The sequence below is a fragment of the Sporomusa intestinalis genome, from assembly GCF_055383785.1.
In genome coordinates, this window is sequence record NZ_AP042390.1 from 3117501 (window position 1) to 3232843 (window position 115343).

The following is a 115343-nucleotide window of genomic DNA, read 5'->3' on the forward strand; positions in this document are numbered from 1 at the left end:
CGCAGACCCATCTCTGAACGGTAGCTTCTTTGAGAGGCCACCTTTCTTATCTCAGTTATGCAACCAAGATACCACATTCGGTATTAGCACCACTTTCGCAGTGTTGTCCCCAATTCAGAGGCAGGTTGTCTACGCGTTACTCACCCGTTCGCCACTAAGTATCCATAAATGAATACTCCGTTCGACTTGCATGTGTTAGGCACGCCGCCAGCGTTCGTCCTGAGCCAGGATCAAACTCTCCAATAAAGTTCTTAGTCTTGCGACTATATATATTGAAGCCGTTTTATCGGCTCAATTCAATCAAATTTGTTGTTGGTTGTGCTGCATAGCAGCACACCGCACATCTGGCTTTTAATGATGCATTTCTTTACATTGTTCAGTTTTCAGGGAACGACGGATGCGCTAGGATCACGGGCGTATCAGGACGATACGCTTTGCCCGGGACCGACGCGCATGGATGCGCTAGTGTCACGGGCGTATCATGGACGATACGCTCTGCCCGGGACCGACGCGCATGGATGCGCCAGTGTCATTTCGTTTGCCGGAATTACTAGCACGGCCGGCAATTTTCACTACTGTAACGAACAACAGCTTAACCATGTTAACACATCGTATTTTATGTGTCGTTATAGTTGTTTTTGGAAGTTATTGTCGTTATCTCCATAGCCGACCTTCATATATTAACATGCACAAAGGCGGGTGTCAACCATCTTATTGTGTTATTTATATTAGTATTACTGCCAGGCGAAAATTAGAAAGCCGACATACGTTCTGAACATAGAAAAAAATAAGAAACATCGTATGGAAGCGATGTTTCTTGCTGCTTAACAGTAGCATTGAATATATTCATCAGTCAGAATATCCAGTTTCTGACGAATTTCATTAACTGTTCCTTTAGTAAGATTGAGGTCTTTTAAATCATCGCTATGAAGTAATGCTGCCAGTTTATCAATCTGTTCCAGTAACTGAAGCTTTCTCATTTCTAAATACTACACTCTCCTTAATTTTGAACTGCAGTTATAATATTAACAACTCTTGTTAGCTTTGTAAACAGCTTTAGCAAATGACAGAAAAGAAAGTTTTTTCTAACAAATTCACTATAGTTTGCCTGTTCACATGTTTCTTACTGCCGGTCCATTTAAATAAAGGCATTTTTTTCCTTGCCAGGTATCCTGGGCAAGCAATTGTTGTTCAATGGCTTCCCGTATTTTCCACCAGCCTGTCTGCCAGTTGGTGAACAGCGTATTGGCGGCAGGAGCCCGTCCGATTAAACGCTGAATTATAATATCAGGGTGCAGGTGTTCCAGAAAACTAACCGCTCTTGCAACATATTCCTCTTTACTAATCAGCGTAATATCACCGTTTTGATACCAGTCGGCCATTACCGTATTTTTCACAATATATAAAGCATGCAGCTTGACCTGGTCAACCCTCAAGGCGGAAACGATTTTGGCACTTTCGACTGCATCGGTTATATCGTCCCAGGGCAGGTTGAGGATCAGATGGGCACATACCTCCAGCGGCCAGCGTTTAATCCGCTGGGCGGCGTCAATAAACTCAGCAAGAGTATGGCCCCGGTTAATCTTCACCAGAGTATGATAATTTACCGTCTGCAGCCCCAGTTCAATGGTAATATCAATACCGTATTTCTCCCTGACCTCAGCCAGCATCGCCAAATACCGGTCACTGATACAGTCCGGCCTGGTAGCCAACGCAATCGCCACAATATCTTCCTGGCAAGCCTCGACGACATGCCGCCTTAACTGTTCAACCGGCAAATAGGTATTGCTGAAATTCTGAAAATAAGGAATGAATTTTTTGGCTTTATATTTAGGGGCAATATGCGCTTTATTCGCAGCCAGCTGGTCACTGACAGTCAGCCAGGCCGGCAGGTTTTCATAGCCGGCTCCGATCTCACCGCAAAATACACAGCCGTCGTGCCCGCACTGACCGTCACGGTTAGGACAGGTCACCGGCAGGCTGACTGGCAGTTTGTACACTTTTTCACCATACTTTTGGCGCAGGTAATCCGAATAAGCATTATATCTAAGTCCAGAAATCATCATCATTAATCACCTGATATGTTGGTTTAGTGTGCTTGTAGGAAAAAAGCACCGCCACGTTGCGGCCGGCCGGATAGTCAGCCCCGTCCAGGTATGCCGGTATATCGATGTTAAACACCTCAATATGAAAATGCTTTTTAAGGTCCCGCCACGTGGTAAAGGTAAAATCGGGCACATACCGCCTGACCCGTATGGTATCCCGCCAAAATGCGTTTTTATATTCCGCCCATTTGTCGGCTGCCGCCTGATTCAGCTGATTCCAGGGTAAAAACTCCGGTCGTACCGTACCGTTTTCGCTCATAAGGGCATCAAACTTTAAAAACTCCTGATAATCCTGCCCGGCCTCAGGGTACAAGGCCGCACAAAAGTCGGCCATATACCTGTACAGTGTTTTGCCGCTGTGGGCAGCCAGCTGATACCCCTGCTGCTCCCAGTAACAAGCCAATTTATAATAGAAATTAAATGCTCCCTCACCGGCTAGAGCAATCAGCCACGCTAGACTGTAGGTAAAACGGTCACTGTTATAAACCTGCTCGAACACCGCTTCCAACAGTTTGAGCCGTCTGATCTGCCCATAGTCCAGATAGTTGTTGCCAAGCACCTCATAGGGCGCATGGTCCATATAAATATAACCATGGGCTGCCGCCTCCTGCCTGAGGCCTGAGCCTTTAAGCAATTTAAGAAAACCGATCTGCAGCATATCAGGCTGCAGACTATACACCTCGTCAAAGGATTTGGCAAATACAGCCAGATTCTCGTAGGGTAAGCCCACAATTAAATCCAGATGCAAGTGGATATTGCCATAACTGCGGACCTTGCCGACATGTTCAACAATCCTGGGCCAGTTATTATGCCGCTTGATTGCCGCAAGTGTCTGCTCATTTGTTGATTGAACACCAATTTCAAATTGAAAGCGCCCGGGTGGGACGTGTTGTAAAAATTCCAGCACTTCCTGGTCCCAGATATCAGCCGCTATCTCAAAATGGAAGTTTGTCCGGCAGGTTTGTCCGGCCAGGAACTTCAGTATGGGAAAGTAGTGTTCTTTGCGGGCATTAAAGGTACGGTCAACAAATTTTACCTGCCGCACATCGTGGTCAACAAAAAACTGCAAATCCCTAATGACCCGCTCCTGGCTCAAAAATCGCACCCCCGCTGTTGCTCCTGACAAACAGTACTGACAGGAAAACGGACAGCCCCGGGAGCTTTCATAATAGATGATTTTATTTTGGAGCAGGGCCATTTCCTCTTGTACATAAGGGAAGGGAATATCGTCCAAACAGGCAACTACCTGCGGCGGCCCGGCAAGGATTGTCCCGTTGCAGCGATAGGCCAGGCCGGCGCTGTTGTCCACAGCCTGGTTATGAAGTAATGCTGCCAACAGTTTTTTTAATGTCTGCTCGCCTTCACCCAAAACGATATAATCAACAGCACCATTGGCGGCTAATATACCCTCAGGCTGATAGGTGACTTCCGGTCCGCCCAGCACAATAACGGCCTTAGGCTGCACTTTTTTGATCAAAGCGGCAAGCGCCAGACTGGCTTCAATATTCCATATATAACAGGCCAGACCGATAATATCTGCCTGGCAAGCATAAATATCACTCAATATTTCCAGCAAGCCGTTATTTACGGTGTATTCACGGACAGCAATGTCCCATGCCGGTGACCGGCAAAAAGCCGCCAGGTCCTGCAGCGCGAGCGACGAATGAATATATTTAGCATTTAATGTTGATAGCAGAACCTTCATCTAGTACTTCTCCCGCTGATATAATCTCTTGCAAGTATAGTAGTTTTCGGGTAGTCTTGTCAAATATCCTCCCGGCCGGTAAGACTAAAACCGTCACCATCAAAACCGGCTGTGCATAAAATAAAACAAGGTAAACATTACCCCGTAGCTCACTTATACTTTTGTGAGGATGGTGAACAGTATGCGGATAATGATGGATGGGCGCTATCTGCCTGGTAACGCCCGCGTCAACCGTGATTTATTAATAACACTCCGCAATATGGCCAAGGCTCTTAACTGGGGAATCCGCTATGATGCACAACGGGAACTGGTGCTTATTAACTCCAAAGATTCCTCCATGCCGCGACTGCCGGCCGATAATCATACGGAGGAACGAAGCGAAGAGGAAAATGCCCGCCTGGCCGGCAAGGTTATTTGCCTGGACCCGGGTCATGGCGGCAGTGATCCGGGGGCCCTCGGGCCGACCGGTACAATGGAAAAAGATAATACCCTGGCAATTGCCTTGCTGCTCAAAGAAAAACTGGAAAAAAACGGAGCGACAGTTGTAATGACCAGGGACACAGATGCCGATGTGGCCTATACAGATGCAACAGCCAATGAAGAGCTGGGAGCTAGAGTCGAAGCGGCTAATCAGGCCGAAGCCGATTTATTCATCAGCATTCACAACGATGCCTTTACCAGCAACACAGCGTCTGGCACAACAACCTTTCACTATGGGGATAAAGACTCGGTGAACCTCGCTAATGCCGTGCAACGATGCGTGGCGGAAAAACTGGGCACCAAAAACAGAGGCGCCCGTTTTGCCAGCTTTTATGTGCTGCGCTATACCGACATGCCTTCTATCCTGGTGGAAGTGGCGTTCATCTCCCATGCGGTGGAGGAAATGCTCCTGTCCAGTGTGGATGGCCGGGACAATGCGGCGGAAAGCATTTGCGAAGGCATTCTGAAATACTTTAAAGTATAGAAAATAATTTGTTCAGGCAAGCTATACCAGGAAATGCCACCAGTTGCAGCTAATATATAGTATAACTACTTATATTTCCTGAAAGGAAGTGTTTTTATGTCGCAAACCGCCACCGCACTGCCTGCCCGTGATGAAATACCGCGTGAGTATAAATGGCAGATTGAAGATATCTATGCCAGTGAACAGTTATGGCAAACTGATTTCAGTGAGGTAAAACGGTTACTCCCCCCTATGGCTAACTTTCAGGGGACCCTGGCCCAGTCGCCGGCAACCCTGGCGGCCTGCTTAACACTGCGGGACGAGATCAATATCCTGGCCGGCAAACTGCTGGCCTATGCCCGTCTGCAGCGGGATGAGAATTCAGCCAACGCCAAATATCAGGCACTTGTTGGCAAAACCGAAGGCCTGCTGGCGGAAACCGGTGCGGCCACCGCTTTCATCAAACCGGAAATCCTGGCTATACCGGCGGCTGTACTGGCAAGCTACCGGCAAGATCCGGCGCTGGCTGAATACAGCTTTTATTTTGATAACCTGACCCGCCAGCAACAGCATATCTTATCTCCGGGCGAGGAAGAAATCCTGTCCCGTTCTGTCGAAATCACCCAAGCAGCGGAAACGGTCTTTACTATGCTGGCCCATGCCGATATGACATTTCCTGACATAAAAGGCGAAGATGGCAAAAGCCTCGCTCTCAGCGAGGGCCGTTATCGCGCCCTGATTATGTCGGCCGACCGGCGCGTGCGCAAAGATGCTTTTACCGGCTTATTCAGCGCTTACCATGCGTTCCGCAATACCTTTGCCGCTACCTTATCAGGCAGTGTCAAAAAGAATATTTTTTATGCCCGGACCCGCAAATTTAACACAGCACGGGAAGCATCCCTGGCTGATGACAATATTGCGGTCGGTGTCTATGATAACCTGCTTACCACCGTGAATAACCATCTGGCCCCCCTGCACCGCTATATTGCGCTCAAACAAAAGGTGTTACAGCTCGATAACATCCATATGTATGACTTGTACACCCCCCTGGCCCAGGCAGAAACATTCACTGTGGCCTATCCGGAGGGACAAAAGCTGGTACGTGACAGCCTGGCGCCGCTGGGGGCCGAATACGCCGGCATTTTACAGCAGGGATTAACGTCAGGCTGGATTGATGTATATGAGAATAAAGGCAAACAAACAGGTGCCTATTGCTGGGGTGTGTACGGCATCCATCCCTTTGTACTCCTGAACTATAATGACCGTCTTGAGGATGTCAGCACGTTAGCTCATGAAATGGGTCATGCTATACACAGTTATTACAGCCAGGCTGCCCAGCCTTACGCCACCTCCCAATACACCATTTTTACGGCCGAGGTTGCTTCCACAACCAATGAAATTTTATTAAACGATTATCTTCTAAAAACAACAAAGGATCCCCATAAGAAGTTGTATTTGATTAATCAATACCTGGAAATGGTACGGGCGACCGTATACCGGCAAACCATGTTTGCCGAGTTTGAAAAACTCATTTATGACAAAGCGGAAAATGGTGAAACCCTGACAGCCGATTTGCTTGAGGAATTATGGCATGCCCTGAATGTTAAATACTACGGACCGGCTATCGTTGTTGATCCTGAAATTAATATTGAATGGGCCAGAATCCCGCATTTTTATGCCAATTTTTATGTTTACCAATATGTTACCGGCTTCGCCGCCGCCACCACCCTGGCGGAACAAATGCTGACACAAAGCGGCGGCGCCCAGGAACGGTATATCGCCTTTCTAAAAAGCGGCGGTTCAGACTATCCAATTAATCTTCTCCAACAGGCCGGCGTTGACATGTCCACACCGGCACCAGTCGAGCTTACACTGAACAAATTCTCGAAAATGCTGGATGAACTGGAAAAAACAATAACCAACTCTTGACAATTTTTCGGGTACGCGGTATATTGTTTATATGACAAAACATAATTGCTTTCGATGGCTAGCAGCTTTAATTCCTGACCAACCGACCAGCAATTGTTTGAGTCAAACACATATTACGGAGGTTGGTTAGAGAATGGATTTCCAAGACAAAGAGCTTTCCTGTAAAGAATGCGGTGCAAACTTTACTTTCACTGCTTCAGAGCAATCTTTTTACGCTGAGAAGGGTTTCCAGAACGATCCTTCCCGTTGCCCGGAATGCCGTGCAGCCAGAAAACGTCAAAATGGTGGCCGCGTGGGCGGCAATGCCCGTCCGCAACGGGAAATGTTTGATGCTACCTGCAGTGCTTGCGGCATCGAAACGCAGGTTCCGTTCCGTCCTACTGCCGGCAAGCCTGTATATTGCCGCGAATGCTTCCAGGCCAACAGATAAATACCTGACTTATGCCTTTGACAGACCGGTTTTCCGGTCTGTTTTTTATTTTGTGTAATATATTTATCCAGCCGGTAAAAACTAAAGTCAAATCAACCTGACGAGGACACTATGCCGATAATTAAACCCATGCTGGCAAAACCCGGGGTATTGCCTGACGAACAAGACAACTGCAGCTTTGAGATTAAATGGGACGGTATCAGAGCCGTCTTCTATCTGGAACAAAACAAATACAAGCTGCTGAGCCGCAACCTGAAGGATATAACCGGGCAATATCCCGAATTTCTCGCATTGGCTGAAGCAGCAGGCCGCAGCTGTACCGATCTCATTCTTGACGGCGAAATCGTGGCCTTCAATTCGTCCGGCCTCCCCTCTTTCTCCCGCTTGCAGCACCGCATGGGGCTCACCCAGGATAAAACCATCCTGGAAATGATGACGAAGGTACCGGCTCACTATATGATCTTTGATATTTTGCTGCTGAATGGCAACCTGCTTCTGCCAAAGACCTATAGCGAGCGGCGGTCTATCCTGGAAGGCCTTCAGCTTGACGGCGCGCACTGGCAAACCCCCGATTATAAAACAGGTGATGGCCGTGAAATCCTGGCCGCCAGCCGCAAACTCGGCCTGGAAGGAATTATCGCCAAACGTCTTGACAGCTGCTATCAACCAGGTAAACGCACCGGCGCCTGGCTCAAAATCAAAAACCAGCGCCGCCAGGAATTGCTTATTGGCGGCTGGGTTCCCGGACAGGGAGCGCGCGCCGGCACCATTGGCGCCTTGCTCCTTGGTTATTATGACGTTTTGCCGCAAGCAGCCGCGGCCCGGGGCGTGCCGCAGCAATTATTATACGCCGGCAAGGCCGGGACGGGCTTTACTACAGATTTCCTGGCAGTATTAAGCAAACGTCTGGCAGCGATAACAAGGCCAACCAGTCCGTTTGCCCCGCAGCCGGCTGTAAACAACGCGCATTTCGTCGAGCCGGTCTTAATCGGTGAGTTTGAATTTACTGAATGGACCCCGAATGACACCCTGCGCCATCCAGCCTTCAAGGGGTTGAGAGAGGATAAAGATCCCCGCCAGGTAATTCGCGAAGACTAATCACCGGAGGTGTGCCTATGCCCCGCCCGATGTGGAGCGGTTCCATCAGTTTCGGTCTTGTCAACATTCCTGTTAAACTGTACAACGCCGTGAAAAAGAAATCGATTCATTTCAATCAACTGCGCAAATCGGATGGCTGCCGGATCCGGCTAAAAAAAATCTGCCCAACCGATGGCGCAGAGGTGCCTGCGGAAAATATTGTAAAAGGCTATGAAATCGCCCCCGACCAGTATGTAGTTGTTACCAGCGATGAGCTGGAAGCCATTCAGCCTAAGAATGCCCGTACGATAGCAATTGAGGATTTTGTCGACCTTGACCAAATTGATCCCCTGTACTATGACAGCTGCTACTATCTTACACCGGATAAGGGAGCCGGCAAAGCCTATGCCCTGCTCCTGTCGGCAATGGCTAAAACAGGGAAAGTAGCTATTGCCCGGGTCGTTATGCGCAACAAAGAATATCTTACCGCTATCCGGCCGGCTGGAAAAGCCCTGGCCTTGTCGACAATGCATTTTGCCGATGAGATTATGGGGATCGACCAATTAGAAGAACTGGCCCCTGATGTACCTGAACCGGAGCCGCGGGAGCTGGCTATGGCCGAGCAGCTCATAGCCTCATTGTCTACCGGGTTTCAACCGGACAAATACCATGACCAGTATCATCAGCAAGTCCTGGCAATGCTGGAGAAAAAGGCCGAAGGTCAAACTGTGATCAGCCAGCCTGAAGTTAAGGAAGGCGGCAAAGTAATTGACCTGATGGCGGCGCTGGAGGCCAGCATTTCCGCGATTAAAAGCCAAAATGGCAGCAGCGGCAAAGGTGCTGGTCAGGCCAAGGCTGCCAAGCAACTAGCGGTCCCCAGGAGGAAAAAAGCCAGTGCCCAGTGACAATAAGAACAAAACTACGGTCGACATAGGCGGCCGCAAATTAAAAATCAGCAATCTTGATAAGGTATTTTATCCGGCCACAGGTTTCACCAAAGGCCAGATGCTTGATTACTATATCCGGATTGCGCCGGTGCTGCTGCCCCATCTTCGCAACCGCCCGCTGACAGTTAAGCGTTATCCCCATGGGGCCGAGGGCAAATTCTTCTATCAAAAAGAATGTCCGGTCCATCACCCGGACTGGGTTAAGACCATCCCGGTGTGGAGCGGCAGCAATAACCGGAACATCAACTTTTGCAACGCCGCCGATCTGCCGACCTTAGTATGGGCTGCCAACCTTGCAGCCCTTGAACTCCATACCTCACTGTCTTTGGCCCCGGCGGTTCACCAGCCTTCTTTTCTTGTTTTTGATCTTGATCCGGGCCCGCCGGCAACCATTGTGGATTGTGCCCAGGTAAGCCTGCTCCTGAAAGAATATCTGGACAGGCACAAACTGCAGAGCTTTCCCAAAACATCAGGCTCGAAGGGCCTTCAGCTCTATATACCGCTTAACACCGCGGTAAGCTATGAGACTACGAAACACTTTGCCCGGGTACTTGCCAGCCGCTTCCAGACAAAGTACCCTGACCTGATTGTAGCCAATATGAAAAAAAAACTGCGCAGCGGTAAAGTATTTATTGATTGGAGCCAAAACGACGAACACAAAACAACCGTTTGCGTTTATTCGCTCCGGGCCAAAGAATACCCCACTGTCTCAACCCCGGTAACCTGGGAGGAAATTGTCAACCTGGCCGATCAGAAAAAGCCTGAATTATTATCCTTTACTGCAGACCAGGTACTGGAGCGCACTGCCAAATTAGGCGACTTGTTCGCGCCGGTTCTGCAGCTCAAACAAAAGCTGCCGGCTATAGTAGAATAAAGAAAACACGGCTTGCGCCGAGAAAGCCGATGTTGCCCTTATCCAGGGAAAGTAACCTTTCTAGCAGGATAAATGAAAAGACCGCCGCTTGTGAACGGCAGTCTTTACTATTCATTACCCTCTGGGCCCGGCGGCAATAATTTCAGGCGCCATCGCATCAGTAAACCGGCTGAAATTTTTAACAAACAGGCCGGCTAATTCCCTGGCCTTGCGATCATAGTCCGCCTGATCGGCCCAGGTAGCACGGGGTGTTAGAATGTCAGCAGGCACACCGGGACAACTGTCAGGTACATAGATGTTAAATACCGGATCCAGCTGGTAAGCCACGTTTTCCAGCCGGCCTTCGATAGCCGCCGTCACCATGGCTCTGGTAAAGGCGAGTTTCATGCGCTGGCCAACACCGTAAGGTCCGCCGGACCAGCCGGTATTAATCAAAAATACATTCGTTTGCTGAGATTTTAATTTCTCGCCCAGAAGCTTAGCGTAGCGCAAAGCGGGCAGCGGCAAAAACGGGGCGCCAAAACAAGCCGAAAATGTAGCCTGCGGTTCAGTGATACCCCGTTCGGTCCCTGCCAGCTTGCTGGTGTACCCTGACAGGAAATGATACATAGCCTGATCGGCATTCAGCCTGGCAATCGGCGGCAACACGCCAAAAGCGTCAGCTGTTAAAAATACAATTGTCCGCGGATGGCCGGCCACGCCGGGGATTACAGCCTCCGGAATATAGTCGACCGGATAAGCCACTCTGGTGTTTTCCGTGATGGAGCCATCAGCAAAATCGGGCCGGCCCGTTGCCGGGTCAACCACTACATTCTCTAAAACCGAGCCAAACCGGATAGCATCCCAAATCTGGGGCTCAGTCTCCCGCTTAAGACCAATACACTTGGCGTAACAGCCGCCTTCGATATTAAAAATGCCGTCATCACTCCAGCCATGCTCATCATCGCCGATTAAACGGCGCGCCGGGTCGGCCGACAACGTGGTTTTACCAGTACCGCTCAACCCGAAAAACAGGGCCGTATCCCCTTTTTCCCCCACGTTGGCCGAGCAGTGCATGGACAAAACATTATTTTCAGGCAAAATAAAATTCATGACCGTAAATATTGATTTTTTCATTTCCCCGGCATAATGAGTGCCGCCAATCAATACCAAACGCTGTTCCAGATTCAGGAGAATAAAAGCCTCCGAGGCAGTTCCGTCCAGCCCCGGGTCGGCTTTAAAGCCGGGAAGGCAAATCACCTTATAATCCGGCGTAAACTCCGTCTGCACAGTAGCGGGGCGGATAAACAACTGCTGAACAAACAGATTCTGCCAGGCGAATTCGTTTACAAACTGGACGCTGATACGGTTGCCGGCAGCGGCGCCTGCATAACCATTAAAGATAAACAATTCCCGGTTTTGCATATATGCCAGCATCCGGTGATATAACTGAGTGAATTTGGCAGGAGAAAATGCCTTATTATTTTTCCAGTCAATTTTGCCATGCACTGCGGCTGAGTCGACAACAAATTTGTCATCAGGTGAACGGCCTGTATATTTGCCAGTTGTAACCTGCAGCGCGCCGCTGGCAGTTAATCGCCCTTCCCCGCGCCGTATCGCTGTTTCTACCAATTGTGCCGGACTTAAATTGCTATATATATTCCCGTTCACACTCCATCTCCCTTTCCTATATCTATCGCCGTTTTTGGGCTAGCCTGTTCTAATTATAACATAGGTATTTTGTATACAGAACGTCTTTTTTTTACTAAAACCACATTTTTTTTCGATATAGTATCTACTGTTTATGTTAATAGTGTATAGCTGGTAATAAAAAATGCCGCATAAACTCAGGTTATGTGGCATTCTTCCTGATTATTTTAACCGCAATTGAGCTGTAACGACGGCGGGCATATCCTGTTTGGCGCATACGACAGTATGCCGTACAGGCTTACTCTCCAGTTCGGCCAGGGCGGCCGGCACCGGCCTGTTGATGAGTTTGGCCAGCTCTTGCAAGGCGCTAAATTCGGTTTTACCCGCAAGGCTGCCGCTGCCGGCCAGGGCGGCCAGCACAGTTTCGCTAAACTTGAAGGGGCTGGCTGTCGAAACAATAACAACCGGGGTTGTGTCGCCTGATGAATGACGGTAGTTTTCCGCGACCTGCCAGGCAACCGCCGTATGGGGATCAAGCGGGTAGCCATGCTCTTTTTGAACCTTGCCGATAGTGGCCGCCGTTGCCTCGTCACTTACCCAGGCAGCCGGAAACACAGCCTGAATGGCGTGTAAATACTCGCCGGCAATTTTATATTGCCCGGTAGTATTCAATTCTGTCATCCACTGGTTAACCTGAGCCGAATCACCCCCTGTCAGGTGATAAAGCAACCGTTCCAGATTGCTGGAAATGAGAATATCCATAGAGGGGGAAACGGTTTTATGGAACTGGCGGTTGCGGTTATACTGGCCTGTTGTCAAAAACTCGGTAAGCACATTATTGCTATTAGAGGCGCATATCAGCTTATTAACAGGCAATCCCATCTGCTTGGCATAATAACCGGCCAGGATATTGCCAAAATTACCTGTCGGCACCACAAAATTAACCGGCGCGCCCGCCTGGATATATTTAGCCTTTATCAGGTCGGCATAAGCACTAAAATAATAAACAATCTGCGGCACAAGCCGGCCCCAGTTTATGGAATTGGCTGATGACAGCTTACAACCATGGTCTGCAAGCATAGCATTATACGCATCGTCGTTAAAGATATGTTTAACACCGGTCTGGGCATCGTCAAAATTGCCTTTTACCGCTATTACCCTGAGATTACCGCCTTCCTGCGTAACCATCTGCAGCCGCTGAATCCGGCTGACGCCATCTTCCGGATAAAACACGACAACCTGCGTCTGCGCCACATCTTTAAACCCTTCGAGCGCCGCTTTGCCGGTATCGCCTGAGGTCGCAACCAAAATAACAATCTCGGCCTGTTCGCCGATTTTTTTGAGGGCCCGCACCAGGAGCCGGGGCAGTAATTGCAGAGCCATATCTTTAAAGGCGCTCGTTGGCCCGTGCCATAATTCCAGCACAAAGGTCCCCTCATTTACCTTAATAACCGGAGCTATCGCCGTATCGGCAAATTTGCCGCCGCCATACGCGCCGGCCACACATTCGGCGATTTCCGCCTGCGTATAATCTGTCAGGAATAAACCCAATACCGCGGCGGCCCGCTGTTGATACGTAAGCGGGACCAGACTGTCCAAAAAGAATCCGTCGACCGACGGCATCGCCTCCGGCACAAACAGGCCGCCGTCAGGAGCAATCCCCTGGGCGATAGCCTGAGCGGCCGTTAATTTTGCGGCTGCCCCGCGTGTGCTAACATACATAATCATACCCCTCCCGCTGCCTGCGCCAGCATCATTTACTTTGTATGGACAATAGTTTTTTCCGTGACTGTGCCGCCATTGTAGCAAACAAACATATCGCCGGCAAAATCAAGGATCGCCTGCAGCTCATCGGTGCCGGCACATTCATCAGCATAAACAACGGCCAGAAGATTCTGGGTTGCCAGCGTGACTGCCGTCCGGCGGGCATCAGAGGTTGGATTGCCGAATACGCCGCTGCTGTCTGTTAAAAACGGTTTGTTTTCAGTTGAAACCACATGGCCGGCTATATTAACGTAACTGCCCTCGCTGGCCCGCCGATACATAATATCACTGTTGATCCGGTCTAAATCATACAGGCCGAAAGGCAATAAATATTTAATGGAACAGTAATTATTGACATCAACCGCACTATTAACGAAATACAGGTCTTTCTTTTGCAGCACCCGCCTTACCAGGGCTTCCGATGCCGGACGATAGCGCGACGGATCAAAATCAAGCTTTTTATACATATTGCGGACTGCCAGCACCCGGGGAAGTTTCGGTAATATATCCAGATTATAGGCCTTTGCCACTTCTGCCTGCAGCTTGGCAAACTCCTGACTCAAGCCTGGCGGTGTTCCCCGGACAACAACGTTCTTGACAGTCAGATAACCTAACCGGCTATTGGGAACAGCATCGCTGATACTGTTATGAATAGTAATCTCCATATAAAAGAACTCCTCCCCGGACAATTGAAAATCAAAATCTTATCAGTTACGGGCAATCTGACATAAGGAAGCATTTACAGCCTGTGCCAGTTTAGCGGGAGCAACGACCAGTTGACACCCCCTTATCCCGGCACTGACGGCAATGGCCGGCCACCTGTCGGCACTCTCATCCAGAAATACGGGATACCGTTTCCTGGTCCCCAGCGGCGACACCCCGCCTCTAACATAGCCGGTCAGCGGCTGAACCTCTTTTAACGGCACCATCTCCACCTTTTTATTGCCGCTGGCGGCAGCCAACGCCTTCAGGTCCAGCTCGGCGGCACCGGGAATGCAGGCCATAATGACCCCGGTTTTATCGCCGCTGGCCACTAAGGTTTTAAAAACCTGCGCCGGCGGCATGCCGACCTTTTCCGCCACACTGGTGGCGCTCAAATCCTGCTCATCCACTTCGTATTCTTTAAGTTCGTAGGCAATCTTAAGACCATCCAGGATTCTGGCGGCATTTGTTTTCATAAACCGTTTTAACCTCCGTAACGCCCCAAACTGCCAGGGCCTGTGCGCAGGCCGCCGGGGGGCAAGTTTCTGTCATTTATTACAAGCGGCACACAGCCGGACATTTTCACTACAGCCAATACAATTTCGGTAACAATACAGGCTTTTCCTGCTTATTCCACAAGCATATTACTGCCGCAGTCCCTATTTAGCTTTTGCATTTTTTCACAGTATATAATTGTTGCCTCAATTTGTCAATAAACAGTACGAGCGCGGGTGACCGCGCTCGTACATCCTATTCTAACGACATATACTTTACTTTTACATCAGGTATTGCGTTTAATTCCTGTTCAATGAGATCAACCGGCACATCCTCGCCGCACAGCTGCAGCAATATAATGCCGCTGTTCGTACAGCCGCCGACAGCCGCATCATGCAGACCCAGCCGCACCCGGATATGGCAGCCGTATTTAGTAAGTACATCTTGAACCTTTACAGCAGTCTCTACCCGATTAGCCTGGATAATCGCCATTATTGTCGAACAATTGGACACTGTAACACCTCCAGAAAATATACTTAATTATATTATTTATTCACGCCATTATAAAATCCCTGCTATTTCCCAGCAAATCAGTAAATTTTCCTGCCAATACCAGTATTGATAATGGAGGATTTTGCCAAATGCTGTTGAATAATATCTGCATGAGAGGTGCTTATGAGCGAAACTGCCGACGAAAAACGTAAAATTATCGAGCAACGGACTGATTTTCTGGTGCCGGGAATGGAATTAGCCCACGATATCTGTTCAGATGACGGCAAGATACTGTTTGCGAAAAACAGTATCCTCAGCCAGCATACTATTCAAAAACTGGGCAACTGGCAGATTCCCAAAGTTTTTATTTACAGTGAAGTGACCGCAGCCAATCCGCTTATCAATCCCAAACTGCAAAAATTTCTTAATACCTATAATCAGTCTGTCCTGGTAGTCCAAAAGGCCTTTGCTGATATTAGAGCCACACAGGAAGTTCCGCTTGAGGCCTTGGCCGCCACTGCCGCCGATATTACCGCCGATGTCACCGCGGCCGGCAATGTCATTGACCGGCTGTATAATCTGCCGCCCTGCGATGATTATACAATGTATCATAGTGTAAATGTCAGCGCCATTGCCGCCCTCATTGCCACCTGGCTCAATTATCCGCCGGAGCAGGTCAACGCCATTTCCCTGGCCGGCTTATTGCATGATGTCGGCAAAGCCCGCTTAAAGCCCGAATTGCTGCATAAGCCTTTTAAACTGGCCCCGGCCGACTACGAGCAATACAAGAAACATGTCGCCTACGGCTATGAGCTTGTCAGCAAAATTCCCGCTGTAGCCCAGAGCATCGCCGCCGCCGTCTTTCAGCATCATGAGCGCCGGGACGGCAGTGGCTATCCGGGTGGAATTACGGATTATTATATTCATCCCTATGCCAAAATTATCGCCGTAGCCGATTTCTATGACGAATGCCTCACAATTAACCGGGAAGATCCGCATACAAGATTAAGCCCTTATTTGAGTTTGCAAAAACTGCGCGATAACGTCTACCGCCTTGATCCCAAAGTCTGCATCCTCTTTATTGACAACATGTCAAACTTTCTTTCCGGCAACAGGGTAGCGCTTACCGACGGCCGTGAGGGCCGGGTGGTATTTATCAATAAGGAGAAACCTTCCCTGTCCATGGTCCAGCTTGACAACGGATCAGTGCTTGATCTCTCTGAACAGCAGGAGGTCAGTATTCATTATGTGCTGCGTAGTTAAAAGCCGCCCGGAGGCGGCTTTTTTTAGGTCTACCAGAATTTACAAATAAATCTGTGGACATAAGAACGACGGCAGACTAGGGTGTCTTGGCCATGTTATATTTTAGTTTTAGGGCGAGACAAAATGGCAAAGGGCAAGGAAGCGCCGACGACGCATACTGGAAGGGGTCTGCTAGGAGGGGCTGACGCCGCCATTGGCCATTTTGGCCGTCATCAAACTAAAAAGATAATGTGGTCAAGACACTGGATGTCTAAAGCTGACAAAGTTACAAATAATACATATATAACAGAGCGGGGAAGGACAAGTGCCGGCAGGCAGCGAAAAGTACAATTTATGTCATTTGTACGATTGAGGTGAAGATTTTGCTCAGAATTGCATTAGGCCAGATGGAGGTAATCCCCGGCAGGCCAGACTTAAATACCGCTAAAATGTTAACGATGATTACTGATGCCTGCCAACACCAGGCAGATATCATTATCTTTCCGGAAATGGCCATCCCCGGTTATCTGCTGGGTGATGCCTGGGAGCAGCAAGCCTATTTACGGGATTGCGAGGCTTTTGGCCGCCAGATTATTGCCGCCGCCCGGAACATCTGCGTCATTTTCGGTAATGTGGCAGTGCACTGGGACAGGCATGGCGATGACGGGCGGGTACGCAAGCATAATGCTTGCTTTGTTGCCCACAACGGCCGGTTGATTGCCGCCCGCATCAAAACCCTCCATCCCAATTACCGGGAATTTGACGATACCCGGCATTTTGTCAGCCTACGGAAACTGGCATTTGAACAAAAACAAGCGATAGAGTCGCTATTAACACCGGTAACTATAACCCTCCGGGGCCGGGAGTATAGGCTTGGCTGTATTATCTGCGAAGATGGCTGGAATGACGATTACAGCCTGGATCCCATTGCCGCCTTGCAAGCCAACGGCCCGTTAGACTTACTTATTAATATTTCCAGCTCCCCCTTTACCAGGGGCAAAAATAATAAGCGCAACCGGGTATTCTCCCGCCAAGCCCGGGAAGCAGGCACGCCCCTGCTGTATGTTAATAACACGGGCTTGCAAAATAACGGCAAAACCGTCTACACCTTTGACGGTTTCAGCACCGTATACAACAGCGCCGGCCAGATTGTCGCCTATTGCCAGCCCTTCACAGAAACAGTTGCCTATCTTGAGCTTGACGTGGACACAGGCGGCCAGAACCTGCCCCTGGTAGAGGTGCCTGATGACTTTACCGTCAGCAGCCTGTACCAGGCTATCCATTACGGTGTTAAGCAATTCCTGCAGTCTGTCGGCATAACCAAGGTGGTTATCGGGGTATCGGGCGGCATTGACTCGGCGGTAGCTGCCGCTTTATACGCCAGTATCCTCAGCCCTGACAATATTTTATTAGTAAATATGCCCAGTAAATTCAATTCCCAGACAACCAAGGACCTGGCTGAACAACTAGCCCGCAATCTTGGCTGCCTGTACACCGTTATGCCGATCGGTCAGGCCGTGGAACATACAGCCGCGCAACTAACCGGCACCCCTGTAATCCATCTTGGCAGCGGCCGGCAAAGCAAGCTGTCTGTTTCGTCCTTTGCGCTGGAAAATATTCAGGCCCGGGACCGGTCAGCCCGGCTGCTCGCCGGTATAGCCGCCGCTTTTGGCGGCGGCTTCACCTGCAATGCCAACAAAAGCGAGCTTACCGTCGGCTACTCTACGCTGTACGGCGACCAGGCCGGCTTCCTGGCCGCCCTGGCTGATCTTTGGAAACACCAGGTCTATCAACTGGCAGAGTATCTAAATACGCAGGTGTTTAACCGGGAAGTGATCCCGCAGGCGGCCATTGCGCTAGTGCCAAGCGCCGAGCTTTCTTTTGATCAATCTGTTGACGAAGGCAAGGGCGATCCCATCATCTACCCCTATCACGACTTTTTATTCCGGGCGTTTATGGAGTATTGGAACAGGGCAACCCCGGAGGATATCTTGCACTGGTACAGCCAAGGCCCGGCTGTGCTTGAACAACAACTGGGCTGCGAACCCGGTCTGGTAAGCAGCCTCTTCCCGGGACCGCGTGAATTCATCGAGGACCTGGAGCGTTGGTGGCGCCTCTATACCGGCATGGGCGTGGCCAAGCGGATTCAGGCACCGCCGGTCCTGGCCGTCAGCCGCCGGGCCTACGGCTTTGATCATCGCGAAGCCCAAAACAGCGTGTATTTTACGCAGGAATACCAGCGTTTAAAAAATCAGTTATTATCTGTACCTTGAGTTTCTACCTTACCCTTACGCCCCAATCACGCTTATAAAACGCGAAAACGCGGCTGCGCTAGCAGTCGCGTTTTCTTATGCCTTATCTTCTAAAAAGCCGCAACAGCCAGACGGTGGCAAGCACCGCCCCGACCGCCAGCAGAATAAATAACAGCAGAGGCAGGAAAAAGAATATCAATAAAGCAAAAACAGCAGCGATAATCAATTTCCCTGTCCAGCCGGACGATTCGAAGGCAATATTAATTCCCTTCACCTTGTTCCTGCTGCCGGGGTCATAACCCGTATACCGCCCCTGGCCTTCGCCCTGGGTGCTGCTGTCTTCAATAGTAATTCCATCAAAATTATCACGTTCCTGGCGGCTGAGCACCTTAACTGCCAGTTCCTGGCCGCAATGGGGGCAGCAGCCGGCCCCGGCTTCTACGTGGGCACTGCAATTAGGACATTCCATTTTCTACCCTCCTTACCTTACTGCAAATCATATAATAAAGCAACCATGCCTTCTTCACTGAGATAGCGGAGATCATAACGCTCCAGTTTCAATACGTCAAACATTTTAGCCCGGTTTACACTGATGCTGGATTTGCTTACCGCCATTTCCTCCGCCAGCGTTTCGGCCGGCACCTCGGCCTCACCGGTATTAATCTGGGAATAAGCATAAATAACGGCAGAGGCCCAGGCAGCCGGCTTACGGACATTTACGTTGCCCATGCCGGCAAAGTCCTCCCACAGCTTGCGGGCCAGCACGGCATCATGGTAGGAATAACCAAATTTAGGCATAAACTGATCAATCAGCTCGGAAACCTCACTATTGGCGGCACTGTCCCTATCTGGACTGACAGGCTGGGGAAATACCCGCTCCACCTGGGCATAGGAGGTAACATTAACCCTGGCCCAGGTAGCCAGGAGATCAATGGTATGCCGAACCGCATTCGCATGACGCTCAACAAAATCATCCCAGGTCGCATCAGGCTGCTGCACCTGCAGCATAACCTTCTGCCTGATAATCTCTTCTTTAATCCGCCGGCGTAAATTACTGCTGATCTCCACACTGGTAATAAAGTTAATCATGACCAGCTCTTTCTCCTCTTGCTGCAGAAAAACATGGCCGTAAAACAATAATTTTTTTACAAGCTTATAGTCAAAATTAGGATTAGGCAGGCGGAATTTTTCTTCTGTCAGCAGATTAACGCATTCAACCCAATCCTGATTCAATACGCTTTCCACATAAAACACCGTGAATTTTGCCCCCATCAGCTCCTGCAGTATCTTTCGCTCTTCGCTTGCCAGACGCTCACTGCAGTCCATATGAAACTGGACCAGCGGCGTTCTGTCGTTGGCCAGCAAATGATAGTCAAAAAGAAAATAATCCCAAAATCCCAGCCAGAACTCATCGTCGTTTTCATTGTCCGGCATTTGGTTTAAAGGGCCGAGATACAACATCAGGGCCCGGTCAAAGTCATTGACAAAATTTTCCTGTTGAAAATAGGCACTGAACTTAATCATCAGACGCTCTACCGCCTCGCCCACAATGCGCCCGATATCCTGGGGCATAGTCAGCAACGATTTGGCTGTCAGGCCTGTGTCGTCAGCAGACAGCTGCAAGTCCTCCTGCCCGGTATCAACCTCGATAAACTTAAGCCGTTTGCCGCCGGTCATATACTCCATCGCCTGTTGCAGCCCCGCTGTTTCGGCAATGATTTTCCTGGTAGCCAAATAGCCGTAAAAATCCTGCAGTACCGCAAATAGATGGCGGACACTCCTGAGACTGGGCTTAAAATCCTCGATCTGGACAATCATCCATTCGACGGCCAGGCTATACTCGGAAGCTGTCATCTCATCGACAACCGTCTCCCCCGCATAGGCCAGGTACAGCACAAACATCTGCAGATTGCGCCAGGCATCCTTAAGGTCCTCATCGCTGGCCCCCTGCCAGGCCTTTTGCCGGAGAAAACCCTCAATCCATTCCCGCTTTATCGCTATATCCCATTCGGCTTCTTCATCAAAAAAAACACGAACTTCCTCATAGACATTGTTTATGTTAGTCATGGTCACCCTTTTAGCTCCTTTAAACACGTTAACGCACCTATTATAACATGGTTACCCCCTCAAAACCAATAGTATGCCCGGTTACCGGAATTGTTTCACAGATCCGCAGCATATAAGAAATCTCCCCGGCACCTGGCCGGGGAGATTTCTCATGGCCTTACAATTTGCCGACAAGTACCGGTGCGGTGCCGGCAGCAGGCGCCGCCGGGGGGACAGACCAGTCCAAATAAAAATAGGTCTGCTCCACCTCCGCCAGGGAGGCATGCCGGCGCCACAGATAGGGCGGTTGGCCAAAAGCCACAACATATCCACCGTCTTCCGGATACACAAGCGCCTTTACCAGTTTCTCCGCGGCCGGCCGGTTCGCGCAAGACGAAAAGCCGCCGGACTGACGCCAGGCCGATATGGGAATAATCTGACCAAACTCATTTTTCACAGATTTTCGCCTCCATTTCTAGCTTTCCCTGGTATTATTAAATTATTTTTCTTGACTATATTCACCATTTATAATATAATAAAAAAGATTATTGACCATCTGGTTTAAAACCCCTATTTAGAAAAAGTAATTCTCCGGATTTCTCTTGTTCTAATAGTAAATTGGTAATAGTCGAGGGTAATTGCGGCTGATTGCGTTTGGTAACGCAATGAATTACCAATATTTTTTAAGGAGGAATCAGGTATGAGTATGAAGCAGCGTATTTTGCAACTGATAAAACGCTTAGCCTTTTTAGGTTATTGCCGCTTTGAGATCGAAAGCATTGTCAAAGAAGCGATTGGCAGCACCTTTGTCAATAACTTAAATACATCGCAAGAACTTGCGGTTGTTCAGCAGTTAGAGTTGTACGAGCGATTAGGCCAAGACTATCTGCAAACCTATAGTAAATAAGTGAATGAGTAAGGCTGACGCCACCCAGGTCAAAAACAACCTGGCCGGCGTCAGCCTTTTTGTTATTTGTTACTCATTCAACGTTTCTTTTACCAGCCGGCGGGATTCTTCCCCCCCTTGCCGCTGTGCATCAGGCGATTTTCTTTTGAAATTTCAGGATGCTGAGCGACAGGGCAGCCACGATATAGACGATTAAGGCCAAAACCTGGGACCATAAGAAGTTGAGGCCGATTCCTTTCAGCACAATCCCCCGCAGGATCTCCAGATAAAATGTCAGCGGCAGCAAATGTCCCAGTTGATAAAACAGCTGCGGCATTGCCTCCCGGGGAAACATAAAGCCGGATAACAGCACACTGGGGAGAAAAATGAAAAAGGACAGCTGCATCGCCTGCATCTGGGTCTTGGCCAGGGTGGAGATAAGAACACCTAAGGCTAGGGAGGCAATAATGAACAGCGTGGTCAGGCCGTACAGCAGGCCAAGACTGCCCCGCAGCGGCACGTCAAAGACGAGCGCCCCCACCGCCAGGGCCAGTGTCGCCTGGACATAGCCGACAAAGATATATGGGATAATTTTGCCCAGCATCAGTTCATGGGACTTCATTGGGGTGACAATCAGCTGCTCCAGCGTGCCCCGTTCCCGTTCGCGGACAATGGCCATCGACGTAATCATAACCATTGTCATGGTGAGGACAACGCCCAAAATGCCGGGAACCGTATAAAAAGGCGAGATGAAGTCCGGGTTGTACCAGGGCCGGATGCGAATGTCAACAGGCAGCTCGGCCTGCCGCCCCTGCAGGCCCTGCAGCCGCTGAGCCAGGATTTCCTGGGACCGGAGCTGGCCGATCAACTGGGCGGAAGCGATGGCCGAGGAGGCGGTCATCGAGTCAGAGGCATCAACAATAACCTGTACCGCCGCACTGCGGCCATGTTTGATATTTTCCGTGTAATCAGGCGGGATAATAATCCCCACTTTGCTTTTGCCGCTTTCGACAGCTTCCGTCACCTCCTGGAAATTGGTTGCAATATATTTAATATTAAAATATTCACTGGCCTGAAAAGCCGACAGCAAGTCGCGTCCCTCCTGCTGCAGCGACTGGTCAAACACGATGGTGGAGAGATGCTTGACATCGGTGTTGATGGCAAAACCAAACAGCAGGAGCTGAATGATGGGCAGCCCCACCATCATCCCGAACGTCAAACGGTCACGGCGCATCTGGATAAACTCTTTAATCAGCAAGGCTCTCAGACGAATCACACCACCAGCTCCTTCCGCTTCGTTTTGACATAATACACAAAAACATCTTCAAGCGACGGCTTTATCGGCCGGTAAGCAAACTCCTGATAGTCTGCCAGCCGGTTTTCACCAATAAGCACATGGACAGTTGTGCCATAGGGGTACATGTCAAGCACCTCCAGCTGCCGCGCCGTTAAGGCATTAAACAGCGCCATCGGGTCCGGGGCGGGAATCTCTATCAACAGACCCGGCAGGTTCCTTTTAAGGTTAGCCGGCGTATCATCGGCAATCAGCATCCCTTCGTAAATAAAGCCGATGGCGTCACAATGCTCCGCCTCATCCATGAAATGGGTCGTCACCATCACCGTGGTTCCCTGCTGGGCCAGTTGATAGATAATATCCCAGAACAGGCGGCGGGACATGGGATCAACGCCGCCGGTGGGTTCGTCCAGAAACAGCAGCGGCGGGTTGTGGAGAATGGAGCACCCCAGGGCCAGCCGCTGTTTCCAGCCGCCGGACAAGGTAGCCGTAAGGTCATGCCGGCGCCCGTCCAGGCCGGCCATCGCCAGCATGTCCCGGATCCGTTCGTGCCGCCGGGCACCTGTCAGGCTGTACAGGCCGGCATAAAACTCCAGGTTTTGCAATACCGTGAGATCTTCATATAAACTGAATTTCTGGGACATATAACCGATCTTAGCCTTAATGGCCTCACTCTGGCCCGCCAGGTCCAGGCCCAGCAGGCGGCCCCTGCCCTGCGAGGGCGCAAGGATGCCGCACAGCATCCGGATTGTGGTCGATTTCCCCGAGCCATTGGGGCCGAGAAAGCCGTAAATACTGCCTTGCGGGATGCGCAGGCTGACCTGATTAACCGCCGTAAAATCACCGAACACCCGGGTAAGATTTTCCGTTTCTATGGCGTACATGGGCCCCCTCCTTCCCCGGCAAAATAGACAAAAATATCCTCTAAGGTCGGGGCGATCTCCTGCAGCGAATACTCCCCCAGCCCGGCTGTGCGCAGGGCCTCTTCCACCTGGGGGACCACCGCCGGATCATGCGCAGTAACCAGATGGTAGCGGTCGCCAAAAGAGTTTACGGCCAGCACCGGGCACCGGGCCAGCACCGTCTTTACCGCCTTGCTCTCAACCGTTAGCTCCAGCAGGCGGAAAGGATACCTGGCTTTCAGGTTAGGCGGCGTGTCGCAGGCAACAATCCGGCCCTGATTCATAAAGGCCACGGACGTGCACAGTTCAGCTTCATCCATATAAGGAGTGGAGACTACAATTGTCGTGCCTTCCTGATTAAGGCGATATAGCATTTGCCAGAATTCCCGCCGGGACACCGGATCAACACCGGTAGTCGGTTCATCCAGAAAAAACACTTTCGGCCGGTGCATCAGCCCGGCTGCCAGGGCCAGTTTCTGCTTCATCCCGCCGGACAGATTATCGGCCAGACGGTCTTTAAACGGCAGCAGGTTGGTAAAGGCCAGGATCTCTGTGCCCAGCTGCTCCACCCGCTGTCTACCGGCCCCGTATAATGCACCAATGACCCGGATGTTTTCCATCACGGTGAGATCCCCGTACAGACTGAATTTCTGGGGCACATAACCGATCTGGTCTTTTACCGCTTCCGCATTGTCGCTGCCCAGCAGGCTTATTTGTCCGGAGGAAGGGGCCATAATGCCGGTAATCATCCGGATTGTGGTCGTCTTGCCGGCGCCGTCCGGGCCTACCAGCCCAAAGATACTGCCGGCTTTAATCTCCAGGCTAAGATTGTCCACTGCCGTCAGCAGGCCAAACCGCCGGGTTACATTTGTTAAACAAATCATTGCAGCACCACATCGGCCGGCATGCCCGGTTTCAAAATGCCTTCGCTGTTATCAAGCTTTACTTTAACGGCAAATACCAGATTGGCCCGTTCGCTTTGGGTTATGCTCTGGCGCGGGGTAAACTCGGCTTTCTGGCTGATTTCCTTGATTTCCCCCCTGAATACGCGCTGGGGGAAAGAGTCAACCTTAACCTGAGCCTCCTGGCCAACGGCAATCAGCCCCAGCTGGGTTGACGGCACATAGACCTTAAGCCAGCAGTCACTCATATCGCCGACGGTGAGTACCGCCGCCCCGGGGTTGACATACTCGCCGTTTTCAAAGCTTTTAACTAGAACCAGGCCGTTAATCGGACTCAGCACCACCGTGTCTTCTACCAGCGTCCGGCTGGCCGCCAGCACCGCCTTACTGCGTTCTACCTCCTGCCGCTGCGCCTCAATGGTTTCCTGGCGGCTGCCCTCAAGCCCCAAATTATAACGCTGGCTGGCTGCTACCATGGCATTATAAGCCACATCTACATTGGAACTGGCCGTATCCAGCTGCTGGACTGAGACAGCCCCGACATTATACAGACTTTGATAGCGTTCATAATCTTGCCGGGCTTTCTCATATACCGAACGGGCCGAAGCCAGCGCGGCCTCCATTTCCTGCAGCTCCTGGCTGCGCGGACCGGCCTCCAGGTCCCGTAGCTGGGCAACCGCTTTGGCTAGCGCCGCCTCATCCCTAAGCACCTGGGCTGCTAAATCGTTTCGCGTTACCCGGGCAATTTGTTGCCCGGCCTGTACCGTATCGCCAACCTGGCTTGTCAAGTTGGTCAAATACCCATTGACCTTGGGCATAATATCGGCTCTGGTGACTTCAATCGTACCGGTAGCCGTAATGGCGGCCGGGACCGGCCGGAGATATTGGTACGCGGCCCCGCCGGCGGCAATAATAACAAGCACGGCCCCGGCCAGCAGCTTCTTATTAACCATCATGATTTTTCACCCCGTTCAAAAAAATCTCTATAGCATCCATGGCATACTGTACATCCTGATCTGACTCGCTTGCGGCAAAATGACGGGTTATCGGCCTGGCAATAAAATAAAAATTCATGATCCCCGCCAAAGCCAGTGTCGCCGTATGAACATCCAGATCCTTGCGGAACTCGCCGGCGGCAATGCCTGCCCGCAGCGTCGCCGTTATAAACAAATAGATGCGTTCAATATATTTTTGGATAACCGGGGCAAAAAATTTGGAGGGATTTAATAATTCGCCCATAAGAAATTTGGTTAAAAAGGGCATTTTTTTGTGAACAGCTACTACATTATGGGCATAGCCCACAATTTTGTCGGTCGACGAGGCGCCGCTCCCCTTTACCCTGTCCAGCAGCTCATTGATCGCCGAAAACTGCTTTTCCAGGATTGCCGCATACAGTCCCTCCTTACCGCCAAAATAGTACGAAATTAAAGCACTGTTGGTGCCCGCTTCGTTAGCCAGCTGCCTTATCGACACCCCGGCCAGCCCTTGTTCGGCAAACAGTTTTTCACCCGCCGCCAGCAGTTTTTCCTTGGCGTCTTTTTCCACAAATTCACCTCTTCTCCCTTTAATTAATCGATTGATTAAATTGTACGCCTTCCCGGCTGACCTGTCAAGAAAATTCAAACAAGGACTGTATGGCATTATACAGTCCTTGTTCCGGCCGGCAAAATTCAGGCCGGCCCGCTGCCGCTCCGGCCGTTATTCATCAATCTTCTTAAACACCGGGCCAAGCCGAGGAATTCAGCCTCTACCGAACGCATGCCCCGTTCGGCAAAGTCGGCGGTCGAATACAAAGGCGGGGCGACAGCAAAAATACCCCGGTAATGCAACTGCTCGAATTCGTGATGGAGCAGCGCGTTGTCGACAGCCCCGATCTGCCGGCATTCCGAAGCCGTTAAAGCGCCAATGCCAAACTTTTGATAGATGACGGTTTGGAGCTTGTGTTCAATTTTTTTGTAATCATCCAGATAGTATTTAACCGGTCTGGTTATATCGGAAATATAGGCTTCGCTGGCATCATGCAGGAGACAGGCCAGCCGGATTCTCACCGGCAACCCTCTGGCAGCGGCCTCCCGCGCGCAGTTGATTGAATGCTGGGCAACGCTGTAAAAGGTTCTAAAATGGCCGTTGGCCCGGCACATCTGTGCCAGGGCATGGGCAATATCCTTTATTTTTACCTCCTCTGCCCGGGGGGCAAGGGGATAAAACAAGGTGTTGGTATAGGTTAAAATCGCCTGTTCCCGTTTGGACCGCATGATATCCCCCCTCAAAACTTAGCCGCTTACCTGCCTTTTGCTGTTGATTGTGGCTTGTTCCCGGCCTGCCGGCGCCCCATGGGTATAGCCGACAACATCGAAATACTGGCCGAGCTGTTTAGCCAAAGCCGCGTAGTTTTGCGCCTTCGCCCGCAGGCAGGATGATAAATGCACTACCTCCACACCGTTTTTTCGCAGCGTCGCGATCTTATGCTCAATATCCCCGCCGGCATGAGTAAACGCCACCAGCTCGATCGCCTCCGTGTAGCCGGCAAAAGCATCCTGCCGCTGAAAAAAAGCGTTAAGGCAGCCTTTGCCGGTGCAACGCAGCATGGTTTCTTCCCTGACAAGTATCGCCAGCTTCATACCGCACCCCTGTACTCCTTTTTTCTGTTACCGGTCCTATTGCTCAAGACACAACACCGGCTCTTCAGTCCCTCCGGACCAGCCTGGCTGCCAGTTGTGCCAGATCTATGTGATTGACCGCCTGGATATGCTGCTTCCATTCGTCTTTAATCGCCGCCGCCCCGGCAAAAGCGCCGCCTAAGGCACCGACAATAGCGCCGTTGGTGTCGGCATCATCACCAATATTAATAACGGTAAGCAGGCTTTCTTCAAAATGGCCCTGGCCGGCATAAAAAACGCCCAGGCTGAGCGGGATGGATTCATAGCTTTTCATACCGGCACCAAGCAGCCGGTATAATAGGTTGCCAAGCTCTGTCAGGCTTTTGCCGGCATGACGGTCCACGGTTTCCATTGCCAGCCTGATTCTCGCCTCTACGGACGGAGCCGGAATATCATATCCCTGCTCCTCGCCGCAGCGGGCTCCATACAAAGCCGCCTCCATCACCTCGGTTATATTCTTATTGCCGGCGACAGCACAGGCAACCGCGGCGGCGACGGCGCAGGTTGCGCTGACTCCCGGTTTGCTGCCGTGAGACACAAGGGCCGACTCACAAGCCGCCCGGACGGCCTGCGGGATGTCCCCCTGATAATAAATACCGATCGGAGCAACCCGCATAGCCCCGCCGTTGGTATCACCGGTTTTCGCCCCTGCCAGATAGTCGGTGCCTTCGGTAATGGCCGTCAGAAATCTTCTGGTGCTGGGCCCAATCACAGTCGAAGCCAGCATATTATTGTTAATGGCCCATTCTTTCATTTTCGCGACAAACAGTTCTCTGTTAAAACCGGCGTGTTCAATTAGGACCGAGGCGATAATCAGGCTTTCCTCCGTGTCGTCCGTTATGGCCCCCGCTGTCAACATACCATGGGCAACCTGCGCTGCCGCCGGCTTATTAAACCCGCTGATCCGCCCGTAGGACTTTTCAATCTGCTGCGGCGTCATAAATGAGGCCGGCATGCCCATGGCATCACCAATCGCTGCGCCAATTAAACATCCATATGCACGATCTACTATCATCATGAGTCCCCTTTGATTAATTTTTTAATATCATCAAGGCTAAAATTGCCGTTGGGGCCAATAAAAGTCGTATTTAAGGCACCGCAGGCCGCCCCGAATTGCAGTGTTTCTTCCATAGTCAAGCCATGCAGGAAACCGTAAATGCAGCCGGCGGCAAAGCAATCGCCGGCACCGGTTGTGTCTACTGACCGGACCGCAAAAGCCGGGAGGTCATATTTTTTCTCCCCCCGATAGGCGGTTGCCCCTTCCCTGCCCTTCTTAATAATGACACAGTCAGCCCCCCGGGCCATTGCCCATTCTATAAAATCGCCGGCAATTGCCAGCCGCTCGCTGAGCTTAGTTATTTCTTTGCTATTCGGCAGCAAAATATTGCTCAGGCTTACTGCGGCCAGCAGAATATCCTGGTGAATCTCATGCACCAGCGGCCCCGGATCAAACATGACCGCCGCCCCCCGGGCCTTCAGTTCCCGGACGCAAGCGATAATTTCCCCGGCGTTTTGCGCCAGGAGGTAGTAACCGGTCAGATAAACGAGCGCAGTGGACGCCAGCAATGGCGCTGCGATCAAGGCAGCGGAAAATTTGCTCTCACAGCCCTTAAAAGTCATAAAGGTCCTTTCCGAAGAAGCGTCGACAATGACCAGAGAATAGCCGGTGCGCTGACCTGCCTGTACCTGGGCACAGTCCCGGGGAATATTGGCGGCCTGTAAATACGCTGCTATCGCCTGGCCGTCAGGATCGTCGCCGATGGTGGAAACAGGATAGGCGGCAATCCCTAGATTCTTCAGGGTGCAGGCCACATTGATCGTCGAACCGCCCACCCGCTCAAACGCTTCGCGAATTAATACATCCTCGCCTTTGGCCGGATATTCTCCCACCAGCAGGTATTTATCAATAATCAGCCCGCCCAGAACCAGGACGTTGTTCCTTGTAGGTTGATTACTCCGCATGCGGGTCACCTACTCATCCAGCAGGACACTGCCTGCCGGGTCCCAGGTTAAGTGTACTTCATCGCCGGGTTTAAACCGCTCACCGCCGTAAGAATTCTGAAGCTGAACAATGACTTCCGCCCCCATCACCTCCAGCCGAAAATTGGAAATGTTCCCGGCATAGGTGATAAATTTGACCCGCCCCCGCAAACAGTCCTGGCCGGCCGGGCGCCCGGCCGCCAAGCGAATCCGCTCCGGCCGCACGGCCAGAATGCAGGCCGTTCCCGGCTGCCGTCCGGCCTCAGCGCCCGGCGGTATCCGGATTTGTTCCCCGTTCTCCAGTTCCAGACAATAACGGCCCTGCTCAACGGCTTTGACTTTCACCGGAAAAAAATTGGACTGACCCAAAAAGCTGGCGACAAACGTATTGCCCGGTTTTTCGTACACCCCATGCGGCGTGTCCAGCTGTATAATCCTGCCGTTTTTCATCACCGCAATTTTATCTGACAGCGTTAACGCTTCCTCCTGATCATGGGTCACAAAGATCGTGGTAATGCCCAGGTATTTCTGGATTTGCCGCAGTTCGACCTGCATATCGACCCGCAATTTTTTATCCAGGGCGCTCAGACTTTCATCCAGCAGCAACAGCCGCGGTCTGATAACCAAGGCTCTGGCCAGGGCAACCCGCTGCTGCTGACCGCCGGACAATTGACTGGGTTTCCTTTTTTCAAACCCAGTTAATTGTACCATATCGATCGCTTCAGCCACCTGTTTTTTTATTGTCCCCGGGTCAAGCTGGCGCTGCTCCAGGCCAAAAGCGATATTTTGTGCGACTGTCATATGGGGAAACAGGGCATAGCTTTGAAAAACCATGCCTACATTGCGGCGATACACCGGCAGCCTGTTATAGACCTCGCCGGCCACCACGATTTCGCCGGCGTCCGGGCTTTCAAAGCCGGCGACAATTTTAAGTGTTGTTGTTTTGCCGCAGCCGGAAGGCCCCAGCAGCGACAAAAAAGTCCCTTGTTCTATACTGAGATTTATATTATCCAGGACCAGGTTGGCATCATAGCGCTTAGTCAAATTATTGAGCAAAAAATAAGACATGGGCATTACCTCCCAAAGATATTCTTAATTGAGGACTGCATCAAGGCTGCAATCAGTAGTATCATAGCCATAGTCACTACCAGGATAATGGTTGCCGCCGCATTAATCTCCGGGGTAAAGCCAAACTTTATGGAAGAATAAATCTCAATTGGCAGGGTACTGCTGCCGGCAGGGATAAGAAAATAGGAGATGACAAAATTGTCAAAGGAGATCATAAAGGCCAGGAACCCCCCGGCAATCAGCGCCGGCCAGATGTTAGGCAGGATAATCCGGTAAAAGGTTGTCCACTCGTTGGCCCCCAGACTATAGGCAGCTTCCTCCATCGATTTATCCATATCGGCAAGTCTTGCGCCGATAACCAGCACGGCATAGGGCAGGGAGATAACAATGTGGCCGCATAACAGCATGAACAGATTTTTGCTGAAGCCCAGCTCCGTGAGCAGCAGTAATAAAGCCAAGCCCATAATCAGCCAGGGAATGGTCAGCGGCATAAGCACCAGGGAATTGACAAGACTCCTGACCCGGCTGCGTCCTCCTGCCGGCAGGCCAAGCACCAGCGCGGTAGCCAGCACCACACAGATAACAGCTGTGATCGCGGCAATATAGACACTGTTGATGACCGCATCCATCAGTTTGGTATTAGCCAGCAGCACGCTGTACCAGTGGGTGCTGAAAGAAAAGGGCAGCGTATTGTAACGGGACTGATTGAAAGACATCAGCGCCAGCACAAAAACGGGAATATACAAAAATGAAAAAATCAGGGCTGCATACAGCCAGGCTAAGGCTTGCTTTTTCATACGGTTACCCCTCCTTGTTGCATCTCGCTGCCAGCCCCATTGACGCCAGTACCATCGCCAGCAGGATAAAAGCAATGGCAGCCCCGAAATTCCAGCCATAGATTTCAAAAAATTGATCTTCGATAATCGTGCCGATGACCGAGCCGTTAACCCCTCCCAGAATTCTCGGTTCAACAAAACTGCCCAGACAGGGTATAAATACCAGGATAGAACCTGTCAGTATTCCCACCTTACTCAGCGGCAGGGTGATTCTCCGGAAGGTGGTAAAGGGTGTGGCCCCTAAACTTTGCGCTGCGTCCAGGATAGCATCATCCAGCTTTTCCAGCGACATGAAAATTGTAATTACCATATAAGGAAAATAAATATGTACCAGCCCGATAATCACCGCGGTCTGGGTAAATAAAATCCCCAGGCTCCCCTCAAGCAGGTTCAAATTACGCAGGAATATTTCCAGCAGCCCGCCGTCCCGCAGCAGATTAACCCAGGAATAAGCCCGGACCAGGGCACTCGTCCAGAAGGGAATAATAATTAATAGCAGCAGCAGCCCTTTGCCCCGTCGGACCAGCTTGGCCATAATGTACGCCATCGGATAGGCGATGAGCAGGCAAATCAGGGTAACGGTCAGGCTTAACTGGATCGTTTTCGCGGTTAATTTCAGGTACAGCTCTTTGGAAAAAAAATCAGCATAGTTTTGCAAAGTAAACTCACCGTTCGGGCCACTACTTAAAAAGCTGAAATAGAGCATGATAAACAGCGGGACAACGCCAAAGGCAATAAGCATCAATACTGCCGGACTCATTAGCATGATTTTTCTCTTCATTTTTTCCTCCAGTCAACGCAGCCCGGCTGCGCCATTTCCACGTAAGTGAAAAAAGCAAGCCCAAAATCCTTTGGGCTTGTTGCTTATGGATACCAGATTACCGGGCTTTTACTTCCTGCCATAATTCATTCCAAGCCTTTTTTACTTCGTCTGGCTGATAAGCGATAAAATACAGCTTATTCAAGGATGCCTCATCCATGCAATTATCCTTTACCAGTTGCGGGTCCAGGGCGGCTGTCGCCAGGTTGTTCACAGGGGCAGGACCGCCGGATTTAGCCCAGTTTTCCTGGAATTCCTTGCTTAACATATAATCAATGAACTTATAGGCCAGGTCTTCATTGGGCGCGTTCCTCACAATGGCCCAGTTATCCACCCAGCCGATAGCGCCTTCGCGGGGGATGACAAATTTAATCGGCTGGCCCTCCTTTCTCATTAAAGCGGCTTGTCCGCTCCACATAACTCCCACGGCAATTTGATTATTGGCAAAAAGCTTGGACCACTCATCTCCTGTTTTCCAATAGGTCTTATTAAGGGGCTTCTGCTCCAGCAGTTTCGCTTTAATAGCCTGTAAATCAGAGGGCTTGTGGGGGTCTTGCCCCAAAGCGATGGCTGCCGTCATGACCGCATCATTAAAATCATCGCGGAAACCAATCTGCCCTTTATATTTTTCATCCCACAGCACATGAATACTGTCCACATTCTCTTTGATCATATTGCTGTTGTAGGCAATAGCCGTTGATCCCCAAACCCAGGGAATCGCGTAAGTTTTGCCATCCAGGCTGTTTTCCGGCAAGGTTTTAAACTTATCGGCAATATGCTGATAGTTAGCCAATTTGCCGGTATCAATCGGCGCCAGCAGATTTTCTTTCTCCGCCACCGGCAGTACGGAGGCATTAGGCAATACCACATCAATTTTACCCACGCCGTCGGTCCTTAGTTTTGTTAGCAATTCCTCTTCCGAAGACATATAGATATGTACTATCTTGCATTGGTACTTGTCTTCAAATTGTTTTACAACCTCGGCTTTGTCGGAACCATAATCCTTCCAATTGACAACCACCAGCGTTTTGACCTCTTTACCCGTTTCCGGCTGGCTTGATCTCAGGCCGCAGCCGGCAACCCCGGCGGCCATAATCCCGGCCAGCAGCGTTACCATAGCTGTCCGCAAAAAACCTTTTTTGTTCATGAATCCTCTTCCCCTCCAGTAAATTCTTAGACCTTGTCCATTCTATCCCCTTATCCGGTGCTCCACCGTGCTAAGGCCTGCTCTGCCCCCTGCCTATATTTCCATATTGGCAACCACTTTAAACTGCATATTCGGTCCATATACAACCCGCAGCCTCTCAATTTCCCGGTTTTCCCTGTCATAGATCCGGCCTGAAGCCAACAACAGGGGAGTATCCTTGTTTATGTTAAAGGTTTCTTGCATAACCGCATCGCCGGTTATCGCATTCATCGACAACTCGGCCCGTTTGGGAAAGATTTGATATGCTGTCCGCATAATATGGTAAAGGGAGCTGCCGCTGAATTCATACCGCTCCAGTCCGGGAAACAAAGCCAGGGGAAGCTGCGAGTAATCGATGGTTAAAAAAACAATCTTTTCGCCTTGTTTTACCCCTCTTATTCTGTCCAGTGCCAAATATTTTTTATTATCGACGGTAATAATGTCTTTTTTCAATATTACGGAATACGGGGTTTCGCCCCGGCTCGTAATATAGTCGGTAAAGCCGCCGAAATTCCAAACATTATAGGTTACCTCTTTAAAACACACATAGGTCCCTTTGCCATGTACCTGGCTTAATAGCCCTTCGTTAACCAGATCAGCGATAGCCCGGCGGATGGTGGTCCTGGTTATTTTATACCTTTGGGCCATCCGGGCTTCGGACGGTATGAGATCACCCTCTTTATATACCCCGCCCAGAATATCGTCACGCACTATTTTTGCCAATTGAACATAGAGTGGAATGGCGCTGTTCTTTTGTAACATACTGCTCTTCAACTTCTCTCATCCGGTTGTCTACTTGTCCGTATCACTTTATCGAATTATTTCGTCAAAAAACTATAAATCCCTGCCTGTATTATGGTTATTGTAGCAAATATTTCTTTATCTATGCACCGCTATACAGCAGCTCAGCCTGCCGCCCCGGGGGAGCGGCAGGGGTCGGTTGGCCAACACCTCCTAAATTCAAAATAATTTGAATTATAGGAGGTGTTTGTATATACAACGTCGTACTATTAGAAAAAATGAAGTATTAAATTGTTTTGGAGGGGAGGTTGCTTATGCCTCACAATTCGATTACATCAATCCAGCCGGGGTATGAACGAACATCAACAATTCCCAAGCCAAAAATCATCTTTGTTACCGATCAGAATGGGAATCTGCTTATTGCCAACACGGAGGCTGCTTTAACGGTCGGCGTACCCATGGAGCAGTTATTGAACCTAAATCTTGGTGAGCTTATACATAACGGTACACTCAATACTTCGTACACCCTGCGTGCCGCTAAAAATAAATGCATTGAGCAAGGCCTGGTGAAAACGAAATTTAAAATTGAAACCCATGCTGTCAGCCGGCCTGTTTTTCATCTTAACGGCGAATTGCTCTATCTGGTAACAACCTGTGTTTCCACCGCCGCCGACAGAAAGCCCCCCCGTGGCGGCGTAAACTTAAGAAACAGCCCAGCTTTAAAACATAATCTAAATATTGCCGGTTCAACTGAAGAGGCGATTGTCGCGGAGAGCAGTGCGATGAAAAACCTGTTGAACCAGGCTGCAAATGTAGCCAGATTAGACAGTCCGGCTATTCTTTACGGTGAATCAGGCACAGGCAAGGAGGTGCTGGCCCGGTATATTCACCGTCACAGCAACCGTGCCGGCGGCGCCTTTATGGCCGTCAACTGCGCCGCCTTATCGGAATCACTGGCGGAAGCCGAGCTTTTTGGCTATAATAAAGGCGCCTTTACCGGTGCCAATACCCAGGGCAATATCGGCTTAATAGAGGCTGCCGACGGAGGAACTTTATTCCTCGATGAAATTGCTGAATTGCCCCTGCCGCTGCAGGCCAAACTGCTGCGGGTACTGGAAACAGGCGAAATCCGCAGGCTGGGCAGCTGTGTCAATCTCACCAGCGATTTCCGGCTGATTGCCGCTACAAACAAGAATTTAAAAAAGATGACAGAAGACGGATCTTTCCGCAAGGATCTTTATTATCGCCTGCATGTCGTAGATTTGGTCCTGCCGCCGTTACGGGAAAGACCGGAAGACATACCGCTGCTGGCTTTGCACTTCTTAAGAAAATTCAATGTCAAGTATAATTTTAACATCGCCCTGGACAGCGGCATGCTGGCTGCTTTTCAGAGCTATGACTGGCCGGGTAATGTTAGAGAACTGCGTAATGCTGTAGAGAAATACATCGTTTTGGGCCTGCAGGACAATCCGGCTCAGATTCCGGCAACACTTTCAGCGGTAGGGAGGCAACTGAAGCATTCCCAGTATGCTATAGCCGCCGCCGGCGGCCAGGGATCACTGAAACAAGCCGTGCAACAGTTTGAGGAACAATATATTTACAGCATTTTAAAAGCCTGCGACTTCCGCACAGGCGAAGCCGCCAATCGTCTCGGTATTTGCCGGACAGTGCTCTACCGGAAGCTGAAAACATTCACCGGGATCGCTAAGCTCAAAGACAGCTAGATTATACCGTGTATACCGGAAGAAACCCTGCGCGGCTTTGGCTCTGCAGGGTTTTCCTACCGGGTCTGTTGGCTGCGGCCCGGTATGCTATTCGTCCAGTAAGATCTTCAGCATTTTAGCGCGGTTATTGGTAAATTCCTTCATAACGGAATAATGCTCTGTTTGTTCATACTCCAGCCGGCAGATGCCGTCCTGGGTAAGTTGAATAATCTGGCTGTGGGGATAAGCCATGATGATCGGTGAATGGGTGGCAATAATCAGTTGCGAATTCTGCCGCACCAGTTCATGCATACGCGTAAGCAGCGCCATTTGCCGCACCGGGGACAAGGCCGCTTCCGGTTCATCCAGAATGTACAGTCCATTGCCGCCTAATCTGTTTTGAAACACCGCAAAAAATGATTCTCCATGTGACATCCGGTGCAGCGATTTGCCACCATAGGAAGCAATGATGCGGCCGCCCGGCCCGCCGGCCGCATCCAGCTGCTCAATCGTTGTCGCGACATTGTAAAAGCTCTCGGCCCGGAGAAAAAAACCGTCCCGGGGGCGTTTCGTACCTTTAACCAGCCGGATGTATTCATTGAGTTCGGAGTGAGAAGCGTGGGTAGTAAAATTAAAATTAGCCGTTCCGCCTTCGGCATTAAACCCCCAGGCGACCGCGATGGCCTCCAGCAAGGTAGATTTGCCTGTCCCATTATCACCGACAATAAAGGTTACCTGGGGATGAAGTTCCAGTTCCTGCAGATGGCAAATAACAGGCAAACAAAACGGATATATATCAAAGCGTGCGACCTGATCCCGCAGCAGCTGGACACTGCGAATGTATTGCCGGCTTGTATGCAGCATGTGCTACCCCCCTATTATCTGAACCCAGACACACCGCCGGCGGGGCCCGTCAAATTCACAGAAGTAAATCCCCTGCCAGGTCCCCAGCCGCAAATTATTATCCTGAACCGGCACTGTGACTGAACAACCTACCAGTGAGCTCTTAACATGGGCGGGAGAATTGCCTTCACCGTGGCGATATTCCAGCCTGGGAACCATTTGCGCCAAGGCAGCCAGCATGTCGGCGGCCACAGCCGGATCGGCATTTTCATTAATAGTTACGCCGGCGGTAGTATGAGGCACAAAAACCTGGCAAAGGCCGTCTGCAATCCGGCTGTGCCGGACAAGCGACCTTACTTCGCCGGTAATATCGACCAACCCTTCCTTGGGGGTATTCAGGCTAAATTGTTCCATAGTTGTCACCTCTTAACAACGTATTATTTATCAGATCCTATAACGGTTAAAAATCCGTTTTTTCTTGGCCAGGTCCCTTCTGGCAGTATATAATAGAAAGGAAATAAATATACAGGGTGATGTAATGAGCTTTAATGATAAGGTGTATGAGCTTGTCCGTTTGATTCCGGAAGGAAAAGTAGCCTCGTACGGGCAAATTGCCTTTATGGCAGGAAGCCGGCGGGCCTCCCGGGCTGTTGGCTATGCGCTGCACCGCAATCCGTACCAGGGAAAGGTCCCCTGCCACCGGGTGGTTTTTAAAGATGGCCGGCTCGCAGCCGGCTTTATATTTGGCGGCCAGGATGTGCAGCGGCTGCTCCTGGAAGGCGAAGGGGTCAAATTCACCGCCGATGGCCGGGTGGATATGGCAAAATGCTGCTGGCAGGCCTGAAAACGCGCAGCGGGGCGGTTGCCGTCTGTAAATATTTTACATGAACAGTTCCGGGTACGTCAATGCGCGCCACGTCTATGAACTATTGTCCAGATAGCTAATGGCGGTGCCAGCAGCCAACGCCAAGGCCTGTAAGGCAAATAATTCGAACTATTGTTAAAACCAGTTGCTAAGAAAACAGGCACCATGATAGAATAACAGTAACTTTGGTAATATTTAACTATACTATCTAAATTCGGAAGGGTGGTTTTTACACATGACACAGGAAGAATATGTGGCCATATTAAAACTGGCGATTGCCAATGAAGCCGATGCCTATGAGTTTTACAAAGGCGTCTCGGAAAAAGCAGCCGATACGGTTATTCAAAAAATGTTCAAACAATTGGCGGCCGAAGAACAGGGCCACCAAAAACTACTGGAAGGCTTTCTATCCGGAAAATGTACGAGCCTGCACTTTCACGAGTCGGCTGACTACAAGATTGCGGAAACGGTGGACAAACCAAAACTTTCCCTGGCGATGAAACCGGCGGATGCGATTGCTTTGGCAATGAAAAATGAAGAAGAAGCAATGAACATGTATGCAGATTTTGCCAATGCCAGCACCGACCCGGGTCAGAAAAAAATATTTCAGGAACTGGCCACAATGGAAAAAAATCACAAAATTAAACTGGAAGAATACTATGTGAATATTGCTTACGCCGAGGTATGGTAAGGCAAGCGTAAGCGGGGAAAAAATCCGCCAGATTGCTAAGCCGGGGTTATGCTGCATGGCCGCTTAGCTGATCGGGCGGATTTTTTTTCAACCAAAAGCTAACCTGTTAACATTACGTCCTGTTACCCCGGAGTAAAAAACACCCGAAATTCTGTACCGCCGGCCTGCGAGTCGACCTCAATCCGCGCCTGATTACGGTCGACAATACTATAGCAAATCGGCAGCCCCAGACCAGTGCCATGGGCTTTGGTCGTCACAAACGGCGTTCCCAGTTTCTCCAGCATTTCCGCGGGAATTCCGCACCCCGTATCAGTAATGGCCAGAACCGGGCAACCCTCTTCGTCATAGGTTGTCATTGACAAGAGCCCATATTCCCCCATTGCTTCCAAACCGTTCTTAGCAAGATTAATAATCAATTGACGGATCTCTTTCGGATCAGCAAAAATGGCGGTCCCAGAGCGCAAATCCAGGTTCACGGTCTTGTTCTCCAGCATCGCGCCGGCCTCAATCAGGGGAGCGATACTGGCCACAATCTCGTTCAAATTGCATGTTTCCTGGTGCACCAGCTTGTTTTTCGCCAGTGACAGAAATTCCGTAATGATGCTGCTGGCCCGGTCCAGTTCTTCAATCATCAGGTCAAACTGCTCTTTATATGGCTGAAACAGTTGCTTTTTTTCGAATAATTGCAAATAGCCCTTAACTGTTGTAAGTGGATTGCGTATTTCATGACTGATGCCTGCAGCCATCTGACCAACCATATTTAAACGCTCTAATTTTCCCATTTCATCCAGATACAGTTTTTTCTCGGTAACGTCTATGGCTATTAGCATGATACATTGTTGCCTGCCAATTGTTATCAGTTCACCGGAAAGATAAAAATCCCTCATTTCGCCTGCTTTGGTTTTAATCTTAATTTCACAGTTGCTTAAATAGTTGCTTCTGCTCAGACTGTCCAGAATATGTGTCAGGTTGCCGCCATTGACCAGTCCTGGTTCACTAACGGCCTGGCCGATCAGTTCTGCCCGCTGATAGCCTATTGCATCGGCAAACCGGAGATTTACGTCAATATAGCGGGCCGATGCAAAGTCAATCAGCGCCATCATACAGATATTGTTGTGAAAAGCCTGGGAAAACCGCTGTTCCGATTGCTTTAAAATGATCTCTTTGCGTTTTAATTCATCAATATTATTTCTCATTTTAGCCAATTGCAAATTTGCCCGCACACGGGCCACCAGCTCTTTGGCCGAGAACGGCTTTATCAGATAATCATCAGCTCCAGCCTCAAACCCATCCAGCTTAGCCAAATTATCAGCCCGGGCCGATAACATAATGACAGGGGTATTTTTTAACAGCAGATCCCGGCGGATTTCTTGTACTACCTGAAAGCCATCCAGCTCAGGCATCATGACATCGGTGAGAATTAAGTCAGGCTGGACGCTGCGGGCCGTGGTTAATCCGGACAACCCGTTATTGGCAGTAAATACATGCCAGTGGGGGTTGAGTATACTCTGTAAATAATAGAGCATATCCTGATTGTCATCAATAATCAGCACTTTATCGGCTGTAGCCGATGCCGCTGCGGCTGCAGCCGGGGTCTGACCCCGCGGGCCGGCCAACTGAGGGCTTGTATTCACAGCCTTGCCGTTCAACCAGCAGCGTGCTTCTTCCACATAAGCTTTGCTGCCGCGGTCAGGCATGTTTAAACGGAGCGGCTGGGAGCGGCCATTGGGCAGGGGTTTATGTTTATTATGATAGGGAATTTCAACGGTGAACGTACTCCCCTGCCCGGGCTCGCTGGCCACCGCAATCGTCCCGCCATGCAGCATGACCAGTTCCTTGACAAGGGCCAGACCAATACCGCTGCCTTCATGGGTCCGCGCTTTCCCTCCCTGCACCCGGTGAAACCGTTCAAAAATCTGTTGATGATATTTAGGGTCTATGCCGATGCCGCTATCGGCCACGGTAAGTTTAATTTGTCCTTTGGTCACGGTCAGGCTAACCTTAATTTCGCCCGCAAAAGTGTATTTAAAGGCATTGGATAGCAGGTTAAGCACAATTTTTTCCCATATGTCTCTATCTATCCAGGCCTGGGGACAGGGCTGACATTCTACTGTAAATACCAAATCTGCATTTTCAATAAGCGCCCGGAATTCACTTGCCAGGTTGCGGGTGAATGCCGCCAAATCAGTGGGTTCATAGTTCGCTTTGATCCGCTGCACCTCAAGCTGGGAAAAGTCCAGCAGGGTATTGACCAGTTTAAGCAGGCGCAGGCCATTGCGTTCTATAATCCGCAATTGCTCCCGGAATCTGCCGGGAAGGGTCCCGGCATGCTGTTGGATCAGTTCTTCCAAAGGGCTGAGCATCAGCGTAAGCGGGGTGCGGAATTCATGGCTGATATTGCTGATAAAATCACTTTTGGCACGGTTTAATTCTGCTAACGCCGCTACCATTTTGCACTCTTCTTCATAGGCCTGAGCGGTTGCAATCACTGTGCCAATATGACCGGCAACGAGATCAAAAAAACTTTTATAATCGTCGTCAAAAGACAGGCACGGGCTGATTCCCAATATCAGGATGGCTGAAAGCCGCTCCTTTCCCTGACAGGCAACAGGCAGCATCAGGGCTGCCCGGGGAGGAATTGTCCAGGGTCCTGGCGGGCTCGCCGGAAAGAGGTCCGGAAGCTGATTAATCAGCTCGGCCTTACCAGCATAAAACACCCTTCTCAGCTGCCGCGCCAAGGGGGTTACCGGCGAGGTTAAATCAACTGCGCCGCCAGGCTCTTCCTGCCTGAAACCGAAGGAGCCTGCCAGTGTCAGCGCATTGCCGCACTCATCAGCCAGGTACAACCTGGCAAAGGGAATATCCCACGGGTTTTCCGCCATCTTTTTAACCGCCTGTACACCGGCCTCCTGCGTACTTTTGCAGTCAATGATCAACGAGTGTAATGTTTTCAGCCTCCGTTCCCCTAACACCTGGCGTGTAGTTTCCGTACAGGCATTGAAAATACCATGCACCGCTCCCTGGTCATCAAGGAGCGGGCTATAGGAGAATGTAAAATAAGTCTCCTCGATGTAATTATTTCGCTCCATATGAAGCAGAAAATTTTCCGACCAGGTTGCCTGCCCGGTAGCAAATACCGCTTTCATCATGGGTTCGAGAATATGCCAGATCTCAGACCAGCAGTCCTGCCCCGACCGGCCAAGATACTGGGGGTGTTTGGAGCTGCCAAGCATCGGGCGATAGGCATCATTATAAATCATTGTGTAATCCGGTCCCCACCAGATTACCATGGGAAATTTAGAGCCTAGACAAATATCCACCGCGGTTTTCAGGCTGTTAGGCCAGCTGTCTATTGGACCAACTGCGGTCTCCTGCCAGTCAACCGCGTTCATTAAAGCAGCCATCTCACTACCCGTAACATTGCCTAACCGGGTCTGATGGTTCAGCGACATATTTTGAATACCTCCTCAAAAAGACAAGACCTAATTAGTAAAGTTATCCAGCATTGTTAAAAATCCCTTCTTTATGTATATTTTACAAGCTGGCTGCTGTATCTGCAGTTGGCAATACCTAATAAAAAACTGCCATAAAGGGGAAGCCGCAGGCTACAAACCTGCCGCCCTCACCTTTATGGCAGTTTTTTGTTGCGCCCTCGGATGGGTAACGGCAGCAGCCCTCCCTACCCTGAATTTAATCAGAAATTAATCAATTGATAACCTGAAAAGCAAACAGCTATGTCATAATCAATTATATATGCTTAGATAGCACGATCGAAAGGGATGTAGCGGATGCGTATACTGATAGCCGATGATTCTACTTTGTCACGCAAGACGTTAAGAAAAATGCTGGAAACGTTCCCGGAGCTTCAATTTGCCGAAGCAGCTAATGGGATTGAGGTCTTGGAGCAGCACCGTGATTTTAAACCTGATTTGATTTTTATGGATATTACTATGCCGCACATGGACGGTGTGGCCACGCTGCGCATTTTACGCTGCATTGACAGGCAAGTGAAAGTTATTGTTGCCACTGCGCTGGGCGGTCAAAAGGTATTGGTAAAGGAATGCAGGGCACTTGGCGCTTCCGCGGTATTGTCAAAGCCGCTAACCAAGGATGTTGTTGTCGATGCGTATTTTCATGCAGTCCGCCCGCATGCAGGCGATAAGATATGAAAAAAATAGCCACCTATGATTTAGCGCCGGGAATGATACCGGCAAAAACGATTTACAATGCCAATGGCATCCTGTTAATCGCGAAAGGCATCACTCTTACTGCTTCCTATATAAATTGCCTAAAAAAATTCCGGGTTCCCGAAGTCTATATTGTTACTGACACAGAAGACTGGACACTTGACACCGTTTTTTCAGAATCTTCCTCGGGCGCGGCCGTAAGATCCCGTCAGTTATTAGCAGAGATGAAAAAATACAAAACCATTAATTTTGAAGAAAACCACTCACAGCTTGAACAGGTGGTGTTTGCGGCCCTGGCCAACACTGTAGTTTATCCCTATCTGGATGAAATGAAAGAAAATCCGGTGGTGTTTAATCATTGTTTGCGTACGGCACTGCTAAGTGTCGGCATGGGCTTGATAAAAGGCTACGATTTTATTAATCTCAGTTGTCTGGCTACCTGTGCGCTCCTCCATGACTGTGGCATGGGAAATGAGTTTGATGAAGAGAGCAATCATCATTTAGATGGTTTTATTAAACTTCGTACTAATCAACAGCTCGAAATGATTAGCGCCTTAGTCAGTTTGCAGCACCATGAACGTTTTGACGGTTTGGGCAAACCCCTGGGACTGGCCAAATATCAAATTACTGAATTTGCCCGCTTAATTGCTGTCGCTGATTTCTATGACCGCCTGATTCATCTGCAGGGCAATACACCGCGCCAGGCAGTACTCAAGGTTGTTGGTGCCTCCAGAACATTATTTGACCCTGACATGGTTGAGATATTTGGCAAAACTACTTTTTAGTAAACGCTTCTGTCTGCAGGTTACAAGAATATACGCCGCTGTTGTTGTGGCGTCAGCAGGCAGGAATGAATTCACATGCGGAATTTGGCCACTAATTCGTTCAGGCCTGCAGCCAGTTTTTCCATCGCCTGAACAGCAGCCGTGATTTCCTGGGCCGCTGCGGACTGCTCTGTTGAAACACCGGCTACGGTTTCCAGTTCAACCATTGTTTTTTTGCTTATACCAACGATTGTTGCCGTTGATGCCACAACGGCCTGGCTGTCTCTGGCCAGTTCCTGAATCAACAGGGTAACGCTGTTCACTTGTTGCAGTAAGTCGCTAATCGTGCCGACAATGTCGCTAAAGGCTTCCCCGGCGCCGGCAGTAGCAATAGTGCCGTCCTGAACACGTTCAATGCCTTTGTACATCGCAGCCACAGCCTGGCTAGTGTCAGCCTGGGTTTTCTGTATAAGCCCGGCAATCTGTTTAGCGGCATTGTGGGAATCCACGGCGAGTTTGCCCACCTCGCCGGCGACAACGGCAAAGCCCCGGCCGGCTTCGCCGGCCCGTGCTGCTTCAATCGCCGCATTCAGAGCCAGCAGATTGGTTTGTGCTGCTATACCGGCAATGGTGGCAACAATCTGGTCGATTTCCTTGGACCGCTCGCCCAGTTTATCCACTGCCGCAGCCGAAGCGGCGACAGTTTGCTGAATGCCGGTCATTTGCAGGGTCAGGGCATCAATTGTCTTGCTCCCGGTTTGAGCTGTCTGGGCAGTTTTTGCCGCCATAGCGCTTACCGCGCCGGCCCGTTCGGCCGCATGGGCGGCTCTTTCCGACATCCGGTCAACCGTTTGGGCAGTATAGCCGGCTTCTCTGAATTGTACCTGCGTAGCCTGGGAAAGCTGGGTAACCAGACCGGTTACCTGACTGGAAACAGCGGCTGAGTGATAGGCTGTGGCCGTTAAATTCTGGGCAGAAGAAACAAGATGTTCTGCCGACCGGGTAATATGCTCAATAATTTTTTTCAGGTTGCCCTTCATACTGTTAAATGCCTGGGCAAGCTCGCCGATTTCGTCATTGCCAACAGGAGGAATGTCCTCAAGGTTCAACTCGCCTGCCGCGATTTTAGCGGCATTACGAACGACCAGATTCACCGGTTTGGCTATGTTGCGGCTGACCGCAATACCAATCAGGATCGCCAGAACAGCAACCCCGCAGTTAGCCGCCAGTACCCAGAGCTGAATCTGAATAATCTGCTTGTCAAAATTGCTTTTCGCCTGTTGCGTATCGGTTTCGACAAGCCGGACCAGTTCATCCACTGCCATAATAGTTTCCTTATAGGGATCACCGGCCACTTGCATATAGGAATTGAGCTGCTGGACATTATTTTCCTGTTTGGCCTGAATAGCCCTGGCAGCAAATGTTTCATACTGTTTTTTGCCAGTTTTAATATAAGCGACCAGGTTTCTTGCTTTCTCTCCCGGCAGTACTTCCTCTACGGCCTGCAAATCAGCATCACTGCGCTGCTTATAATCATTATAAAGGGCGATATCCTTTTCCTCACCGGCAAAACAGAACCTGGTCACAGTCGCCGACTCGTTCGCCATTTGCGATGTAAAGGACAATAAATTCATTATCACTTGCTGGTTGCCGGCAGCCATCGTCTCATAGGTATTATTGAGCTGCCCGATTGTATGAAAAGAAAAATAGCTTATCATAATGATAAAGAAAATAATCAAACTAAAGGCGGCAATTATCTTATGGCCGATTCGCAGCTTCCCCTTCAACCCCTGGGAAAGCCGGTTGTATATCCTCAATTTGCATCCTCCTCGCCAGAAAATTACATATAATTATAGCATCTGCAAAATATTTATTCACTCTTTTTTTGATATTTTTACCAAATTTTCATCTGTGTATTTTGCTTATATTATTCTAAAATTAAAAAAATTACCAATCACTGCACATTGAGGTTGACCAATTTAAGATAATATGTTAGTATTAATTAGAAAATAATAACAATTGCGCAACTGACGGATTAGTGGAGTTTACCACATGAAGCGTAATTTTTTAGTTCACAGTCGACCGTCTGGACAACATTATTGTTCAGATGGTTTTTGTTATCTCTATATCATTCTCCTCAACCATTTCTGCTGTTTATAGCAAACTACATAATCCGAATTGTCTAAATATTATGAAGTGATTGAGGTGCGTTTTTTTCATGTTTATATGTACAAAATAGAGCAAGGGGGCTGGACAACATGCGATTTTGCAAAGATGAAATACCCAAAAGCACTATTAATAGGATAGCAAAATATTATGCTATTTTGCTGCAACTGCGTAGTGAAGATAAAATCATCTGTACCTCTGAAGATCTGGGGCGGCGTATGAGCATTCCCTCTTCACTTGTCCGCAAAGATCTAGCTAATTTTGGCGAATTCGGCACAAAAGGAGTGGGCTATCAGGTTCATTACATGATCTGGCGGATTGAGCACATCCTGGGCTATCGAGCTTCATGGAACGCTGTCGTCATCGGCTCGTGCATGCCGGTTGTCCCCCTGCTCACTTCCAGCGGTATTTTGCCGCCGGGGATCCATATTGCCGCAGTTTGCGATCTGGAAAAAGCTAAAGCCGGCGTGCCTGTTGGCAGCGCTTCAGAATTGACGCTCGAATCCTTTGATAACATTAGGGCTATTGTCCAGAAACGGAATATTGTGATGGGTATTATGGCGGTGGAACAAACCAAAAGTCAGCAGGTTGCCAACAAGCTGGTCGAGGTAGGGATTGTTGGCATTGCCAATCTGTCAGCTATTCCCGTCTTAGTTCCGGAACATATCCTGCTGGTTGAGATAAATATTGCCTCCTGGCTGAGCCAGATTACCTATAGTCTAAATGGTATTATCAACAAAGATTTTTTTGCCGGCAAACCCTACATAGAATCTTTTTCATAATGCCTTCAGGTATGTGGTCCTAAGCTGACCGCTTTTGTAAATACTGCTTGCTTGCATGAATAAATGTCCACCTACAGGGTATACTTGAACAATGTTGGATGGGAGGGCTACCTGTGGATATTGTTGACATCATTCAGCAAGCCAGATACGAATTATGGGGTTATCAGCTGAACGAATGGCGGGCAAATCTTTTTACCGGCCGGTGGTGGTTCGTCATCGCCAGTATAGCCGCCGCCTACGCTGTTTGGTGGAAATATGTAGATAAAAGCCGCCTGACACAAATACTTTTGTTTGGTTCATTTATCGCGGTTTTCCGGATCATACTGGATGATGCCGGAGCTTCATCGGCGCTGTGGGTTTATACGGTAAAACCCTTGCCGTTTGGCCATGCACTATTTTTAAACGATTTAACTGTTGTACCCTTAGGCTTTATGCTGGTTTACCAATATTGTCATTCCTGGAAAAAGTTCCTGCTCTGGGCCGCGATAACAGAAATGGGCTATTCCTTTGTCTTCCTGCCTGTGTTAGCAAAATTTGATATCCTCCGGTTATACAACTGGCAATTTTACTACACATTTTTTATTATGCTGATTACAGCAGCCGTCATGAGAGCAATTCTGCAGAAAGTGATAGCCATAGAACAAAAACATGAATATGCCAAACATTATAAAAGCCAGTGTTCACCAGCACTACAACCGGCAATGAAGCCCCTAGATAAACAGAATGATAAGCAGGAGTAACGGTACAGACCGTCCGGGCCGGACGGTCTGTACTTATTTATCAATATCTACCATAAGTTTTCTTTTGGCAAACGCTTTGAAAAATTCCTCCGAAACAGACATTTGCTTGGCATCCCTGACAAGTTGAATTCTTTTCCCCATATCCGCGCAGGTACAGTCAAACGGCATATCCTGCTCACAGACCAGACATTTCATATACCAACCTCCTTAAACATCAATTCTACAATAAATTAACAAATTCCTTTACCTTTATCGCCATGTCTCGCTGGCCTTTCGCCAAGACACAGAGACGGCGGGCCGTGTCCTGTCCAAAGACACAACCCACCGTCCGGCTGTTTGAAAATAAGCTAACCTTCCCTGTAGATCCGGCCACCTTGACCGGCGTAAATAGGAGGTGAATAAAAATGAATGCCGGACCGCCGCGAGCGGTCATTTACGGTTTCCCGTCCTTTTACACTTGCTGCCAAATTCCACATAGCTTTCAAGGGCCTCGATAATCAATTGCTCCTGCGAACCGCCACCGTCCGCTAAGCCACATTCCACCGCCTCGCTGATGATATGCCTGATCTGGGCTGAATGGTAGCCGCAAGCCAAGAGTTTCTCAGTTAGCTGTTTGATTTGTTCTTGTTTCATAAACCCACTCCTATACTGCCGGACAATAGGAAACTGTGCCGGTAGTTGTTTTCCTGCTTCTTTTCCTTGGTGCCATATTGGCCCCCGTAAGGCTAAAGCGCCCAAGGCATCCGTAGCGGCAATGGTAAACCGCCCATTATTAGTCGCCTTAAGACACACTTGTGTCTCAAGGCAACTAATCGAGGTATTAAAAGTCCGTTATACCTTTAAAAGTCGCTATTGACACTCACAACCGTCAAAATAAAAAGAAGCCGCCTGTGATGACAACAATCAGGAGGCTTCTACTCTACCCCGGCAAACAGCCGGCACAAAACATACACATAAATCCCCTCCCTATCTCTCGCAGGTCAACGGTGATTGTTGTACAGGCAGTTCTCCTGGCTCTGGATCATCGCTCGTCCAAACCTTCCCAGAACACGCGTGTTCCAGTGGCATATCTTGGACTCGCTCCCCATTACAGTGGCGGGACCGCGCCGGTCTTGAACCGGCTTTTCTATTAAGCCCTTGCAGGCACCTGCACCAAAAATCAATTTATTTAATTTTTCTTTTAATTGGTTTATTTTCTCAAGCATAGCACAGACCCTTAGGCTTGTCGAGAGTTTTTCTTCTGCTTATTTCGACATTTTCCACCTTACTGCTGTTACTCTGCTAGCCCTGGGCATCGCTGCTTTAGCATTCATTATTCCTCTGTTGGCTTGTCCGGACCTGCCAGATTATATTGATAAAAACTTAGATCCAGCCATCTGCCGAATTTATAACCGGCTTTGTGAATCGTTCCAGAAAAACTAAAGCCCATTTTTTCATGCATGGTTCTGCTGCCCACGTTGCTGGCGTCGATACCGGCCACCATCGTCGCATATCCCTGGGCGTTGGCAAGCTCTATCAATGCCTGCATGAGAATAGTGCCGATCTGTTTTCCCCGGTGCTTAGTATGGACATAGACTGAATGTTCTATTGTATATTTATAGGCTGGTTTAGCTCTAAACGGCCCAAAGGTCGCAAACCCGGCAACAAGCTTGTCCTCTTCGTACACAAGCACAGGCAAACCGGCCTTAACCTTATCCTCATACCACAATGTTCTCGCTTCCATGGTATAAGGTTTATAATCATATACTGCCGTCGTATTAAGGATCGCCTCATTATAAATTTCCTGGATAGCAGCTAAATCATCAGGCCCGGCGTTACGAATCATAAGCACACATCCTTTATTATTTCTGTTAAAATTTGACCGTCAAAAGCCTAACCTGCCTTTTGCAGCGGCAAACGTTTATGTCTTAAATAATTCTCCCGGAATTTCCCGGTTCCTGCAAAGAGAGAAATTTGAGCTGGATTATATAGGAGGAAAGAAAAAAAGCCCTCATATCACTGTTGGTGAAAAGAGCGCCTTACAGATGCTAAGATCATAGCTAGCACCTTGACAAAGTCAAATATTAGGTATACAGCGCATCTTATCCCGCACTGCTTTGTTGTCGTCACCTTACAGATTGCCGATCTGCGCGGCTCCTCCGCCTTGCATTGCGAAAAAATCTACGCTGTCTAAAGCTAACATCTAACTTTGCCAAGGCACCAGTGTCTTGGCCATGTTAATTTTAGTTTTAGGGCGAGACAAAATAGCCAAGGGCAAGGAAGCACCGACGACTCATACTGGAAGGGGTCTGCTAGGAGGGGCTGACGCCGCCATTGGCCATTTTGGCCGTCATCAAACTAAAAAAGATAATGTGGCCAAAACACTAGGACTGCCGCGGCTATTGCCCTCCAGGCAATAGCCGCGCTACGTTATTTCATAGCTGCCAGCCAAGGTGTCCGCCATAAGTTTACATCACTGATATTAATAGTTTGCCCAACGGCAAAGCCGGCAATATTCTGCACTCTAAAATTGATCGGTGGCGCATCCTGCACCGTATTTGTGCCTGCGATCACACCGCCAATTTGCGAAGCATTTACCTGATTGTAGACTGCCAGATAATAAATGCTCCCGCCCGCCAGATTTACCGTGTCGGTAAGCGGCAATACAAACAGGCCGCCGGAAATCGTTGTTACGATATCGGTTACGCCGACCACCAAGGCGGTAGATGTTGACGTTGCCTGTAACACAGCCATTTGAAACTGACCAATACCTGCTCCAACCTGTATGATGTATGCCGCAACACGCGAAAGCGCTCTTGTATCCAAATCGCCGCCAAAAGCGATGCCTCCCACCGCTTGATTATTGCCGCCGCCTTCATTAGGGGCAATGACTACATCAATATTTCCCAAACTAGTAGTCATAATACATAAATCCAACTCCTGCGGGCCTGTAGAGCCGGTAGGGCCGATATCGCCTGTCGCACCTGTTGCTCCTGTGACGCCGGTTACTCCTGGCTCACCGCTTGCTCCTGTGGCGCCGGTCAACCCTGATTCACCGGTTGGCCCTGTGGCTCCGGTTACTCCTGGTTCACCTGCTGGCCCGGTGGCGCCAGTCGCCCCTAGTTCACCAGACGGCCCGGTGGCGCCGGTCAAACCTGATTCACCGGTTGGCCCGGTGGCACCGGTCACTCCTGGTTCGCCTGTTGATCCTGTGGCACCGGTCACTCCTAATTCACCAGACGGCCCTGTGGCACCAGTCGTCCCTGTTTCGCCTGCTGGTCCTGTGGTTCCGGTCACTCCTGGTTCGCCTGTTGATCCTGTGGCGCCAGTCGCTCCTGGTTCGCCTGTTGATCCTGTGGCACCGGCCACGCCTGGTTCACCTGCTGGCCCGGTGGCTCCGGTCGCCCCTAATTCACCAGACGGTCCTGTGGCGCCGGTCGCCCCTGGTTCGCCTGCTGGTCCTATGGCACCGGTCACTCCTGGTTCGCCTGCTGGTCCTGTGGCGCCAGTCGCTCCGGTGACACCTATTGGTCCTGTGTCACCGGTTACTCCTCGTTCGCCGGTTGGTCCTGTGGTTCCGGTTGGTCCTACATTGCCATCCGGTCCTGTTTCGCCCATTGGGCCTATATTACCGATCTGCCCGGTTTCACCTGTTGGCCCTATTGGGCCAGGCAGTCCTGTAGCACCGGTCGGTCCCATTACAGCTGAACCATCTTCCCCAAATACTGTCAATACAGACTTAACCGGAACAATGGTTGAATAGGAAACGTCGGCATTGCTGTTGTTCCTTAGTTCTACAGTTACAGGCGCTACGGCAACTTCAATTATGCCGATGCCGAAAACCTCGTCTGTTTTGATTGGCGAATTACCGATTATAACAGCTCCCTGTGATGAAGCCAACGCAAAGCCAAGTCCACTAGAGGAGAGGGAAGATTGTGTTGCCACCCACCAGTCAAATTTATATCGGCCCACGTCCTGCAAGGTAATAACACCGGTGGCGTTATCGTAGCTGATATTGCCTGTTGCGACTGTCATTGAGTCAAAAATAACGGTTCCATTGATTGCAATTGTACCGGCGGTTAAACGTTCTAATTGTAAGGATGTCTTACTCATACGCTGTTCCTTTCTAAAATAGTTGGTGCCCTATAGCATCTTATGCAGGGTTAAGGAATTTTGTTGAATACAAAAAAACTAGCGGCTTTTAGGCCGCAGATGGGGGAAACAAATATTATACTAGCGTTTTTAAAGGAAGCACTGCCTGAAGCAAACCTTCAAGTTGCATTAATCCGCACCTTAAAATAACAGTCCCATATAATAAAATAGGAAAATATAAAATTCGGGAGTTTCCAGGCTATGAACAATAAAAAGAGAACCAATTACAATGTTTTCAATTACCCAACAAGACCTTTGTTTACCAGGGAACAGGCATCAGATATTATTTTGTTTAATACGTTCGCCACTGTGCAAACCAACAATCCGCTTTGGACGCCGGCTGCCGGTAAAAGAATCTGCCTGACGGCAGTGCAGGCTGCTGCCCCTGCCGGCTTGACTGTTACCTTAAACAGAGCCGGCAATGCTCCGTTTCTGTCAATTGTACTGACAGCCGCCTTTGCCACCTATAGTGAAAGCTTTTCTTCCCCTGTCCGTTTTGCACCGGACGAAGTGATCGCACTTACGACCAACACGACAGGTACAATGTATATTACCCTGCTGGGCTATGAAGTTTGAATCGACGGCAAAATACTGCCAAGGAGCTGATGGTGACGAATAAATCAAGAACAAACGCCAATATATTCACTGCTGGGCTGCAGCCTGTGTTCATCAGCAGAAATACTGCGGAAATGAGCAGGGATTACGCCTTCAACAGCTTGCCGTCAGCCACACCGGCCTGGACACCTGCACCGCAAAAAGCGATCAATCTGACAGCCGTACAGATATCGAATCCACTGGCCGTGACAATCATCTTAAGCACTGACGGCGACGAAAGCTTCCTGGCCTTAAGGACAACAGAGTCCTCGCCAACAATAGTCCAGTCTTTGCCCTCCGCCTACCGGCTTAAAAGCGGCGCTACTATTTTTGTCCGCACCGCCGATGAAGCAGAAAAATGTGAGGATTTTGGCGCCGTAACGGCTACGCAGGTCGCCTATAACAGCCGGAGCGATTTTACGAATGCTGCCAATGCCGCAGGGTTCCCCGACGGGCAGTATGCCACCTTAAGCTCAGGCTTGCTTATTGGCACCAGGGGCCGCATCGTGCTAAGCTATGCCATGTCGCTGGCGGCCCTTGAACAGCTGCAGATCGAAAGTGTTATCATTAAATTTTATTGCCGCCTGGCGCTGACGCTTGCCGTCGGCACCAGTACGATGATCTTTTACTGGCGGCCAAATTCTGCCGATGATTGGCTAGAACTGCAGCAGGCCAGCCTTTCCCTGCTGGGTACTCTTGATTATTTAACAACCCCGCTTGCCCAGGACATAACCGCGCAGGTACTGGCGGCGGCAAATCCCTGGGATGTAATCAGCAGCCTGCAAACATCTTTTGTGGGCTCCCATACCGGACTGGGACTTGGCAACACAATCCAGTTGGATGCTGTAGTAGTTGAAATATGCGTAACCAGTTCAAATCAGCTCACCCTCTTCGGCTTTGAAACGTAAGACGCCTCTTGCAGTTCCCGCGCTGACACAACGAAGGTACTGCCCGCTACTGTCCGGCAGGCCGCTGCGCCTACAGACCGGTTCCAAAGGAACAGGCCGGATACCGGCAAAGCTCACAATTGAGACATAGGCCGCCAAGGCCCAGCTTTATGATATCCGCTCGCGCAAGCCGTTGTCCGGCCAGCACAAAAGGCAGGAGCAAGTCAAAAACTGTTGTTTTATTATACATTACACAACCAGGCAACCCTAAAACCGGAATCTCTCCTAAATAGGCAAGCATTAGCATCGACCCTGGCAACACAGGCGCACCATAGGTAATAATTTCGGCACCGGCTTGTTTAATACCGGCTGGGGTTACATCATCAGGGTCAACAGACATGCCTCCTGTTGTTAGGATTAGCTCAGCCCCATTGGCTGACAACACCTTTACTGCCTCTGCTATTTTATCGGCGTCATCGGGAACGAGAATATGTTGGCTGACAGTACAGGCGAAGGCCGCCACTTTTTGCGCAACCCCCGGTCCAAAACGATCTTTAATGCGCCCCTGATACACCTCGCTGCCTGTCGTTATAATCCCAACTCTACGGGGCCGGAACGGAGCAACAGCGGCAATCTCGGCTTTCTGCCCGATTCCTTCAACTAATTTCAGCTTTTCTTCTTTAATAATCAAAGGAATTATGCGAACACCGGCAACGATGTCGCCCCTTCTTACAAGCCTTTTATTATTGCGGGTGGCAATAACAATATCTTCTATCGTATTCATTTGTGTTAAAAACTCTTCCTGTACCGAAAACATGCCGTCATGCTGGGCGATTAAATTCACCTTCCCTTCACTGGGCTCAGTAATTTCAAGCCCGGTTCCCTGTATAGCCCGGGCAATGCGCGAGCCGGCTTCATTTTCATGGACAAATCCTGCTTGCAGTTCCCAAACATATACATGATCCTTGCCGAGGCTTAGCAGCTCCGGTATATCAGTTTCTCTAATGATATGCCCCTTTTTGAAGGCCGGCCCTTTACATCGGCCAGGTACAATCTTTGTTATGTCATGACACAGCACAGAGCCTACCGCTTCTTCAACCCGAACGATCTGCATTGATTAGCGCTCCTCTCCAATGATATTGATATATAGATGCTGGATTTATTATATTGATTGCCGTTTGGCTGCGGACCGGGCAAGGCATGTTAATAATAGACCGGCCAGATTAAGCATAGCGGCAACGATAAAGGCCTGGGCATAGCTATCTGTGGCTGCTCTGATGACAGCCGCTAACCGTGGCCCGATAAAAGCCCCCAGTCCAACCATGAGAAACATGAGACCAAAGTTTACGGCTAAATACTTCGAGCCAAATAAATCGGCAAGCAACGGCGCCATAATAGCCAAAAACCCACCGTAACATAAGCCCACAAGCATTACCATGCTGACAAAAGCCAGATAGCTTGTGACTTGTGTCAGTCCGAGCATAGCCGCAACCAGAATAATAAGCTGTATGAATATAACCGCGAAACGGCCTAATTTATCCGATATCCAGCCCCAGCCAAGCCTTCCCGCTGTATTGGCTATCGCTAATAAACCGACAATACCGGCTGCCAATTGCGGCGATACGTTAACGACATCCTGAGCAATAAGCGACACATGACCAAAGAGCATCATCCCGGAGGTTGCTACCGCCAAAAAGATGCCGGCTAGTAAATAAAATAAGGGACTCATAAGCACCCCGGTCCAATTTACAGCCAAGGCCCCGCCGCCCTGAGCGGCAGTTACCATTTCGGCCATGCCCGGCGGACGATAATCGGACGGAGCTGCCTCAATCAGCCAGGAAGCAAGAACAATCGTCACCATAAAGCCGATCCCCAAATACTTAAATGTCGGCAAAAGCCCAACTCTTTCAATCATCATTACGGCCAGTGGCGCCCAGGCCACTGCCCCCAGACTGGCGCCGCCTGTAAGCAAGCCGGAAGCCAGGCCCCGCTTATCCGGAAAAAATTTGACAATATTACTGATGGTTCCGGCCGGATACACTAAAGACAGACCCAGACCGGCCAGGGCGGAAAAAACATATAGCTCGGTGCGTGTTGCCGTATAGCCAAGGCCGATAAGCCCGCCGCCAAAGGCCACCCCCCCGGCCAGAATGATGATCCGGGGTTGTATATGTTCCTGCAGCTTGCCGGCCAGAAAAGGCAGTAAAGAACCGAGGGCAAGCATCAGAGTAAACGAAAGTGAGACATCGGCAACAGGCCACTGAAAATGATGGCTGATTGGGTTTATAAAGACACTCCAGGCATAAACAATACCGGCACAGCCATTACAAATAAAACACAGAACCAGAAAAAACCATCTTTTGGATTCATAATGCATGAGATTGTCCTCCTTTCTTACAGCAATGCGATTGCTTATCCTATCTCCTCTCTTTGTCCCCCTGCAGGGTTTTATTGTAAAAAACAAAACTTGCACAGGAAATAAAAAAGCCTAGCCCATAGCCAGCAACCGGTTACTGTTGCTAGCTAACGAGCTAGGCTTGTCTACTATATACCAGAAGTTTTGTTCCGGTATCATAAGCAAGCTACTCATAATATAATTAAAATTTAATATTCCTATTTCATTATAATTGATTTTTCAGCATTCTTCAATATGTATCCTGCTTTAAACTTAATGTTGTGGTAATAATTGGCTGTGTTAGGTCCGGCCAATCGCTTTTGTGTGACGTTTGCATATGCTGCGCCTTAGTCTTTTGCATTTATCGGTAATGCGCAGTCAAGCTGTTCTCATCTATGGTCTCAAGTACCTTGAAAAGCAGCTGGATGGCCGGATTATTATGTTTCTTTTTCCAGATAGCCACTATATTGGCGCAAGCGTCTTCGCCCTGCATATCAACAATGGAAATTCCGGGAGGGACATAATGTGCCAGTTTGGGATTCTTCGACCAAAAGGAAATGCCCACACCTGCTTCCACTAACCAGAATATTCCTTCCAGCCGGGTTGTTGTACTAACTATATTAGGTGAAAAACCCTGTTTTTCACAAAATTTGCTGAACCATTTATAGTCGTCCGGGTTTTCTTTCTCAGACAAAAGAATGAAGCCTTCATTGGCGAAAGCTGAAATGTTGATCGAGGTTTCTCCGGCATAGGGATGGCTACTGGGCAGAAGAAAGCATAACGGAAATTTGTAAATTACGCGCTGCATGAATTTGTCGGATTTAAACTGATTGCCAAGTCTAACGGTGAAGACAAGGTCTAATTCTTCAGAATCCAGAGCATCCTCCAGCATTTTGAGGGTAAGAATTTGAATATCCATATGTATTTGCGGGAAAAGAGCCCGAAATCTTTTTATAGCATAAGGCAAAAAAGCACTTTCATCGCCAAAGCAGCCTAGTTTTAGATTGCCCCGTATTCCATTGCTTGCCTGGCGGGTTTTCTCAACAACCGCCGCCACATTGTTGAGCAGATTGACGCCTTCTCTTAATAAGGTTTTTCCTGCCACGGTCAGTTCCAGTGAGCAGTGATGACGAATTAACAATTCAACCCCCAATGCCTCCTCAAGATCGGCAATCTGTTTGCTTATCGTCGACTGGCCAATAAACAGGCGTTTAGCAGCCTCGGTAAAACTCAAACACTGGGCAACCATTATGAAAGAACGTAAATACCGGATGTCCACAGCGCGAACGCCCCCTTAACCTTTTCTACACTTATTATACTACAAATTGCTTGTAACCTCAGCAGCGCTGGGGAGCTATAGTTTAGGCAATATGTATTAATTAAGGCGGGCACGTTTTTAGGAATACCGGCCTGAATTTTTTGAATTTGACGAAAACTAGCAGGCTTGTTTATGATATTAACCAAAGGAGAGGTGGGAGAGGAAGCTGACAAAAAAAGATTTGACAACTATCAATTGCAAAGAATACTGGAGGTAAATCTAAATGGCTGATATTATGACGGCGGAAGAAAGACTTGTCGCCGCGATTAATCTGCAACCGGTAGACCGGATTGTTTGTGCACCAATCATCGAGCAGTATGCCGGTCAGTTTGCGGGCCTTAGCAACAAAGAATTCATGTCAGACTGGAACAAAGCTATGGCGGCGGTCCACAAGGTTTGGGAAGCCTATCCGGTGTGGGATTGTAACTCGTGGATGCTGTGCGGGCGTTTTGCTGCCGTTGCCCATAAGTGCGGCCCCGGCCGGATGCGCTTGCCCGGTGAGGAACTGCCAGCTGACGCCCAATACCAAATTATCGAATTCGAGGCTATGAAGCGGTCTGATTATGCAATCGTCAAAGAAAAAGGATTTGATGAATACCGCCTTTCTTTTCTGGAACGCTGCCATGAGACATCGCGCGAAGAAGTGCTGTCCGGCCTACAAGAGTCCGCACGGCTCAGAGCGGATGAAATCGGCAGAACGCTGGCGCGCGGGCAAAGTGCGTGCTATGGCTTTATCGTCGGCACGTTTCCCTTTGAAGCCTTTTCGATCATGCGCTCACTGGAAAAATTTTATAAAGATATGTTTCAAATAGGCGGTGATCTGGAAGAACTGCTGACCAAAGCGACTACTGATCTTGTACAAAGTGTCATACCGGCCGTCAAAGCGTCCGGTATTAACCGGGTGTTTGTAGGCGGGGTCAGAGGCAGCGGCCAGTTTATTTCTCTGAAAAATTTTGAGCGGTTTGTTTGGCCTAATTTTAAAAATTTTCTTACTAGCCTGATAGACAATGGTATCGTACCCATTCTCCATTATGACGGCGACTGGACCAAGAATCTGCCGTATTTCCTGGAGCTGCCCAAGGGAAAATTCGTGCTGGAACTGGATAGCTCAACAGATCTTTTTAAAGCCCACGACATCCTGAAGGATCACTGCGCCATTATGGGCGATGTATCGGCCGCTTTGTTTACGGTGGCATCTCCCAGCGAGCTTGATGAGTATGCAAAAAAACTTATCACTACATTCCGGAAAAGCGGAGCCAGCCTGATCTATTCATCAGGCTGCAACGTTCCAATCAATGCCAAGCATGAAAACGTGAACGCGTTTTTTGCGGCCGTGGAGAAATATGGCAGATACAGTTGACCTGACCGTTACCCAGCCTTGTAGAAATTGCATACTAGCCAGACTGCTAAGCCTTTTCTGCATAGCTGCATAGAGAAATAAGCATAATTCAATTCCATTTCTTACCGGGATTGAATTATGCCAAATTGGGGAGGTATGCTTATGGATAGGGGAAAGGTGCTGCAGCAGTTAAAACGCTACCGCCTGCCTATTTATATTGTCGCCGTTTTAGGTTTTATGTTGACTCCATTTAATCGCCAGGCACCTGCCGTCATGGGGCCGGAACTCATTAAAGATCTGGGGCTTACGGCGGTTGATTTCGGCTTCATGGGTTTATCCTTTATGTGGGCCTACGCCCTGATGAATGCGCCGCTGGGCAATTGTCTGGACCGGATTGGTGTCCGCCGGGGGTTAACCGCTCTTTTACTCATGATTAGTATCGGCAGCTTCGTCTTCTGCACAGCGCAGACTTTTCTGGTCGCGGTTATCGGGCGGATTATTGTTGCCATCGCTGTCGCCGGTTGTTTCATTGCCGGTGTGAAGGTCATTAGCAATTGGTATAGTAGCAAGGAGTTTCCCGCTATATACGGTCTGTATATGGGCTTTGCCATGCTGGGCGGGGTTGGGGCGACTGCCCCCCTGCAGTTTATGATGACAAGCTACGGCTGGCGTTATTCCTTTGCCGGCATTGGGATTGTCAGTGTAATCTTAGCGGTTATTGCCTATCTGGTTATAAAAGACCGCCCTGCCGATGTCGGCCTGCCTGGGCCGGATGAATTGACCGGCGCGGCAACTCCCGCCGGCAATAGAGCAGCAACCCGGGCAAATGGCTGGGAAGCCTTCAAAGAGGTTTGCCGTATGCCAAAACTATGGGTGGCTAATTTTTGCATACTTGGCGTGAACTCCAGCGGGCAAGTGATTATTGCTTTATGGGGCGGGGTCTATTTAGCCAATGTTTACGGCTTAAGCAAGCCGGTCGTGGCTGAAATACTCATGGTTTCTGCAATGGGCCTGGTTGTGGGGGCATTTGTATCCGGCTGGCTTGTTCAAAAAATAGGCGTTCTCAATGTCATGTTATCAGGCACCGGGTTATTTTTAATCTCCTGGCTGTATATGACTATCCATATCCATACCCTCAGTATCCTCGAACTTAAAATACTGTTTGCTCTGTTTGGCTTTGTACAGCAATATACGGTAAATGGCTACTTTTCCTTGATAAGGCAGTTGGTGCGGCCTGAGCAAATGGGCACGGCCACCGGCTTAAATAACGGCTTCGTATGGATTGTCGGCGCCGGGGCCTTCCAACAGATATGGGGGTTGATGATTAACCATATATCGCAAGGGGTAACACCCTATCCGGCTGCAGCTTTCCAAACGGCAATGTGGCTGCAGGTGTTCGTTCTGGTATTGGGGCTTAGTTGCGGACTATATCTTGTTAAAATGTTACGCAAGGTATAGTCCGGTATATTAGCTATAATTAAACTCAACTTAATACATATCCATATCCATAGCCATCCCCTGCCTCCTGCTGCCAAAACAATGCCTGCTCACTGAGACAATTACTAGAGTAAGCTCAGAGCGGCTGTTGTGGTGCCTGGCGACGTACATTTTAAGTATCCTCCAGGCAAAAACATAGTCGCTCGTCAATGTTTTTGCAAAAAGATTTATCAGCAGGCTATGATGCAACGGTGAGCTGATTGTCTACCTTATGATATTAAAGACAAAATATTTTTTCGCTGCGCTTCAGCTGCTCGTTCACCGGCCTGAATCGCAGCTTTCATTTTACGCACGTCCAGAAAAAAAACCTCCTGCACCTCGGGCTGAATGATTACATCGGCATCAGCAAGCGTAGCCGTCCGTATGCTGCTCATCATAACGTTATAGGTGCGAAAAAGAAGCTCCGGCAAGTTTTGCGGTTCCTTGGCAACAGTCTCTATATTGACATCGACGGCAATTCTTATATCCGCTATTTTTCTGTCCAAAAGATTAACTGGCATATTATTGAGTACGCCCCCGTCAACAAGAAAACGCCCCTCCCATTTTACCGGCGGCAAAACTCCCGGTATAGCGGAACTGGCTTGTAATGCCCGCAGGAGCGGCCCCTGATCATGGATAACTTGCCGGCCAGTGATTAAATCTACAGAGACGGCCTTGAAGGGAATCGCTAACTGTTCAATCTGCCTGACGCAAGCTTCTTCTTCCAATATTTTTAATAAATATCGATAAACCTTATCACCTAACAATCCATTTTGCCCAATTCCCAGATTGACATTGCGCAGGATGGCCAAGTCATCAATACTGGCTTCCATTCTTTCCGGCGTAACCCCGCAAGCGTATAAGCCGCCAATAATCGCGCCCATACTGGTGCCGCAAATAGAATGAATCTTAATTTTTTCACGCGCGAATACCTTTAGCACGCCAATATGGGCTAACGCCCGCACTGCACCGCCGCATAAGGCCAAACCCACCTTTTTCATTACCAATCCCTTCTTGTACGCGTATAATTTATTCGCTTTTATTATAACTTGTCAAAAAAAATCTTATCCAAACTAACAACAATAGTTCTGCTTAAACGCTCAATACAAATATAAAAGCTATAGTGTAACACCGCCGTCAAGGAGGAGGCTGCGTATAATCTTGGAGATATTATTCTTTTTCGCAATCACTTCCCTGGTATAGGGATTGCCTGAGAAAGTAGCTATTCCTTAAAAGCCTCACTAAGAATAGCAGCATTACTGTCGAGAATGATTGCCAGGACTTGCTGTCCTGCCACCAGCGGGCCACTCCCGGCGGCAATATCGATCAGTGCGTTGCAGCCGGCACTTCTTCATTTTTTCCTCCCCTACTGGTACTGTCATCTTTAGTGACCTACCGCACAACAATAAGCCAATGAAACAAAAAAGCCTAGCCCATAGAAAGCAACAAATATTTGCTGCTTTGCTATAAGAGCTAGGCTTGCCTACTATATACCGGAAGTTTTTATTTCGGAATCATAATCAAGCTACTCATACTAAACTTAAAAATTAAACTTTCTTACATCGTTATTATAAACGATGTTTTGATTTCTTCAATATCTTCCTGCGGCTATGTTTTCATTGCTTAAAAATATGCCATGAGAATTACAGCATCAATTGCCGGTACTCACAGTTCGGCTCTGCCGGTACAAGGCGGCATTCGGCGAATAACCGCTGCTTAGCTGCCGCTTAATGAGTAAATACTTTTGTGCCTTCCTTGCCTAGCACGGCCACGACCACTGCGGCCAGCAGATATAAGGCGGCGGCGCTATAGCCTACGGCTGCCACTCCAGGGAAGTTGTCCATTTATGCCCGATTCGCTTGGCTAAAAAACGAACAACGGGAAAGCCCAGGAAGCCGCCCGCAAACATCAGGGTGACAAAACCAATGGATTTCTGGATGGTAAAGCCTTTTGCCACCATCAGAGTACTGAACCAAGTGGTCAGCCCGACATTGTCTCCCACGGCCGCGGTCCACCAAATAGTCACCATGATTGTCGTCACCAGATATTCTTTGCCAAAAATGGCGGCCAAGCCTACTTTTTCATTTGCCACCGGTGTATAAATATTTATTTAAGTCTGTTTTTTTGAAGTCTATCTTTCCTGTCGTAAGATTTTACTAAAATAAATAATAAACGAGCCCGGTAATTTTCGTCAAATTCAAATGATTCAGGTAGTTGTTCCTAAAAATCATGCCACAGGTCATTAGACAAGCTCTCACAAACTTGCGACCGATCTGGTGGCAGCTTCCGCAAAAAAAAATCTGCCCCCACCGGATGGAGGCAGATTAACGCCTTGGCAGATTCCGTATATTAAAGCAGCCGCGCAACCGCTTCCCTGGTATGAGGTCCGTCGTGCCCGCCGTAGAAAGAGTGGAGGGTCTTTATTTGCAGCAGACTGCGGACGCTGTTCACCAGCTTTTCTTCATCTGTTGCGATAAAAGCCAGGCAAAGCTCGCCGGTGAAGGGCGATTCCCGCAGCATATCGCCCATGATCGCTTCCCCCGAATCAAGCACCACCGAGATGGAGCACTCACTGTGGCCCGGCGTGTAAATGGTTTTCCCGGCTACACCAAAGGGAGTAAGGTCGAACTCGGAATCAACAATGATATCGGGATTAACCGGTTTTATAACATCGGCCGCATCATTGGCGATCAGCTCAATGAAGCGTTTGCCGACCTCGCCCCGGGGTTTAAACTCCAGCCATTCCCCCTTTTGGAGAACAGGCACGGCCTGTTTATGACATAACACAGGCGCACCTGTCAGGTCTTTCAGTTCATTGACGCGCGAGCAATGGTCCCAGTGGGCGTGCGTAATGACAATCAGGCTAATCTCTTTAGGATTTATGCCCAGCTCCGCAAAAGCCTGCACATAGGCTTCTTTGTCACTTTGACACCCGGTGTCAACAATAATCATTCCTTTATCCTGAATAAGCGTTAAATTGGAGACACCAAATTTTAATGGCGTTATCCTGCTCATACTACTTCCCCCTCGCTGACTGCTCTCATCGCGGGCCTCCGCCCAATATCACTAGAATCCCCAGACCACACCAACGGTAAGTTCTTTATCCCGGCCACTCTGCCCATCGACTGCGGTGTCCATATATATAGCATGGAGAGAAGTGCTCTTATTCATTTGGTGGTTGTATTTATAAAACCAGCCATGCCAGTTGCTGTTGCCAAGCCACATGTTAGTGCCCTTAAAGGGAAAATTGCTGTACGAATACAAGCTATTGACCTGATTGACAGCATTGTTTTCCACCTTCTGATACTGCGCCACAAAGACATCCTTGCCTTTAACATAGGCCCCCCCGACAAGATAGGCGGAATTATCGCGGTCGGCATTAGACCTGGCATACTCGGCATTCAGCCAAAGATGGGGAGCCACATTGACGGAAGTATTAAGTGCCCAGGAACTCAGGCTGGTGTCGGAATCGGCGGGCTTATCGTGGGCAGCAGCCAAGCCCAGAGAGACCTGAGGGGAAATTTTCCCGCTTATTTCCGCTCCATACCAGGTGGAGGTTTTGCCCCCGTAGTAGGTTTCCATAATGTGGGACGTATTGGTTTTGCCGGCAATAAGCTTTACATCAGCTGCCCCTGCTTTCGTTGTGGCAATCAAGCCGTCGAATTTATTATCATACTCAACCTCAGTCCCGGTACCGATAATCATCCCCTGCCCCAGCCTGACACCTTGCCGGCCGACGCTCAGATCCCAATCTCCTTGCTTAATCCTTAGCCCGTACTGGTCAATTTGTTCATAGGACTTATTGGCGCTATTGTCATTGCTGGTCTGGCCAAGCCTGTTCCGCACCCCAAAACGGGTGAACATAGTAGTGTTATCATCTATTTTTGCCGTTAGGTTGATCCGGCCGGTGAATTGAAAAAACGATTCGTCAACATCAGCACCACCGATATTATCATCAAGACTATAACCCCGCAGCCGAAAGTCCCCAGTAACATCAACCGGAACCGTGTTTAGCGGCATTGCCGCCGCAGCAACAGTAAAGGAAAATATACCACCGGCAATAAGAATAGGTGTTACAAACTTCTTCATCATATTCTTCTCTCCCCATATTCCATTATTAATCTGCTCAACAACGCATACGATCATAGTTCCTGCTATGGTTTCCGGCCGGAAAACCAGGCAACCGGCACTGTTTGTGCCGCAATCAGTAAGTCATATGCCCGCTAACCTGCTCCTCCTCTTTCGCAAAATATTTAGAATTCTTAATTCAGTCTATCATGTCCAATTTTAGGATCATATGTATTGCTGCCCTAAAAACGGTTTCTCAATTTATGCTGAAAACACAATTGACAATAGATATAGAAAAGACTTGGCTTGTGCCAAGTCCTTTAAGACGCCGGCAGAAGCCCCTGTCCCCTTGGAGAATAGTCGTTCTTATGTACATAGAATTTATTTATAACTCCCGGTAAACTAAGAAAAAGCAAAGGCCCCGAAGTTCTAACTATGAACTGTAGGGCCTTTGCCACAATTACTATTTACTTATAGGAACAGGGACTGCCGCTATTTATGCCAACTGCATCAAATTACGCGTTCAGACCGGCAACAAAACCTTCACGAGAAGCTTCTATCGCCTTGCGGGCCTTTACCGCGTCCCCCACAACAACAACCTCACAAAGCTCCTTTAGTTCCTCCTGCAGAGGATTATACGCTTTGGTGCCGATGGCAAGAACTACGGTGTCACAGGGGTAGAGGGTCACGCAACCGCCCTTCTCGATCAGCGCCCCCTGTTCCGTAATACCGGCCAGCTTGACTTGGGTTATAACCTCGACAAACTGTTTTTTCAGCAGATCTTTGAGATCATCCCGGATGCCGCCTTCCATTTCCAGACCGATTTCCGGCAGCATTTCGACAAGCGCAACCTTCTCCCGGCATTGAACAGCGAGGTAGGCTGCCGTTTCCGACCCGATCATGCCGCCGCCGGCCACCAGCACGTTCAGGCCTGGGTCCACGCGGCCGCGCAGCACATCTTCGGCTAATACCACATTCGGACCGTCGAGCCCCGGCAGCTTGGGAATAATCGGCTTAGCACCGGTAGCAATGATAACCTTGTCGGGCTTGCCGGCTTTAACAATGCCGGCCGTTAAAGCAGTATTCATATGAAGGGTAACATTCAGTTTTTTCAGTTGCCGGTTAAGCCAGGCCGGATAAGAGAGAAAATCGCCTTTATAAGGAGGATACCCGGCGGCAATAAACTGGCCGCCCAGAGAATCAGCCGCCTCGAAGAGATGCACCTCGTGGCCTTTGCAGGCCGCGCCCCGGGCCGCCTCCATACCGGCGACGCCGCCGCCGGCAATAAATACTTTTTTAGCGACTGGCGCCGGGGAATAATCAGTCTCAAACTCATAGCCCAGTTCAGGATTTACCAGGCAGTAAATAGGAACCTGCTGATAGGTGGAGGCGGTACAGCCTTGCAGACAGGCGATACACTGGCGCACCTCCTGTACCTGTCCGGTCTTTACCTTATTGGGGAAATGCGGGTCGGCCAGAGATCCCCGCCCCATAGCAACGAAATCCGCTTTGCCGCTGGCGATAATATCCTCTGCCATCGTCGGCTCCTGAATCTTGCCCACCGTAATTACCGGGATTTTGACCAGCGTTTTTGCTTCCTCGGCCAGGTGCACATTCCAGCCCCGGCTTTGAAAGAAGGAGGATACCGAGCAAAGGGAAGAACGGATGCCATACAGGCCAAAGGTCAAATGAATAGCATCTGCCCCCCATTGTTCAATGTCGCGGATAATCTGGCGCGTTTCAAACATAGTGCGGCCGCCTTCGGAGTATTCGGCGCCGGAAAGACGAACCTGCAACGGAAAATCAGGGCCGACTGCCTGCCGCACCTCGGCCATTACCTCCCGCAACAGGCGGGTGCGGTTGTCGTAATTGCCGCCATATTCATCAATTCGCTTGTTGGTGCTGGCCGACAGGAAGGTATGAATCAAGTACCCATGGGCGGCATGAATCTCCACACCGTCAAAGCCTGCCTTGACAACATTGCGGGCCGTAATGCCAAAGTCCTTTACGATTTGCTGAATTTCTTCCACCGTCAGCTCACGGGGCAGCTCTTTATTCCAGGGGCAAATGAGCGGCGACGGCCCTACCGGCTGGACATTGCCGTTAACGCAATGGTTGCTCTGCCGTCCGGCATGATAAATCTGGCAGAAAATTTTTGCATCATACCGGTGGATAGTATCGGTCAGCTTTTTGTGGCTGGGGACCTGTTCCTCCTTGTACAGGCCGCCGATATACGGATAGCCCATGGCATGTTCGTTGACAGCGTAATTCTCGGTAATAATCAACCCCCAGCCGCCTTTGGCCTTTTCCTCATGATAGGCGATATAGCGGTCGGTGGCCGTTCCTTCCCGGTTGTTGAGGTTGGCTACCATCGCCGGCACAACCAGCCGGTTCGGAATCTCACAGTTCCCAATTTTCATGGGAGAAAATACATGTGGAAACATCTTGACTCGCTCCTTATTAAATTCAAGTCTTAGGAAGCCCCCCTAAGACTTGAGGCAAAATTTATTGTCCGGTGGCAGCCGCGATCATCGCTTTAACATTCTCCACTTTCGCATTGGGAGGTACGCCACAGCCTGAAGAAAGAATAAAGCCGGGTCCCATATCTTTGATTAAACGCAGGCTGTAGTTATATACATCATCCGGTGTCCCCAGGGTAAACAAGGCCGCCGGCACATCGCCCTTGATGCACATGCGATCGCCCAGCACTTCTTTAATTTTATAAATATCTGTGGCCGCATCGGTTTCAAATACACACGTTCCCTTGGGGAAAGAGCGGAAAAACTCCAGGTCCCGTTCCCAGTGGGAATCAATGTGAAAGTTTACGACAGCCCCTTCTTCAATGATAACGTCGGCTGTTTGCTTAAGATATTTCCAGACAAACCGCTGCCACAGCTTCGGCACAAAAAACTCACTGGCCCCCCGGGCCGGCGATAAAAATACCACACCCGGTTTGGCTGTGCGGATCTGTTGCCGCAAGTGTGCATGGTTTTCCTGCTGGATTACGTCCAGGACGGCCTCAACCTTGTCGGGAATCTTATACAAATCCCTGACAAATTTAGGCATGGAGCGCCCGCCATTGAGGTACTCGTACACAACCGCGCCGGACAGCGGGGCATAGACCACACAGCCATTGTCTTCAAAGTTTTTAATCATCTGCGGTGTTTCCGCCAGCTCTGCAAACAGCTTGTCAAGCGGAATATTCAGCCTGTTTTGCAAATAATCCATCATAAAAGGTGTCCAGCCTATATTGAGGATCGTATCATAATCCTCGACTGTCATCATTTCCTGTTCCTGCAACTGCCACATCACGTTGTCAGGCAGATCAATCCCCGGGAGCTTGACTCTGGCCATATACACAAGGGGCATGATGGCGCCAAAGCCCACTGCATTGGTAGTTCCGTCAGCCCCTAATGCTTTTATTGATTCTACCATTACCTGGTTGGAGCGTTTCAGGCTTGAGCAAAAATCTGCTAATGTTACGCCCAGGTGCTGGGCACAAAACGCATCGGCAATAGGTATTACCGGCGTCCTATCGGGTTTTTCCAAGGCAATCGCCTTTCTTAACCGTTCCTTGCGTTCCTGGAGCAATTCTGCATTTGACTTCACAATATCCCCTGCTTTCTTTAAGAATATATTAAACAAAATCCTCCTTTTGATGAAATATTGCAAATTCTTTGTTTATTGTAGCACGGTGATATTTCAATTTATATGTATCTCTATCCCGAAAACATTTGAGATTTTTATGTTCACAACACAATTGACAAATTGCAATCTATACTTCTATTAACTCAACTTTGTGAGGATAACTATGCCCACAGAGCAGGAAACAGGGCTGGTGAAAGCATAAATCCGGTTGCTGGCATTTAAAGCCAGGAACCGGATTTATGCTTTGTTACTTATGGCTGTTTTGCAGTAAGAACTGATGGGGGACAAAATTGGCTGCTAGCTGTTTGTCATTATTTAAAATTGGCACAAGTAAGCAGCAAATAGGAATAGTACAGTTTAAACATCGCAAAATCATTCTCCATATCGATAGCGAAGAGTTCCTTAAGTTTCTGGACTCGATAGGCGGCAGTATTTTTGTGTATATACAGTGCTTGCGCTGTCTTAATAAGATTTTTATTGGTGTTAAGATAGGTCCATAAGGTTTTGAAATAATCTGTTCCATGGCTCTTATCATAAGCCTGGATCTGCATAACCGTCGAACTGCAATAGTATTTCAGGTCAGGCACATTCTGATTTGCGTTGCGCAGAGTCAATACCATATCGTAAAATTTAAAATCCTCATATTCAAAAATAGGGCCTGCCGCCGGCAGCAGCGACGCAGTAAACAACGCGCTTACCGCTTGATTGTAGAACAGGCGCAGATTAAAAAGGACGCTAAACACATCACTACAACCGGCGCAGAGGGTATGATCCTGGCAGAGCTTCTCAAGCGCCAGTCGTGCTTCGGGCAAGATGCCGCTGTTATTTTTTATTTCCACGAGCACGACTACGTAATTCTTATAATGGAAAGACCAGGACCGCGGAAAAAGCGCCGCCAGCGACCGTTTGAGAAAACTGTCGGTGGCATCCGCATGGGCATATTTCGTAATATCAATCGCTATCAGTTGATACACAGCGCCTTTTTTGAAGTGGGTATCCCTGATTCTGCTCAAAAACACACTCTTGCTGTCAATTGTGCCTTCAAGCAAATCGATTAACAGGTATTCCGAGCGTTCGCCGCCCTTATACGCCCGTACTTTTTTTTCAAATAAAATAGCTTTCGCGCACACATTGCTAATCTGCTTGTACAGCTCTTTATCAAGCTCCGCTAAATTTTGATTTGCTTCCAGGGTCACGAGATAACCCAAATGATGACCGTTCAAATAGATTTTGCTGATCAGACGCCGGAGCGGACTAATATCAAGGTCATTATAGTACGGAGTATTATCATCCGGAATTGTTTTGAAAGAAGTATGCCGGTAAATTGCGGAAACGTATTCATAGGTAAAATAGCCACGTTCATTCGTTTCGTTCCAGGGCGAATCTGTTGTCTTCAAAGCACGCGAGTAGGCCAGTACATGGTAGCTGGCATCCATTATCTGTACCGGGTTATGAACGAATTTGGCGATCATTTCGGCCAGAGAATTAAGATTATCTGCTTTTAGAAATAAATCAAGCAGTTTAAACGAGCTGTTTAAAAAATCCCATTCTTTGTAAAATAATTGTTTAACTTGATTGAACAATTGAAATGCGTCTGTTTCCTGTGGATAGCCCACCACCACCATATTGTTAAAAGCAATCCCGGCAAAAGGCTGGTCACAGTCCATCACCAGCAGCATTGCTGCATTTTCAATACAATGTAATTCACTAAGCTGCGAGGCAAGACCAATATGTAATATATCTTCGCTAAAATATTGTTGCTTTCTCGTGATGAACGAAAGGTTTGTATAAGTATGAGCAGCTTTTTCGTAAGCAATAAGGCGAGGCAGAAAAGACGATGTTTGATCAATGATTTGTGTCAAAGAAATCATAAATTCCTCCTGTCAATTATGTTTGGGATACAAAAATCACCTTATTTTTTGTGAACAGAACTCATATCTATTTAAATTCCACAATGCTATGATTTTTATGTAAAATTCTTAATATTTACAAAATACGGGCAAAAGGGAAGGTGATAACCCTATTATTAGTCTCACAGATTAACTATCTAATCAACTTCAGGGAGGATGATCGGAATGGAAAAAACGATTGCCACTAAAGGTGTGCCGACGGAGCCAAATACGGCGAATACCGGGTTCTACACAAAAATCATCATCGGCTTGATCATTATGTTTGGGTTTGGCTTTTTGCCTGCGCCTGCCCCAATAACAACTGTGGGAATGAAGTTAATTGGTATTTTTATTGGTTTGATATACTTCTGGGGCTGCGGCGAAATGAGCTGGCCCAGCATCCTCGGTGTTGTAGCCATTTCTTTCTACATACATGATATTTATCCACCGCAGGGCCCTAACCCGCTGCCGGAAATTTTCAAGGCAATTGAAGGCTCGGTTGGTAACTGGGTAGTGGCTTACTTGATAGCCAGCTTACTACTGACCTATACTTTAACCGAGACCGGAATCATTAAACGCCTGACGCTCTGGTTCATGACCCGCGATATCGTCAAGCGCGGCCCCTGGACGTACACGGTGGCGCTGCTCTCTACGGTAATGTTTGTCGGCCTTTTCCTGGATGGCTTGGTAACAATGATCTTTTTTCTAGCCATCGCCTATCACATGTTCGAAAAGCTCGGCTATAAAAAAGGCGATGCCTATCCCCTCATGCTGGTGATCGGGATAACCTTTACAACCAACATGGCCTTCGGTATGACACCGATTTCTCATACCATTGTCTTAATCGGCATGAATGTATACACCCACCTTACGGGAGTGCCGATCGGTATGCTGCAGTATATGCTGGTGGGCATTCCGGCCGGCCTTGTTGTATTTACCCTGATGCTTCTATTTTTCCGCTACGGCGTAAACCCGGATGTAAGTAATTTTAGGAATATCGACTATGACAAGCTCCTGGGTGAGAGACCCGGCCCGATGGGAATCCGGGAAAAAGTGACAGCCTGGGTTTTCGGCCTTGTCGTTCTGTTTTGGATTTTGCCAGGGTTTTTCGATTTATTTGCTCCGACATCGCCGATCACAAAATTTCTCCATGAAATTACAATACTAGTGCCAACCTTTATCGGCGTAATTGTCATGTGCATAATACGGATCGACGGCAAGCCGCTTTTGGATTATGAAGCCGGATTTAAAACTATTCCCTGGGGAGTTACAACCCTGATAACGGCAGCCATGCTCATCGGCGCTGTTCTGACGGAAAAGGCAACCGGCATTACCGATTACGTTGTCAGCCTGATTATGCCGCTCTGCCAGTATGGCTTATCGCCTTTTATACTGGTGGCTACGCTGCTGACACTGCTCATCGTCTGCGTCAATTTTGCCAACCACGTCCCTATGACTATTTTGATGCTGGTCGTGTGTATCCCCATGGCGGCTACAATCGGTGTTGATCCTTTAATCTTAGGCACGGTGTTGATCTTGGCCGCTCAATTTGGTTTCTGCGTTCCCTCCTCTTTGGCATCCATTGCGCTGATCTATGGCGACCCCTGGGCTCTACCACGCAAAGTGCTGTTATACGGACTAGCCGTCATGGTATTCTCCATCCTCGGGATAATCCTGGTCGGTTATCCGCTGGCAATCGCTGTTATGGGTTAATACTCTATATTCCCGTCTTGCAGACCTGTCCTTTCTTCACCTAGTGACAAGCAGTAAGCGGGCTGATATTGGCCCAACCCCGCCCATCAACCCGCTTGCCACACTGCAATGATTTGGCCGCTATACTTTTCACCTTGGTGTCTGAGAATACAATCTACTCCCCAGAGTGCCAAAGTTGTTGCTGAATTACTTTGCCTTAAGTTCCCTAATCAAAACCGGCCATACTTATCGACTGCGGCAAAGAAAGCCTTTACATTTTCGTGTTTGGCATTGATTGGCACATTGCAGCCGGATGAGTAAATCAGGCTGGCGCCGCTTTTACGGAAAGTAGTGATGAGTTTTTTGGCATACTCATCAAGCTCGCTGGGAGACGCTACGGTAAAGAGCGCGGCCGATACATCGCCCATAATGGCGCAGTGATCCTTCAGGATGTCGTGGGCCTTGAAAATATCAGTGGCACTATCGAGTTCCAGCACGAATTTGCCTTTGGGCAGTTCCAGGAAATACTCCAGATTCTTCGTCCAGTCACCGTCATAATGGAGGATGGGAACAATATCATTTTCAATCAGGGTAGTAAGAAAATATTTCAGATTAGGCCAGACAAACCGTTCGAAATGCTTCAGGGAAATAAACTGGCCGCAGCCTCGGACGCCGCCCACAAATACCCGGTTAACGCCAGTGGCTTTAATAGCCGGAATGGCACTGGCCAGCAGGTCTTTGGTCGCTTTGGTCAGTATTTCCTCCAGTTCTCCCCCCATTTGAAACATGTCTTTATAAAACTTTTCGAGGGACCGCATAATAGAAAATGCCTCAAAGGGGAATGTGCCGATAATAAAGCCGTAACACGAACTTTGTCCGCGCGCCAAAGTTCTGGCAATTTCATCGGCCCTCAGCCTGGTAGCCTCTTTCAGCCCTGCAGCACTTCTTCTCTTGTGGTATTATGGCAACGTTCCAGGAAAGTCAGGCGATACTCATCAAAGCTTTTTTCTTTGATGATGGCGTAATCCTCCCGGTGCATGGCCTCGAATTCTATGATCTGGTATTGGGCGTTGTCATCCAGCTCTTCCCCCGGCAGACGCATCCGGCCGGGGCCGCACTTATGGGCAACGGCAGCAAAACGCCCGCACAGCATCCAGGAGTTACAATCCCATACAGGGTATGTTTCCCACACTTTTTGGACTGCCGCCATAGCCTTGTCCCAATCTGTCATGTACTCTTTGTTAGTAAGGCCCGCAAACTGACCGGCATATTGCTCAATGATCGGCGCGCAAACGATCCGGTCCACCGGCTGCAGATTTATCGCCGCAACAATTCTTTCTTCTACTGTCATACTGTCTCTGCCCATTGAATATCATTCCTTCCAGTAGTAATAGTAATTTTAAAATAATCCTGTTATTAAGTGACTGGCAATGTCCAAGCAGTTAAACTCGCTGATTTTGTGCTTGCCAGCCAATTATTTAGCCTGACTCAGGGCAGTATCCGAAACCTTCCCCTGCCAGGCATGATCGGTAGTAAAATAGAACAGGGATGCGCTAAGCAAAGGGATTACTGAAAAAAAGACAAAATCCAGCGCTATCGGCACATTATAGGTTAAGAGCGCACCAACAACAATGGGACCGATAATACCGCCGAAACGCCCAACGCCAAAAGCCCAGGTTACGCCGGTGGCGCGGCAGGTTATCGGATAGTTCTGCGCAAAGTACGATGCGGCTACGCCCATAATGCCATGCTGGCAGGCACCGGTAAGAAACAAAACCACCGACAGCACAGCAGCATTGGACAACTGCCCTAAACCGCTTACCAGCACCAGCAGGCAGCAGGCAATAATCAGAAACGTCTTCTTGCCGCCGAACTTGTCCTGTGACCAGCCCCAGAGCGGAATGCCAAGAATAAAGCCGGCATTCCAGGTCAGCATAAACCACAGGCTGAAATTCAGGGACCAGCCCTGCAGCGTCATCAGCTTGGGCAGCCACACCAAAACGCCATAGGTGAAAATATACAGAAATATGTTGCCGATCCAAAGTAAAATCGTATTGCGCGCCAAACCATCGCGGAACAAAGCAGTGACATCACTCTTGCCGGCGTTGAAGCCGCTTAGCTTATACTCATCATCAGGCCGCGGAGTAAAGCCGGGCTCTGCCTGGGACAACACCCGGGCCACTTCTTCCTTCCGGCCTTTTTTCAACAGATAGCTCATTGATTCCGGCAGATAGTGTTGCAGAATAACCAGGAAAATGGGAATAGCCGCCACATAGAACATAACCCGCCAGCCATAGGTACTTAACAGCGCCAGTCCTGTCAGGGTCGCAAGCAATGTGCCTGCCCCCTGGCCGGAGGTTACCCACACGCACAACCGGCTTCTGATCGCTTTGGGGGAATATTCCGATACATGGGCGATAGCCAGCGGGTAAGCACTGGCCAGGCCCAGACCGGCTATAATCCGGCACAGGGCAAACTCGTTAAAGTTATCGGCAAAGCCTACAGCGGTCGTAAAAATACAATAAATTGCCGTTGCCAGCATCATTGCTCTTTTACTGCCTATTTTTTCCGACAAGGGGCCGGCGAGGAAGGAGCCGGCGATCATGCCTACGAAGCCGTAACTGCCCAGTAAGCCAACCTGGGTCGGTGTCAGGTTCCAGTCCGCCATCAGCTGGGGAACAACCAGGGAGAAAACATTAAGATCAAAGCCGTCAAAGATCGCCGTCAGCATGCTTACAAACAAAATATTTCTGTAGAATTTGTTAAATTTCCCCTGGTCAATGATCTCATTAACCGCTACTGTACGCATTCAGATCACTCCTTATATCATTTAAAAAAAGCCTAGCTCGAAGAAAGCAAACACCTATCCGGTTTGCCAACGAGCTAGGCTTAACTACTCTATAGCAAAATTTTGTTTTGCTATCATAGGCAAAGCCACTCATGCTATTCAGGTAATTCAGCCCGGGTTATTCTTTTCAAGGTAGGTCATGCCCACATAGTGATCAGAATCGGTCCTAGCGGTGTATGTGACCGGCTGATAGCCGTCAAGAGTAATGCGGATAGCAACAGTTTTGTGCTTTGGCAGCCATTCTATTTCCCAGTCGCCAAAGTAGTTTGTCTCTGTCTCCCAGGTTTCACCAGTCTCGCTGCAGGTCGCCCGCACCCTGGCACCGATGCAGACCTCCTCCAGTTCTTGGGGATAGTAGACAGTGCCGGCGAGAAAAACAGTAGGGACATTCAGGTGTACTACGTTGGTAGCCTGGCCTGCCAGCGGTTCCAGTTGGGTAACGCGATTTTCAGCAATTACTTTGGCGATGGCGCTCTCCGGGTCGTCCAGGTCGCCAAAAATCAATGCGTTGTTGGGGCAGGCTTCTACGCAGCGGGGAACCTTAAGCTGCGGATCGCCTAAATGGGTCAGGTAGCCGGGCTCATCCAGCAGTTCCGCGCACATAGTGCACTTTTGCGGGAGCGCCAGCTCCTCGTTCCAGTAGACCGCGCCGATAGGGCAGGCATCGGCAATGGCCTGCTGGCCCTTGGCTTTGATAGGATCGATAATGACGATACCGTCGTGCCGCTTATATACTGCGCCATTCTCCGCGGCTGCCATGCAGGCCGGCTCCTGGCAATGGGAACAGGGGGTCGGCACGGTTGCCGTTTTAATTTTGCGCGAACTGTTCCCCCGCTCCCATTCCCGTATATCCATCCAGAACTGGCCCATCATCGGCTGCGGCGCAGACAGCGCGGAAGCATAGCCGCAGTGCTCGTCCTTGCAGGCCATGTAGCAGCAATAGCAAGACATGCACAGGCGCGAGTCGATCGCAATTCCTAATCTCATCTCACAGCAGCTCCCTTCTGCCGGTATTCTTTTTGTAGCTTAGCCTGGGTCGCCGCAAAACCGTGACCCTCAATAATTTCCTTACAAGTTGCCGACTCCGGATCGGCAGCCAGTGCAACCGCATCCAGCTTGTATTCGAAACACTGACCGACTGGCAGCGGGCCTTCGTACTTGCAGATGTCCATCAGGGTGGAGTTGGGCGCCATGCCGGGCACCATACTGCCGATAAGCTTACCCGGCGTCAGCAGGTTGACGCAGCCGCCAATATCCATTGAGGTTTCGCCCGGTGCCACTGGATTGTAGATACCCGACGAGCCGTAGGCGTGGATGGTGTTCTTCTCCACGCGGTAGGTGACACGGGCCACGCACACTACACTGCCCCGCTCGTTGAACAACAGCACCAGGTCTCCGTCGCTGATTCCCTTTGCGGCCGCTTTTTCGGGATGTATGCGGGCAATAAGATAGGGATTGCCGTCAATATAGCGGCGGTTTTCCGGAATCTCCCATAACCAGGGAGTGGATGAGTTATGCTGGGTATGGTAATCAAAGCGGGGATGAGGGGAAATAAGGTGGAAGGGATACTTGCGCGCCTTCAGCGAATGATGGCCTTCCCAGCTATATTTATACGTAGCAATGGGAGTGCGGGTCTCGTCGTGGGGCGCCCAGTGCAGCAGGGACTCGGAAACGAACTCGAACTTGCCGGTAAAGGTGCCGAGCTTGCCTTCCTCCTGGCAGGGCTTATGGTTCGGAGTGTCGCAGGGATAGCCCTCAGCAAACCAGCGGAAGCCGTAGTGGCGCTCCCAATTTTCCGGGACCCCGGCCACATAATAGCCTTTTTTGACAAAAGCTTCCCAGGAAATCTTATCGCACAGGTCCGACTTCTCCCAAAACCGCTTGCACCAGTCAAGCTCGCTGCGGCCCTCGGTGTACGCCTCGCCCCAGCCCAGCTTTGCCGCCAGCTGGGAAAATATCCAGTAATCAGAGCGCGATTCCCACAGCGGTTCAATGGCTTTGTCCTGAAAAACTACGATTTGCCAGTTGCAGCCGGTCTGGGAATGGGACTGGTAGCCGCCGTTGCCTGAGTTGCAGAACTCGCCGATATCATAACGCTCCAGGTTGGTGCAGGCAGGCAGGATGACATCGGCGAACCGGGCCTCGCCATGAAAATGGATGTCCTGATTGACCACAAACTCCAGTTCCGGGCTTTTATACATGCGGACCCATTTATTGGTATCCAGCATGGTGCCCATGAACGTGCCGCCGTAGCGGTAGAATAAATGCACCTTGCTGCAGCCTGGCTCGGGATAAACATGTTCGGTAAATTCCAAATCAATGCCGCCGCCGCAGAAGCCTTCACCATGCCATGCAAAGTGACCGTTGAGAATGGCGTCCGGCAGGTTAGGGCGGTAAAGCTTCTGGGTTACACAATTGACTGCGGTGCGATCGGCAATAGGCTGATTGGCAATCTGCGCCAGCGGGTCGGAATAACCGCCAAACCAGAAATTATAATCCATGGGGGCGCCGGTTGTAGCGGTCCAGATATTCTGCCCCGGCTTGCCCATACCCTGCATGGCAAAAAGCTGAACCATCAGGCGGGCAAATTCTGTGCCGTTGGCAGTACGGCATACGCCGCCAAAGCCGCCCCGGAGACCGCTGCCGCCCATGGTCCTGGTCGCAGCCCAGCGGCGGGCCAGCGCCTTGATGTCGGCGGCGGGAATTCCGGTCTCGGCTTCGCACCACTTAGGGGTCTTGGGTGTACGGTCCACGCCCTTGCCCAGGATATAGTCAGCCCATTCATCAAAACGGTGGGCGTGCCTGGCGATGTATTCCTTGTCATAGGTCCCCTCGGTCAGCCATACGTAGGCGATGCCCTCACAGAGGGCAGCATCGGTGCCCGGCCGGGGAGCAAGCCACTTGTCGGCCTGCTTAACAGCAGAAAAGTTGTTGAAGGGATCGATATAGATGAACTGTACGCCCATATCATCCAGCCAGTGGCGCCACATGGTAGACTCGTTGGCAGCATAGCCGCCGCGGGTGGTATCAGGGTCATGAGACCACATGATCATGGTTTCCACGTTCTGCAGGGCATCCTCTAAGAGATCAAAAGTCTCGCTGCCCCCCAGGCGCCAGTAGTAGCCGTAGGTGTGAGGCGCACCCCAGGTAAAGCCTTCCCAGGAGTCAGGATTATCCATAATCTGGGTGTAGCCCAGCATCCGGAAGAAGCGGGCAAAAGCGGACAGCTTATAGCCCAAAAGGCCCCAGGAATGATGGGAACCGGTAATAGCGGTAACCGCTTCCTTGCCATAGGTGGTCTGAACACGCTTGATCTCACGGGCCACGAGCTCCAGCGCCTCATCCCAGGAGGCCCGGCGATAGCCCGATTTCCCCCGGTTCTCGGTATTGCGGTTCTGTCCGTCCGGCGTTTCCACAAAATCTTCGCGGATCAGGGGATAGCGGATACGGTCATAGGCATAGGCCCGATTTTTCTCCGTCAGGGCGATAAGCGTCGTTGTGGCTTTGCGGTAAGGTGTATATTCCTGGCCCCGCGCTTTAATCACCCAGCCAGGAGGATCGGTTTCGTCAAAGATGATTGGCCTTATGCGCCGGATAACGCCGTCAACCGTATGAATGGCTATTGGCCCGCCGACACAGATGCTGTGGGTAACTTTCTCAACCACTGGTTTTTCCTCCTCAGTAATAATAACCTGCATTAAGTCACCTCAACCAATGACTTGGCAAAATCTGAGGTGGGATGAATCTTGAGCATACCGCCCACGAGATTGCCGTTGACGATTTCAAAACAGCGGAGGTTGTACACCTCTGACACCACTACTTTAAAGACTCTGCCGTCAGGAGCCCGGTACAGGCTGTTCAGTTTAAATAAGTGCTGGACCATAATGTTATTAGGCACTGTTAACCCTCCCCTCAAATCAGTCCCCGCTTATTTGTTTAACAGCAAGGCGGCTTTACCCGTTTGAAACTGGCTTGCAGGCCATACTTTTCATAGCGTACACTGCCGGCCGGCTGCCAGTCCTCCCGGCTGTCCATAATCGCGTGCACTGCTGCCATTACCGCCGGAGCGGGCACACCGCAGCCGCCTAACCCCTCGTACCAGATCTGGCGCGCACAGATCGTGTCGCCGGGGAAACCGGCAAGATACTGCGCTACAGCGCCAGGCAGTTTTTCCTTATCGCCGGTAGCAATCTTTGACATGACAACACCTCATTTCTAATATAAATACAGGCAAAATTGGGGTGCGAAAAATGGCCTCGCCATTATTCTACCGTTTTAGAGCTGACAAGGTACTGTCCCGTTATTGTCCGGCCTTGCCCGGCTGGGGACAGATAAATTCGATATCCCGGTCCCCAGCCCTGTCGTTACCGGGGAACATGGCCAGGATGCCCTCTTCCGCACTGCTCATAACACCATAGATATTGAATTTTTTGTCAAATTGCACCATAAAGAGGCAATCCGCCAGATTGGCAAGATTGCGGATAATGGCCGTATACTTCTCATCTTGGGGAAATTGCTTCTGTCCGCCCTGCGGCGAGCCGGGTGAATGAGAAAATAGGTGGAACTTATCACCAAACGCCAAAATGTACAGAAAATCATTGCTGGAACGGGCAACCACCATATTGTTGTCGGCTAGTGCCTTGATTATTTTGTCGCCCTCTTTGGGCAGAACACTCAGGTTGATGATGTTTTTCACAAATTAAGCCTCTCCTTACCTTTTCCAGCCGCCAACAGGGCTAGTACTTTATCTCCCTTAAAACCAAGGATATTTTGCGCATCTTTTCCTGCACTGCTTCGTTGTCGTCGCCTTACATATGTCCGATATGCGCGGTTCCTCCGCCTTGCATTGCGAAAAAATCTACGCAAACTATTCCCTCGCTTTTAAGAAAGATTAAGTACTAATAGTTTTGGGCAATTTTTTCTAATAGTGCGGCCGTAGCACTTAATTCTTCAATCGAGGCTGTGATTTGCTGCAAGGCTGCCGCTTGTTCCTGAAAGGTGAGGTTTTCATTGGCGATTTCCGCGGCTACTTCCTGAACATGATCCTGAATTTTTTTTATGGTTTCACCAACCTGCCTGATACTGGCGGTGCTGGAAACAGATAATTTCCTGATTTCTTCCGCCACAACGCTGAAGCCCCGGCCCTGCTCACCGGCTCTGGCTGCTTCAATCGCCGCGTTCAGTCCCAGCAGATTGGTTTGGCTGGCAATATTCTGAATCACGTTCAAAATGCTGTCAGAATTTTTTGTTTCATTATGGGTCATGTCAATCTTGGTCAATATCGATTTGCTCATAACGGCAGTGTCCTGGACGCCGGTTGTTATCGTGCCGATGCCGGCCGAGATTTGCTGCAGCGCGGCCGAAACGTTTTGTGATATTTCACAAATTTGGTCCTGCTTTTTAAGGCTTCTGGCAATCCCAATAGCCCCGATTACATTACCGTCCCCGTCTATGAGAGGAATGCCGGTTCCCCGCACAGCAAAGCCAAAAACCTCTTTGCCAATCTTCATGGTGACTACTTTTCCCTGCTGCAGCGCCTCGTAAATCGCAGTTCCCTTGCGTATGGGATCACCTGCTTTATGGGGTGAAGGCAGGTTGGGGTTCTGCACAATTAATACATGCTGCTCTCTGCCGGTTAAAACGATAGTTGCATCCTCGTCAAAGAAGCTGGGCAAATAGGGGGCAATTGCATGAAAAGCTTTAAAAATTTCCTCAGTCGTTTTTGACATTGTAACGCTCCTGCCAATGCCCTTTTACTTATTGCCTGCCGCTTGGGAAACTGCTCAGCTCCCCCCTCTTTACCGTTATTGGCGGCTCCGTCCTAGCGAAAAACAAAAAGCCTAACTCATAGAAAGCAGCAAATAATCGCTGCCAGTCTAGTGAGCTAGGCTTACATACTTTACGCCAGAATTTTTATTCTGATCCCATATATAAGCTACTCAGGCAAATTATTAATTTTATATTCTGACTATTATTATAAGCCAGGATTCGCCGACAGTCAATTCCCCCGCCACCGTTTGCAGCTAAAAGTTTCCCGGTCCTGACCGGACTTGCTAAGAGCCAGGGCTGTCGAAGCTTTGCCGGCCAAGCCTGAACGCGTTATACCTGCTCGATAATTATGGCAATCCCCTGGCCCCCGCCGATGCAAAGAGTTGCCAGCCCCCGCTTAAGCCCGCGTGACTGCAGGGCATGAAGCAGCGTAACCAGTATGCGCGCACCGCTGGCCCCAATGGGGTGGCCGAGGGCGATGGCGCCGCCGTTGACATTTACTTTGTCCGGGGCGAGGCCAAGTTCTTTTCCCACGGCGAGAAATTGGGCGGCAAAGGCTTCATTGGCTTCAATGAGGTCAATATCGGCAAGGGCCAGTCCGGCTTTGGCCAGGGCTTTACGGGTTGCCTGCACCGGCCCCAGCCCCATAACGGCAGGATCAACACCGGCCGCGCCATAGCCGACGATTCTGGCCAAGGGCTTTAGTCCCAGCGCGGTTGCTTTCTGACGGCTCATAAGCAGTAAGGCAGCCGCACCGTCGTTGATCCCCGAGGCATTCCCGGCTGTTACTGTGCCGTTGGGCGCAAAAGCCGGCTTAAGTCTGCTTAGCGATGCCAGGGAGGTTTCCGGTTTGGGAAATTCATCGGTAGCAAACATGCTGTCGCCGGTTTTACTTTTTATTACGACCGGCACAATCTCCTGTTTAAAGGCGCCGCCCTCGATCGCCTGGTGCGCTTTGCTCTGCGACGCAAGGGCCAGCTCATCCTGCTGTTCCCGGGTGATACCGTACCTGGCGGCCACGTTTTCAGCAGTAATTCCCATATGATAGTTATTAAACGCACACCATAACCCGTCGTTAACCAGCACGTCGGTCACGCTCTGATGCCCCATACGGTAACCCCAGCGCGCCTTATTCAGCACATACGGTGCGTTGGTCATGCTTTCCATGCCCCCGGCAATAAGGATGTCGGCGTCACCGGCCAGGATCGACTGGGCGGCGATAGTAACCGCTTTTAAGCCTGAACCGCAAACCTTGTTTACTGTATAGGCGGGTATCTCCACCGGCAGGCCGGCTTTTATTGCCGCCTGGCGGGCCGGGTTTTGACCAAGACCGGCTTGCAGGACATTGCCCATGATGACTTCCTCTACCGAATCTGGCGGCAGATCCACCTTTTGCAGCGCTGCGCTGATTGCTACGGCCCCCAGTTCAGGGGCGGAAAAGGAACGTAACGAGCCGTTAAAACTGCCGATCGCAGTACGCACGGCACTGACAATTACCGCTTCTTGCATTAAAATTCCTCCTGCTCATCGTTTTCAGCCTGGCCCGTACCCTAAACCGCCATCTCTTTCACATCGGCAGCAACCAAAAAATCGGCGGCCGTAGCGCTTTTAACCGTCTCCAGGTCAACGCCGGGCGCCAGCTCGGTCAGTACCAGGCCCTGTTTTGTAACCTCAAACACACAATAATCGGTAATGATTACATCCACCTCCTGGCAGGCGGTAAGGGGCAGAGTGCATTTTTTTAATATCTTCGGATTGCCGCCTTTGCCTACATGCTCCATGGCCACGATCACCCGCCGGGCGCCGACAACCAGATCCATGGCTCCCCCCATGCCGGGAACCAGCTTCTGCGGAACCATCCAGTTCGCTAAATTCCCTTCCTGGTCCACCTCCAGGGCGCCCAGTACGGTAGCCTGCAGATGTCCGCCGCGGATAATTGCAAACGACAGGGCACTGTCGAAAGTCGCGCCGCCGGCTACGATGGCTGCCGGTTGGCCGCCGGCGTTCGTTATATCAGGGTCCGGCAAATCATTTCCCGGTCCCAGTCCGACGAAGCCGTTTTCCGAATGCAGCGTAACCTGGATATTGTCGGGGATATAGTTTGCGGCCAGTGTGGGAATGCCAATGCCCAGATTTACGATGTCCCCGTCTTTAAATTCCCGGGCGACCCGTTTGGCAATCAAAGTTCTATTATCCAAAATTCCTTCCCTCCTGTTAACTCTGTACAATCAAGTCGACAAAAATGCCCGGCAGCATGACCTCATCCGGATCTAAGGCGCCAACAGGCACAATCTCCTGCACCTGGGCAATGACCGTTTGGGCCGCAGTACCGATTACCGGATTAAAATTGCGGGCTGCCCGGCGAAATACCAGATTACCGCTCTCATCCGCCTTGTGGGCTTTGAGTATGGCGATTGCCGCTGTTAAGGGCTTTTCCAGCAGGAAGTTCTGCCCATCCACGGTAATCAATTCTTTGCCTTCGGCAACCACCGTGCCCACACCGGTCGGGGTAAGTATCCCGCCCAGCCCGGCTCCGCCGCAACGGATTCTTTCAATCAGCGTGCCCTGCGGCACTAATTCCACTTCCAGCTCATTGGCTTGCATTTGGCGGCCTGTTTCCGCATTCGTGCCGATATGAGAAGCGATGAGCTTCTTTACCTGTTTGGCAACGATCAGCTTGCCTATCCCCCGGGTGGGAAAACCGCTGTCATTGGCGATGATCGTCAGCTCCCGGCAGCCCTTGTCAACCATGGCATCAATCAATGCCTCCGGTGTCCCGCACCCCAAAAAACCGCCAATCATGATAACACTGCCCTGCTCAATGTGCGCCAGGGCCTGCTCAACAGTCGTAATTTTTGCCATGTACTCATCCTCCGTGCTTGTAAAATCCCCAAGTAACGGGCTGTTTATAGCGCTGCTTATACCAGCATAATCGTGCCCATATTCATACTTGCAGCCAGGTTGACTTCCCCTTGTCTGGGTTTCCTAGCCTAATACACTTATCTCTCCTGAATATTGACCGCTTTGCGCCGGCAAGTGGTCAAGTTAAAGTCGCCATAATTATCGGTACATGCTCAATTTAATTTGCCTCAAACCGGCAGCCAGAGCCTGGTGAGTTCACGGCGCAATGAACCGATGCGCCGGTTCTTCGCCTCTTAACACGCGCAGCGCACCATAGGCCAGCGCCTCCAGTTCGTTTTCGCCGGCGACGATTTCCACCGGGGCGATAAAGGCTACCCTGTCGCTAATCCAACCGGTAATCAGCGGCGAATAGGCCAGTGCCCCCGTCAGGATGATGCAGTCAACCTTGCCTTTAACAACCGGCGCCAATTCACCAATGCCTTTGGCAGCCTGATACGCCATACCCTGATATATTAATTCTGCGTATTTGTCGCCGTTATTGATCCTGGCTTCCACTTCCAGCGCGCTATTCGTTCCCAGATAGGCAACCAGACCGCCCTGGCCGCGCATCCGCTTGGTAGCAGACGCCCGGTTATGCTGGCCCGAAAAGCAGAGGTCCACCAATTGCCGGCTGGGCACGCGGCCGGCCCGTTCCGGCGAAAATGGCCCTTCTTCATCAGTAAGAACATCAATCATTCTGCCCCCGCTGATTACAGTTGCGGTTATGCCGCCGCCCATATGGCAGACGATAAAGTTTACAGCTTGGAAATCCTTGTTCAGTTTTTTTGCGGTTTTCAAAGCAACAGCCCGCATATTCAACACATGGCAGGAGGCTTTGCGGGTAAGCTCCGGCACGCCCGTCAGCCTGGCAATCTCCTCCAGTTCATCGACCACCACCGCATCATAAATATAAGACGGGATACCGGTAGAACCGGCAAGTTCGTAGGCCAGGATAGCGCCCAGATTCGAGGCATGGTCGTCAATCGGCCGGTAGGTGAGAAAATCAACCATTGCTTGGTCAACCTTATAGGCCCCCTGCCGCAAGGGCGGGAGTTTCCCACCGCGGCCGGCCACGGCCGCCAGCTCTGTTAAGGAAAAATCAGCCTCCTGCAAGCAATTCAAAATTGCCGCTTTACGCATTTGCAGCTGATCAACCATTGACTCATACGAAGCTAATTGAGCAGCATCATGTAAAACCGTTTTCTGAAAAAGTTCGCTTTCATTCTCATATACCGCAATCTTGGTTGATGTGGAACCAGGATTAATCGACAAAATCTTATAGATTTTTTCCATCATAAATTTGCTGCACCTCTAACAGTGTTTATTCCCTATTTAGTCTTACAGGCGCCGTTGCAATTAGTAAGTGGCCGAAGCAGCCAAAACCAGCGGCAAAAATTTACCATCCACTTCGGCAGCCCGTGAGGTTAACACAATTGGCACTTTGCCGCCGATAACCATCCCTGCCGTCCTGGCCCCGGCCGAATAACGCAAGGCTTTATACAGGATATTGCCGGCAGCGAGGTTGGGTAGCACCAATAAATCAGCCTCGCCGCAGACTTTACTGGCAATGCCTTTAATTGCTGCCGCTTCTTTGCTGATGGCCAAATCATAAGAAACTGGTCCCTCTACCACGCAACCGGACAGGCTGCCTGCCTGATTCAGTCTTTTCAGTTCGGCAGCGTCAACAGTCTCCGGTATTTTAGGGTTTATGTCCTCGCTGGCCGCCAAAACAGCCACATTAGGCGTATCAAAGCCCATACGGCTCATTGTGGCTACGGCATTTTCCAGGATGGCCTGTTTCTGATTCAAATCAGGATATATATTAAGAGCCACATCGGTAATCCCCATAAGTTTATGGTAATTGGGGATTTGGACAAAACCCAGATGGGAGATCAGGCTGCCGGTCCGAAATCCGGCTTTGTCACTAAGCAATACCCGCATGAGGCTGCTGGTCTGGATCAGGCCTTTCATCAGAAAATCGGCCTGACCGGTTTGCACCAAGCCGGCAGCTGTATAGGCTGCTTCTTCTGCAGTCTCTGTATGGATGACAGTGTAATCGGAAGGATTCTCGTCAAGTATTGCCAGATGTCCTTTGATCTGTTCTTTAGGCCCGATCAGCACAGGATTTACGATTTCCGCTTTAACAGCCAGGCTGACCGCTTCCAGGGTATGACTGTCCTGGGCAGCCACGACAGCTACTGTTCTTTTTTTCTTATTGTTAGAGCGAACCAGCTCTATGAGCTGGTCAAAATTCCGGTAGATCATACCTTCCATCCCGCCTTTGCTTCAGTACTCAACCCGCTGGCTACAACCAAGGCCGGTTAGGCATTACACCAATTCGATAACATCGGCCACGCCCATTCCCCCGCCGATGCACAGCGTCGCCAGCCCATATTTCACGTTCCGCCTTTTCATTTCATAAATCAGAGTCGCCATAATTCTGGTCCCGGAGCTGCCGAGGGCATGCCCCAGGGCAATGGCGCCGCCATTGACGTTCAGTATATCTGTGTTTAGATTCAGTTCTTTGATGACGGCAATACTTTGCGCAGCAAAAGCTTCATTGAGTTCAATCAGGCCAATGTCGCCGAGATGCAAGCCTGCCAGCTGCAACGCTTTTCTGGTGGCGGCAACCGGACCAATGCCCATAATCTCCGGCGGAGCACCGACCGCGGCCTGACTGCGCAGAATGGCAAGCGGCCGGAGATTCTGCCGCTGCGCTTCTTTAGCCGACATCAGCACCAGGCACGAGGCACCATCATTACGGCCGGAAGAGTTGCCGGCGGTAACCGTTCCTCCGGCCTTGAAAGCGGGTGATAGTTTGGCTAATTGTTCCAGCGACGTTTTGCGCGGGAACTCGTCGGTGTCAAAAACAAGGGGATCCGCTTTCTTTCTCAAAACGGTAACAGGAATAATCTCATCCCGAAACTTGCCTTCCGCAATAGCTCTGGCCGCCTTTTCCTGACTTGCCAGGGCAAAGCGATCCTGTTCTTCCCGGCTAATTCGATATTTCTCCGCCAGGTTCTCTGCCGTTAACCCCATATTCAGCTGACCGTACACTTCCATGGGCTGCGCGCGGATTTGACTTTCGATATTAGAATCATAAACAACAGCATTGCCTGAACCAAAGCCGTACCGGCCATTACGCAGGTAGTAAGGAGCATTGCTCATGCTTTCCACCCCGCCGGCAACAACAATATTGGCCAGGCCGCACAGGATAGCCTGGGCGGCGTTGTTCACAGCCTGTAACCCGGAGGCACACTGTCTCATTACCGTATAGGCCGGGACATCTACAGGTATGCCTGCTCTTAAGGCCGCTACCCTGGCAACATTTGGCACATCAGCACTTTGTTTTACATGGCCAAAGATGACTTCATCAATAGCAGCCGGTTCAATCTGCGCGTTATTGACTGCTGCCTCAATTACGATTTTCCCTAAAATATCCGGTTGCAGGTCTTTTAGCGTCCCGCCCATTTTGCCTACAGCCGTCCTAACGGCACTTACGATAACAACTTCCTGCATTTTATTTCCCCCATTAATTGACAATAGCAATTTATTATTCCTTATAAGATGACCGCCGACTTATTGGGGCGGCGGTCATCCTCACCTTTGCTGCCAGGATTTATACTAACGATTACCCAATGGCCGTCAGACCGCCATCCGGATAAATGATATTGCCGGTAACAAAGCCGGAAGCATCCGAACACAGAAACACGGCAGGTCCGATACAATCGGAGGGCAGAGCCATTCTTTTCATGGGCAGGCCATCAGCAATATCCTTTCTGGCATTGGGTCCGCGGCTGTTGAGAATATCGGTCATCATCGGCGTTTCGGTAATCGTCGGGCCAATGGCGTTTACGGTTATGTTGTACTGGCCGAACTCAGATGCTAATTGGCGGGTAATCATGTCCAAGGCACCCTTGGTGCTACAATAACCTACGTTGCCTGGACCTTTGGTCGCAATCCTACCCCGTACCGAGGATAAGTTGACTATTTTGCCATAACCATTTTGGATCATATGCTTGCCGAAATGCTTGCAACACATCATGACACCGATTACATTCACATCAAACATTTTCTGAAAAGCATCCATGGGGAAATCTTCGGCATTGAACTTCTTGTTGAAGCCCTGGGCATTCACAAGAATGTCCACTTTGCCAAAATCCCTTACTGCTTCGGTTACCAAGGCCTCCACGCTCGCCTCGACCGCAGCATCAACAGTATAATATTTTACAGCAAGGCCACACGCCGCTTTTATTTCCTGAGCTGCTCTTTGGAGAGAATCCATGCTTCTGCTGGCGATGGCAACTTTGGCGCCGGCTTCTGCAAGACCCTGGGCTATCGCCTGGCCAATTCCGCCGGCCCCGCCTACCACTACTGCATTTTTGCCCTCAAGTGAGAATATATTTGCCATTCAAATTCACTCCCCGTTTAGCCAATTTATTGATGTTTTATCAGGCCAAGTATCTGACGAGCTTCCGCAGCCGAGGCAATTTCCCGGCCGGCCATTTTGCCAAATTCAACAGCCCGCGCAACAAGCTGGGCGTTGGTTGCATAAACCCCTCTCTCCATAAAGATGTTATCCTCAAGGCCAACCCGCAATCCGTCGCAGCCGGCAGCCAGCCCGGCCAGCATCATCGGCACATGGCTCCTGCCGATGCCGGTGATCGACCAGGTCGATCCCTGCGGCAGCTTGGGCAGCAGATAGGCAAGAGATTCAATGTTGCCGGGCATGCCGCCAGGTACGTCCAGTACAAACTGGCAATGAAGCGGTGTTTTCAGGAAGCCTTTTTTGATGTAGTACTCGACATTGCCAATCATGCCCGCATCGAAAATCTCGATTTCAGGTTTCACTTGCAGTTCCTGGCACTTAGTCCCCAGCTTTTCCAGGAAAACCGGCGTGTTGAGAAAGACGAAACTATTGGCCCAGTTCATGGAACCAGGGTCATAAGAACACATCTCCGGCTGCAAAACCCCAAGGTGAGCGATGCGTAACTCGTCGGAAAAAGCGCTGCCGGAAGTTGTGAGGTTCAGTACAATATCAAGCCCCGCATCAGCGACAGCCTTGCGTACCTTGCCCACCACCTCTGCGAACTTCTCGGTTGCCATGGTGTTCTTACCGTTTTCATCACGCACATGGAGATGAGCGACAGCAGCGCCGGCTTTGGCGCAAGCCACTACGTCGGCGGCAATTTCCTCCGGTGTAATCGGAACATGCGGTGTCTGTGCCTTGGTTGTGCCTGCACCGCAAAGAGCGGCGGTTATAATCAGTTTTTTCTTCATAATTCATCACCTTTACCTTTTGCATAAAATAATGAAAGGACTTACTTACACAGGATCTTCCATAAGTTTTTTGGCAACTTTAAACACTGCAAACAGCTGCTTATCCCGCTTGGCCAGAACCTCTTCCGTTGTGCGGCCGCTGTAATCATAGAAGCCTTTGCCTGTCTTAACCCCGTATTCTCCCTTGTCAACGCGTTCAAACAGCGCCTTGGGATGATAGTTCTGCTCAGGCATGACATAACTCTTGTTCTTGAAATTATTGGCGCTCATGTCCAGACCGGTGAAATCAAAGCGCTGCACCAGACCGACGACCATGGCCCGGGGAATAAAGCTGGCCTTAACTGCCATATCAATGTCCTCGGCCGTGCAGTAGTCATTGTCCAGCAGATAAAAAACTTCCTGGTTTAAGATCATCTGCATCCGGTTTACAATGTAGCCGGGAACAAATTTCTTCATATGCACCGGCGTTTTGCCGCTTTGGTTCAGCATAGCCATGGCCACGGCTACGGCCTCAGAGTGGGTTTTGTCATTTCTGACCACCTCGACCAGCGGAATGAGCTGCGGCGGTGCATACCAATGGGCAATAATGGTGTATGGCAGCCGCCGCTCAGGCATAATCTCAAAAATGTTCAGAAAAGAGGTATTCGAGGCGATGTACACATCCGCCGGGAGAATTTTATCCAGGAGCGCATACAGTTCTGCCTTGGCATCGCGATTTTCAACAATCGTCTCCATGACGAAGTCGCAGTCAACCACTGCTTCTTCTACGGTGCGGCTAAAACTAACCCGGTTGAATATCGTCTCAACCTCATTGGCCTCAATCATGCCTTCCTGGGCAAAGGTCTTGAGACTGGAATGCAGAATGGAACGGGCTTTTTCCACTGTAACGTCAGACCGGGTATACACGCAGACTTCATAGCCGCCGGTGGCAAAGCTTTGCGCAATACCCGGCCCCATGGTGCCCGCTCCCAAAACCGCAATCTTTTTAATGTCTTCTATTTTTCGCATGCTCTTAACTCCTATATCTAAAATCTAGTTACCGGTAACTCTCAATGAAATTTGCTACCCACGCAAAACCGCTTAAAACGAGCCTTCTTCCCATGCGACCAGACGGACAAAGCCGCCGTCGGCCATTTCACAACGGAAGGGGAAAGCGGCAATAATCATTCTTTTGCCGGTGCATTCGTCGATATCGCCGCCGCCGTTTTCCACGGTGCAAATGCCATGCTGCATGTAGAGACGGTGGCAGGGCTCATAGTCGGGGAACGCCGCTGCGGGGTCCTTACCGGTAGCGGCACGGTAAGCAGCATCCAGCCAGGGCATCTGCTCCTTTAAGGGGTGATGCCAGAGCGGGGCGTCAGTAGCGCCCCAGGTGCCGGAAATACCCTTGATGTGCTTCTCGTGAATAAGCCAGTTAGCAAGGTCAGGGCCGGAGCCGGGGTAATAATTATAGTACTTGTCGTTATTCACCCGCCAGTAGTGATGGAACCCCGTGTTGATGATAACCCAGTCATTTGCCCGAATCTCAAGTCCATCCTTTTGGCAGGCGGCCTCCACCTCGGCCGGTTTGATCTCGTGCCAGATATCGCCGCCCATCTTGGCTGGGTCGCCGCCGGCAGCATTCCATTTCGCTTCAAACTCGTCTTTTAAATAACGCATATCAATGATGATACCTGTACCAATGCAGCGGCAAAGAGGTATTTCGGCCAGAGTGTAGCCATTCGCGGCGCGATCCACCTCCTCTTCGTGCAGGACATGGTTGGGGGCGTCCATGTGGGTGCCGGCGTGAAGCGTGCCCGTGTAGGTCATTGTGCGCTTATGAAACCGGCCCAGATACTGGCCGCGCGGAAACAGCAGGTCTTGCCGGGGACCGGGAAATGGCCACAACGGGGTATCCACACCCCAAGGCAGGGAGAGATCGTAAATTTTCGTCATTTTAGAATCATCCAGATAGAGTCTGGATTTATCCAGAGGCATATAAGCCATAATAAATTCCTCCTTGTTGTTTACAATGCTGTCAGAGAGCCAGTGGCGGAACCGCCGCCGCTTCCAGCCTAACAGTTTACTACCGTCACCAAAACCCTTGCGGCTACATTGCCATTAGCAGCCATCTCCCGGCTTTCGCCAGGCCCAATGTAAATCGCATCGTTCTCGTGCATGATATACTCGGTTCCCTGTCCGTCCCGGACAAGGATAGAGCCCCGCAGAATATAGTAAATCCGCTCCTTATCGGCCGAAGACATGGTCGCTCCGCCGTTAGGAAGAAACTCGGAGATTGACATGGTTACATTTTTGGTTCCTTCCGGTGCCCCCAGCTTGCGGATTCCCCACATATTGAAGTGATTTTTGGCATCATAACAACTTCCCTCACTGGCTTTCACAAAGATCATTATTTGTCCCTCCCTGTTTTTGGCTGTTTGTCAATTATGCCGGCAGCCGTAACGGTTGCATTACGCCGCACTTCCCGGCACCGCAATGAAAATGGTATTACCTCCCCTTCTCTGCCGGAGAACCTGATATGGGCAAATAAAAAAACCTAGCCCCTAGAAGGCAACGAATATACGTTGCTTTTCTATAAGAGCTAGGCTTAACTACTTTATACCGAATTTTCACTCCGGTATCATATTCAAGCTACTCATCATGACAATATAATTAATATTCTTAATTTATTATACTTACATTTTTTAATTTGTTCAACTGTTTTTTATACTCCAACTGACAGACAGCCGGGTTGCCTTTTATAGCCAGTCAGCCGTTACGCATTTTTTTTGACCAGTTTTTTCTCTTTGACCATCATATAGCGATTATGAATCATTTGCACCGCCGTAATCAGAGAACGCTTGGAGCCTGTATACATTCTGCTTTCAATTTCCGCAAGTATTACACTTACGTCTTTTTCCAACGATTTCCCGCTTACAATATCAGCTACAAAATCACTGGTATGTTTACAATATACGGGTGTGGAACATTCCAGTATTGTCCCATTATTGCCGTCAACAGTCAATACTAAGGATACATACTTGAAGTTTTCATATATATCTGTTCCTTCCGGAAGCTGAGCATGGGCGGAAAATAGCAGTGTTTTCATTACTCAATCCTCCTCTCGCCGGATGTTTCCGGGTGTCTCCCGGCCTGATTAGCCATTTTTCAGATAATATAGTCTATACTGTATTTCATATTTAAAATATAGTATAATAATTTTATTCTGTCAATATTTAAAAATATTAATAACTCTGTAATTGTTAATCGCCTGTTAATTGTTCATTATAAAAATTAAAAGTTTTCTTTCTATTTAATTCCAATGCCTGGACTGCTCCATTTTCATTGTGCATCTCCAGGGCATGTAAAATTTTCCTATGTTGCTTAATATCCGGTTTTTCCCGCCAGATCCGGAGGTTAAAGATATTAATGCCACGCTCATTATGATCGGCAGCATCAGTCAATGCCCTGATTAAATAGGGAACATTGCAGAAAGCAAAACAATCCACATGGAATTTTTTATGCCAGGCATAGTATTCCCCTAAGTTTTCCCGGCGCAGCGCCTCTTCCATCTCATTTAGGTCTTGCTTAAGGCCCTGAATTCCATGGTCTGTAATATATTTAGCCGAAAGCCGGATCGCAATTAATTCCAGCTGCAGACGAACATCCAGCATCTCTAAAAACTGCTCCTTCGATAACTGAGCAACATATAGTCCAGCGCCCTGTTCGACCACAAAATTTTCGGAAACTAATCGCTTTAACGCTTCCCGGATCGGGCTTTCGCTTACTGCCAATTCTTTAGCCAGATAAGTAATAACCAACCGTTCGCCGGGGGCAAAATTCCCATTAACGATTAAGCTTCTTATTTCTTTATACACAAGCTCCTGTTTTGTCCTAAATTCAAGTTTATTGATAAATCCCAATGTGATCATTCCTTTTAGTCTTCTGCTTACCTAATTATAAGTCAGGCTCAACCGATTTTTTTTGTAAGGCCCATAATTTTCAGACAATATATGCTATGTAAAACATAATATATAATTAATAAGCTTGTCAAGGCCATAGCAGGACAATTCTTTCTCTAAAGCAGTCACTGAATGGCTCACTCAATACTTACTTCACATAAAAAAATACGGCTTGCGCCGAGCCTTAGCGAAAGCGGAAGCTGATGTTGCCCTTATCCAGGCGGAAAGTTAAACTTTCTTACAGGATAAAAAAGCCTAGCCCATAGAAAGCAACAATAAAGCTGTTGCTTTTTAAAAAGCTAGGCTTAACTACTATATACCAGAATTTTATTCTGCTATCATATTCAAGCTACTCATGTTTGCTATTAATTTAATATTCTTATTTTATCATACTCAATTCCCGGGCTTGATTCAACTACTTTTTCTTGGCCTGTGCCTTGCTTGGCATTACGCCGACCCATACCGCACTACCCAACCGGAATCCATGCTTCAAAATATCCGGTATATTGTCCATTTTCTAATAGGCTTGCAAGTAATATACCTGACGCTGGTCCAGTAATGGTCATTCCATTTTCATGCGCATAAGAAACCATATAATCCAGATGGCGCGGGGAAAAATTCCCCTTTTCGCTGCTCTTAAAAACCGAGTGGATACATTTCGCCTCAGGTACATGCACATTTGGTGGTTCTAATTTTAGTCCTAACTTTTCGACATAATACTTTGAAAGCTCAAAACCCCATTGATAATCCTGTATTTCTCTCTGCAGCAAAGCTTTGTGCGGAATCTCAAAATAGCGATGGACAAACGGCATTACCTCCAGCCATTTCTGAGTTGATCTTAGCAGGGGAGGGGCAATCTCAAAGTCTTCACTATAGCGGTTGATATATCGAAAATATTCAGGGCGCCACTGAACATCGCATTTCCCTATAAAGGTTTGAATGCGCGAAACTTCGTTTCTATGCTGTTCGGAACGTTCCAGAAGAAGTTCGTAATGCTGTATTTTTTTTCGATACTCGTTTTCTTTTTTTTCAAATAGGTTACTCAAGTCCTGAACTGTAGGGGCTTTAAGCAAATTTGCAACCTGGTCAATTGAAAACTCGAACGCCCGAAACCATAAAGAATCAATGATAAAATTAACATCCCAAAAGTCATAGTAACGGTATTCATTATCTTTATTTTTGATCGGCTTAACTAACCCTCTTTTTTCATAATGCCGTAACGTGTCAGTGGTAGTTCCTAGCAACTTTGCAATATCGCCAATTTTATATAACATAATTATTCACCCCATTACAGTTTGACAATATATATAAACGCATTAAACAATACGAAAATCTAATACACAGGCGATCAATAGTCTTGAGCGGAGTATTGACCTTGGAGCAAGACCAAGGTGTAAAGTGTAAACAATGAGAGCCAAAGCACGGCATTATAAGGAAGAGGAATTGGCGTTGGCACTTCAGATGATTAGATTTGGCAAGGTACTAGTAAAATACGGATGGGTGTGATTAAAATGGAGCACGAACAAAATACTCTCAATAAAGCGGCGGCAAAGGTCATAAAACCGACACGCCAGCGGCATTTTCTTTCGTTTATTCTGCTAATAACGGTTATGGTAACCCAGTTCGACAGGGCAAATGTTTCACTCCTAATAGCGGATGCAAAATTCCTCGCAGATATGGGAATTACTGGCCAGCCTACGCAAATGGGTTTGATTATGAGCGCGTTTCTAGTTGCTTATGGTATTTCTACTGTCATTCTAGGCCCGTTAGGCGATTATTTAGGTCCGAGAAAAGCAATGGGGATCGCTATTTTGGCCTGGGTAATATCATTAGCACTTGGTGGGATGGCGCCCTATTTTACATTACTAATTGTAACCCGTGTATTTCTTGGAATAGGAGAATCCATGCACTTTCCCCAGCAAAGTACGTTTGTTAAAAGTTGGTTTCCACCTAGTGAACGCGGTAAAGCCAATTCAGTATGGCAAGTTGGTATCGGACTTGCTCCAGCTGTTGCCATGCCGCTGCTGGCAACGGTATTATATTACTTTAACTGGCAATTTAGTTTCTTTTTTCTTTCTGCAATCGGCTTAATACCGCTAGCGTTAATATGGTTTTGCACAGCCGATACGCCAAGGCAACACAAGAAAGTTAATGATTTGGAACTGAGCTATATTGAAACTGGCTTAGCTAAAGAACGTGAGGGCCAGGAGCATCTCGAAACCGGAAGCTATACCGCAAGCATAAAAAAAGTCCTATTAGATTACAAATACTGGCTGGTAGTTATATTTTATGCGGCCCATGCTTCTGTATATTATGGTGCTTTGTCCTGGTTGCCTGCATACCTGAAAGACGCACGCGGATTTTCCTGGGCAACCATGGGGGTGCTAGCGTCCGCACCGTTCTTGATAATGATTGTTACGAAGATACTGTGCGGATACCTTATGGATAAGTACGGTCGCAGAGCGCCAATGCTTCTCACCTGTATGGCAGGTGCCGGCACAGGAATATACTTGTCGGTGCAGGCTTCTGATAACATGATGTCGGCATTACTGATAACTATTGGTATCGGGTTTTTAGGATTTGGCGGTCCAGCGTGTTTTACACTTCTCCAAGACTTAGTTCCGTCCAATACGATTAGTACAAGTGCAGGAATACTGACCGGGATCGGGAAAGGAATATCGGGCTTGGTGCCAGTAGCAGTAGGCGTTGTAATCACACTGTCCGGGCATACCGAAAGCGGAATTTTGTTTTTAAGCTGCATCGCGGCAGTTGGTGCTCTTGCCCTTGCCGGATTCATTCTAACTGTGAAAAAATACTAACTGATCCTTTCTTCGGAAGATATACCCTAAGAGCGGATAAGTCGAGACTAAGCTGCAGGTGGAGTTAAAACTCCAGCTGCAGCTTAGTCTCACTTTATCAGATCATGCACCGCAAGGAAAAGCGGACCGGTTCGGTATATGTAGATGATCCGCTATCCAAGCTATTAAACGATCAGTTCATTAGAATTCCATCTCTTGCTGCATAAAATCCTTAAGCAATAAAGCAATGCCCCGGTAAAAATCAGTTCGGGCATATCGCTCCATCTCTTGGGCATATTCTAAGGCCCAACGTCCCAAATGCTGCCGTAAAAAATTCCGAAGTATGCCCTGATAATTCTTAACCTTGTCCACATTGCCACTTTCCAAGGCCTTAAGCTGATGCTCCAACAGCAATTGGACAAAAGCAAGTTCCACCCCAATTTGTTCACCGGGTTCGCGCAACGTTTCACATACGCCGCAGTTTAGCTTGGCGTAGAATTGATGCAAGCTGCCCATAACATTCTGCGGCGGTTCTTTGATATAAATCGATTCATACGGAGGACGAGGCCCTCTTTTCGACAGGCCGCGAATCAATCTGGACCGGTCAATCGCTATTTCCTGTAAAGTATCCGCTACCGCATTCAGCCGGTGTTTTTGCGCATATTGCCGAATCGCCTGCATACCCCGGCTTTCCGTATCGTCACTCGCAGATAACGCAAAAATTTGCTTGACAAAATCATGATCGGGCAGGGTTAAAAATACAGAATTAAAAAACCGGCAGCTTTCTATCCTTTTTTTTAACCTAACTTCCTGGGTCATCTCAGTCTCATGAGCCATTATATTTCCTCCTTTGCCAGTGGCCCTCGCAACAGCCCCCTTTTCCGGGTTGTCCTAGCGGTCCGCCGATTTTTCCCAGGCAGTTCTGCTGCTTTGTAAACCTTAACAGCAATGGTAAATTCAACCGCTCCGTCAATCGGATCAACATAGCCTATTGGGGCACCCCAAATATCGTTATAGCTGGTATCATTCACCAGGTCCTTTCCCAGCCAGCGTGTTTTTCGCCCCAGGGTTCCGCCGATGCCAATTGTTTCCGGATGACAGCGCTGTGTCAGATAAGCTCTGCCTTGTGTCTTCCCGAATTGAGATTCAACAACGATTAGATCACCTTCATTAATTCCCTTTTTTCTGGCGGTTTCGGCATTGATCAATACCGTATTAAATTCCGGGTGGTATTTTGAACTCCAATCTCTGGTAATGGGGTTTTGATCCATCGAACCCATGCGGTACAAGAACATGGGCATCCGGAAGGTAAAGCTCGACATATCGTATTCCGGCGGATGATTAAAGATCGGTCTGAGACTATCATCAGGATAATAAGGCACAGCCGTATAACGACGCCTTAATTCAGCCAGAGAGACGCCCACATATTTCTTCGGATCGACCCGTGCTTTTTGAATTTCGGCAATAAGAAAATCACCGCTGTGTTTCTGGGACATCAGATAAATCGGGAAGCGGGTTTCTTTATCTCGGTGCGAAGGGTATAAGTCGGCATTGGATTTCATACCGTGCGTAGGGAAAAACCGATGCTCCTTCAGGTAATTCAGATCAATGCCGAGTCCGCTGCTCTTTAAATTAAGATCCCACATCTCCATGATGGTGTATTCCTTATTTACATCCAGCTGATAGCGCGGGTCTTTAAATTTAGGACTGCCCGGGTTCGGAATACCGACACAGCCGTTTTTATTGACCCAGTCATTGAGAGCCGGCAGGAGGCCTGCCTCTTTCAGGATTTTGATCAGGACGTCGTTGCCATTCATCGTGTTATATAAACGGCCAACGCCATTTTTCCAGATAATTCCTCTGTGCTTGGTATAGAAGTCCTTTTCGCCTGTGGTAATCGTGGCTTCAATGCCGGGAAATAAATGCAGCGAATCCTCTTCCAAGGCTGCGCCCTCGGGCAATAACAGATCTGACATCATCGCCATTTCATCCATATGATAGCAGGCATGGTAGATAACATAATCCAATTTGGCTAAGGCCTCGATGGCAATATCCGGGTCACCACAACAGGTAACAGGATTGGCGGCGGATGAAAACAGCACGGTCGGCTTATAATCAAACCCCCATGCTTGCGGATCGCACATAACACGCAGCATCAGCGCATTGGTGGAATGCCTGTGCGGGAAAAAATCATACAAATCCAAATACTGCGGCGGCCAATGAAAACTGGTAGCCGTCGTGGCTTCGGAAATAGGTTCAACGACACCGTCGGCATTTCTTTTATAAAGAGCCGAACCAGTAGAAGTGATCCCACCCGGATAGCCAATATTGCCTAAAAGCATATTCAGAACACGACTGAAGCAATCAATCAACGTGCCGTCGACATGATTGGATACACCACGGCCCAATATTACCGCTGAGGGCCGGTATGGCATGACTTGCCCGTCAATATTAATCGTGCTGCCGATTTGCGCATGGTCGACGAGCTCAGTCGCAATTCGCCGCAAGGTGTCTGCAGGAATAGCGGAAATCCTGCTGGCCCATTCAGGCGTAAAGTGCCTAAGGCTTTCTTTAAACAAGGCAAACGCCGGCCGAACATCTTCCCCATGCCAAGCGAAGCTGCCTTCCAGGGCCGGATCCTGCAGACTAATGTCATCAAAATCTTTCATACTTTCGCTTGCGGCATCCCAGATTTGAGGTTTTCCGCTGCTGCCGCGGGCATATTCGCCCTTGCCATTAATCAGATAAGGCGCATTGGTTCTTCGCTTGACAAAATCAAGGTCAAAACGGTTTATCTCATATACAATCGTATGCAAAAACGCATATACAATGGAAAGGTCCGTTCCCGGTCTGGAAGGAATCCATTCGCCTTTGCCGGCTTCGATATTACAATAAGGGCCGATTACTACACTGTGCATGCCATTTTCCCAGGCATAAACGGCGCCTCTGGCGTCTCCGTTAGCGCCGCCGATATCAAGCCCCAGCCCCTTCCCCAAAGCAACGATATATTTCACGTGGGCGGCATCATAATTGACCGTAGGGAAGGCCGTCATTGTCAGCGCTCCGCCGTAGTGAACAGCGCACTGCTGTCCTTTGCAGCTGCTTGCATTGGGCGTGCCAAAAACGGACTTTGCCCAATGGCCATGACCAAAGGTGCCATGAGAACACTCGTAGGCGGCAAATCCATAAAAATGCACAAGTTCGCGCGGATCGCGCTCATGGACCTCCTTTAATTTCTGTCCCGCAATTTGGATTGCCTCCTCCCAGGAGATTTCCACCCACCCCGGGTCTTCATTCATCCCTTTCTGGGGATTGGTCCGCTTCATGGGGGCTTTAATACGATAGGGGTTATACATATTCATGATTGCGCCCTTGCCGCGGGCGCATAAGGTGCTGCGGTTGGTCGTGCGCTCCGGATCCCCTTCAAGATTCGTCACAACACCGTTTTCTACGGTAACGATATTGCTGCACGACCCAACTGCCATGCACATGTGGCAATACCCCTTATATTCCTTCTTCTCATTGGAAACCGGACTGCCTTCAGCCCAAACAGCGGCAGTTTTTAAAGCCAATTCCCCGCCGCTTACAGCTGCTGTCGCAGCGCTGTTAACCTTTATTTTTTTTAAAGATTCTTTTATGCTGCTAAACATTTCAACCACTTCCTTCAGAACTATTGCTATTTGCTTCCTTAAAATTCACCCACATAATATACGGAAGGCTTAGTCCCCAACTCCGAGTGCAGGGGAACCGCATCCTTCTCATGAATCTTTTTGACCAATTCGCTGTTCGGATCATCCAGATCACCGAAAATACGGCAGTTTACTATACAAGTCTGAACACAGGCCGGCTGCTTGTTTTCTTGTAAGCGACTGACGCAAAACGTGCATTTGCCAACTGTCCCCGGCCGATGGCAATCGGCCTTGGCCAAAGCAAAAGGCGTTGCCTCCTGCCCCTTACCCCAATAGGGATTATTGGTAGGCGTACTGAAATTGAAATGGCGCGCACCGTAGGGGCAGGCAATAATACAGGCCTTGCAGCCAACACATTTATCGGCATCTACCAGTACCAACCCATTTTCATCATAATGACTGGCTTTCGTCGGGCACTCCTTGACACAGGGGGCGTCGGCGCAGTGCATGCACGCCATGGGAATGTGGCGCCTTTTAGCGAAAGGATAGCGGCCCACCTCTTTATAAAACAGGTTGCCCCAATACGTTTGATGAGGCGTACCTTGTTCGATCTTACAAGCTATGACACAGGCTCCGCAGGCACTACATTTATTCAAATCGATCAACATTCCGTACCTCATTTTTTTCTACCTCCTAATCCATTTGCAACCGGGTTCCAGTCTTGCCTTACTCGGTTCTCACATTCGTTAAAACCGGACCCAGAATCGCGGGTGCGCCTGTACCGTCTTGTCCGCTGTAAAGAACCAGGTTACGTATGATTGCGCCGCCAAAGATGACAAGTAAGGCGGCAACCGCCTCAGCAATTGGGTTGGCGAAGAACAAGAGGATCAGCGGCAGCACGGTCCCGCATAACATAAACCCAATTTTAAACAGCGCCGCATAGCGGCCGCCCTTGGTCCATCTGCGGGCAGCCTCGGCCTCCTGTTCGGTGGTGCCGGTAATTTTAATCCATATATAAGCCGCCCAGAAGATAAACTGGATAAAAAGCAGCGCTGCCAACAGCATGGGCAACCTTTCCAATATGCTATTGGAAACTGCCGGCAAGATGAAACCGCAAACCATGTGGGCAGCAATTCCGGTTGCCAGCGAAGACAACAGAAACAATGCCATTAACCCCGGACCGTTCCATAACGGGCAGGATTTAAGCCTGCCCAGTAAGATGCCAGGATAAATAGCGACTACCAATCCCGTGATAATACAGAGTATGGCTAGAACTTGACGCAGTGCCGCCAATCTGCTCCAAGGCAGAGTTTCGATGCCGAAGTAAGCGGAGGCGAAACCGGAAACAATAGGCAAAATTTCGATTCCGAAGTAAGTGGAGATAAGGGCGGGAGCAATAGGCAGAAATTCGATTGCAAAGTAAGCGAAGCCGAAAATAATACAAAGGGTCATAGTCCAGGCTCCCTTAGTAAGCATCGCCCGGAAGTTTACAAAAACCCGCCAGGCCTGGAAAGGACGGCCGAGTTCAAGAGTCAGCAGGGCTGGGCCACAAGCAACAAAAAAAGGACCCATAAAATTACCTAACAGAGAAGTCCTGCCGGCCCCAAAAAACAAATCAGCTATTCCGGCAACAACCAGCATACTGGCGCCCATACCGCAAAAAAAGAAGTCTAATGCCAGCATCCAACCCCATGAATTATGATTGTGACTCATTTTATTTACACCTCCAAATTCTATTCCGGTCAAATACCCGGGGAGTTGGATTGGCAGCCTTTACCGCCGGCTTGCCTATCCGGCTTCGCCGGCCAATCCTTGTTAGCCCCGCGATGAACTCTACAATATTTAGCCAAACATGATCCTTACAGTTCAAAAGTTAACCAGCAGCTACTCTTATATTAACTAATTTTTCGGAGTCTGCGAATTGTGATTTTTGCGTCTCATTATTCCGAAATTGCATAACGAAATTAGAACTATCTCCAACTAAAAAAATAATCCACCTGCTAACAATTTCTAATTGATAGCAGGTGGATTACTATCAGAATGGACTAGTGGTCCGACTACATTGAAAGCGTAAAATAATTCGTGGGAATTTTTTCGCCAGGCGAGGCGGAGGACGCGCGCATATCGGACATATGTAAGCCGACGACAACGAAGCATGGCGGAAAAAGGCCCGCGAAGTAATTATGATTTCAGTGTAGGCGGACCACTAGAATCAAGCAGTTTTAAGAAAAGTTGGATAGCAGGATTGGTATTTGCTGTTTTCCAAGTAATAACAACGTCAATTTTCGTATTATCCCCTTCTATACTCCCAAACCATAGATCCGAATCCGTCGATTCCATATGGCGGGACAGTATAGCAATACCTAGCCCTGTTTTCACCATTAGCAATGCATTTTCCGGAAAAGAATACTGTTTAATAATATTTGGTGAAAATCCATTTGCCATACATAATTCAATTACACGCTTGAACATTCCGGGAGATTCGTCTTTGCCTGCAAAAATAAAGGGTTCCTGTGCTAAATCGGCAAGTGAAATTACCTTTTTGCCGGCAAAAGGATGATTCTTAGGCAAAACTATCGCCAGAGAATCCCGGTACAATGTTTTCGAACTATATCCTTTTTCCGGTTGGTCAAAAGACAATGAAAACGCGATATCTATTTCTTCGCGCTTCAATGCCTGCGCCAAGGCCCCCATATTATATTGATCCAACTGTAAAGAAATATTGGGATACCTGGAACGAAATTGGGTGATTAAGTCTGGTAAAAATTTTTTTACTGCTCGCTCAAGAAAACCTACCCGCAACTCTCCCGCAATACCGGACAACATCTGATTAATTTTTCTCATAGCCTCATCATGCTTAGCAACAACAGCGGCAAATTCATCCCGCACAAATTCGCCTGAAGCTGTAAGCTGCACCGCTTGGGTATCCCGAATAAACAGCTGCACTCCCAGAATTTTTTCCAGATTCGCGATATGCCTGCTAAGAACAGATTGCGAGACATACAATCTACTTGCCGCCTTACTGAAATTCAATTGTTCTGCTAAGCAGATAAACTCTTTCATCAGACGTATATCCATAAAATTCCCCCCAGGCTGAAAGAATTGAATAACAAGTTAACATACTGGCTATAGTTTAGCAGTAAAACAGGGGGTTGTAATCAAAATTTTTTCGCCATAGATCATAGAATTCATAAATGTTTTAAAAGTTGATCATAATGGTCTCCGTAAAGTTTAGCGCCGGGAATAGTTTTCAGGCCCTGCAGGAGTACAATTAATAGCGGCTAGTTCGAATTGGTTCGAGACTAGCTACGCTTCCTTTTCCAGTTATTCCATTCGTTTAGCATGACTGGCTTGGCAGCTTAATGCCCTTTTTCCACTGCAGGTTCCCCGGCAATAGCCCGGTCAATTCTGGGAACGGGCAGGGTAAAAGCCATAACTGCCGGTACTACAGACAGATAAGTGACTATCTGTATTGCCAGCAGCAGCCCATAGTTGTCCGCGAACCAGCCCAACATAGGTGTGAGTATTCCGCCCACGCTTACTGCCAGGCCAAGGGTAACGCCCGAAGCCAGTCCCAGGCGGTTGGGAAGATATTTCTGTCCCAAAACCGTCATCGGGCTGTTAGGGGCAAATAGGGCCGCCCCGATAGGAATGAGCAGCAAGGTTGCTGAAGTAATATTGTCGGCCATGGTAAAAACCAGCAAAGAAGGGAAAAGCGCGGCAAAACCAAGCCGTGTAACCCTGTTGGCGCCGAAACGGTCTGCCAGCTGCCCGCCAAACAGGGTGCACACTGCCCCAACCGTGAATAAAATAGTTAGCGCCGAGCCGCCGGCGGCTTTCGATTGCTGCAGTATGTTAATCCAGTAGAGCGGTAAAAAAGTATTGAGGCTGTAAAAAATGATTGAGCGGCAAAATATGACTACCGTAAGTTTGGAGAAAGGCACCCATTCTTCTTGTTCTACAGCCTCGTTCCGGGTATCTCCCACCGTGCGGGCAGGTGTTGCAAACTCTTGCAGTCTGCCGGTCTGGGAAGCTATAATTGCCGCCATGACGACTGCAGGCACAATCAGAATCAGCGTACCCTTTAAGCCCCATAGCAACAGTGCTGCCGTGGTAATAACCGGACCTAAGGCAAACCCGGCATTGCCCCCGACGGAAAAAATACTGATACCGGTTCCTTTTTTCTCGCCGGAAACTTTGTTGGCCATGCGCGCCGCTTCCGGATGAAAGGCGGCAATCCCGATTCCGCTGACCGTTACAGCCGCAAACATTGCCCAGTAATGCGACAGCAAACCCACTGCCGCCAGGCCGCAGCCGGCTAACAGAATCCCCCCCGGCATCAGCCAGGGCTTCGAGCCCTTATCGGCAAAATAGCCGAATAAAGGCTGGACAACAGAAGAAACAAAACTGGCCGCAAACACAAGACCGGCAGCGGCAGTGTAGCTCAAACCGTACTCCCAAATAAGAAAAGGCAGTATGGCCGGCAAAGCTCCCTGATTCAAATCGGTAAATAAATGCCCGGCAGACAACAGCCAAACAAAGCGTTTTTTCATTTTTTCTCCCCATTTCATCTTATCATCTGATGTATTAAAAACGGAGACCATTCATCGCAACAGAGTTTGTAAATCCTGCATCGTTCTGTCTAAATTCTCGGCCGTCCAATATTCAGCAGCTTGCTCATCTTTACGTTCAATAGCAGCCAATAGCTGTTCATGAAGGGCAAGCTGATTCTGATATAGCTCCGGGTCTGACAGCAGCTTTTCCAGCGCATCCCGCAATACATTGGCAAAACTGAGGTATAAGTCGGTAAGAACGCTATTTTTGCTGGCAGCAGCGATGGCAAGATGAAACGCAAGATCACTGGCAACATAAGCGCGATTATCCTCGCCCCATTTTGCTGCCCGTAGCCGATCCAGGCTTTCGCGCATACGGGCAAGGTCATCGCCAGTCCGGCGCTGAGCCGCCAGTTTCGCTATTTCCAGTTCAAGCAGGCGGCGAACCTCATATACTTCCAGGATGGCAGCCCGGCGCAGGCGATGCTCCAGCGGCTCCGGACTGCCGGTTTTATTAAGCACATAGGTTCCATCCCCCTGGCGAACCTCAAGCAGGCCGGCCTTTACCAAAACGCATACCGCTTCGCGGATGGTCGAGCGGCCGACACCAAACAGGCTCATAAGCTCAGGTTCTGTAGGGATTTTATTGCCAGGCTGCAGCTCCCCTAAGGAAATTTTTTCTTGCAACTGCTGAATTACCTGATCTCCCAGTTTTCTCTGCTGCACACCGCGAAACGAAACATTCATCAGATCATCTCCTGTAATATAAGCTAAGCCCTGTCAAGCAGCAACGGTAATTATTGTCCGGCACCGTTGCAATAGACCCCGGCCGCCAAGCCGGCCATCTGCCTGGGGGCATAAATCCTTACTCCCGGGTTATTCTTCAGCCGGGCAATCCGATACATGGCCTGCGCCACGACTCTCGCTTCAATCGCCACCTGGACCGGCATGGGTCTCCCCAGCAGGCGGGCAAGCAATTGGACCAATCCGCTTGCCAGACGCTCCAGCAATCTAAACTCCGTCCTTGTTCCCAAAAGCAGCGACGGACGAAAAATCGAAATTGCCGCAAAGGGAATATTCTTTATTGCCTCTTCCAGTTCGCCTTTTATTCGCGGATACCAGAAAATCGACTCCCGGCCCGCATTCGCCGCACTTACTGCCAGAAAGTGACTGGCCCCCTGGTCCTTAGCCAATTTAGCCAAGGCAACAGGATACTCCACATCTACCCTGTACATGGCCTCTTTCGTCTGCGCTTTTTTTATTGTTGTGCCTAAACAGCAAAATACATCATCGACCGCGAAATATTCTTTAACCGCTTCCAGCCGGCCAAAATCACAGATCACCTCTTGCAGCTGCGGATGCTTGATCCCCAGAGGCCTTCTGACCACTGCGCAGACGCTCTCATACCTGTTCTCCCGCAACAGGATTTGCAGCAATTCATTGCCCACCAGGCCGGTTGCACCGGCAATAAGCGCTTTTTTCTTCTGCAAAAAAACTCCCCCTCCCCGCAGCTGCGTATTGCCATATACGCAAGGCTTTTCCACCCGCGCCGCAGACCAGGCCCAAGCCTGTTCTGCAAATTTATCAAACTGCGCCTTTGCCTGTCGAATAACCCCCCGTGTGATCGCGGAACAGCTGTATGTACGCCATCACGCCACAAAGCCTGGCCGCCTACTGCTTTTATTTATAGCGGGCCACATGCTTTTGCAGTATTTGCGCATTGCTATTGATCCCTTCTAATACAGAAGATAATTCCTCCGTGGTTGCGGCCTGCTCCTGACTGATCGCCCCTGTTGCTTCGACAGATTCATTCAGCACAACAACCGCCTGATTCATTTCTTTTAAAGTAGCCTGAATTTTTTTGGTCGCGTCCTGAGACTGATCTGCCAGTTTCCTAACCTCTTCGGCGACAACAGCAAATCCCCGGCCTTGTTCCCCGGCCCGGGCCGCTTCAATCGCGGCATTTAGCCCCAATAAGTTCGTCTGAGCGGCAATATTTTTAATAAACCCGATAATCTCTTCTGTATGCTTGTTTTTCTCCGCCAATTCCTCAGCCAATTGCAGGACCCGCTGCCCAGCCGCGGCCAACTCGCCTGCACTCCTGGCAATTTGCTGCACACTGTCCGCAACCTGGCTTGTTGATCCGGCAATCTCCTCCACATTCCGCACCAGCTCAAGACTGTGCTTGAGGTCAATACCGGAACTGAGCGTGCCAATGATTTCCCCATTATCGCCATAAAGCGGCGTAAAAATTGTTTTGATAGGCAGGCCGTAAACTTCCGACGGAATATCAGCAAACGTATCCCGGCCGGTACGTATGCATTCTTCAATTGCGGCAATCCCCCGGATTGGCTTGCCCTCCGGCAGATCCAGCTCGAATTCCCGCGCCCGGAAATATCCTTTATATTCTTTTAAGTCTGTAAGCCCGACCGCCATATCCTCTCTTACGATGCGATTCAAATAGGGCAAAAATGATTTTAAAACTGCCAGTATATCCTCTTCGTCCAATTCTTTGCCATTAACATTCATAAATAAGCCTCCTATTGCACTAAAAACAATTGCCGCCTAAATTAATACTAATAAATTGCTTGGGCAAAAGCAAGCATAATTACTGCTCAGGTTTTAGGGCTGCTTTGCCAGCCTCGACCAGCACTTTGTTGCCTAGCAGGAAAAATCCCTGAATAAACAGCAGCAAACCCGTTCCTATCAGCAGCCATTCAATTGCAATCATGTCTGCCAGCGGCCCGAACACCAGCATACCCAGCGGCATCATTGTACTTGATATCATCACTAAAACACCAAAAACCCTGCCCAGAAAATCAGCCTCTACCCTCTCCTGCAATAAAACGGTAGACGGCGTATTAAACATCGGCATCGCCATGCCAACTAACGCCATGAAAATCAGATAGATCCCAAAATCAGGGATCATCCCCAAAGCCAAAGTACAGCTGCCAATAATAAGGCTGGCCAGTGTCATCGTGTGAATCCTGTTTTTAAAACCGCCCCAGGAAGTCATAATACCGCCCCCCAGCATCATGCCTAGCGAAAATGTAATTTCAATAGCCGTCAGGCGCCAAACATCATTGCCAAAGCTCCGTGTAACTTGCAGCGGCGTTAAAAAGGCAACAGGGGCAGCCAAAAACAGAAAAAAGGCGCAAAATAAAAAGAATGATTTAACATACTCATGTTTGGCAATATAGGCAAAGCCTGCACGCATATCGCTGAAATAGCTCGTACTCTGCTTTTCCAGGGCTTTTGCATGCAGAGGCACATGCAAAAAAGCTATTAATACCGCAACCGCTGTAGCGGCCGTAATAACATCTATAAAAAATATTATTTCGATAGTAGCCATAGTCAGCAGCGCGCCGCTGAGCATCGGCGACACCAGCATAACCAGCGACTGTATACTGCCATTAACAGCGTTTACCTGCGTGAGTTTATCTGCCGGCACAAGCTGCGGCAGGAAGGCGCCAACCGCCGGCATTTGGACAGCTGTCCCCAGGGCCCGGACGGCCGACATGACAAAAAGCAGCCATAGCATATCGTAACCAATAAAAAACAATATGGCTAACAGCAGTGTTGCTGCCGCAATCATACAATCTGACAGTATAATGAGCGTTTTTCTATTATAGCGGTCAGCCCAGACCCCGGCAAACGGGGAAAGAAAAAAGGTCGGCAGAAAGCCGCAAACAATCGCAATGCTCATCATAATCCCCGACTGGGTTTTCAGGGTAATATACCACATGATGGCATACTGGACCAAAGACGACCCAAACAGCGATATAGTCTGGCTGCCTAAAAACAGGATGATATTCTTTTGCCAAGCGTTTGCCCGCAGTATATTAATCGTTATTCACCCCCGCTACTATAGGATACCGCCAGAATAAGTCCGTCATTCTCCCTTGTCCTAATACAGCAAAACCGCAACCGCGCTCACGGCTGCGGTTCATTTGCAAGCTGTGCAGTTGCTCTTATTCGTTCGCCATATTCCCGATTATCCAGCAAATTATGCCGATTTCCAGCAATTTGACTTTTTTTAAGCGATTATATATAATAATACCACCAAAAGCTAGCAATTATCTCGTTTATCTAATGAAATTGCTACATAAAATTAATAAAAGCAATTATTCTATAACGTAGGGGGAATTATCTATGTTTAGTATTAAAGAATCTCATCTGCCGGGAATTGGGAAAAAATATCAAATGGTATCGCGCGCGGGTGATGTATTGGTTTTTGTCATCCATGATGACGGCCGCCGGGAGATTTATCAATATGATCCCCAAGATCCGGATGAGATGATCTCCACCTTTACGCTTGAGGACGATGAGGCGCGGCAGGTAGCTGCTATTGTTGGCGGCATGACCTATAAGCCGAAAGCGCTGGAGACAATTGAGATGGCGTTGAATGATCTGATTATCGAATGGTATCGATTAGAGAGCAACTCGCCTTGCATCGGTAAATGCATTGGTGAGTTAGACATCCGTCAAAAAACAGGCGCAACGATTATCGCGGTTGTGGAAAAAGATCAAACCCAGAAGGTTAGCCCCGGACCGGAGCATGTGCTTAAAGCCGATGCCATGCTGGTGGTGGCCGGAGACAGAAAGCAAATTAAGGCTTTGAAAAATCTTCTGATTCATAAGGAATCCTAAAGTATGGAGATACTGGTATTCGAAATTGGCGTGGCTATTGCTCTCTTAGCCTGCGCCGGGCTTATTTCCACCAAGCTGCGCTCTTCCATTGTTCCCTTTTACATTATCATTGGTATGTTAGTCGGTTCTCATGCCCCCCAGCTGGGGATTGTGGATTTCCGTTTTATCGAAAGCGCAGAAACCATCGAATTTATGGGCAGGATTGGCATTTTGTTTCTGCTGTTCTATTTGGGGCTGGAGTTTTCTGTCGGCCGGCTGATTAGCGCCGGGCGCTCCATCGCCATCGGCGGTACGATCTACTTAGCGATCAATTTCACATTAGGGTTGGTATACGCTTTCGCCGCCGGGTTTCCCCTGAAAGAAGTTATGGTTATAGCCGGTATTACAACGATCTCTTCCAGTGCCATTGTCGCCAAAGTGCTTGTTGACCTAAAACGCACTGCCAATCCCGAAACCGAAATGATTTTGGGGATTATTATGGTGGAAGACATTTTCCTGGCAGTATATATATCAATTCTGTCCGGTTTATTGCTGAGTGGCGCCACCTCGCTCTCAGGCATTATTGGCGCGGCCGCAGTCTCCCTGTTCTATATCCTGGGAATGCTGCTCATCGGCCGCAAAATTACTCCGTTTTTAAATCGTGTTTTGTCGGTTCAGTCCAATGAGTTGTTTATTCTGATGGTTTTTGCGCTGCTGTTCTTAATTGCCGGCTTTTCCGAAACCCTTCATGTAGCCGAGGCCATTGGCGCGCTTTTGGCTGGTTTGATCCTTGCGGAAACCGAGCACCTGCACAGAATTGAACGGATCATCTTGCCTTTTCGGGATTTTTTTGGCGCCATGTTCTTTTTCAGCTTTGGCTTGTCGATCGACCCGTTTAATCTGTTAGGAGCTTTTTGGCTGACCCTTGGCGCAGTTGTTATCACGATTATCGGTAATTTAATTGCCGGGTTGCTGGCTGGAAAATCTGCCGGTCTGTCGATGAAAGCTTCTACCAATATCGGGCTTACTATTGTCTCCCGCGGCGAGTTTTCCATCATTACGGCGAATCTGGGAAAGGCCGGCGGCTTGCTGCCGATTTTACAGCCTTTTGCCGCTTTGTATGTGCTGCTGCTGGCGATCCTGGGGCCGTTAATGACTAAAGAGTCAAAAACTATTTACAAATGGCTTAACAGCATCTTTAAATTTGCCGTTAAAGATTTAGCTAAACGGGAGAACTAACGCCAAATTCACATATAACAGCCTGTATTGGGCGGTTGCAATCTCTTATGAACTGGCAGTAAAAAACGGACGGTCAGCTTTGGCCGGTGTCTCTTGCTAAAAAATTGACGAAGCAATAAAGTTCAGCCCATGAAAAATCCCTCCCATAATGGGAGGGATTTTTCATGGCCGGAATTACCCGGCGCTATTCCAATTTGGCTGTCTGGATACCCTTTACGCCATTTACCTGCAATGAAAACGAAATCCCGCACGCATCGGTAGTGGGACCGACTTTTTCCGCAATGCCGGTCATGATGTCACTGGCAGTAGCACTCGGGGCCACGATCATCAGCATTTCTTTTTCAGGGACGATTGTCACACCAAAAAATTTCTCCATTTCCCCCATGCCGCAACTGCGTGCATGCAGCACTGTGCCGCCTCTGGCTCCGTGCGCCCGGGCCACATCCATGACGTCTTCACTGTAGCCGCGGTTAAGCACCACAATAATTAGATTATGCGCTGAATCCTGTCCCATCGTCACCCCTCCGTTTGCATTACTAACAAATTCAACAGGCTTACGGTAGCATCCCTGATGTACCTGCGTTATGAACAATATTCCGTTCCCCGGCTTTTTCATTTCCAGTTTCGCATCTATTTTGTCCATTATTTCCCAGGCTGTATTTGTAGGCAGGATGCTAAAAAAAACCACCTTTTCCGATTCGCCCAAGCCAAGATAATTTAAAATTTTGGAGTTTGCCGTGCCCTTGCCATGAGTAACCAGGCTGCAAAAGGTTTCGTATTGTTTCAGGATATTCGCAACTTTTTCGCGCCTGTTCGAGTCGCATATCACCCATAGAAGGCTGATCGCCAAATGACTGTGTTTTTCCAATTGCATAACGATAATCCTCTCCTTTTAGGCTCTACATTGCCTCAGTTGTTCGGCGCTATGCTTCCTGGCCAGCGACCTCCAGCTTCTTGGCCTTTTTCAGTTTGTTGCTATAGATGAGGCCTATTGTTTGGATAATAATGGGCGGGATCATGGTGATTAAGCCCGCAATGCCGAAAGCATCGGCAACCACATTGCGGTCTGGAATCACCGAACATACGCCAATGGCAAAGGGAATGACAAACGCCGCGCTCATCGCGCCTGTAACCACTTCACCTGAGTCAAAGCCAATGCCCACAAAGATGTTGGGTACAAAAAAGGTGAGCGCAAGGGAAATGGTATACCCCGGCAGCAAAAACCACCAGATGGAAAGGCCGCTTAAAATACGAACTATCGAAAGACTCATAGCAATACCAACGCCCAAGGCCATGGCAGAAAGCAGCAGGTTGCGGGATATCGCCCCGTCGGTGATCTTTCTCACCTGATTTACCAGCACATACACCGTCGGTTCTGCCAGCACGACGCAGGCGCCGATGACCAGGGAAATGGGTATCAGAATCCAATTATAGGAAAGCTGGCCTATAGCCTCGCCCAAGGCAACCGCTGCGGGCATAAAGCCCTTGTTCACCCCGGACAGGAAGATGGTGAGCCCCACCAGTAAATAGACGAGCCCTACGAAGATCTTAATTAGTTCGATGCGGGAGAGCTTCAGTTTCGTTATCTGAAAGATTAAAAACATCCCCAGAATCGGCACCAGGATGATGGCTACTTCAAGCAGGGTATGCCACATGGCCGAGCCAAACATGCTGAACAAACCGAATAGGTCTGTGATTTCGGCACTCTGCGTGGGCAGATACTGTGTGTCCGACGAATCATAGAACATGCCCAATATCAGCACCGAAATAATGGGACCTACGGAACAAATTGAACTGATGCCGAAATTATCTTCTTCGGCGTGCCTGCTGCTGGAAACGGCCGCGAACCCGCCGCCAATGGCAAGGAGGAACGGTACCGTAACCGGCCCGGTGGTGACTGCAGCCGAGTCAATGGCCACGGCAAGATAATCACTCGAAAAAATCGCGATGATGAAGGCAAGCGGGTATGCTACCGCCAAAACGCGCCCCAGGCGCCAATCAAAAATCACCCGTAGTACGGCCAGCACCAAAAACGCGCCTACACCCACGCTGATACCGGCAATCAGATTAATTTTGGGAATCGAAGCTACCTGATTGGCAAGCACGGACAGGTCCGGTTCAGCCGCTGTCGCCATAAAGCCGAAAACAAACAGGGAGATAATGATCAACGGCAGTTTGCGCGACGAAATCAAGGCAGACCCTACATGCTCGCCGATAGGCATCATGGCAAGTTCCACGCCGATGGAAAAAAGCGTGAGGCCCACAAACAGCATCGCCATCCCAACCAGCATCGTCCCCAGCGTCCAGGGGGCCAGTGATGCAACCAGAAAATGCAGTGCCAAAATGATCGTGCCGATCGGAATAACAGCCATGACCGATTCTTTTAATTTCTCGTTTAATACTTTCCTCATCAATCAACCTCTTTTCATTCTTCAGTATTTTCTTCAGATATTTTTATTTTACTTTACACTGAAAAATTTGGCAAATGCAAATTTCATTGCTAAAGCCACAGGCTGATTTTATGTGGCCGGACTCGGCAAAGCCGGTGAAATCTTGACTCAGATAGATTGCATCTTAACTTAGCATTGCCCAAGCCGGAATATGCTATGATATTATAAGCTGCTATTTCCCGCTATTTTTTATAGACTATGAAAAAATGATTTCAATTCCTGTTTGGTATGAGGGGATAGATGCTTATCCGGAATGCCCACGACAGCGCCTTGTATTCCATACAGCATGTGCAGGCAGGCGCCGGGATCGCGGTACCGGCGAATGCGGCGAAACGCTTCCTTGGCCCCTAGTTCCCGCAGTTGCTCCGGTGTTTCAATACCGACAGCCAGCAGATTTGCTTCTAATATCTTGCCTATATTGGGCAGTTTGGACAATTTACTCACAACATCACCTCCCGCTCATTCCGGTTTATTTACAACAATAGCGTCACAGATACCTAAATATATTCGCGGGCAGCCAGTCGTCCCAGGACAGCATCGGCTCTCAGGCTCTAATCCGCGCCAGAATTGCCCGGCTAAGCAGAGGGAAAAACAGGGCCAAAATCCCGGTTATGTCATGTAATGCCGGCAGCAAAAGTATGATAAGTACGATAGTACTCATAAAGAGTACTCTCACCCCATACGCTAACAGGATAACCACATTAGCTTTTTTTGCATCGTATTTTGCAGCAAGCTGCCTGGTTAATATAGCTAAAAACTCATTCAGGATAGACGCCGCGCAACCTATGATAGCACCCAATACGACAGAACGGTCGCACTTGCTCGCAAAAATAAAAAAAGCAAGCACAATAAATAACAAGCCAATTATGCACAGAAAAGTGCCGGTTATTTCCTGTTGACTTTTTATTTGCAATTTCAATTAAAACATTCCTCCAATCGCAAAATGTGAGCTCATGCTCACCGGCTCTGCCGGGCAAACCAATACTTACTAAATCCCGTGAACCACCACTGGAGCCGGCGGCTAACACCCTGCCTACGGCCGCAGCGGTATCCTCCAGCCAATGACATTTACGGCAACGCATCCAGAGCCAGATTCAGTGCCAGCACGTTGACACAGGGTTCACCCAAAATGCCCCATTGTCTTCCTGCCACATGCTTTTCCACCAATTGCCGCACGGAATCAGCCGTTAACCCGCGCTCCCTGGCCACCCGTTCAACCTGGGCATAAGCGGCAGCAGGCGTAATGTGGGGGTCAAGGCCGCTGCCGGAGGCCAGTACTAAGTCGGACGGCACCCCGGCCCCGGCAGGCAACCCGTTTTCTGCACGTACTTTTTGTCCATTCTCCTTCACTATATCCACCAGCTTCTGATTGGTCGGCCCCAGGTTGGAGCCGGAGGAACCGGCCCCATCATAGCCATCCTTGCCAGCCGCCGATGGCCGGCTATGAAAATAGCCGGGGCTGGTAAATTTTTGCCCGATCAGGCGGGAGCCTACCGGCACCCCGTCACGGACGCTAACTGACCCGTTAGCCTGAGCGGGAAATAACGCCTGCGCCACGGCGGTCATCGCCAACGGATAAGCAAAACCGGTTATTATCGTTAGTGCGACCAGCATGACTACCGCACTTAATAATTGTCGGAACATATTCTTTCAACGTCCTTTCCTTCTATAACTGTGGCGTGATCTCTCACTGTGCCGCCACCAGACCAAGCGCTACAATGATCAAATCAATCAGTTTGATACCGATAAATGGGGTCATAATTCCTCCCAGGCCATAAATCAGCAGGTTACGCCTGAGCAGCACCTCAGCCCCTACCGGGCGGTACTGTACCCCGCGTAAGGCCAGCGGTATCAAGGCGACAATAATCAGCGCGTTAAAGATAACTGCACTTAAAATCGCACTTTCCGGCGTAGCCAGGGCCATGACATTGAACACGTTCAATACAGGAAAAGCACCGGTAAACAGGGCGGGAATGATAGCAAAATATTTGGCTATGTCATTGGCCACGCTGAACGTGGTCAGGGAACCGCGGGTAATTAAAAGTTGCTTGCCGATTTCGACCACTTCAATCAGTTTGGTGGGATTACTGTCCAGATCGACCATATTGCCGGCTTCTTTGGCAGCCTGCGTGCCGCTGTTCATAGCCACCCCCACATCGGCCTGGGCCAGTGCCGGCGCGTCATTAGTGCCGTCGCCGGTCATGGCAACAAGCATGCCCTGTTCTTGATACCGGCGAATTAATCGCAATTTATCTTCCGGCGTTGCTTCGGCCAGGAAATCGTCGACTCCGGCCTCGGCGGCGATGGCTGCGGCCGTCAGCGGATTATCACCGGTAATCATGATGGTTTTGATGCCCATCTGCCGAAGATCCCGGAACCGTTCCTTAATGCCGCCTTTCACGATATCTTTCAGATGAATGGCACCAAGCACGCGCGCTCCTGCCGCCACAACCAGGGGCGTTCCCCCGCTCTTGGCAATCGTCTCGCAGGTTTTGTCAACATCATGGGGAAATGCCCCGCCCCGCCCTTGCGTATATTTTTTGATGGCATCCACCGCACCTTTGCGAATTTCCTGGCCTTTTACATTCACACCGCTCATCCGGGTCTGCGCCGTAAACGGAACAAACTCGGCTTCCATGGCTGTTAAATTTCGTTCCCGCAGGTTGTACTTCTCCTTAGCCAATATAACAATGCTCCGGCCTTCCGGAGTCTCATCGGTCAGCGAAGCAAGCTGAGCCGCATCGGCCAGTTGCTCCAGACTAATGCCGGGAGCGGGGATAAACTCAGTCGCCATCCGGTTGCCAAGCGTAATGGTGCCGGTTTTATCCAGAAGCAGTGCATCCACATCGCCGGCAGCCTCCACTGCCCGGCCGGACATGGCCAGCACGTTCCGCTTAAGCAACCGGTCCATACCGGCAATGCCGATGGCAGAAAGCAGTCCGCCAATGGTCGTGGGAATCAGGCAGACCAGCAAAGCGATCAAAACCGCGACCGGTATGTTGATTCCGGAGTAAAATCCCAAGGGTGCCAGCGTGGCCACGGCGAACAGGAAAATAATAGTCAAGCCAATCAGCAGAATGGTCAGAGCAATTTCGTTGGGCGTTTTTTGCCGTTTAGCCCCTTCTACCAGTGAAATCATCCGGTCGAGAAAAGTTTCGCCAGGATTGGCTGTAATCTGGATTTTAATCCAGTCGGACAGCACTCTGGTACCGCCGGTAACCGAAGATTTATCGCCGCCCGATTCGCGGATGACCGGTGCCGACTCTCCCGTCACGGCGCTTTCATCGACTGACGCCATGCCTTCAATGATTTCACCGTCACCGGGAATAAAATCCCCCGCTTCCACCAGCACCACATCACCTTTACGCAGTTCGACAGCATCTACCAGGGTTGCCCCCCTGCCAGTGATCTTTTTGGCTTTGGTCTGGCTGCGGGTACTGCGCAACGCATTGGCCTGCGCCTTCCCCCGTCCTTCAGCGACCGCTTCGGCGAAATTGGCGAACAAAACGGTGAACCATAGCCATAACGTGATCTGCAGGGTAAAGAAGGCCGGCTGGCCAGCTCCCAGCACAAAATCGCGCACAGTAAACCAGCTGGTGATAATCGCCCCGATATACACGATCAGCATGACCGGATTGCGCAATTGCGTGCGGGGGGTTAATTTTCGGACAGCATCACGCACAGCGGTTGCCAGGGTCTCTTTATTAAAACTGCTGCGAGTATTCATTTCCATTCGCTCCTTTTAAAACGTAGTTCCCTGAAGCATCAGCAGTTGCTCGACAATAGGTCCTAAAGTCAGTATCGGTAAAAAAGTTAAGGCACCGACAGTGAGGATGATGCCAGCCAAGAGTACCACAAACAGCCAGCCGGTTGTGGGAAAAGTGCCGGGACCGGGAGGGGAAACCTTCTTTTCCGCCATGCTGCCGGCAATCGCCAGAACAGGCAGGATAACGCCGAAACGGCCAATCAACATCCCTATTGCCAGCATTATATTATAAAAAGGGGTATTCACACTCAGGCCGCCAAAGGCACTGCCGTTATTGCTTACGGCCGAAGTGAATGCATACACGATCTCACTTAGGCCATGCGGTCCGGGATTTAAAACAGAGGCTGTTCCCGCTTCTGTGACTGCCGCAATGCCACTGCCGGTTAATATGGTAACCGCCGGAATTAAGATACCCAGTGTTGCCATCTTGGTTTCCCTGGCTTCAATTTTTTTCCCCAGGTATTCCGGTGTTCTGCCCACCATCAGCCCCACAATAAACACTGTCAGGATAACAAACAGCATCATGCCGTAAAAACCGGCCCCAACTCCGCCAAAGACGACTTCTCCAAGCTGCATCTGCAATAAAGGAAAGACACCGCCCAGCGGCGTGAAACTGTCATGCATGGAGTTGACCGCACCACAGGAAGCTGCCGTCGTCACCGTGGCAAACAAGACAGAACCACCAATGCCAAACCGGACTTCCTTGCCTTCCATCGCGGTGGAACCTTCCACGCCCAAACCGGCCAGGATGGGATTGCCGCTGCGCTCACTCCAATAGGTGCCGGCCAGCATCAGACAAAATAACAGCACCATCGTGCCCAGTACGGCATATCCCTGCCGCCGGTCACGGGCCATCCGGCCAAAAGACAGTACCAGGGCGGCAGGAATGAGGAAAATGCATACCGCCTGCAAGAGGTTGGTTAACGGCGTAGGATTTTCAAAGGGATGGGCCGAATTGGCGTTAAAAAAGCCGCCGCCGTTTGTCCCCAATAACTTGATCGCTTCCTGCGAAGCCACCGGTCCCATAGCCAGGATTTGCTTAGCGCCTTCTAAGGTTTGTATTGTCAGATAAGGCGACAAATTTTGAATAGCACCCTGCTGGACAAAAATCAGGGTAACCACAATGGCTAGTGGCAGCAGCACCCACAATGTGCCACGTACCAGATCGACCCAGAAGTTGCCGATGGTCGCCATTGTCTTGCGGGTAAGGGCGCGTATGAGCGCCACTGCTACCGCCAGCCCCACGGCCGCCGAAACAAAGTTCTGTACAGTCAACGCCGCCATTTGCGTAAAATAACTCATGGTTGACTCGCCGCCATAAGCCTGCCAGTTGGTGTTGGTCATAAAACTGACGGCCGTATTGAATGCCAGGTGCCAGGGGGTCACACCGCTTAGCCCGGCCGGATTCCAAAATAGTAAGCCTTGTATAAGCTGGATGAAAAATACAGCAACTGT

At 49.5% G+C, this 115343-nt stretch carries 106 protein-coding genes, 1 rRNA gene and 2 riboswitches (2 of these 109 cut by a window edge); of the genes, 24 read left to right on the forward strand and 83 right to left on the reverse strand.

Annotated features, from left to right (window positions below; translation table 11 throughout):
- The 3 genes from ACZ481_RS14830 to ACZ481_RS14840 all read right to left on the reverse strand — a co-directional run.
- A 16S ribosomal RNA gene (locus ACZ481_RS14830) occupies positions 1-246 on the reverse strand (it extends 1312 nt beyond the left edge of the window).
- Between the two features lie 866 nt (positions 247-1112).
- Entirely contained in the window at positions 1113-2063 is a 951-nt protein-coding gene (gene mnmL / locus ACZ481_RS14835; RefSeq protein WP_464770636.1) for a tRNA modification radical SAM protein MnmL/YtqA, read from the reverse strand.
- A complete protein-coding gene (locus tag ACZ481_RS14840; protein WP_464766124.1) occupies positions 2047-3810 on the reverse strand; it encodes a B12-binding domain-containing radical SAM protein in 1764 nt (587 codons plus the stop codon). Before ACZ481_RS14840 ends, mnmL begins: the two co-directional genes overlap by 17 nt.
- 181 nt (positions 3811-3991) lie before the next feature.
- On the opposite strand from ACZ481_RS14840, the gene ACZ481_RS14845 reads away from it, so the two are divergent.
- The 6 genes from ACZ481_RS14845 (at position 3992) to ligD (ACZ481_RS14870) (ending at position 10010) form a co-directional block, all read left to right on the forward strand.
- Positions 3992-4774, forward strand: a complete 783-nt coding sequence (locus ACZ481_RS14845) for an N-acetylmuramoyl-L-alanine amidase family protein (RefSeq protein ID WP_464766125.1) — start codon at positions 3992-3994, stop codon at positions 4772-4774.
- A 96-nt stretch (positions 4775-4870) separates the two neighbouring features.
- Positions 4871-6682 carry an oligoendopeptidase F gene (pepF, locus tag ACZ481_RS14850; protein ID WP_464766126.1) on the forward strand — a complete coding sequence of 604 codons (1812 nt, stop codon included), beginning with the start codon at positions 4871-4873 and terminating at the stop codon, positions 6680-6682.
- A 133-nt stretch (positions 6683-6815) separates the two neighbouring features.
- Positions 6816-7112, forward strand: a complete 297-nt coding sequence (locus tag ACZ481_RS14855) for a zinc-ribbon domain containing protein (RefSeq protein WP_464766127.1) — start codon at positions 6816-6818, stop codon at positions 7110-7112.
- A gap of 111 nt (positions 7113-7223) precedes the next feature.
- A complete protein-coding gene (gene ligD / locus ACZ481_RS14860; protein WP_464766128.1) occupies positions 7224-8210 on the forward strand; it encodes a non-homologous end-joining DNA ligase in 987 nt (328 codons plus the stop codon).
- 17 nt (positions 8211-8227) lie between these two features.
- Positions 8228-9094, forward strand: coding sequence for a non-homologous end joining protein Ku (gene ku, locus ACZ481_RS14865; RefSeq protein WP_464766129.1), 867 nt, complete (start codon positions 8228-8230; stop codon positions 9092-9094).
- Positions 9084-10010, forward strand: a complete 927-nt coding sequence (ligD, locus tag ACZ481_RS14870; RefSeq protein WP_464766130.1) for a non-homologous end-joining DNA ligase — start codon at positions 9084-9086, stop codon at positions 10008-10010. Before ku ends, ligD (ACZ481_RS14870) begins: the two co-directional genes overlap by 11 nt.
- A gap of 114 nt (positions 10011-10124) precedes the next feature.
- On the opposite strand, the gene pckA is transcribed toward ligD (ACZ481_RS14870), so the two are convergent.
- The 5 genes from pckA to ACZ481_RS14895 form a co-directional block, all read right to left on the reverse strand.
- Positions 10125-11660: a phosphoenolpyruvate carboxykinase (ATP) gene (pckA, locus tag ACZ481_RS14875; RefSeq protein ID WP_464766131.1), complete on the reverse strand. Its 1536-nt coding sequence runs from the start codon at positions 11658-11660 to the stop codon at positions 10125-10127.
- A 201-nt stretch (positions 11661-11861) separates the two neighbouring features.
- On the reverse strand, positions 11862-13361 hold the full coding sequence (gene thrC / locus ACZ481_RS14880; protein ID WP_464766132.1) for a threonine synthase: 1500 nt from the start codon (positions 13359-13361) through the stop codon (positions 11862-11864).
- 35 nt (positions 13362-13396) lie between these two features.
- Positions 13397-14068 (reverse strand): B3/B4 domain-containing protein, encoded by a 672-nt coding sequence (locus tag ACZ481_RS14885; RefSeq protein WP_464766133.1) that lies wholly within the window; start codon positions 14066-14068, stop codon positions 13397-13399.
- A gap of 42 nt (positions 14069-14110) precedes the next feature.
- The gene (gene ybaK / locus ACZ481_RS14890; protein WP_464766134.1) at positions 14111-14581 is read right to left on the reverse strand and encodes a Cys-tRNA(Pro) deacylase; all 471 of its coding nucleotides are present in this window, start codon (positions 14579-14581) and stop codon (positions 14111-14113) included.
- 274 nt (positions 14582-14855) lie between these two features.
- A complete protein-coding gene (locus ACZ481_RS14895; RefSeq protein WP_464766135.1) occupies positions 14856-15113 on the reverse strand; it encodes a CPF_0552 family protein in 258 nt (85 codons plus the stop codon).
- A 162-nt stretch (positions 15114-15275) separates the two neighbouring features.
- Here ACZ481_RS14895 and ACZ481_RS14900 point away from each other — a divergent pair, with 162 nt between their 5' ends.
- Entirely contained in the window at positions 15276-16355 is a 1080-nt protein-coding gene (locus ACZ481_RS14900; protein WP_464766136.1) for an HD-GYP domain-containing protein, read from the forward strand.
- A gap of 362 nt (positions 16356-16717) precedes the next feature.
- On the forward strand, positions 16718-18607 hold the full coding sequence (gene nadE, locus ACZ481_RS14905; protein ID WP_464766137.1) for an NAD(+) synthase: 1890 nt from the start codon (positions 16718-16720) through the stop codon (positions 18605-18607).
- A gap of 82 nt (positions 18608-18689) precedes the next feature.
- On the opposite strand, the gene ACZ481_RS14910 is transcribed toward nadE, so the two are convergent.
- The 3 genes from ACZ481_RS14910 to ACZ481_RS14920 form a co-directional block, all read right to left on the reverse strand.
- The gene (locus tag ACZ481_RS14910; RefSeq protein ID WP_464766138.1) at positions 18690-19055 is read right to left on the reverse strand and encodes a zinc ribbon domain-containing protein; all 366 of its coding nucleotides are present in this window, start codon (positions 19053-19055) and stop codon (positions 18690-18692) included.
- A 17-nt stretch (positions 19056-19072) separates the two neighbouring features.
- Positions 19073-20659, reverse strand: a complete 1587-nt coding sequence (locus tag ACZ481_RS14915; RefSeq protein WP_464766139.1) for a hypothetical protein — start codon at positions 20657-20659, stop codon at positions 19073-19075.
- A gap of 151 nt (positions 20660-20810) precedes the next feature.
- Positions 20811-21089: a hypothetical protein gene (locus tag ACZ481_RS14920; RefSeq protein ID WP_464766140.1), complete on the reverse strand. Its 279-nt coding sequence runs from the start codon at positions 21087-21089 to the stop codon at positions 20811-20813.
- A gap of 243 nt (positions 21090-21332) precedes the next feature.
- Between ACZ481_RS14920 and ACZ481_RS14925 the strand changes: the two genes are divergently transcribed.
- Entirely contained in the window at positions 21333-21539 is a 207-nt protein-coding gene (locus ACZ481_RS14925; protein ID WP_464766141.1) for a hypothetical protein, read from the forward strand.
- A gap of 130 nt (positions 21540-21669) precedes the next feature.
- On the opposite strand, the gene ACZ481_RS14930 is transcribed toward ACZ481_RS14925, so the two are convergent.
- From ACZ481_RS14930 to ACZ481_RS14995, 14 genes are all read right to left on the reverse strand, one after another.
- Positions 21670-22794: an ABC transporter permease gene (locus tag ACZ481_RS14930; protein ID WP_464766142.1), complete on the reverse strand. Its 1125-nt coding sequence runs from the start codon at positions 22792-22794 to the stop codon at positions 21670-21672.
- Positions 22791-23696 carry an ABC transporter ATP-binding protein gene (locus ACZ481_RS14935; protein ID WP_464766143.1) on the reverse strand — a complete coding sequence of 302 codons (906 nt, stop codon included), beginning with the start codon at positions 23694-23696 and terminating at the stop codon, positions 22791-22793. The genes ACZ481_RS14930 and ACZ481_RS14935 overlap by 4 nt, the downstream gene beginning before the upstream one ends.
- Entirely contained in the window at positions 23684-24598 is a 915-nt protein-coding gene (locus tag ACZ481_RS14940; protein WP_464766144.1) for an ABC transporter ATP-binding protein, read from the reverse strand. The genes ACZ481_RS14935 and ACZ481_RS14940 overlap by 13 nt, the downstream gene beginning before the upstream one ends.
- Positions 24595-25572, reverse strand: coding sequence for an HlyD family secretion protein (locus ACZ481_RS14945; protein WP_464766145.1), 978 nt, complete (start codon positions 25570-25572; stop codon positions 24595-24597). The genes ACZ481_RS14940 and ACZ481_RS14945 overlap by 4 nt, the downstream gene beginning before the upstream one ends.
- The gene (locus ACZ481_RS14950) at positions 25562-26161 is read right to left on the reverse strand and encodes a TetR/AcrR family transcriptional regulator (RefSeq protein WP_464766146.1); all 600 of its coding nucleotides are present in this window, start codon (positions 26159-26161) and stop codon (positions 25562-25564) included. The genes ACZ481_RS14945 and ACZ481_RS14950 overlap by 11 nt, the downstream gene beginning before the upstream one ends.
- 125 nt (positions 26162-26286) lie before the next feature.
- On the reverse strand, positions 26287-26871 hold the full coding sequence (locus ACZ481_RS14955) for a hypothetical protein (RefSeq protein WP_464766147.1): 585 nt from the start codon (positions 26869-26871) through the stop codon (positions 26287-26289).
- 18 nt (positions 26872-26889) lie between these two features.
- The gene (locus ACZ481_RS14960; protein ID WP_464766148.1) at positions 26890-27237 is read right to left on the reverse strand and encodes a CGGC domain-containing protein; all 348 of its coding nucleotides are present in this window, start codon (positions 27235-27237) and stop codon (positions 26890-26892) included.
- Positions 27238-27301: 64 nt separating this feature from the next.
- Positions 27302-28294, reverse strand: coding sequence for an ADP-ribosylglycohydrolase family protein (locus ACZ481_RS14965; protein WP_464766149.1), 993 nt, complete (start codon positions 28292-28294; stop codon positions 27302-27304).
- The gene (locus ACZ481_RS14970; RefSeq protein WP_464766150.1) at positions 28291-29238 is read right to left on the reverse strand and encodes a carbohydrate kinase family protein; all 948 of its coding nucleotides are present in this window, start codon (positions 29236-29238) and stop codon (positions 28291-28293) included. The genes ACZ481_RS14965 and ACZ481_RS14970 overlap by 4 nt, the downstream gene beginning before the upstream one ends.
- 9 nt (positions 29239-29247) lie before the next feature.
- Positions 29248-30324: an ABC transporter ATP-binding protein gene (locus ACZ481_RS14975; RefSeq protein ID WP_464766151.1), complete on the reverse strand. Its 1077-nt coding sequence runs from the start codon at positions 30322-30324 to the stop codon at positions 29248-29250.
- Between the two features lie 5 nt (positions 30325-30329).
- Positions 30330-31121: an ABC transporter permease gene (locus ACZ481_RS14980; RefSeq protein WP_464766152.1), complete on the reverse strand. Its 792-nt coding sequence runs from the start codon at positions 31119-31121 to the stop codon at positions 30330-30332.
- A gap of 4 nt (positions 31122-31125) precedes the next feature.
- Positions 31126-31941: an ABC transporter permease gene (locus ACZ481_RS14985; RefSeq protein WP_464766153.1), complete on the reverse strand. Its 816-nt coding sequence runs from the start codon at positions 31939-31941 to the stop codon at positions 31126-31128.
- A 97-nt stretch (positions 31942-32038) separates the two neighbouring features.
- Positions 32039-33127 (reverse strand): ABC transporter substrate-binding protein, encoded by a 1089-nt coding sequence (locus ACZ481_RS14990; protein ID WP_464766154.1) that lies wholly within the window; start codon positions 33125-33127, stop codon positions 32039-32041.
- Positions 33128-33220: 93 nt separating this feature from the next.
- Positions 33221-33928 (reverse strand): GntR family transcriptional regulator, encoded by a 708-nt coding sequence (locus tag ACZ481_RS14995; protein ID WP_464766155.1) that lies wholly within the window; start codon positions 33926-33928, stop codon positions 33221-33223.
- A gap of 293 nt (positions 33929-34221) precedes the next feature.
- Between ACZ481_RS14995 and ACZ481_RS15000 the strand changes: the two genes are divergently transcribed.
- The gene (locus tag ACZ481_RS15000; RefSeq protein ID WP_464766156.1) at positions 34222-35631 is read left to right on the forward strand and encodes a sigma-54 interaction domain-containing protein; all 1410 of its coding nucleotides are present in this window, start codon (positions 34222-34224) and stop codon (positions 35629-35631) included.
- A gap of 87 nt (positions 35632-35718) precedes the next feature.
- On the opposite strand, the gene ACZ481_RS15005 is transcribed toward ACZ481_RS15000, so the two are convergent.
- Both ACZ481_RS15005 and ACZ481_RS15010 read right to left on the reverse strand, forming a co-directional pair.
- Positions 35719-36474 carry an AAA family ATPase gene (locus ACZ481_RS15005; RefSeq protein ID WP_464766157.1) on the reverse strand — a complete coding sequence of 252 codons (756 nt, stop codon included), beginning with the start codon at positions 36472-36474 and terminating at the stop codon, positions 35719-35721.
- Between the two features lie 3 nt (positions 36475-36477).
- Positions 36478-36867 carry a secondary thiamine-phosphate synthase enzyme YjbQ gene (locus ACZ481_RS15010; protein ID WP_464766158.1) on the reverse strand — a complete coding sequence of 130 codons (390 nt, stop codon included), beginning with the start codon at positions 36865-36867 and terminating at the stop codon, positions 36478-36480.
- A gap of 124 nt (positions 36868-36991) precedes the next feature.
- On the opposite strand from ACZ481_RS15010, the gene ACZ481_RS15015 reads away from it, so the two are divergent.
- Together ACZ481_RS15015 and ACZ481_RS15020 are read left to right on the forward strand one after the other, a co-directional pair.
- Entirely contained in the window at positions 36992-37297 is a 306-nt protein-coding gene (locus ACZ481_RS15015) for an MGMT family protein (protein ID WP_464766159.1), read from the forward strand.
- A gap of 256 nt (positions 37298-37553) precedes the next feature.
- Positions 37554-38009, forward strand: coding sequence for a ferritin-like domain-containing protein (locus ACZ481_RS15020; protein WP_464766160.1), 456 nt, complete (start codon positions 37554-37556; stop codon positions 38007-38009).
- 122 nt (positions 38010-38131) lie between these two features.
- Here the strand turns inward: ACZ481_RS15020 and ACZ481_RS15025 are convergent, their stop codons facing one another.
- Complete coding sequence (locus ACZ481_RS15025; RefSeq protein WP_464766161.1) at positions 38132-41461, reverse strand: ATP-binding protein; 3330 nt, start codon at positions 41459-41461, stop codon at positions 38132-38134.
- 336 nt (positions 41462-41797) lie between these two features.
- On the opposite strand from ACZ481_RS15025, the gene ACZ481_RS15030 reads away from it, so the two are divergent.
- Positions 41798-42178: a response regulator gene (locus ACZ481_RS15030; protein WP_464766162.1), complete on the forward strand. Its 381-nt coding sequence runs from the start codon at positions 41798-41800 to the stop codon at positions 42176-42178.
- Complete coding sequence (locus ACZ481_RS15035; RefSeq protein WP_464766163.1) at positions 42175-42981, forward strand: HD-GYP domain-containing protein; 807 nt, start codon at positions 42175-42177, stop codon at positions 42979-42981. Before ACZ481_RS15030 ends, ACZ481_RS15035 begins: the two co-directional genes overlap by 4 nt.
- Before the next feature lie 71 nt (positions 42982-43052).
- Here ACZ481_RS15035 and ACZ481_RS15040 read toward each other — a convergent pair whose 3' ends face one another.
- On the reverse strand, positions 43053-44777 hold the full coding sequence (locus ACZ481_RS15040; RefSeq protein ID WP_464766164.1) for a methyl-accepting chemotaxis protein: 1725 nt from the start codon (positions 44775-44777) through the stop codon (positions 43053-43055).
- 196 nt (positions 44778-44973) lie between these two features.
- Positions 44974-45059, forward strand: a riboswitch (ZMP/ZTP riboswitch).
- Between the two features lie 159 nt (positions 45060-45218).
- On the opposite strand from ACZ481_RS15040, the gene ACZ481_RS15045 reads away from it, so the two are divergent.
- Both ACZ481_RS15045 and ACZ481_RS15050 read left to right on the forward strand, forming a co-directional pair.
- Positions 45219-45908: a redox-sensing transcriptional repressor Rex gene (locus ACZ481_RS15045; RefSeq protein WP_464766165.1), complete on the forward strand. Its 690-nt coding sequence runs from the start codon at positions 45219-45221 to the stop codon at positions 45906-45908.
- A 113-nt stretch (positions 45909-46021) separates the two neighbouring features.
- A complete protein-coding gene (locus ACZ481_RS15050) occupies positions 46022-46648 on the forward strand; it encodes a CBO0543 family protein (protein WP_464766166.1) in 627 nt (208 codons plus the stop codon).
- A 33-nt stretch (positions 46649-46681) separates the two neighbouring features.
- Here the strand turns inward: ACZ481_RS15050 and ACZ481_RS15055 are convergent, their stop codons facing one another.
- From ACZ481_RS15055 to ACZ481_RS15070, 4 genes are all read right to left on the reverse strand, one after another.
- Positions 46682-46843, reverse strand: coding sequence for a hypothetical protein (locus ACZ481_RS15055; protein WP_464766167.1), 162 nt, complete (start codon positions 46841-46843; stop codon positions 46682-46684).
- Between the two features lie 234 nt (positions 46844-47077).
- Entirely contained in the window at positions 47078-47281 is a 204-nt protein-coding gene (locus tag ACZ481_RS15060) for a hypothetical protein (protein WP_464766168.1), read from the reverse strand.
- A gap of 350 nt (positions 47282-47631) precedes the next feature.
- Positions 47632-47814: riboswitch (cobalamin riboswitch) on the reverse strand.
- A gap of 146 nt (positions 47815-47960) precedes the next feature.
- On the reverse strand, positions 47961-48473 hold the full coding sequence (locus tag ACZ481_RS15065) for an N-acetyltransferase family protein (protein ID WP_464766169.1): 513 nt from the start codon (positions 48471-48473) through the stop codon (positions 47961-47963).
- Positions 48474-49057: 584 nt separating this feature from the next.
- The gene (locus ACZ481_RS15070) at positions 49058-50740 is read right to left on the reverse strand and encodes a hypothetical protein (protein WP_464766170.1); all 1683 of its coding nucleotides are present in this window, start codon (positions 50738-50740) and stop codon (positions 49058-49060) included.
- A 240-nt stretch (positions 50741-50980) separates the two neighbouring features.
- Here ACZ481_RS15070 and ACZ481_RS15075 point away from each other — a divergent pair, with 240 nt between their 5' ends.
- Together ACZ481_RS15075 and ACZ481_RS15080 are read left to right on the forward strand one after the other, a co-directional pair.
- The gene (locus tag ACZ481_RS15075) at positions 50981-51355 is read left to right on the forward strand and encodes a hypothetical protein (RefSeq protein ID WP_464766171.1); all 375 of its coding nucleotides are present in this window, start codon (positions 50981-50983) and stop codon (positions 51353-51355) included.
- 113 nt (positions 51356-51468) lie between these two features.
- On the forward strand, positions 51469-52281 hold the full coding sequence (locus ACZ481_RS15080) for a hypothetical protein (protein ID WP_464766172.1): 813 nt from the start codon (positions 51469-51471) through the stop codon (positions 52279-52281).
- Positions 52282-52351: 70 nt separating this feature from the next.
- Here the strand turns inward: ACZ481_RS15080 and ACZ481_RS15085 are convergent, their stop codons facing one another.
- The 3 genes from ACZ481_RS15085 to ACZ481_RS15095 all read right to left on the reverse strand — a co-directional run bounded on the left by ACZ481_RS15085 (position 52352) and on the right by ACZ481_RS15095 (position 55934).
- Positions 52352-53374, reverse strand: coding sequence for a molybdopterin-binding protein (locus ACZ481_RS15085; RefSeq protein WP_464766173.1), 1023 nt, complete (start codon positions 53372-53374; stop codon positions 52352-52354).
- Between the two features lie 48 nt (positions 53375-53422).
- Positions 53423-54637, reverse strand: coding sequence for an L-lactate MFS transporter (locus ACZ481_RS15090; RefSeq protein ID WP_464766174.1), 1215 nt, complete (start codon positions 54635-54637; stop codon positions 53423-53425).
- A gap of 379 nt (positions 54638-55016) precedes the next feature.
- A complete protein-coding gene (locus ACZ481_RS15095; RefSeq protein ID WP_464766175.1) occupies positions 55017-55934 on the reverse strand; it encodes a LysR family transcriptional regulator in 918 nt (305 codons plus the stop codon).
- 262 nt (positions 55935-56196) lie between these two features.
- Here ACZ481_RS15095 and ACZ481_RS15100 point away from each other — a divergent pair, with 262 nt between their 5' ends.
- Both ACZ481_RS15100 and ACZ481_RS15105 read left to right on the forward strand, forming a co-directional pair.
- Entirely contained in the window at positions 56197-57333 is a 1137-nt protein-coding gene (locus tag ACZ481_RS15100; protein WP_464766176.1) for a uroporphyrinogen decarboxylase family protein, read from the forward strand.
- A gap of 141 nt (positions 57334-57474) precedes the next feature.
- A complete protein-coding gene (locus ACZ481_RS15105) occupies positions 57475-58770 on the forward strand; it encodes an MFS transporter (protein ID WP_464766177.1) in 1296 nt (431 codons plus the stop codon).
- Positions 58771-59018: 248 nt separating this feature from the next.
- Here ACZ481_RS15105 and ACZ481_RS15110 read toward each other — a convergent pair whose 3' ends face one another.
- The 7 genes from ACZ481_RS15110 to ACZ481_RS15140 all read right to left on the reverse strand — a co-directional run bounded on the left by ACZ481_RS15110 (position 59019) and on the right by ACZ481_RS15140 (position 68375).
- A complete protein-coding gene (locus tag ACZ481_RS15110; protein WP_464766178.1) occupies positions 59019-59789 on the reverse strand; it encodes a patatin-like phospholipase family protein in 771 nt (256 codons plus the stop codon).
- 812 nt (positions 59790-60601) lie between these two features.
- Entirely contained in the window at positions 60602-60880 is a 279-nt protein-coding gene (locus ACZ481_RS15115; protein ID WP_464766179.1) for a hypothetical protein, read from the reverse strand.
- 257 nt (positions 60881-61137) lie between these two features.
- A complete protein-coding gene (locus tag ACZ481_RS15120) occupies positions 61138-61803 on the reverse strand; it encodes an MBL fold metallo-hydrolase (RefSeq protein ID WP_464766180.1) in 666 nt (221 codons plus the stop codon).
- 51 nt (positions 61804-61854) lie between these two features.
- Positions 61855-62880 carry a hypothetical protein gene (locus ACZ481_RS15125; protein WP_464766181.1) on the reverse strand — a complete coding sequence of 342 codons (1026 nt, stop codon included), beginning with the start codon at positions 62878-62880 and terminating at the stop codon, positions 61855-61857.
- Between the two features lie 491 nt (positions 62881-63371).
- Positions 63372-65276 (reverse strand): oxidoreductase, encoded by a 1905-nt coding sequence (locus tag ACZ481_RS15130; RefSeq protein ID WP_464766182.1) that lies wholly within the window; start codon positions 65274-65276, stop codon positions 63372-63374.
- Between the two features lie 85 nt (positions 65277-65361).
- Positions 65362-66465, reverse strand: a complete 1104-nt coding sequence (locus ACZ481_RS15135; protein WP_464766183.1) for a uroporphyrinogen decarboxylase family protein — start codon at positions 66463-66465, stop codon at positions 65362-65364.
- A gap of 350 nt (positions 66466-66815) precedes the next feature.
- Entirely contained in the window at positions 66816-68375 is a 1560-nt protein-coding gene (locus tag ACZ481_RS15140) for a PucR family transcriptional regulator (protein WP_464766184.1), read from the reverse strand.
- A 204-nt stretch (positions 68376-68579) separates the two neighbouring features.
- Here ACZ481_RS15140 and ACZ481_RS15145 point away from each other — a divergent pair, with 204 nt between their 5' ends.
- On the forward strand, positions 68580-70106 hold the full coding sequence (locus ACZ481_RS15145) for an SLC13 family permease (protein WP_464766185.1): 1527 nt from the start codon (positions 68580-68582) through the stop codon (positions 70104-70106).
- Positions 70107-70315: 209 nt separating this feature from the next.
- Here the strand turns inward: ACZ481_RS15145 and ACZ481_RS15150 are convergent, their stop codons facing one another.
- From ACZ481_RS15150 to ACZ481_RS15260, 23 genes are all read right to left on the reverse strand, one after another.
- Positions 70316-70972 (reverse strand): uroporphyrinogen decarboxylase family protein, encoded by a 657-nt coding sequence (locus tag ACZ481_RS15150; protein ID WP_464766186.1) that lies wholly within the window; start codon positions 70970-70972, stop codon positions 70316-70318.
- 41 nt (positions 70973-71013) lie between these two features.
- The gene (locus ACZ481_RS15155; protein ID WP_464766187.1) at positions 71014-71436 is read right to left on the reverse strand and encodes a hypothetical protein; all 423 of its coding nucleotides are present in this window, start codon (positions 71434-71436) and stop codon (positions 71014-71016) included.
- Positions 71437-71559: 123 nt separating this feature from the next.
- Positions 71560-72894 carry an MFS transporter gene (locus tag ACZ481_RS15160; protein ID WP_464766188.1) on the reverse strand — a complete coding sequence of 445 codons (1335 nt, stop codon included), beginning with the start codon at positions 72892-72894 and terminating at the stop codon, positions 71560-71562.
- 147 nt (positions 72895-73041) lie between these two features.
- The gene (locus ACZ481_RS15165) at positions 73042-73920 is read right to left on the reverse strand and encodes a 4Fe-4S dicluster domain-containing protein (protein ID WP_464766189.1); all 879 of its coding nucleotides are present in this window, start codon (positions 73918-73920) and stop codon (positions 73042-73044) included.
- The gene (locus tag ACZ481_RS15170) at positions 73917-76598 is read right to left on the reverse strand and encodes a molybdopterin-dependent oxidoreductase (protein ID WP_464766190.1); all 2682 of its coding nucleotides are present in this window, start codon (positions 76596-76598) and stop codon (positions 73917-73919) included. The genes ACZ481_RS15165 and ACZ481_RS15170 overlap by 4 nt, the downstream gene beginning before the upstream one ends.
- Before the next feature lie 32 nt (positions 76599-76630).
- Positions 76631-76831 carry a hypothetical protein gene (locus ACZ481_RS15175; protein WP_464766191.1) on the reverse strand — a complete coding sequence of 67 codons (201 nt, stop codon included), beginning with the start codon at positions 76829-76831 and terminating at the stop codon, positions 76631-76633.
- Between the two features lie 38 nt (positions 76832-76869).
- On the reverse strand, positions 76870-77133 hold the full coding sequence (locus ACZ481_RS15180) for a hypothetical protein (RefSeq protein WP_464766192.1): 264 nt from the start codon (positions 77131-77133) through the stop codon (positions 76870-76872).
- 100 nt (positions 77134-77233) lie between these two features.
- Complete coding sequence (locus ACZ481_RS15185; RefSeq protein ID WP_464766193.1) at positions 77234-77629, reverse strand: hypothetical protein; 396 nt, start codon at positions 77627-77629, stop codon at positions 77234-77236.
- A gap of 202 nt (positions 77630-77831) precedes the next feature.
- Positions 77832-78662 (reverse strand): methyl-accepting chemotaxis protein, encoded by an 831-nt coding sequence (locus tag ACZ481_RS15190; RefSeq protein WP_464766194.1) that lies wholly within the window; start codon positions 78660-78662, stop codon positions 77832-77834.
- A gap of 370 nt (positions 78663-79032) precedes the next feature.
- Positions 79033-80211: an acetyl-CoA C-acetyltransferase gene (locus ACZ481_RS15195; protein WP_464766195.1), complete on the reverse strand. Its 1179-nt coding sequence runs from the start codon at positions 80209-80211 to the stop codon at positions 79033-79035.
- 41 nt (positions 80212-80252) lie between these two features.
- A complete protein-coding gene (locus tag ACZ481_RS15200; protein ID WP_464766196.1) occupies positions 80253-80900 on the reverse strand; it encodes a 3-oxoacid CoA-transferase subunit B in 648 nt (215 codons plus the stop codon).
- 16 nt (positions 80901-80916) lie between these two features.
- Positions 80917-81564: a CoA transferase subunit A gene (locus ACZ481_RS15205; protein ID WP_464766197.1), complete on the reverse strand. Its 648-nt coding sequence runs from the start codon at positions 81562-81564 to the stop codon at positions 80917-80919.
- A 255-nt stretch (positions 81565-81819) separates the two neighbouring features.
- Complete coding sequence (gene buk / locus ACZ481_RS15210) at positions 81820-82899, reverse strand: butyrate kinase (protein ID WP_464766198.1); 1080 nt, start codon at positions 82897-82899, stop codon at positions 81820-81822.
- A gap of 60 nt (positions 82900-82959) precedes the next feature.
- Positions 82960-83877 (reverse strand): bifunctional enoyl-CoA hydratase/phosphate acetyltransferase, encoded by a 918-nt coding sequence (locus ACZ481_RS15215; RefSeq protein ID WP_464766199.1) that lies wholly within the window; start codon positions 83875-83877, stop codon positions 82960-82962.
- Positions 83878-83931: 54 nt separating this feature from the next.
- The gene (locus ACZ481_RS15220) at positions 83932-85122 is read right to left on the reverse strand and encodes a thiolase family protein (RefSeq protein WP_464766200.1); all 1191 of its coding nucleotides are present in this window, start codon (positions 85120-85122) and stop codon (positions 83932-83934) included.
- 112 nt (positions 85123-85234) lie between these two features.
- Positions 85235-86014, reverse strand: a complete 780-nt coding sequence (locus tag ACZ481_RS15225) for an SDR family NAD(P)-dependent oxidoreductase (RefSeq protein ID WP_464766201.1) — start codon at positions 86012-86014, stop codon at positions 85235-85237.
- Between the two features lie 26 nt (positions 86015-86040).
- Positions 86041-86883: a beta-keto acid cleavage family enzyme gene (locus ACZ481_RS15230; protein WP_464766202.1), complete on the reverse strand. Its 843-nt coding sequence runs from the start codon at positions 86881-86883 to the stop codon at positions 86041-86043.
- A gap of 45 nt (positions 86884-86928) precedes the next feature.
- A complete protein-coding gene (locus ACZ481_RS15235) occupies positions 86929-87891 on the reverse strand; it encodes a 3-hydroxyacyl-CoA dehydrogenase family protein (RefSeq protein ID WP_464766203.1) in 963 nt (320 codons plus the stop codon).
- A gap of 72 nt (positions 87892-87963) precedes the next feature.
- On the reverse strand, positions 87964-88869 hold the full coding sequence (locus ACZ481_RS15240) for a cyclase family protein (protein ID WP_464766204.1): 906 nt from the start codon (positions 88867-88869) through the stop codon (positions 87964-87966).
- Between the two features lie 68 nt (positions 88870-88937).
- Complete coding sequence (locus ACZ481_RS15245; RefSeq protein WP_464766205.1) at positions 88938-89273, reverse strand: cupin domain-containing protein; 336 nt, start codon at positions 89271-89273, stop codon at positions 88938-88940.
- Between the two features lie 365 nt (positions 89274-89638).
- Positions 89639-89971, reverse strand: a complete 333-nt coding sequence (locus ACZ481_RS15250) for a DUF3870 domain-containing protein (RefSeq protein ID WP_464766206.1) — start codon at positions 89969-89971, stop codon at positions 89639-89641.
- A gap of 154 nt (positions 89972-90125) precedes the next feature.
- Complete coding sequence (locus ACZ481_RS15255; protein WP_464766207.1) at positions 90126-90794, reverse strand: GntR family transcriptional regulator; 669 nt, start codon at positions 90792-90794, stop codon at positions 90126-90128.
- Positions 90795-91291: 497 nt separating this feature from the next.
- A complete protein-coding gene (locus ACZ481_RS15260; RefSeq protein WP_464766208.1) occupies positions 91292-92098 on the reverse strand; it encodes a MerR family transcriptional regulator in 807 nt (268 codons plus the stop codon).
- Positions 92099-92335: 237 nt separating this feature from the next.
- Between ACZ481_RS15260 and ACZ481_RS15265 the strand changes: the two genes are divergently transcribed.
- Positions 92336-93643: an MFS transporter gene (locus ACZ481_RS15265; protein ID WP_464766209.1), complete on the forward strand. Its 1308-nt coding sequence runs from the start codon at positions 92336-92338 to the stop codon at positions 93641-93643.
- A 180-nt stretch (positions 93644-93823) separates the two neighbouring features.
- Here ACZ481_RS15265 and ACZ481_RS15270 read toward each other — a convergent pair whose 3' ends face one another.
- The 10 genes from ACZ481_RS15270 to ACZ481_RS15315 form a co-directional block, all read right to left on the reverse strand.
- Entirely contained in the window at positions 93824-94459 is a 636-nt protein-coding gene (locus ACZ481_RS15270) for a TorD/DmsD family molecular chaperone (RefSeq protein ID WP_464766210.1), read from the reverse strand.
- Positions 94459-97272 (reverse strand): molybdopterin-dependent oxidoreductase, encoded by a 2814-nt coding sequence (locus tag ACZ481_RS15275; protein ID WP_464766211.1) that lies wholly within the window; start codon positions 97270-97272, stop codon positions 94459-94461. Before ACZ481_RS15275 ends, ACZ481_RS15270 begins: the two co-directional genes overlap by 1 nt.
- Positions 97273-97310: 38 nt before the next feature.
- Complete coding sequence (locus ACZ481_RS15280; protein ID WP_464766212.1) at positions 97311-97931, reverse strand: 4Fe-4S dicluster domain-containing protein; 621 nt, start codon at positions 97929-97931, stop codon at positions 97311-97313.
- 46 nt (positions 97932-97977) lie between these two features.
- A complete protein-coding gene (nrfD, locus tag ACZ481_RS15285) occupies positions 97978-98964 on the reverse strand; it encodes an NrfD/PsrC family molybdoenzyme membrane anchor subunit (RefSeq protein WP_464766213.1) in 987 nt (328 codons plus the stop codon).
- A gap of 468 nt (positions 98965-99432) precedes the next feature.
- Entirely contained in the window at positions 99433-100329 is an 897-nt protein-coding gene (locus ACZ481_RS15290) for a LysR family transcriptional regulator (protein WP_464766214.1), read from the reverse strand.
- A 281-nt stretch (positions 100330-100610) separates the two neighbouring features.
- Positions 100611-101804, reverse strand: a complete 1194-nt coding sequence (locus tag ACZ481_RS15295) for an MFS transporter (protein WP_464766215.1) — start codon at positions 101802-101804, stop codon at positions 100611-100613.
- 51 nt (positions 101805-101855) lie between these two features.
- Complete coding sequence (locus ACZ481_RS15300; RefSeq protein ID WP_464766216.1) at positions 101856-102551, reverse strand: FadR/GntR family transcriptional regulator; 696 nt, start codon at positions 102549-102551, stop codon at positions 101856-101858.
- A gap of 50 nt (positions 102552-102601) precedes the next feature.
- Positions 102602-103294 (reverse strand): NAD(P)H-binding protein, encoded by a 693-nt coding sequence (locus tag ACZ481_RS15305; protein WP_464766217.1) that lies wholly within the window; start codon positions 103292-103294, stop codon positions 102602-102604.
- A gap of 190 nt (positions 103295-103484) precedes the next feature.
- Complete coding sequence (locus ACZ481_RS15310) at positions 103485-104333, reverse strand: methyl-accepting chemotaxis protein (protein WP_464766218.1); 849 nt, start codon at positions 104331-104333, stop codon at positions 103485-103487.
- Between the two features lie 79 nt (positions 104334-104412).
- On the reverse strand, positions 104413-105657 hold the full coding sequence (locus ACZ481_RS15315) for an MFS transporter (RefSeq protein WP_464770637.1): 1245 nt from the start codon (positions 105655-105657) through the stop codon (positions 104413-104415).
- A 299-nt stretch (positions 105658-105956) separates the two neighbouring features.
- Here ACZ481_RS15315 and ACZ481_RS15320 point away from each other — a divergent pair, with 299 nt between their 5' ends.
- The gene (locus tag ACZ481_RS15320) at positions 105957-106454 is read left to right on the forward strand and encodes a cation:proton antiporter regulatory subunit (protein WP_464766219.1); all 498 of its coding nucleotides are present in this window, start codon (positions 105957-105959) and stop codon (positions 106452-106454) included.
- A 3-nt stretch (positions 106455-106457) separates the two neighbouring features.
- Positions 106458-107672, forward strand: coding sequence for a cation:proton antiporter (locus ACZ481_RS15325; protein ID WP_464766220.1), 1215 nt, complete (start codon positions 106458-106460; stop codon positions 107670-107672).
- A gap of 184 nt (positions 107673-107856) precedes the next feature.
- Here the strand turns inward: ACZ481_RS15325 and ACZ481_RS15330 are convergent, their stop codons facing one another.
- The 7 genes from ACZ481_RS15330 to kdpA all read right to left on the reverse strand — a co-directional run.
- Positions 107857-108546 carry a P-II family nitrogen regulator gene (locus ACZ481_RS15330; protein ID WP_464766221.1) on the reverse strand — a complete coding sequence of 230 codons (690 nt, stop codon included), beginning with the start codon at positions 108544-108546 and terminating at the stop codon, positions 107857-107859.
- Between the two features lie 49 nt (positions 108547-108595).
- Positions 108596-110083 carry a DUF1538 domain-containing protein gene (locus ACZ481_RS15335; RefSeq protein WP_464766222.1) on the reverse strand — a complete coding sequence of 496 codons (1488 nt, stop codon included), beginning with the start codon at positions 110081-110083 and terminating at the stop codon, positions 108596-108598.
- Between the two features lie 228 nt (positions 110084-110311).
- The gene (locus tag ACZ481_RS15340) at positions 110312-110566 is read right to left on the reverse strand and encodes a TfoX/Sxy family protein (protein ID WP_464766223.1); all 255 of its coding nucleotides are present in this window, start codon (positions 110564-110566) and stop codon (positions 110312-110314) included.
- 100 nt (positions 110567-110666) lie between these two features.
- On the reverse strand, positions 110667-111041 hold the full coding sequence (locus tag ACZ481_RS15345; RefSeq protein ID WP_464766224.1) for a hypothetical protein: 375 nt from the start codon (positions 111039-111041) through the stop codon (positions 110667-110669).
- 149 nt (positions 111042-111190) lie between these two features.
- Complete coding sequence (gene kdpC, locus ACZ481_RS15350) at positions 111191-111766, reverse strand: potassium-transporting ATPase subunit KdpC (protein WP_464766225.1); 576 nt, start codon at positions 111764-111766, stop codon at positions 111191-111193.
- Positions 111767-111809: 43 nt separating this feature from the next.
- A complete protein-coding gene (kdpB, locus tag ACZ481_RS15355) occupies positions 111810-113849 on the reverse strand; it encodes a potassium-transporting ATPase subunit KdpB (protein ID WP_464766226.1) in 2040 nt (679 codons plus the stop codon).
- Between the two features lie 15 nt (positions 113850-113864).
- Positions 113865-115343 carry the 3' portion of a potassium-transporting ATPase subunit KdpA gene (gene kdpA / locus ACZ481_RS15360; RefSeq protein ID WP_464766227.1) on the reverse strand. It continues 228 nt past the right edge of the window, so only the last 1479 of its 1707 coding nucleotides appear in the window; its start codon lies off the right edge, out of view; it ends in the stop codon at positions 113865-113867.

What these genes read in the sequence shown, in the direction of transcription:
- mnmL (WP_464770636.1), bottom strand. Translation starts at nt 2,063, where the DNA reads ATGATTTCTGGACTTAGATATAATGCTTATTCGGATTACCTGCGCCAA.
- ACZ481_RS14840 (WP_464766124.1), bottom strand. Translation starts at nt 3,810, where the DNA reads ATGAAGGTTCTGCTATCAACATTAAATGCTAAATATATTCATTCGTCG.
- ACZ481_RS14845 (WP_464766125.1), top strand. Translation starts at nt 3,992, where the DNA reads ATGCGGATAATGATGGATGGGCGCTATCTGCCTGGTAACGCCCGCGTC.
- pepF (WP_464766126.1), top strand. Translation starts at nt 4,871, where the DNA reads ATGTCGCAAACCGCCACCGCACTGCCTGCCCGTGATGAAATACCGCGT.
- ACZ481_RS14855 (WP_464766127.1), top strand. Translation starts at nt 6,816, where the DNA reads ATGGATTTCCAAGACAAAGAGCTTTCCTGTAAAGAATGCGGTGCAAAC.
- ligD (WP_464766128.1), top strand. Translation starts at nt 7,224, where the DNA reads ATGCCGATAATTAAACCCATGCTGGCAAAACCCGGGGTATTGCCTGAC.
- ku (WP_464766129.1), top strand. Translation starts at nt 8,228, where the DNA reads ATGCCCCGCCCGATGTGGAGCGGTTCCATCAGTTTCGGTCTTGTCAAC.
- thrC (WP_464766132.1), bottom strand. Translation starts at nt 13,361, where the DNA reads ATGTATGTTAGCACACGCGGGGCAGCCGCAAAATTAACGGCCGCTCAG.
- ACZ481_RS14885 (WP_464766133.1), bottom strand. Translation starts at nt 14,068, where the DNA reads ATGGAGATTACTATTCATAACAGTATCAGCGATGCTGTTCCCAATAGC.
- ybaK (WP_464766134.1), bottom strand. Translation starts at nt 14,581, where the DNA reads ATGAAAACAAATGCCGCCAGAATCCTGGATGGTCTTAAGATTGCCTAC.
- ACZ481_RS14900 (WP_464766136.1), top strand. Translation starts at nt 15,276, where the DNA reads ATGAGCGAAACTGCCGACGAAAAACGTAAAATTATCGAGCAACGGACT.
- ACZ481_RS14910 (WP_464766138.1), bottom strand. Translation starts at nt 19,055, where the DNA reads ATGGAATGTCCTAATTGCAGTGCCCACGTAGAAGCCGGGGCCGGCTGC.
- ACZ481_RS14925 (WP_464766141.1), top strand. Translation starts at nt 21,333, where the DNA reads ATGAGTATGAAGCAGCGTATTTTGCAACTGATAAAACGCTTAGCCTTT.
- ACZ481_RS14935 (WP_464766143.1), bottom strand. Translation starts at nt 23,696, where the DNA reads ATGTACGCCATAGAAACGGAAAATCTTACCCGGGTGTTCGGTGATTTT.
- ACZ481_RS14940 (WP_464766144.1), bottom strand. Translation starts at nt 24,598, where the DNA reads ATGATTTGTTTAACAAATGTAACCCGGCGGTTTGGCCTGCTGACGGCA.
- ACZ481_RS14945 (WP_464766145.1), bottom strand. Translation starts at nt 25,572, where the DNA reads ATGATGGTTAATAAGAAGCTGCTGGCCGGGGCCGTGCTTGTTATTATT.
- ACZ481_RS14955 (WP_464766147.1), bottom strand. Translation starts at nt 26,871, where the DNA reads ATGCGGTCCAAACGGGAACAGGCGATTTTAACCTATACCAACACCTTG.
- ACZ481_RS14960 (WP_464766148.1), bottom strand. Translation starts at nt 27,237, where the DNA reads ATGAAGCTGGCGATACTTGTCAGGGAAGAAACCATGCTGCGTTGCACC.
- ACZ481_RS14965 (WP_464766149.1), bottom strand. Translation starts at nt 28,294, where the DNA reads ATGATGATAGTAGATCGTGCATATGGATGTTTAATTGGCGCAGCGATT.
- ACZ481_RS14970 (WP_464766150.1), bottom strand. Translation starts at nt 29,238, where the DNA reads ATGCGGAGTAATCAACCTACAAGGAACAACGTCCTGGTTCTGGGCGGG.
- ACZ481_RS14975 (WP_464766151.1), bottom strand. Translation starts at nt 30,324, where the DNA reads ATGTCTTATTTTTTGCTCAATAATTTGACTAAGCGCTATGATGCCAAC.
- ACZ481_RS14980 (WP_464766152.1), bottom strand. Translation starts at nt 31,121, where the DNA reads ATGAAAAAGCAAGCCTTAGCCTGGCTGTATGCAGCCCTGATTTTTTCA.
- ACZ481_RS14985 (WP_464766153.1), bottom strand. Translation starts at nt 31,941, where the DNA reads ATGAAGAGAAAAATCATGCTAATGAGTCCGGCAGTATTGATGCTTATT.
- ACZ481_RS14990 (WP_464766154.1), bottom strand. Translation starts at nt 33,127, where the DNA reads ATGAACAAAAAAGGTTTTTTGCGGACAGCTATGGTAACGCTGCTGGCC.
- ACZ481_RS14995 (WP_464766155.1), bottom strand. Translation starts at nt 33,928, where the DNA reads ATGTTACAAAAGAACAGCGCCATTCCACTCTATGTTCAATTGGCAAAA.
- ACZ481_RS15000 (WP_464766156.1), top strand. Translation starts at nt 34,222, where the DNA reads ATGCCTCACAATTCGATTACATCAATCCAGCCGGGGTATGAACGAACA.
- ACZ481_RS15005 (WP_464766157.1), bottom strand. Translation starts at nt 36,474, where the DNA reads ATGCTGCATACAAGCCGGCAATACATTCGCAGTGTCCAGCTGCTGCGG.
- ACZ481_RS15010 (WP_464766158.1), bottom strand. Translation starts at nt 36,867, where the DNA reads ATGGAACAATTTAGCCTGAATACCCCCAAGGAAGGGTTGGTCGATATT.
- ACZ481_RS15015 (WP_464766159.1), top strand. Translation starts at nt 36,992, where the DNA reads ATGAGCTTTAATGATAAGGTGTATGAGCTTGTCCGTTTGATTCCGGAA.
- ACZ481_RS15020 (WP_464766160.1), top strand. Translation starts at nt 37,554, where the DNA reads ATGACACAGGAAGAATATGTGGCCATATTAAAACTGGCGATTGCCAAT.
- ACZ481_RS15025 (WP_464766161.1), bottom strand. Translation starts at nt 41,461, where the DNA reads ATGTCGCTGAACCATCAGACCCGGTTAGGCAATGTTACGGGTAGTGAG.
- ACZ481_RS15030 (WP_464766162.1), top strand. Translation starts at nt 41,798, where the DNA reads ATGCGTATACTGATAGCCGATGATTCTACTTTGTCACGCAAGACGTTA.
- ACZ481_RS15035 (WP_464766163.1), top strand. Translation starts at nt 42,175, where the DNA reads ATGAAAAAAATAGCCACCTATGATTTAGCGCCGGGAATGATACCGGCA.
- ACZ481_RS15045 (WP_464766165.1), top strand. Translation starts at nt 45,219, where the DNA reads ATGCGATTTTGCAAAGATGAAATACCCAAAAGCACTATTAATAGGATA.
- ACZ481_RS15055 (WP_464766167.1), bottom strand. Translation starts at nt 46,843, where the DNA reads ATGAAATGTCTGGTCTGTGAGCAGGATATGCCGTTTGACTGTACCTGC.
- ACZ481_RS15060 (WP_464766168.1), bottom strand. Translation starts at nt 47,281, where the DNA reads ATGAAACAAGAACAAATCAAACAGCTAACTGAGAAACTCTTGGCTTGC.
- ACZ481_RS15065 (WP_464766169.1), bottom strand. Translation starts at nt 48,473, where the DNA reads ATGATTCGTAACGCCGGGCCTGATGATTTAGCTGCTATCCAGGAAATT.
- ACZ481_RS15070 (WP_464766170.1), bottom strand. Translation starts at nt 50,740, where the DNA reads ATGAGTAAGACATCCTTACAATTAGAACGTTTAACCGCCGGTACAATT.
- ACZ481_RS15075 (WP_464766171.1), top strand. Translation starts at nt 50,981, where the DNA reads ATGAACAATAAAAAGAGAACCAATTACAATGTTTTCAATTACCCAACA.
- ACZ481_RS15080 (WP_464766172.1), top strand. Translation starts at nt 51,469, where the DNA reads ATGAGCAGGGATTACGCCTTCAACAGCTTGCCGTCAGCCACACCGGCC.
- ACZ481_RS15085 (WP_464766173.1), bottom strand. Translation starts at nt 53,374, where the DNA reads ATGCAGATCGTTCGGGTTGAAGAAGCGGTAGGCTCTGTGCTGTGTCAT.
- ACZ481_RS15090 (WP_464766174.1), bottom strand. Translation starts at nt 54,637, where the DNA reads ATGCATTATGAATCCAAAAGATGGTTTTTTCTGGTTCTGTGTTTTATT.
- ACZ481_RS15100 (WP_464766176.1), top strand. Translation starts at nt 56,197, where the DNA reads ATGGCTGATATTATGACGGCGGAAGAAAGACTTGTCGCCGCGATTAAT.
- ACZ481_RS15105 (WP_464766177.1), top strand. Translation starts at nt 57,475, where the DNA reads ATGGATAGGGGAAAGGTGCTGCAGCAGTTAAAACGCTACCGCCTGCCT.
- ACZ481_RS15110 (WP_464766178.1), bottom strand. Translation starts at nt 59,789, where the DNA reads ATGAAAAAGGTGGGTTTGGCCTTATGCGGCGGTGCAGTGCGGGCGTTA.
- ACZ481_RS15120 (WP_464766180.1), bottom strand. Translation starts at nt 61,803, where the DNA reads ATGAGCAGGATAACGCCATTAAAATTTGGTGTCTCCAATTTAACGCTT.
- ACZ481_RS15125 (WP_464766181.1), bottom strand. Translation starts at nt 62,880, where the DNA reads ATGATGAAGAAGTTTGTAACACCTATTCTTATTGCCGGTGGTATATTT.
- ACZ481_RS15130 (WP_464766182.1), bottom strand. Translation starts at nt 65,276, where the DNA reads ATGAAAATTGGGAACTGTGAGATTCCGAACCGGCTGGTTGTGCCGGCG.
- ACZ481_RS15140 (WP_464766184.1), bottom strand. Translation starts at nt 68,375, where the DNA reads ATGATTTCTTTGACACAAATCATTGATCAAACATCGTCTTTTCTGCCT.
- ACZ481_RS15145 (WP_464766185.1), top strand. Translation starts at nt 68,580, where the DNA reads ATGGAAAAAACGATTGCCACTAAAGGTGTGCCGACGGAGCCAAATACG.
- ACZ481_RS15155 (WP_464766187.1), bottom strand. Translation starts at nt 71,436, where the DNA reads ATGACAGTAGAAGAAAGAATTGTTGCGGCGATAAATCTGCAGCCGGTG.
- ACZ481_RS15160 (WP_464766188.1), bottom strand. Translation starts at nt 72,894, where the DNA reads ATGCGTACAGTAGCGGTTAATGAGATCATTGACCAGGGGAAATTTAAC.
- ACZ481_RS15165 (WP_464766189.1), bottom strand. Translation starts at nt 73,920, where the DNA reads ATGAGATTAGGAATTGCGATCGACTCGCGCCTGTGCATGTCTTGCTAT.
- ACZ481_RS15180 (WP_464766192.1), bottom strand. Translation starts at nt 77,133, where the DNA reads ATGTCAAAGATTGCTACCGGCGATAAGGAAAAACTGCCTGGCGCTGTA.
- ACZ481_RS15190 (WP_464766194.1), bottom strand. Translation starts at nt 78,662, where the DNA reads ATGTCAAAAACGACTGAGGAAATTTTTAAAGCTTTTCATGCAATTGCC.
- ACZ481_RS15195 (WP_464766195.1), bottom strand. Translation starts at nt 80,211, where the DNA reads ATGCAAGAAGCGGTAATTGTCAGTGCCGTGCGTACTGCGATCGGCAGT.
- ACZ481_RS15205 (WP_464766197.1), bottom strand. Translation starts at nt 81,564, where the DNA reads ATGGCAAAAATTACGACTGTTGAGCAGGCCCTGGCGCACATTGAGCAG.
- buk (WP_464766198.1), bottom strand. Translation starts at nt 82,899, where the DNA reads ATGATGGAAAAAATCTATAAGATTTTGTCGATTAATCCTGGTTCCACA.
- ACZ481_RS15215 (WP_464766199.1), bottom strand. Translation starts at nt 83,877, where the DNA reads ATGGAAGGTATGATCTACCGGAATTTTGACCAGCTCATAGAGCTGGTT.
- ACZ481_RS15220 (WP_464766200.1), bottom strand. Translation starts at nt 85,122, where the DNA reads ATGCAGGAAGTTGTTATCGTAAGTGCCGTTAGGACGGCTGTAGGCAAA.
- ACZ481_RS15225 (WP_464766201.1), bottom strand. Translation starts at nt 86,014, where the DNA reads ATGGCAAATATATTCTCACTTGAGGGCAAAAATGCAGTAGTGGTAGGC.
- ACZ481_RS15230 (WP_464766202.1), bottom strand. Translation starts at nt 86,883, where the DNA reads ATGAAGAAAAAACTGATTATAACCGCCGCTCTTTGCGGTGCAGGCACA.
- ACZ481_RS15235 (WP_464766203.1), bottom strand. Translation starts at nt 87,891, where the DNA reads ATGCGAAAAATAGAAGACATTAAAAAGATTGCGGTTTTGGGAGCGGGC.
- ACZ481_RS15240 (WP_464766204.1), bottom strand. Translation starts at nt 88,869, where the DNA reads ATGGCTTATATGCCTCTGGATAAATCCAGACTCTATCTGGATGATTCT.
- ACZ481_RS15245 (WP_464766205.1), bottom strand. Translation starts at nt 89,273, where the DNA reads ATGATCTTTGTGAAAGCCAGTGAGGGAAGTTGTTATGATGCCAAAAAT.
- ACZ481_RS15250 (WP_464766206.1), bottom strand. Translation starts at nt 89,971, where the DNA reads ATGAAAACACTGCTATTTTCCGCCCATGCTCAGCTTCCGGAAGGAACA.
- ACZ481_RS15255 (WP_464766207.1), bottom strand. Translation starts at nt 90,794, where the DNA reads ATGATCACATTGGGATTTATCAATAAACTTGAATTTAGGACAAAACAG.
- ACZ481_RS15260 (WP_464766208.1), bottom strand. Translation starts at nt 92,098, where the DNA reads ATGTTATATAAAATTGGCGATATTGCAAAGTTGCTAGGAACTACCACT.
- ACZ481_RS15265 (WP_464766209.1), top strand. Translation starts at nt 92,336, where the DNA reads ATGGAGCACGAACAAAATACTCTCAATAAAGCGGCGGCAAAGGTCATA.
- ACZ481_RS15270 (WP_464766210.1), bottom strand. Translation starts at nt 94,459, where the DNA reads ATGGCTCATGAGACTGAGATGACCCAGGAAGTTAGGTTAAAAAAAAGG.
- ACZ481_RS15275 (WP_464766211.1), bottom strand. Translation starts at nt 97,272, where the DNA reads ATGTTTAGCAGCATAAAAGAATCTTTAAAAAAAATAAAGGTTAACAGC.
- ACZ481_RS15280 (WP_464766212.1), bottom strand. Translation starts at nt 97,931, where the DNA reads ATGAGGTACGGAATGTTGATCGATTTGAATAAATGTAGTGCCTGCGGA.
- nrfD (WP_464766213.1), bottom strand. Translation starts at nt 98,964, where the DNA reads ATGAGTCACAATCATAATTCATGGGGTTGGATGCTGGCATTAGACTTC.
- ACZ481_RS15290 (WP_464766214.1), bottom strand. Translation starts at nt 100,329, where the DNA reads ATGGATATACGTCTGATGAAAGAGTTTATCTGCTTAGCAGAACAATTG.
- ACZ481_RS15295 (WP_464766215.1), bottom strand. Translation starts at nt 101,804, where the DNA reads ATGAAAAAACGCTTTGTTTGGCTGTTGTCTGCCGGGCATTTATTTACC.
- ACZ481_RS15300 (WP_464766216.1), bottom strand. Translation starts at nt 102,551, where the DNA reads ATGAATGTTTCGTTTCGCGGTGTGCAGCAGAGAAAACTGGGAGATCAG.
- ACZ481_RS15310 (WP_464766218.1), bottom strand. Translation starts at nt 104,333, where the DNA reads ATGAATGTTAATGGCAAAGAATTGGACGAAGAGGATATACTGGCAGTT.
- ACZ481_RS15320 (WP_464766219.1), top strand. Translation starts at nt 105,957, where the DNA reads ATGTTTAGTATTAAAGAATCTCATCTGCCGGGAATTGGGAAAAAATAT.
- ACZ481_RS15325 (WP_464766220.1), top strand. Translation starts at nt 106,458, where the DNA reads ATGGAGATACTGGTATTCGAAATTGGCGTGGCTATTGCTCTCTTAGCC.
- ACZ481_RS15330 (WP_464766221.1), bottom strand. Translation starts at nt 108,546, where the DNA reads ATGCAATTGGAAAAACACAGTCATTTGGCGATCAGCCTTCTATGGGTG.
- ACZ481_RS15335 (WP_464766222.1), bottom strand. Translation starts at nt 110,083, where the DNA reads ATGAGGAAAGTATTAAACGAGAAATTAAAAGAATCGGTCATGGCTGTT.
- kdpC (WP_464766225.1), bottom strand. Translation starts at nt 111,766, where the DNA reads ATGTTCCGACAATTATTAAGTGCGGTAGTCATGCTGGTCGCACTAACG.
- kdpB (WP_464766226.1), bottom strand. Translation starts at nt 113,849, where the DNA reads ATGAATACTCGCAGCAGTTTTAATAAAGAGACCCTGGCAACCGCTGTG.